Origin of the sequence: Nocardia acididurans, from assembly GCF_016741815.1 — a bacterium.
In the GTDB taxonomy this organism is placed as follows: Bacteria; Actinomycetota; Actinomycetes; order Mycobacteriales; family Mycobacteriaceae; genus Nocardia; species Nocardia acididurans.
The window spans coordinates 458,127-568,954 of sequence record NZ_JAERRJ010000004.1 but is presented as its reverse complement, the minus strand read 5'-3'; the positions used below and the strand labels follow the sequence as shown (position 1 = coordinate 568,954).

88 protein-coding genes, 1 tRNA gene and 1 pseudogene (1 of these 90 only partly in view) are annotated in these 110,828 nt (G+C 68.8%); 56 read left to right on the top strand and 34 right to left on the bottom strand.

Translation table 11 applies throughout. From position 1 onward, the window contains the following. The 3 genes and pseudogenes from JK358_RS13225 to JK358_RS13215 all read left to right on the top strand — a co-directional run. Window positions 1–355: pseudogene (locus JK358_RS13225) on the top strand (cytochrome ubiquinol oxidase subunit I); the annotation flags it as partial. Between the two features lie 325 nt (window positions 356–680). Further along, window positions 681–14,333: a non-ribosomal peptide synthetase gene (locus tag JK358_RS13220; RefSeq protein ID WP_201947231.1), complete on the top strand. Its 13,653-nt coding sequence runs from the start codon at window positions 681–683 to the stop codon at window positions 14,331–14,333. Between the two features lie 22 nt (window positions 14,334–14,355). After that, entirely contained in the window at window positions 14,356–16,824 is a 2,469-nt protein-coding gene (locus JK358_RS13215) for an excinuclease ABC subunit UvrA (RefSeq protein WP_201947229.1), read from the top strand. A gap of 13 nt (window positions 16,825–16,837) precedes the next feature. Here JK358_RS13215 and JK358_RS13210 read toward each other — a convergent pair whose 3' ends face one another. Then, entirely contained in the window at window positions 16,838–19,105 is a 2,268-nt protein-coding gene (locus JK358_RS13210; protein WP_201947227.1) for a M20/M25/M40 family metallo-hydrolase, read from the bottom strand. A 171-nt stretch (window positions 19,106–19,276) separates the two neighbouring features. Here JK358_RS13210 and JK358_RS13205 point away from each other — a divergent pair, with 171 nt between their 5' ends. Then, a complete protein-coding gene (locus tag JK358_RS13205; RefSeq protein ID WP_201947225.1) occupies window positions 19,277–20,104 on the top strand; it encodes an SAM-dependent methyltransferase in 828 nt (275 codons plus the stop codon). A 4-nt stretch (window positions 20,105–20,108) separates the two neighbouring features. Here JK358_RS13205 and JK358_RS13200 read toward each other — a convergent pair whose 3' ends face one another. After that, window positions 20,109–21,131, bottom strand: coding sequence for an LLM class flavin-dependent oxidoreductase (locus tag JK358_RS13200; RefSeq protein WP_201947337.1), 1,023 nt, complete (start codon window positions 21,129–21,131; stop codon window positions 20,109–20,111). Window positions 21,132–21,200: 69 nt separating this feature from the next. On the opposite strand from JK358_RS13200, the gene JK358_RS13195 reads away from it, so the two are divergent. Continuing rightward, entirely contained in the window at window positions 21,201–21,698 is a 498-nt protein-coding gene (locus JK358_RS13195) for an SRPBCC family protein (RefSeq protein ID WP_201947223.1), read from the top strand. After that, window positions 21,698–22,270 (top strand): TetR/AcrR family transcriptional regulator, encoded by a 573-nt coding sequence (locus tag JK358_RS13190; protein WP_232851179.1) that lies wholly within the window; start codon window positions 21,698–21,700, stop codon window positions 22,268–22,270. The genes JK358_RS13195 and JK358_RS13190 overlap by 1 nt, the downstream gene beginning before the upstream one ends. On the opposite strand, the gene JK358_RS13185 is transcribed toward JK358_RS13190, so the two are convergent. Next, window positions 22,258–23,499, bottom strand: a complete 1,242-nt coding sequence (locus JK358_RS13185) for a cytochrome P450 (RefSeq protein ID WP_201947221.1) — start codon at window positions 23,497–23,499, stop codon at window positions 22,258–22,260. The genes JK358_RS13190 and JK358_RS13185 overlap by 13 nt on opposite strands. 249 nt (window positions 23,500–23,748) lie before the next feature. Here JK358_RS13185 and JK358_RS13180 point away from each other — a divergent pair, with 249 nt between their 5' ends. Further along, window positions 23,749–24,306, top strand: a complete 558-nt coding sequence (locus JK358_RS13180) for a TetR/AcrR family transcriptional regulator (RefSeq protein WP_201947219.1) — start codon at window positions 23,749–23,751, stop codon at window positions 24,304–24,306. A gap of 13 nt (window positions 24,307–24,319) precedes the next feature. Here JK358_RS13180 and JK358_RS13175 read toward each other — a convergent pair whose 3' ends face one another. From JK358_RS13175 to JK358_RS13165, 3 genes are all read right to left on the bottom strand, one after another. Continuing rightward, the gene (locus JK358_RS13175; RefSeq protein WP_232851178.1) at window positions 24,320–24,703 is read right to left on the bottom strand and encodes a nuclear transport factor 2 family protein; all 384 of its coding nucleotides are present in this window, start codon (window positions 24,701–24,703) and stop codon (window positions 24,320–24,322) included. Window positions 24,704–24,774: 71 nt separating this feature from the next. Continuing rightward, a complete protein-coding gene (locus JK358_RS13170) occupies window positions 24,775–25,683 on the bottom strand; it encodes a LysR family transcriptional regulator (RefSeq protein WP_201947216.1) in 909 nt (302 codons plus the stop codon). After that, the gene (locus JK358_RS13165) at window positions 25,680–25,823 is read right to left on the bottom strand and encodes a hypothetical protein (protein WP_201947214.1); all 144 of its coding nucleotides are present in this window, start codon (window positions 25,821–25,823) and stop codon (window positions 25,680–25,682) included. Before JK358_RS13165 ends, JK358_RS13170 begins: the two co-directional genes overlap by 4 nt. Before the next feature lie 281 nt (window positions 25,824–26,104). Here JK358_RS13165 and JK358_RS13160 point away from each other — a divergent pair, with 281 nt between their 5' ends. After that, window positions 26,105–27,157, top strand: coding sequence for an ATP-grasp domain-containing protein (locus tag JK358_RS13160; RefSeq protein WP_201947211.1), 1,053 nt, complete (start codon window positions 26,105–26,107; stop codon window positions 27,155–27,157). Between the two features lie 50 nt (window positions 27,158–27,207). On the opposite strand, the gene JK358_RS39985 is transcribed toward JK358_RS13160, so the two are convergent. Next, window positions 27,208–30,096, bottom strand: coding sequence for an ATP-binding protein (locus JK358_RS39985; RefSeq protein ID WP_201947209.1), 2,889 nt, complete (start codon window positions 30,094–30,096; stop codon window positions 27,208–27,210). Between the two features lie 184 nt (window positions 30,097–30,280). Here JK358_RS39985 and JK358_RS13150 point away from each other — a divergent pair, with 184 nt between their 5' ends. Beyond that, a complete protein-coding gene (locus JK358_RS13150) occupies window positions 30,281–30,637 on the top strand; it encodes a VOC family protein (RefSeq protein ID WP_201947208.1) in 357 nt (118 codons plus the stop codon). Between the two features lie 44 nt (window positions 30,638–30,681). Continuing rightward, a complete protein-coding gene (locus JK358_RS13145; RefSeq protein ID WP_201947205.1) occupies window positions 30,682–31,131 on the top strand; it encodes an iron chaperone in 450 nt (149 codons plus the stop codon). A gap of 56 nt (window positions 31,132–31,187) precedes the next feature. On the opposite strand, the gene JK358_RS13140 is transcribed toward JK358_RS13145, so the two are convergent. Beyond that, complete coding sequence (locus JK358_RS13140; protein WP_201947334.1) at window positions 31,188–32,546, bottom strand: MFS transporter; 1,359 nt, start codon at window positions 32,544–32,546, stop codon at window positions 31,188–31,190. Window positions 32,547–32,621: 75 nt separating this feature from the next. Further along, window positions 32,622–34,826: an acyl-CoA dehydrogenase family protein gene (locus JK358_RS13135; protein ID WP_232851177.1), complete on the bottom strand. Its 2,205-nt coding sequence runs from the start codon at window positions 34,824–34,826 to the stop codon at window positions 32,622–32,624. Window positions 34,827–35,120: 294 nt separating this feature from the next. On the opposite strand from JK358_RS13135, the gene JK358_RS13130 reads away from it, so the two are divergent. The 3 genes from JK358_RS13130 (at window position 35,121) to JK358_RS13120 (ending at window position 38,366) form a co-directional block, all read left to right on the top strand. Further along, entirely contained in the window at window positions 35,121–36,365 is a 1,245-nt protein-coding gene (locus tag JK358_RS13130) for a lipase family protein (protein ID WP_201947202.1), read from the top strand. An 851-nt stretch (window positions 36,366–37,216) separates the two neighbouring features. Further along, window positions 37,217–38,164 (top strand): helix-turn-helix domain-containing protein, encoded by a 948-nt coding sequence (locus tag JK358_RS13125; RefSeq protein ID WP_372440661.1) that lies wholly within the window; start codon window positions 37,217–37,219, stop codon window positions 38,162–38,164. Further along, the gene (locus JK358_RS13120) at window positions 38,154–38,366 is read left to right on the top strand and encodes a DUF397 domain-containing protein (RefSeq protein WP_201947200.1); all 213 of its coding nucleotides are present in this window, start codon (window positions 38,154–38,156) and stop codon (window positions 38,364–38,366) included. Before JK358_RS13125 ends, JK358_RS13120 begins: the two co-directional genes overlap by 11 nt. Before the next feature lie 5 nt (window positions 38,367–38,371). Here the strand turns inward: JK358_RS13120 and JK358_RS13115 are convergent, their stop codons facing one another. From JK358_RS13115 to JK358_RS13105, 4 genes are all read right to left on the bottom strand, one after another. Then, window positions 38,372–38,824: a hypothetical protein gene (locus JK358_RS13115; RefSeq protein WP_201947198.1), complete on the bottom strand. Its 453-nt coding sequence runs from the start codon at window positions 38,822–38,824 to the stop codon at window positions 38,372–38,374. A gap of 198 nt (window positions 38,825–39,022) precedes the next feature. Next, on the bottom strand, window positions 39,023–39,973 hold the full coding sequence (locus JK358_RS13110) for a LysR family transcriptional regulator (RefSeq protein WP_201947195.1): 951 nt from the start codon (window positions 39,971–39,973) through the stop codon (window positions 39,023–39,025). Window positions 39,974–40,079: 106 nt separating this feature from the next. Then, on the bottom strand, window positions 40,080–40,403 hold the full coding sequence (locus JK358_RS39195) for a hypothetical protein (RefSeq protein ID WP_232851175.1): 324 nt from the start codon (window positions 40,401–40,403) through the stop codon (window positions 40,080–40,082). A 33-nt stretch (window positions 40,404–40,436) separates the two neighbouring features. Beyond that, window positions 40,437–41,564 (bottom strand): glycoside hydrolase family 5 protein, encoded by a 1,128-nt coding sequence (locus JK358_RS13105; RefSeq protein ID WP_232851174.1) that lies wholly within the window; start codon window positions 41,562–41,564, stop codon window positions 40,437–40,439. Window positions 41,565–41,822: 258 nt separating this feature from the next. On the opposite strand from JK358_RS13105, the gene JK358_RS13100 reads away from it, so the two are divergent. The 6 genes from JK358_RS13100 to JK358_RS13075 all read left to right on the top strand — a co-directional run bounded on the left by JK358_RS13100 (window position 41,823) and on the right by JK358_RS13075 (window position 47,934). Continuing rightward, window positions 41,823–42,536 (top strand): hypothetical protein, encoded by a 714-nt coding sequence (locus tag JK358_RS13100; RefSeq protein ID WP_201947193.1) that lies wholly within the window; start codon window positions 41,823–41,825, stop codon window positions 42,534–42,536. An 86-nt stretch (window positions 42,537–42,622) separates the two neighbouring features. Beyond that, on the top strand, window positions 42,623–43,636 hold the full coding sequence (locus tag JK358_RS13095) for an alpha/beta hydrolase (RefSeq protein ID WP_307817493.1): 1,014 nt from the start codon (window positions 42,623–42,625) through the stop codon (window positions 43,634–43,636). A gap of 47 nt (window positions 43,637–43,683) precedes the next feature. After that, a complete protein-coding gene (locus JK358_RS13090) occupies window positions 43,684–45,249 on the top strand; it encodes an endoglycoceramidase I (protein WP_232851173.1) in 1,566 nt (521 codons plus the stop codon). A gap of 201 nt (window positions 45,250–45,450) precedes the next feature. Then, complete coding sequence (locus JK358_RS13085) at window positions 45,451–46,065, top strand: hypothetical protein (protein ID WP_201947190.1); 615 nt, start codon at window positions 45,451–45,453, stop codon at window positions 46,063–46,065. Between the two features lie 646 nt (window positions 46,066–46,711). Next, a complete protein-coding gene (locus JK358_RS13080) occupies window positions 46,712–47,014 on the top strand; it encodes a transposase (protein WP_201947187.1) in 303 nt (100 codons plus the stop codon). Window positions 47,015–47,022: 8 nt separating this feature from the next. Next, entirely contained in the window at window positions 47,023–47,934 is a 912-nt protein-coding gene (locus JK358_RS13075; RefSeq protein WP_232851172.1) for a tyrosine-protein phosphatase, read from the top strand. 29 nt (window positions 47,935–47,963) lie between these two features. Here JK358_RS13075 and JK358_RS13070 read toward each other — a convergent pair whose 3' ends face one another. Further along, complete coding sequence (locus JK358_RS13070) at window positions 47,964–48,500, bottom strand: YdcF family protein (protein ID WP_201947185.1); 537 nt, start codon at window positions 48,498–48,500, stop codon at window positions 47,964–47,966. A gap of 505 nt (window positions 48,501–49,005) precedes the next feature. Next, window positions 49,006–49,188, bottom strand: a complete 183-nt coding sequence (locus tag JK358_RS13065; protein ID WP_201947182.1) for a hypothetical protein — start codon at window positions 49,186–49,188, stop codon at window positions 49,006–49,008. Between the two features lie 480 nt (window positions 49,189–49,668). On the opposite strand from JK358_RS13065, the gene JK358_RS13060 reads away from it, so the two are divergent. Beyond that, window positions 49,669–49,986: a Rossmann-fold NAD(P)-binding domain-containing protein gene (locus JK358_RS13060; RefSeq protein ID WP_201947179.1), complete on the top strand. Its 318-nt coding sequence runs from the start codon at window positions 49,669–49,671 to the stop codon at window positions 49,984–49,986. A gap of 38 nt (window positions 49,987–50,024) precedes the next feature. Here the strand turns inward: JK358_RS13060 and JK358_RS13055 are convergent. The 3 genes from JK358_RS13055 to JK358_RS13045 form a co-directional block, all read right to left on the bottom strand. Continuing rightward, window positions 50,025–50,097 (bottom strand) — tRNA-Arg (locus JK358_RS13055). 90 nt (window positions 50,098–50,187) lie between these two features. Then, window positions 50,188–51,027, bottom strand: coding sequence for an SAM-dependent methyltransferase (locus tag JK358_RS13050; RefSeq protein ID WP_201947177.1), 840 nt, complete (start codon window positions 51,025–51,027; stop codon window positions 50,188–50,190). 60 nt (window positions 51,028–51,087) lie between these two features. Further along, window positions 51,088–52,566, bottom strand: a complete 1,479-nt coding sequence (locus tag JK358_RS13045) for a flavin-containing monooxygenase (RefSeq protein WP_201947175.1) — start codon at window positions 52,564–52,566, stop codon at window positions 51,088–51,090. Window positions 52,567–53,101: 535 nt separating this feature from the next. On the opposite strand from JK358_RS13045, the gene JK358_RS13040 reads away from it, so the two are divergent. Beyond that, the gene (locus JK358_RS13040) at window positions 53,102–54,739 is read left to right on the top strand and encodes a long-chain fatty acid--CoA ligase (RefSeq protein WP_201947174.1); all 1,638 of its coding nucleotides are present in this window, start codon (window positions 53,102–53,104) and stop codon (window positions 54,737–54,739) included. A 182-nt stretch (window positions 54,740–54,921) separates the two neighbouring features. Continuing rightward, window positions 54,922–56,541 (top strand): acyl-CoA synthetase, encoded by a 1,620-nt coding sequence (locus JK358_RS13035; RefSeq protein WP_201947172.1) that lies wholly within the window; start codon window positions 54,922–54,924, stop codon window positions 56,539–56,541. A gap of 43 nt (window positions 56,542–56,584) precedes the next feature. Here JK358_RS13035 and JK358_RS13030 read toward each other — a convergent pair whose 3' ends face one another. Further along, window positions 56,585–57,910: a PucR family transcriptional regulator gene (locus JK358_RS13030; RefSeq protein ID WP_201947169.1), complete on the bottom strand. Its 1,326-nt coding sequence runs from the start codon at window positions 57,908–57,910 to the stop codon at window positions 56,585–56,587. A gap of 242 nt (window positions 57,911–58,152) precedes the next feature. On the opposite strand from JK358_RS13030, the gene JK358_RS13025 reads away from it, so the two are divergent. The 7 genes from JK358_RS13025 (at window position 58,153) to JK358_RS12995 (ending at window position 65,030) form a co-directional block, all read left to right on the top strand. After that, window positions 58,153–58,911 carry an ABC transporter ATP-binding protein gene (locus JK358_RS13025; RefSeq protein ID WP_201947167.1) on the top strand — a complete coding sequence of 253 codons (759 nt, stop codon included), beginning with the start codon at window positions 58,153–58,155 and terminating at the stop codon, window positions 58,909–58,911. Beyond that, entirely contained in the window at window positions 58,908–59,630 is a 723-nt protein-coding gene (locus JK358_RS13020) for an ABC transporter ATP-binding protein (RefSeq protein ID WP_201947165.1), read from the top strand. The genes JK358_RS13025 and JK358_RS13020 overlap by 4 nt, the downstream gene beginning before the upstream one ends. 1 nt (window position 59,631) lies before the next feature. Beyond that, the gene (locus tag JK358_RS13015; RefSeq protein WP_201947163.1) at window positions 59,632–60,513 is read left to right on the top strand and encodes a branched-chain amino acid ABC transporter permease; all 882 of its coding nucleotides are present in this window, start codon (window positions 59,632–59,634) and stop codon (window positions 60,511–60,513) included. Further along, a complete protein-coding gene (locus tag JK358_RS13010) occupies window positions 60,510–61,490 on the top strand; it encodes a branched-chain amino acid ABC transporter permease (RefSeq protein WP_201947161.1) in 981 nt (326 codons plus the stop codon). Before JK358_RS13015 ends, JK358_RS13010 begins: the two co-directional genes overlap by 4 nt. Beyond that, complete coding sequence (locus tag JK358_RS13005) at window positions 61,480–62,730, top strand: ABC transporter substrate-binding protein (RefSeq protein WP_201947159.1); 1,251 nt, start codon at window positions 61,480–61,482, stop codon at window positions 62,728–62,730. Before JK358_RS13010 ends, JK358_RS13005 begins: the two co-directional genes overlap by 11 nt. 83 nt (window positions 62,731–62,813) lie before the next feature. Next, the gene (locus JK358_RS13000; protein WP_201947157.1) at window positions 62,814–63,578 is read left to right on the top strand and encodes a DUF8020 domain-containing protein; all 765 of its coding nucleotides are present in this window, start codon (window positions 62,814–62,816) and stop codon (window positions 63,576–63,578) included. Between the two features lie 249 nt (window positions 63,579–63,827). Next, a complete protein-coding gene (locus JK358_RS12995) occupies window positions 63,828–65,030 on the top strand; it encodes an HtaA domain-containing protein (RefSeq protein ID WP_232851171.1) in 1,203 nt (400 codons plus the stop codon). On the opposite strand, the gene JK358_RS12990 is transcribed toward JK358_RS12995, so the two are convergent. From JK358_RS12990 to JK358_RS12975, 4 genes are all read right to left on the bottom strand, one after another. Continuing rightward, window positions 65,031–65,453, bottom strand: coding sequence for an EF-hand domain-containing protein (locus tag JK358_RS12990; RefSeq protein WP_201947154.1), 423 nt, complete (start codon window positions 65,451–65,453; stop codon window positions 65,031–65,033). An 85-nt stretch (window positions 65,454–65,538) separates the two neighbouring features. Continuing rightward, window positions 65,539–67,242, bottom strand: a complete 1,704-nt coding sequence (locus tag JK358_RS12985) for a metallophosphoesterase (protein ID WP_201947152.1) — start codon at window positions 67,240–67,242, stop codon at window positions 65,539–65,541. A gap of 191 nt (window positions 67,243–67,433) precedes the next feature. After that, the gene (locus JK358_RS12980; protein WP_201947150.1) at window positions 67,434–67,826 is read right to left on the bottom strand and encodes an SCO5389 family protein; all 393 of its coding nucleotides are present in this window, start codon (window positions 67,824–67,826) and stop codon (window positions 67,434–67,436) included. A gap of 58 nt (window positions 67,827–67,884) precedes the next feature. Further along, window positions 67,885–68,928: a nitronate monooxygenase gene (locus tag JK358_RS12975; protein WP_201947147.1), complete on the bottom strand. Its 1,044-nt coding sequence runs from the start codon at window positions 68,926–68,928 to the stop codon at window positions 67,885–67,887. A 208-nt stretch (window positions 68,929–69,136) separates the two neighbouring features. Here JK358_RS12975 and JK358_RS12970 point away from each other — a divergent pair, with 208 nt between their 5' ends. From JK358_RS12970 to JK358_RS12945, 6 genes are all read left to right on the top strand, one after another. Next, window positions 69,137–69,985 carry a M23 family metallopeptidase gene (locus tag JK358_RS12970; protein WP_201947144.1) on the top strand — a complete coding sequence of 283 codons (849 nt, stop codon included), beginning with the start codon at window positions 69,137–69,139 and terminating at the stop codon, window positions 69,983–69,985. A gap of 59 nt (window positions 69,986–70,044) precedes the next feature. Further along, on the top strand, window positions 70,045–71,025 hold the full coding sequence (locus JK358_RS12965) for a helix-turn-helix transcriptional regulator (protein WP_201947142.1): 981 nt from the start codon (window positions 70,045–70,047) through the stop codon (window positions 71,023–71,025). A gap of 235 nt (window positions 71,026–71,260) precedes the next feature. Further along, window positions 71,261–73,645, top strand: a complete 2,385-nt coding sequence (locus tag JK358_RS12960) for a condensation domain-containing protein (RefSeq protein ID WP_201947141.1) — start codon at window positions 71,261–71,263, stop codon at window positions 73,643–73,645. A gap of 162 nt (window positions 73,646–73,807) precedes the next feature. Continuing rightward, entirely contained in the window at window positions 73,808–82,924 is a 9,117-nt protein-coding gene (locus tag JK358_RS12955) for an amino acid adenylation domain-containing protein (RefSeq protein ID WP_201947140.1), read from the top strand. Between the two features lie 187 nt (window positions 82,925–83,111). Next, the gene (locus JK358_RS12950) at window positions 83,112–84,134 is read left to right on the top strand and encodes an alpha/beta hydrolase (RefSeq protein ID WP_201947323.1); all 1,023 of its coding nucleotides are present in this window, start codon (window positions 83,112–83,114) and stop codon (window positions 84,132–84,134) included. A 124-nt stretch (window positions 84,135–84,258) separates the two neighbouring features. Next, on the top strand, window positions 84,259–85,506 hold the full coding sequence (locus tag JK358_RS12945; protein ID WP_307817490.1) for an Nramp family divalent metal transporter: 1,248 nt from the start codon (window positions 84,259–84,261) through the stop codon (window positions 85,504–85,506). Between the two features lie 87 nt (window positions 85,507–85,593). Here the strand turns inward: JK358_RS12945 and JK358_RS12940 are convergent, their stop codons facing one another. After that, window positions 85,594–86,388 carry an enoyl-CoA hydratase gene (locus tag JK358_RS12940; RefSeq protein ID WP_201947139.1) on the bottom strand — a complete coding sequence of 265 codons (795 nt, stop codon included), beginning with the start codon at window positions 86,386–86,388 and terminating at the stop codon, window positions 85,594–85,596. Window positions 86,389–86,513: 125 nt separating this feature from the next. On the opposite strand from JK358_RS12940, the gene JK358_RS12935 reads away from it, so the two are divergent. Further along, entirely contained in the window at window positions 86,514–87,767 is a 1,254-nt protein-coding gene (locus JK358_RS12935) for a TetR/AcrR family transcriptional regulator (protein WP_201947138.1), read from the top strand. A gap of 78 nt (window positions 87,768–87,845) precedes the next feature. Here JK358_RS12935 and JK358_RS12930 read toward each other — a convergent pair whose 3' ends face one another. Further along, entirely contained in the window at window positions 87,846–89,270 is a 1,425-nt protein-coding gene (locus JK358_RS12930) for an aldehyde dehydrogenase family protein (protein ID WP_307817489.1), read from the bottom strand. 384 nt (window positions 89,271–89,654) lie between these two features. Here JK358_RS12930 and JK358_RS12925 point away from each other — a divergent pair, with 384 nt between their 5' ends. The 4 genes from JK358_RS12925 to JK358_RS12910 all read left to right on the top strand — a co-directional run bounded on the left by JK358_RS12925 (window position 89,655) and on the right by JK358_RS12910 (window position 93,532). Beyond that, window positions 89,655–90,662, top strand: coding sequence for an ATP-binding cassette domain-containing protein (locus tag JK358_RS12925; RefSeq protein ID WP_201947133.1), 1,008 nt, complete (start codon window positions 89,655–89,657; stop codon window positions 90,660–90,662). A gap of 73 nt (window positions 90,663–90,735) precedes the next feature. Further along, window positions 90,736–91,551 (top strand): ABC transporter permease, encoded by an 816-nt coding sequence (locus JK358_RS12920; RefSeq protein WP_201947131.1) that lies wholly within the window; start codon window positions 90,736–90,738, stop codon window positions 91,549–91,551. Further along, a complete protein-coding gene (locus tag JK358_RS12915) occupies window positions 91,548–92,423 on the top strand; it encodes an ABC transporter permease (protein ID WP_201947129.1) in 876 nt (291 codons plus the stop codon). Before JK358_RS12920 ends, JK358_RS12915 begins: the two co-directional genes overlap by 4 nt. 80 nt (window positions 92,424–92,503) lie before the next feature. Continuing rightward, entirely contained in the window at window positions 92,504–93,532 is a 1,029-nt protein-coding gene (locus JK358_RS12910; RefSeq protein ID WP_201947127.1) for an SDR family oxidoreductase, read from the top strand. Window positions 93,533–93,567: 35 nt separating this feature from the next. On the opposite strand, the gene JK358_RS12905 is transcribed toward JK358_RS12910, so the two are convergent. Next, a complete protein-coding gene (locus tag JK358_RS12905) occupies window positions 93,568–94,794 on the bottom strand; it encodes a lycopene cyclase family protein (protein ID WP_201947126.1) in 1,227 nt (408 codons plus the stop codon). Between the two features lie 129 nt (window positions 94,795–94,923). Then, entirely contained in the window at window positions 94,924–95,400 is a 477-nt protein-coding gene (locus JK358_RS12900; protein ID WP_201947123.1) for a hotdog fold domain-containing protein, read from the bottom strand. Between JK358_RS12900 and JK358_RS12895 the strand changes: the two genes are divergently transcribed. After that, window positions 95,399–95,923 (top strand): hypothetical protein, encoded by a 525-nt coding sequence (locus JK358_RS12895; RefSeq protein WP_201947121.1) that lies wholly within the window; start codon window positions 95,399–95,401, stop codon window positions 95,921–95,923. The two genes, JK358_RS12900 and JK358_RS12895, sit on opposite strands and share 2 nt — an antisense overlap. 73 nt (window positions 95,924–95,996) lie before the next feature. Here the strand turns inward: JK358_RS12895 and JK358_RS12890 are convergent, their stop codons facing one another. From JK358_RS12890 to JK358_RS12880, 3 genes are read right to left on the bottom strand one after another with little or no spacing between them, the layout of a single operon-like run. Then, window positions 95,997–96,305, bottom strand: a complete 309-nt coding sequence (locus JK358_RS12890) for a type II toxin-antitoxin system PemK/MazF family toxin (RefSeq protein ID WP_201947119.1) — start codon at window positions 96,303–96,305, stop codon at window positions 95,997–95,999. Beyond that, complete coding sequence (locus tag JK358_RS12885; protein WP_201947116.1) at window positions 96,302–96,514, bottom strand: hypothetical protein; 213 nt, start codon at window positions 96,512–96,514, stop codon at window positions 96,302–96,304. The genes JK358_RS12890 and JK358_RS12885 overlap by 4 nt, the downstream gene beginning before the upstream one ends. Window positions 96,515–96,565: 51 nt before the next feature. Next, on the bottom strand, window positions 96,566–97,576 hold the full coding sequence (locus tag JK358_RS12880) for a hypothetical protein (protein WP_201947115.1): 1,011 nt from the start codon (window positions 97,574–97,576) through the stop codon (window positions 96,566–96,568). Window positions 97,577–98,160: 584 nt separating this feature from the next. Between JK358_RS12880 and rpsJ the strand changes: the two genes are divergently transcribed. The 12 genes from rpsJ to JK358_RS12820 all read left to right on the top strand — a co-directional run bounded on the left by rpsJ (window position 98,161) and on the right by JK358_RS12820 (window position 104,225). Continuing rightward, window positions 98,161–98,466, top strand: a complete 306-nt coding sequence (gene rpsJ / locus JK358_RS12875) for a 30S ribosomal protein S10 (protein ID WP_003938093.1) — start codon at window positions 98,161–98,163, stop codon at window positions 98,464–98,466. A 14-nt stretch (window positions 98,467–98,480) separates the two neighbouring features. Then, on the top strand, window positions 98,481–99,146 hold the full coding sequence (gene rplC / locus JK358_RS12870; RefSeq protein WP_201947112.1) for a 50S ribosomal protein L3: 666 nt from the start codon (window positions 98,481–98,483) through the stop codon (window positions 99,144–99,146). Further along, window positions 99,143–99,823, top strand: a complete 681-nt coding sequence (gene rplD, locus JK358_RS12865; protein WP_201947109.1) for a 50S ribosomal protein L4 — start codon at window positions 99,143–99,145, stop codon at window positions 99,821–99,823. Before rplC ends, rplD begins: the two co-directional genes overlap by 4 nt. Beyond that, window positions 99,820–100,125 (top strand): 50S ribosomal protein L23, encoded by a 306-nt coding sequence (gene rplW / locus JK358_RS12860; RefSeq protein WP_033091018.1) that lies wholly within the window; start codon window positions 99,820–99,822, stop codon window positions 100,123–100,125. Before rplD ends, rplW begins: the two co-directional genes overlap by 4 nt. A 33-nt stretch (window positions 100,126–100,158) precedes the next feature. After that, window positions 100,159–100,989, top strand: coding sequence for a 50S ribosomal protein L2 (rplB, locus tag JK358_RS12855; RefSeq protein ID WP_181582970.1), 831 nt, complete (start codon window positions 100,159–100,161; stop codon window positions 100,987–100,989). A 14-nt stretch (window positions 100,990–101,003) separates the two neighbouring features. Next, window positions 101,004–101,285: a 30S ribosomal protein S19 gene (gene rpsS, locus JK358_RS12850; RefSeq protein ID WP_029923610.1), complete on the top strand. Its 282-nt coding sequence runs from the start codon at window positions 101,004–101,006 to the stop codon at window positions 101,283–101,285. Continuing rightward, window positions 101,282–101,677 (top strand): 50S ribosomal protein L22, encoded by a 396-nt coding sequence (gene rplV / locus JK358_RS12845; RefSeq protein ID WP_201947107.1) that lies wholly within the window; start codon window positions 101,282–101,284, stop codon window positions 101,675–101,677. The genes rpsS and rplV overlap by 4 nt, the downstream gene beginning before the upstream one ends. Beyond that, window positions 101,678–102,484 carry a 30S ribosomal protein S3 gene (gene rpsC / locus JK358_RS12840; RefSeq protein ID WP_033091021.1) on the top strand — a complete coding sequence of 269 codons (807 nt, stop codon included), beginning with the start codon at window positions 101,678–101,680 and terminating at the stop codon, window positions 102,482–102,484. Between the two features lie 3 nt (window positions 102,485–102,487). Further along, window positions 102,488–102,904, top strand: a complete 417-nt coding sequence (gene rplP, locus JK358_RS12835; protein ID WP_040804212.1) for a 50S ribosomal protein L16 — start codon at window positions 102,488–102,490, stop codon at window positions 102,902–102,904. Beyond that, window positions 102,904–103,143, top strand: a complete 240-nt coding sequence (gene rpmC, locus JK358_RS12830) for a 50S ribosomal protein L29 (RefSeq protein WP_201947105.1) — start codon at window positions 102,904–102,906, stop codon at window positions 103,141–103,143. Before rplP ends, rpmC begins: the two co-directional genes overlap by 1 nt. Continuing rightward, window positions 103,140–103,436: a 30S ribosomal protein S17 gene (gene rpsQ, locus JK358_RS12825; protein ID WP_201947102.1), complete on the top strand. Its 297-nt coding sequence runs from the start codon at window positions 103,140–103,142 to the stop codon at window positions 103,434–103,436. Before rpmC ends, rpsQ begins: the two co-directional genes overlap by 4 nt. 210 nt (window positions 103,437–103,646) lie before the next feature. Further along, window positions 103,647–104,225 (top strand): hypothetical protein, encoded by a 579-nt coding sequence (locus JK358_RS12820; protein WP_307817488.1) that lies wholly within the window; start codon window positions 103,647–103,649, stop codon window positions 104,223–104,225. A 32-nt stretch (window positions 104,226–104,257) separates the two neighbouring features. On the opposite strand, the gene JK358_RS12815 is transcribed toward JK358_RS12820, so the two are convergent. After that, window positions 104,258–104,680, bottom strand: coding sequence for a pyridoxamine 5'-phosphate oxidase family protein (locus JK358_RS12815; protein ID WP_201947100.1), 423 nt, complete (start codon window positions 104,678–104,680; stop codon window positions 104,258–104,260). 46 nt (window positions 104,681–104,726) lie between these two features. Then, the gene (locus JK358_RS12810; RefSeq protein ID WP_201947098.1) at window positions 104,727–105,401 is read right to left on the bottom strand and encodes a TetR/AcrR family transcriptional regulator; all 675 of its coding nucleotides are present in this window, start codon (window positions 105,399–105,401) and stop codon (window positions 104,727–104,729) included. A gap of 149 nt (window positions 105,402–105,550) precedes the next feature. On the opposite strand from JK358_RS12810, the gene JK358_RS12805 reads away from it, so the two are divergent. Further along, window positions 105,551–107,620: a CocE/NonD family hydrolase gene (locus JK358_RS12805; RefSeq protein ID WP_201947095.1), complete on the top strand. Its 2,070-nt coding sequence runs from the start codon at window positions 105,551–105,553 to the stop codon at window positions 107,618–107,620. A 153-nt stretch (window positions 107,621–107,773) separates the two neighbouring features. Here JK358_RS12805 and JK358_RS12800 read toward each other — a convergent pair whose 3' ends face one another. Next, window positions 107,774–108,235 carry a MarR family winged helix-turn-helix transcriptional regulator gene (locus JK358_RS12800; protein ID WP_201947094.1) on the bottom strand — a complete coding sequence of 154 codons (462 nt, stop codon included), beginning with the start codon at window positions 108,233–108,235 and terminating at the stop codon, window positions 107,774–107,776. A 170-nt stretch (window positions 108,236–108,405) separates the two neighbouring features. On the opposite strand from JK358_RS12800, the gene JK358_RS12795 reads away from it, so the two are divergent. After that, window positions 108,406–109,599, top strand: a complete 1,194-nt coding sequence (locus JK358_RS12795) for an MFS transporter (RefSeq protein WP_201947093.1) — start codon at window positions 108,406–108,408, stop codon at window positions 109,597–109,599. 97 nt (window positions 109,600–109,696) lie between these two features. Here JK358_RS12795 and JK358_RS12790 read toward each other — a convergent pair whose 3' ends face one another. Further along, window positions 109,697–110,110 (bottom strand): DUF5997 family protein, encoded by a 414-nt coding sequence (locus JK358_RS12790; protein WP_201947092.1) that lies wholly within the window; start codon window positions 110,108–110,110, stop codon window positions 109,697–109,699. An 80-nt stretch (window positions 110,111–110,190) separates the two neighbouring features. On the opposite strand from JK358_RS12790, the gene JK358_RS12785 reads away from it, so the two are divergent. Next, a protein-coding gene (locus JK358_RS12785; RefSeq protein ID WP_201947091.1) for a LysR family transcriptional regulator crosses the window boundary here: on the top strand, window positions 110,191–110,828 show its 5' portion. The gene runs 310 nt beyond the window's last position; the window shows 638 of its 948 coding nt (coding positions 1–638); its start codon is at window positions 110,191–110,193; its stop codon lies beyond the right edge, outside the window.

The following is a 110,828-nucleotide window of genomic DNA, read 5'->3' as shown; positions in this document are numbered from 1 at the left end:
CTACGCCGACTACCTGCCGATGGACGGCTTCACCGCGCTCAACACGATCTCCACCATCGGCGCCTTCATCCTCGGCGCGTCGATGCTCCCGTTCGTGTGGAACGTCTTCAAGTCCTACCGCTACGGCGAGGTCGTCACCGTGGACGACCCGTGGGGCTACGGCAACTCGCTGGAGTGGGCGACCTCCTGCCCGCCGCCGCGGCACAACTTCTACGAGCTGCCGCGCATTCGCTCGGAGCGTCCCGCGTTCGAGCTGCACTACCCGCACATGGTCGACCGCATGCGCGCCGAGGCCCATGTCGGGTGGGGCTCCAAGTCGCACGATGTCGCGGAGCACGCCGAAGCCAAGAGCTGATCTCCGGCAGCGATACCAGCCACGCGGCGGCCGTCATCCGACGGCCGCCGCAGCTGTCTTCGGAGCTGCCGATTCGAATCAAGTACTGAGACAGGCTAATCGGTTCGGTCGTCTGATCATTCGTCCATCTGCGGCACGAGCGGAATGGTGGCAAGTTTCCAGCTACTTGTGGGGTACTGTCCGCCTGACGGGGTATCGGACCGCGCTGTGGCGGAGTCCGATTGCGCCCCGGCGCATTCCATGACTCTCGCCTCCGGGAGGGACAGTGCTCGCCGATTCTCCGGATGTTTGCGACGCCGTACCGTTCGAATTGTCCCGCGCCCAAATGGAATTGTGGCTCGCCGACGAATTCGGGACGCACGACGGCTCCGCGCTTCGTGCCCGCGCGCTGCCCGGGCAGGCGCACTATCTGCAGCTGCACGGTGAACTCGACGCCGAACTCTTCGATGCGGCGAGCCATCGCGCGTTCGAGGAGTTCGGCGTCGGGCGGCTGCGGATCGGCGTCGCGGACGGGCGGCCCTACCAGTGGATGGCCGCCGACATCGGCGGCGGACTGGAACGCGTCGACTTCGGCGACCGGCCGGATCCGCTGGGCGCCGCCCTCGAATGGATGGACCGGCGGCACCGGCTGCCCATCGACCTGATCGACGCGCCCCTGTGGGCGGCCGCACTGCTGCGGGTCGGACCGCGCCACCACATCTGGTACGCGCAGATGCATCACGTCGCCATCGACGGTTACGGCGGGCTGAGCCTGATCGTGCGCATCGGCCAGTGGTACGAGGCCCTGCTCGCGGGCGGCGAACCGGCCCCCTACAGCGGATTGTCCCCGGCCGAGATCCAGGCCGCCGACGCGGAATACCGCGCCTCGGGCCGCTTCGAGGCCGACCGCGACTACTGGCGCGAACGCTTCGCCGACTGGACCGCGCCCGTCCCCGCGGCCGCCGCGCCGCGCTATCACCGCCGCAGCGGCGCGCTCCCGCCCGCCATCCGCGCGGCGGGCACGCTGAGCCCCGAGAACTGGGACCGCCTGGAGGATCTGGCCGCCGCCTGTGTCGTCAGTCCGGCCCAGCTGCTGGTGGCCGCCATCGGCGCGTTCCAGGCGGGCATGTCCGGCAATGCCGACCCCATGGTCCTGCTGGCCACCTCCGCGCGAACCACGGCCGCGCTCAAGCGGTCCGGCGGCATGCTCGCCAATGTGCTGCCGCTGCGCCTGCGCTGCGCCGGGGCCACCACGGTGCGTGAGCTGGTCGAGGCGGCGGCCCGGGAAACCACCGGCGGCCTGCGCCACCAGCGCTACCGCTGCGAGGACATCCGCCGCTCCCTGGGCGTGGCGCCCGACCAGGTGCTCGGCCCCAGCGTGAACCTCATGTTCTTCGACCGCACCAGCCGCTTCGGTGCGGCCGTCGGCGAATACTGCATCCTGTCTTCGGGTTCCGTCGCCGACCTGCACTTCAACCTCTACCGCGCGGGGGCCGAGGCGGGCCTGTCGGTCGATCTGCTCGCCAACCCGGACCGCTACGGCCGCCAGGCGCTGGACGTGCACCTGCACCGCTTTCTGATGTTCCTGGAGAACTTCATCGCCGCCGCACCGGATGAGCCCGTTGCCCGCGTCGCCCTGCTGTCCGACGCCGAGCTGCGTCGAATCGCGCACGCGCCCAGCGTGACCGAGGCGGCGCGCACATCGCCGGGACTCGCCACGTCGCCGGAACTCTCGGGGGCGGAGCCCGTCCTGCTGCCGGATCTGCTGGCAGCGGCGGTGGCCCGGAACGAATCCGCGCCGGCGGTGATATGCGGTGAAAACTCGCTCAGCTACCGCGAACTCGACGAACTCTCGAATCGACTGGCCCGCAGCCTGTGTCAGCGTGGCCTCGGACCCGGTGACGTCATCGCGGTCGCGGCCCGCCGCTCGGTCGAATGGGTGATCGCCTTCTGGGCCATCGCGAAAACGGGTGCGGCCTACCTGCCCATCGACCCGGACCACCCCGCCGACCGGATCGCGGCCATCCTGCGGGAGTCCGGCGCACGCGCCGGAATCGACCTGACCCCAACGGAATTGCCCGACTTCACCGCCGGCGGGCCGGGTTGGCTCGTACTGGAGTACCCGGCCGGAACGCGCTGCGGGAGCACCGGAAGCGGCAGCGACCCGACCGCCTCGGCCGGGCGGGATCCGGCCTCGGTCTGGCTGCGCGGCATGGGCGCGGCGCTGACCGACGCCGACCGCATGCGCCCGCTGCGGCTCGAGCATCCGGCCTACGTCATCTACACCTCCGGCTCGACCGGCATGCCCAAGGGCGTCGTCGTGACACACGGCGGTCTCGCCGAGGTTGTTGCCGCACAATCGGAATGGATGCGGGTCGACTCCGATTCGCGAGTGCTGTGCATGGCCGCCACCACCTTCGACGCCTCGATCTGGGAACTGACCCTGGCCGCCGGCGGCGGTGCGGCGCTGGTGGTTTCGGCCGGTGACGCCTACGCGGGTCCGCTGCTCGCGGATCTGATCCGGCGCAAGCGGGTGACCCACGCCTTCATCACCCCCGCGGCTCTGGCCGGCACCGATCCGGCCGGGCTCACCCGGCTGCGCTACCTGGCCACGGGCGGTGAGGCATGTCCGCAGTCGGTGGTGTCCGCGTGGGCGCCGGGCCGCACGCTGGTGAACGTGTACGGGCCCACCGAGGCGACCATTGTCACGAATATCGGCCCGCTCGTGGCGGATCGGCCGGTCTTCCTCGGCGCATCGCTGCCGGGCGTCCGCTGCCACGTGCTCGACGCATGGCTGCGGCCGGTGCCCGCCGGTGTGGTCGGCGAGCTGTACCTGGCAGGTCCCGGATTGGCGCGCGGATATCTGGGCCGCCCGGGAACGACCGCCGCCCGATTCGTCGCGGATCCCTTCGCGCCGGGCGAAAGGCTGTATCGGACCGGCGATCTCGTGGTCCGTGACGGTGACGGCGAGCTGGAGTTCCGGGGCCGCACCGACTTCCAGGTCAAGGTGCGCGGCCTGCGCATCGAACTGGGCGAGATCGAAGCCGTGCTGGCCGGATATCCCGGCGTCGCACAGGCCGTCGTGGTGGTGCACGGTGCGCAGGACGCGCCCCGCATCGTCGCCTACGCGGTGCCCGCACCGGGCGCGCTGCTGGCCGCCTGTGAGCTGGAAAGCACTGCGGCACAGCATCTGCCGAGCTACATGGTGCCCACCGTGATCCTGCTGGATCGGCTGCCGCTGACCGGCAACGGCAAGGTGGACCGGGCGGCGCTGCCCGCGCCCGCCGCCGTCGTCGTGGCCTACCGCGCCCCGATCACCGCGGTGGAGAAGGTGGTCGCCGCGGCCTTCGCGCAGGTGGTCTGTGGCGTCGGCGGCACCCGCCGGATCGGGCTGGACGACGACTTCTTCGCCCTGGGCGGAGATTCGCTCACGGCCGCGCTGGTGGTGGCGCGGGTCGCCGCCGAAGCCGGTGTCGAGGTCGGCGTTCGCGACCTGTTCGAAGCGAGCACCGTTGCGGCGCTGGCGAATCGGGTCACCTCGAGGAACCGCTCCGCCGACCGCACCCGGCTCACGCGGCGGCCGCGCCCGGAGGTGATTCCGGTGTCCGGGGCACAGCAGCGACTGTGGCTGCTCAATCGCATCGATCCGGAGTCCGCGGCCTACAACATGCTGCTCGCGCTGCGGCTCACGGGCACGGTAAGGGTCGAGGCGCTCACCGCGGCGCTGCGCGATGTGGTGGAGCGGCACGAGGCGCTGCGCACCTCGTTCGTGGAGTCGGACGGCCTGGTGTGCCAGCGCTTCTGCGCCGCCGACACGGTGGTGGGGGCGCTGGTTCCGGAGCCGGTGCAGGCCGACAAGGTGCACAGCGTGCTCGGCGAATTCGGCGCTGTCGGCTTCGATCTGACCGCCGCGCCACCGATCCGGGTGCGCCTGCTCGCCGTGCCCGGTGACGACCGCGCACCGGATCACCATGTGCTGGCCGTCCTCGTGCACCACGTGATCGCGGACGGTTTCTCGCTGGGTCCGTTCGCCCGCGATCTGGCCGTCGCCTACGAGGCGCGGGTGCGAGGCGGTGCGCCGGGCTGGCTGCCGCTGCCGGTGCAGTACGCGGATTACGCACTGTGGCAACGGGATATGCTCGGTTCGGAATCGGATCCGGACTCGGTGCTCTCCCGTCAGCTCGCCTACTGGAGCGATCTGCTGGCCGGACTACCCGCCGAATCCGGGCTGCCGCCGCATCGCCCCCGCACGACGGCGGGATCCCGGCGCGCGGCGGAGGTGCGCACCGAGATCCCCGCCGATATCGCGCGCCGGATCCACGAACTGGCGCGCAGGCAGGGCGCGACGCCGTTCATGGTGCTGCACGCCGCGCTGTCGGTGCTGCTGGCGGCGGTGTCGGGCGGCGGCGATATCGCCGTGGGCACGCCCGTCGCCGGGCGCGGTGCGGCCGTGCTGGACGACCTGATCGGCATGTTCGTCAATACCCTGGTGCTGCGGGTGCGGGTGGATCCGGCCGAGCCGTTCACGAATCTGCTTGCCCGCGTGCGGGATACCGATCTCGGCGCATTCGCCACCGAGGTGCCGTTCGAGCGGGTCGTCGAAGCGCTGGACCCGCCGCGCTCGCGCACCCGCAACCCGCTGTTCCAGGTGATGCTGTCGTATCGCACCCCCGGCCGCACCGAGTTCGAGCTGGCCGGACTGCGCGTCGAACCCCTCGAAATCCCTTCGCCGCTGGCCAAATTCGATCTGGAGTTCACGCTGGCCGAAGGCGCGTCCGGACTTGCGCTGGCGCTGCGCTACGCCACCGACCTGTTCGACCGCGACGGCATGGAGGTGCTCGCGGGCAGGCTGTGCCGGGTCCTGGACCGGATCAGCCGCGACCCGGGCCTGCCGGTCGGCGACATCGACCTGCTCACCGGGGCGGAACGCGACCGGGTGCTGCGCCGGTGGAACGACACCAGCGAAGCCGTCCCGCTCACCCTGCCGCAACTGCTGACCCGCGCGGCGGCCTATGCGCCCGAGGCCGAGGCCGTCGTCTGCGGCGAAGCCACCCTCACCTACCGGGAACTGGGTGACCGCTCCCATCGCCTGGCTCGCACGCTCATCGAATCCGGTGTGGGACCGGAGGATGTGGTCGCCGTGGCGCTGCCGAGGTCCCTGGAGTGGGTGGTGGCCGTCTGCGCCGTCGCCCACTCCGGCGCGGCCTTCCTGCCGGTGGACCCCTCCGCGCCCACCGAGCGGGTGTCCCGCATGCTCGCCGATTCCGCTGCCGCCGTGGGTATCACGAGCGAGGAGTGGCGCTCGGAACTTCCCGCCCTGGTCACCGGCCGCTGGCTGGTGGTGGACCCGGCCGAATTGGCCGGTCCGGCCGCGCCGCCGGTCACCGACGCCGACCGCGTGCGCCCGCTGCGCCTGCACAATCCGGCCTACGTCATGTACACCTCCGGGTCGACCGGAACCCCCAAGGGCGTCGCCGTTTCACACGGCGGACTCGCGAATGTCGTTGTCACCCAGGCACAGCGCTGTGACAGCGATCCGGGCACCCGGGTGCTCGCGGTCGCCGCGCCCGGGTTCGACGCGTCGGTGTGGGAACTGCTCCAGGCCCTCGCCACCGGCGCGACCCTGGTGGTCGCCCCGGCCTGGGCCTACGCGGGTGAGGACCTGCTCGACCTGATGGTGTTCGAGCGCATCACCCACGCCATGCTCACCCCGCGCGTCCTGGCCACCCTCCCGGACCCGGAACGAGTCCCGCAGCTGCGCATGCTCGCCACCGCGGGCGAAACGTGCCCGCCCGAACTCGCCGCCACCTGGTCGGCGGGCCGCTGCCTGGTGAACGCCTACGGCCCCACCGAGGCCACCATCTGGTCGACGGTCAGCTGCCCCCTGCAGCTGCCCGACCCCGTGACCCCGGTTCCGATCGGCACACCCGTGGTCGGCGCCCGCTGCTACGTGCTCGACGACCGCCTGCGCCCGGTCCCACCCGGCATGATGGGCGAAATCTACGTGGCCGGACCGGGTCTGGCCCGCGGCTACCACCATCGCCCCGGCCTCACCGGCGCGGCCTTCGTAGCGGACCCGTACGGCCCGCCCGGCGACCGCATGTACCGCACCGGCGACCGCGGCTCCTGGACCACGGCCGGTGATCTGGAATTCCACGGCCGCACCGACTTCCAGGTGAAGATCCGCGGCGTCCGCATAGAACTCGCCGAAATCGAAGCAGCCCTCACCGCCCTCCCCGGCGTCGCGGACGCAGCCGCGCTCCTGCGCCGCGCCAGCTCGACGTCGATCGTCGGCGGAACGGCTGGCGGCACAGCGGCGGGAACGGCCGAAACCAACGGCGGCACAGCGGCGGGTACGGCTCAAACAACAGGCAGCCCTGAGATATTCGCGTATGTCGTAGCCGCACCCGGCGCGACGCTGGAGCAATCGGAGCTGCGTGCGGCGGTGGCGCGCTGTCTGCCCGATCAGTATGTGCCGGCCGTGGTGACGGTGCTGGATCGACTGCCGCTCACTCTCACCGGCAAGGTGGATCGTGCGGCGCTGCCGGTGCCGGTCCGCCCCCGAGCCGAGTTCCGTTCCCCCGGAACCACTTCGGAACAGGCGGTGGCGCGAGTGTTCGGCCAGGTGCTCGGCGTCGACGAGGTCGGCGGGCTGGACGACTTCTTCGCGCTGGGCGGACATTCGCTCACCGCCACCCGCGTCATCGCCCTGCTGCGCGCGGAAACCGGCGTGACCCTGCCGCTGCGCGACCTGTTCGAGCATCCGACCGTATCGGCGTTGGCGACCCGGCTCGACGCCGCGGCGCGGGCCGGGGGCGTGGATGTCGTCGTGCGGGCCGCCGCGGCGGATCCCGCAGCCGGAGAGGATGTGTCGTTCCGGGAAGCGCCGTCGCCGGAGACTGGCGCCGCAGTGCGGGCGCATGGCACCGTTGCCGATCTGGTGCCGCGGGGGCGGCCCGAACGGGTGCCGTTGTCGTTCGCGCAGCAGGGGATCTGGCTGCTGGATCGGATGGGGGCGCGGTCGGCGTATCACATTCTGCTGGCGTTGCGGTTGACCGGGGATCTGGATGTCGCCGCGCTGGCGGCGGCGGTCGCGGATGTGGTGGCGCGGCACGAAGCCCTGCGGACCTACTTTCCGGAGGTCGACGGGGTGCCGTATCAGGTTGTGGCGCAGGCGGATATCGGGGCGCTGGAGATACGCCGCGTGCCTGCGGATGGATTGGAGCGGGCGCTCGACGAGTTCGAATGCGAGCCTTTCGATCTGGCGGCCGCACCGCCGCTGCGGGCGCGGTTGTACGCGGTGGAGGGGCGGCAGTGGGTGCTGGCCATGGTTGTGCACCATGTGAATGCGGACGGAGTGTCGCTGGCTCCGCTGGCGCGGGATCTGTCGGTGGCGTACACGGCCAGGTCGGCGGGGTCGGAGCCGGAGTGGCCGGTGCTGCCCCTGCAGTATGCCGACTACTCGGTGTGGCAGCACACCGTACTCGGGGCAGCCGAGGATCCGGCGTCGGAGCTGAATCGGCTACTGGCGTACTGGGTTCGGACCATGGCGGGGGCGCCGCTGGAGATGTCGGTGCGTTCGGATCGTCCGCGCCCGGAGATCGCCCGGCATGCGGGTTCGAGTGTGGAATGGGCGGTGCCGCAGGAGATCTCCGAGCGCACCCGGCAGCTGGCTCGCGCCCGGCACGCTTCGCTGTTCATGGTTGCGCATGCGGCGCTGGCGATTCTGGTGTCGAAGCTGTCCGGCAGCGGCGATGTGGTCATCGGCGCGCCGACCGCCGGTCGGGAGGCGGCCGGTCTCGATGATCTGGTGGGCATGTTCGTGAACTCGGTTCCGCTGCGTGTCCCGGTGGATCCGGATGAGCCGTTCACTCTGCTGCTGGACCGGGTGCGCGATATCGATGTCGATGCCTTCGCGCATGCGCGCGCCCCGTTCGAGCGGATTGTCGAGGCGCTCGACCCGCCCCGGGCGGGTGGCCGGCATCCCATCTTCCAGATCGCGCTGGCGGTGAACAATTTCGATCAGCCGGAGGTGCGGCTGCCGGGCGTGCGCGTGGAGCCGGTGCGGCGCACTGCCGCCACCGTGCGATTCGATCTCGAGTTCGACCTCACCGAGACGGACGCGGGTACAACGGTGACACTGCGGTACGACACCGCGCTGTTCGACGCGGAGTCGGCGCGAACGCTGCTGGGGCGCTTCGAACGTGTGCTCGCCCAGGTGGTGTCCGATCCGGACCTCGCCGTGCGAGCGGTCGATATCGTGGATCCTGCGGAAAAGGCTCGGCTGCTGCGGGAGTGGAACAGTGCCGGTGCGGCCGATCCGATCACGCTGCCCGAGTTGCTGTCTCGTGCTGTGGCTCTCGCGCCGGACGCCTCCGCCGTGGTTTTCGGCGATTCGGCTCTCACCTACCGTGAGCTGGATGAGCGCTCGAATCGACTGGCCGGCAGTCTGATTAGGCGTGACGCGGGACCCGAACGGGTGGTGGCCGTGGCGCTGCGGCGATCCCTCGACTGGATTGTCGCCCTGTGGGCCGTGGCCAAGACCGGTGCCGCCTATCTGCCGGTGGACCCGGGTCTTCCCGAACAGCGCATCCGGCGAATACTCGCGGATTCCGGTGCGGTACTGGGTATCACGTCGGAGTCGCTGCGCTCCGCACTGCCGGAGTTCCCGGAGCCGGTTCGGCCGTGGCTGGTGCTGGACGCCGCCGATACCCAGGAGGAGTTGACGCGCGCCGACGCCGCGCCGATCACCAACCGTGTGCGCCCGCGCCTGCTCGACAGCGCCTACATCATCTACACGTCGGGTTCGACCGGCGAACCCAAGGGCGTGACGGTAACCCACGCCGGTCTCGCCGATATCCTCCGCGCCCAGGCGGAACACTGTGCTCCACACGCTGATTCGCGAGTGCTCCAGCTGTCCGCACCGAGTTTCGACGCCTCGGTCTGGGAACTGCTGCTCGCCGTGGGCGCGGCCGCGACCCTCGTCATCGCCGATCCGGATGTCTACGGCGGCCCCGAGCTGACGGAACTCCTTCGCCGCGAACGGATTACGCACGCCTTCATCACCCCCGCCGTACTGGCGGGCCTGGATCCGGCCGCGCTGTCCGCGCCGAATTCGCCCGCGGCCCTGCCTGTGCTGGTGACCGGTGGCGAGGCGGTGCCCGCGACGGTCGCGGCCCAGTGGTCATCGGGCCGCAGCCTGCTCATCGCCTACGGACCCACCGAAACCACCATCATCTCCCACCTGAGCGCGCCGTACACCGGCGGAGCGGTGACCATCGGCCGACCCGGTTCGGGTGTCCGCTGCTACGTTCTCGACGATCGCCTGGCCCTGGTGCCGCCCGGTGTCACCGGCGAGCTCTACACGGCGGGTGCGGGTGTGGCCCGCGGCTATCACCGTCGCCCCGGCCCGACCGCGGCCCGCTTCGTCGCCGACCCCTTCACCGGCGGCCGCATGTACCGCACCGGCGATCTGGTCCGCCACCGTCCGGACGGCGAGCTGGAGTTCGTGGGACGCAATGATTCCCAGGTGAAGGTGCGCGGCCTGCGCATCGAACTCGGCGAGATCGAAGCCGCCGCGCGCAACGTGCCGGGTGTGGCCCAGGCGGTGGCCGCCGTGTCCGCGGATCACGCCGGGGAGCCACGCCTCCTCGTGCAGGCGGTGGCCGACCCGCACTGTGCGAGCGGACCGTGCACCGAGGCGCAACTGCGCGAAGCGCTGGCGCGAACCCTGCCCGCCTACATGGTTCCCGCGTCGATCGTGGTCCGCGACCGCCTGCCGCTGACGGTGAACGGCAAGGTCGACCGCAGGGTGCTCGCCGAAGGTCCGGCGACCTGCTCCGTGCCCCGCGACACCCCCGCTCCCGCGCTGCCGGACGTGCCCGTCGACCCGCCGCGTACATCGGCGGAACAGGTGGTCGCGCAGGTGTTCGCCGAGGTCCTGGGTCTCCCGCAGGTCGGCGCCGACGCCGACTTCTTCCGCCTCGGCGGCAATTCCCTGAGCGCGACCCGGGTGGCGTCCAGGCTGGGCGCGGCCCTGCACATCCAGCTCCCCGTCCGCGAGGTCTTCGATGCGCCGACGGTCGCCGGACTCGCGGAGCGGCTCCGCGGCCACGAGGGCGCTCCGGAGACCGCCGCCCGTCCGGCGCTGGTCGCCACGCCACGCCCGGAACCCCTCCCGCTGTCCCCGGCTCAGCAGCGCCTGTGGCTGCTCCACCAGCTCGACCCCGACTCCGCCGCCTACAACATTCCGCTCGTGCTGCGCCTGCGCGGCCGGTTGGCGGTCGACGCCCTGGCGTCGGCCGTGCGGTATGTCCTGGACCGGCACGAGAGTCTGCGCACCTACTACCCGGAGGTCGACGGCGTCGTCTGCCAGCGGATAGTTCCCGTCGCGGAGTCGTCGACCGGACTCGAGGTGTTCGAGGCGGATTTCTCGGCCGACCTGTCCACCGCGGTGCACGAATTCTGCACCGCGCCGTTCGATCCGACGTCCTGCGTGCCGGTACGGGCGGCGCTGTTCACCGTGAACGCGGGTGAGTGGCTGCTGGCTTTCGTGATTCATCACGCCAACGCCGATGGGTTCTCGCTCGGCCCGCTGGCCAGGGATCTGGCCGAGGGCTACGCGGCGGCCCTGGCGGGCACCGCGCCGGATCGGCCCGCGTTGCCGGTGCAGTACGCCGACTACACCCTGTGGCAGCGGCGCACGCTGGGTTCGACGGCACAGGAGGATTCCGAGGCGAGCCGCCAAATCGGCTACTGGGTCACCGCTCTCGCGGGCCTGCCCGCCGATACCGGTCTGCCGCTGGATCATCCGAGGCCGGTCCGGTCGTCCCAGCGCGGCGCGACGGTGTCGGTCGAGCTCCCCGAATCCACCGCCGAACGCCTGCGGGCGGTGGCCCGCGCGCAGGACGGCACGCTGTTCATGACCCTGCACGCGGGGTTGGCGGTGCTGCTGTCGGCCTGGTCGGGCACCTCCGACATAGCGATCGGCACCCCGGTGGCCGGTCGCGGCGAGGCCGCACTGGACGACCAGGTCGGCATGTTCGTCAACACCCTGGTGCTGCGCACGGAGGTCGCTGCCGCCGAGCCGTTCTCGGAGTTCCTGCGGCGCGTCCGCGAGATCGATCTGGAAGCCTTCGCGCACGCGGACATCCCGTTCGAGCAGGTGGTGGAGGTCCTCGATCCACCGCGCTCGCAGGCCCGGCATCCGCTGTTCCAGGTGCTGCTGGCGGTGCAGAACCTGGATCCGGTGCGCCTGGACCTGGCCGGGCTGGAGGTCGAGCCGGTCGCCACACCTGCCACGACCTCGCGCTTCGACCTGGAATTCATTGTCACGCAGCATGATGCGGGTCTGGCCGTGGCCGTCCACTACGCGACGGACCTGTTCGACCGGTCCACGGTCGAAGCGCTGGCCGAGCGGTATCTCCTGCTCCTGGAACAGGTCTCGGCGGACCCGCGGGTGCGGACCGCGCGAATCGGAACACTCACGTCGCGCGAGTACGAGCGGACGGTGCGGGAGTGGAACAGCACCGAGACGGCGGACAAGGAGATCCAGCTGGCGGATCTGCTGGCCACCGCCGCCCGCCGCGCACCGAGCGCCGAAGCCGTCCGCTGCGGCGACGTCGCCCTGTCCTACATCGAATTGCGCGGCCGGGCAGCGGATCTGGCGCGCTGTCTGGCCGGGCTGGACATCGGCTCGGAAGACGTGGTGGCCCTGGGCATGTCGCGGTCACTGCCGTGGGTGGTGGCCTTCTGGGGCGTCGCGCGATCGGGTGCGGCGTTCATGCCGGTCGACCCCGGATTCCCGGAACTGCGCCGGGCCGCCATGCTCCGGGACGCGGCGGTCCGGATCGTGATCACCACCGAGGAGCACGCCGCCGCCTTCATCGGCGCGCCGCAGTCCTGTGTGATCGTGCTCGGCACGGAAGGCCAGGTGATCCGCACCTTCTCCGCGACCACCCTGCACGCCCGCGCCGATGCCCTGCCGCCCATCGTGCCGGTGCGGGCGGGCAACGCCGCCTACGTGATTCACACCTCGGGTTCGACGGGTGCGCCCAAGGGCGTGGTCGTCACCCACGCCGGTCTCGCGAATCTGGCCGCGGCCCAGGCCCGGTGCCTCGGCGCGGATGAGAAGGCGCGCGTACTGTGCGTGGCCTCACCGACTTTCGACGTCTCCGTCTGGGAGCTGATGCTCGCGGTGGGCGCGGCCGCGACGCTGGTGGTCGCGCCGCCGGACGTCTATGCCGGCGAGCCGCTGACCCGCCTGATGCGGGAGGAGCGCATCACCCACGCCTTCGTCACCCCCGCCGTGCTGGCCTGCACCGAACCGAAGGGGCTGCGGTCACTGGCCGCGGTGGTCACCGGCGGTGAGGCGTGCCCGCAGACGGTGGTGGACGCGTGGGGCGGCAAACGCCGGATCGTGAACGCCTACGGCCCGACCGAGACCACCGTCATCTGCACGCTGAGCGGGGCGCTGGCGGCCGATCAGCCCGTCACCATCGGCCGCCCTGTCGCCGGAGTGCGCTGCTACGTCCTGGATGCCTGCCTGCGGCCCATGCCGGTCGGTGCGACCGGGGAGCTGTACCTCGGCGGCCCGGGACTGGCACGCGGCTACCTCGGCCATCCGGAGGTCACCGCCGGTCGGTTCGTCGCGGACCCGTTCGGCAGCGGTGAAAGGCTGTACCGCACGGGCGATCTCGTCAGCTGGACCAGCGAGGGTGAGCTGAATTATCAGGGCCGCACCGATTTCCAGGTGAAGATCCGCGGCATCCGGGTCGAGCTGGGCGAAGTCGAGGCGGCCGTGGCCGCGGCCCCCCATGTCGCCAACGCGGTCGCGGTGCACACGGACGGTCCGGCGGGCGGCTCGCTGGTCGCCTACGTGGTCGCCGAGCCCGGCCGCAAACTCAACCTCGCCAAGGTCACCGCCGCTGCGGCGCAACGACTCCCGGACTATCTGGTGCCCGCGATCGTGCCGCTGGAGCAGTTGCCGATGCTGGTGAACGGCAAGGTCGACCGCTCCGCCCTGCCGCCCGCGCCGGTGGCGCAACCGCAGTACCGGCGTCCGGCGACCGCCGCCGAACGTACGGTGGCGGCGGCCGTCACCGACATCCTCGAACTGGATCGCGCCGGTCGCGACGACGACTTCTTCGCGCTCGGCGGCAATTCGCTGAGCGCGGCCCGGCTCGTGTCCCGTTTGGACGGCAGGATCGCCCTGCGCGACGTCTTCGAGGCCCCGACCGTGACCGCGCTGGCGCAGCGGCTGCGCGATCGGCCGGTCGCGGACGACGTGTTCGACATCGTGCTCCCGCTGCGCGGGGGCGACGGCGAAACCCTGTTCTGCGTCCACCCCGGCGGCGGATTGGCCTGGCCGTACGCGGGCCTGCTGCCGCATCTGGGAGAAGCGGTGTCGCTGTACGGCATCCAGGATCCGTGGGTGCTGCACGGTGAAGCGCCCATGGCCACCATCCGCGACTACGCCGAGCGCTACGTCCGGGAGATCCGGCGCATCCAGCCGTGCGGCCCGTACCGGCTGCTGGGCTGGTCGCTCGGCGGCCGGATCGCGCACGAGACGGCCCTGCTGCTGCAGGCCCAGGGTGAGCGGATCAGCATGCTGGCCCTCATGGATTCGGCCGCGGCGGACGGAACTGCCTCTCCCGCACCGTCTTCCGAGGACATCGCCGCCGCCTGGCGAGAGCTCACCGGCACCGAGTCCATCGCCCAGGTGGCCGCCGCGCTCCCGCCCGCCCTGATCGAGCGGGCCACGGCCGCACTCACCCGGCAGGTCCCGGGCCTCCCGGGCGGCGTATTCGACGGCGACATCCTGCATTTCACCGCCACCCGGGAAACCGATCGCACCCGTGATCCGGCGCGCAGCTGGGCCGCGCACGTCACCGGGCGGGTGACGGACATCGCCGTCGACGCCACCCATATCGGCATGGCACAGCCGATCCCGCTGGCCCGCATCGGCGCGACGCTGGCCGGACACTGGAGCGGGGAGTGACACCGGCGCAAGGGAATCCGGCGTGACCGCCCACCTCCCGGAGGCCATCCGGGTGGTCGGCGCGCGGGTCCACAATCTGCGGGATATCGATGTCGACGTCCCGCTGTGGTCCTGGGTAGCCATTACCGGCCTGTCCGGTTCCGGGAAGTCCTCACTGGCCATGAACGTGCTGTACGCGGAGGGCTATCAGCGTTTCCTGGACGGCCTGTCCACCTACACGCGCCGCCGCATCAGCCAGGCCGAGCGGCCGGATGTGGACCGCGTCGACTACCTGCCCGCCACCCTGGCGTTGCGGCAGCGTCCGCCGATTCCGGGCCGTCGCAGCACGGTCGGCACCATGACCGAGGTGTACAACGTGCTGCGGCTCATGTACTCCCGCCTCGGTTCACATCTGTGCCCCAACGGTTTCCGGCTGCCACCGGCCCTGGATGCCGCCATGCGCGGCTACACCGAGACGCCCGAATGCGGCGGCCGGTTCGAACTGCCTGGCGCGGAATCCTTCGCCTTCGACAGCTTCGGCGCGTGCCCGCGCTGCGGCGGTCTCGGCACGATCGAGGAGATCGACGACGACGCCCTGATCCCCAACCCGCAGCTCAGCATCGCCGAGGGCGCGGTGGCCCCGTGGAAGCTGCCGCTGCGGGACTTCCAACCGCAGATCGCCGCCCAGCTCGGCGTGCGCATCGACGTGCCGTATCGCGAATTGACCAGCCAGGAGCGCGATATCGTGCTGGACGGGCCGGCGGTGAAGCGGCACGTGGTCGTGACCACCAAGTCCGGTCGCGCCGCCGAACTCAACGGCACCTACGAGAATGCCCGTGCGGCGGTGCGGCATTCCCTCGAGAACGCCTCCAGTGAGACGACCAGGGAGCGGCTGAGCAAGTTCTTCACCCTGCACACCTGCCCGGTCTGCCACGGCACCCGGTTACGGCCCGAGGCTTTGGGCACACTGCTCGACGGCCGCGACATCGCCGCCGTCAGCGCGCTCACCCTGACCGAATTGCGTTCGTGGGCACCGGGATTGCCGGGCTCCCTTCCGCCGGAGATGTTCGCGCTGGCGGACCGGCTCACCGGTGAATTCGTCCGGGCCGTGGAACCGCTGCTCACCCTCGGCCTCGGCTATCTCACCCTGGATCGCGCCGGGGAGTCGCTGTCCACGGGGGAGCGGCAGCGCATCCAGCTCACCGCGACCCTGCAGGCCCGTTCCACCGGCATGCTGTACGTGCTGGACGAGCCGTCCATCGGCCTGCATCCCGCCAATGTCGAGGGCCTGCGCGAGGTCATCCGCGCTCTCGTCGACAACGGGAATTCGGTGGTCATGGTCGATCACGACGTGGAACTGCTGCGCTGCGCCGACCAGCTCATCGAGATGGGGCCGGGCGCGGGCCGCGCGGGCGGCACCATCGTCGCCCAGGGCACTGTGGAAGCCGTTGCCGCCGACCACAATTCGATCACCGCGCCGTACCTGTCCGGCCGGGCCGATCCCCGGGTGCGCGAGCAGCGCCCGGTGCGCGCGGACGATCCACACCTCGAGATCACCGTCGGCGACTTCTACACCCTGCACGGGGTGACGGCCCGGATCCCGGTGGAGCGCCTGACCCTCGTTACCGGCGTATCCGGTTCCGGGAAAACGAGTCTCGTGCTCGACAGCCTGGTGCCCGCGCTCACCCGGCAACTCGCCGGACAGCGGTTGCCCGGACATGTCACGCAGGTGGTGACGGGCGGCATCCGGCGCGTGGTGTCGGTCGATTCCACCCCGATCGGCAACAACAGCCGCTCCACCCCGGCCACCTACTCCGGCGCTTTCGACGGTCTGCGCGCCCTGTTCGCCGCCACTCCGCTCGCCCGCGAACGCCGTTGGGGCGCAGGACGTTTCTCCTACAACGTGAAGGGCGGGCAGTGCCCGACCTGCGCGGGCCTCGGCGAAGTCTCCCTGGATGTGCAGTACCTGCCGGATATGACGCTGACCTGCCCGGCCTGTCACGGCGCGCGCTACAACCCGGAAACCCTCGAGGTGACGGTGGACGGGCTCACCATCGCCGATGTCCTGGCCCTCACCGTGGCCGACGCCGCCGACCGCTACGCCGCGACACCGCGTATCGGCCAGCCGCTCCAGGCCCTGCGCGAGGTCGGCCTCGGCTACCTCGGCCTCGGCGAACCCACCCCCTACCTGTCCGGCGGGGAAGCGCAGCGCATGCGGCTGGCGAGTGGCCTGCGGTCGAGCCAGCAGCACATGCTCTACGTCTTCGACGAACCCACCACCGGGCTGCACCCCCGCGATGTGGCCACCCTGCTCGGCGTCTTCGACCGCCTGCTGCGTGCGGGCGCGACCATCATCGCCATCGACCACGACCTCGACATGATCGCCAATGCCGACCACGTCATCGATATGGGACCCGGCGGCGGCCCGGAGGGCGGGCGCGTCGTCGCCACCGGCACGCCCGGTGAGATCGCGGGGTCACCGGACAGCCTCACCGGCCGCTACCTGCGCTGAGCCCGGTTCGCGATCACAGCCCCGGCACGGCGGCGAAGACCACGCACGCGCTGTCCTGCCGCAGGTAGGTGTCCTCGGGGGTGGACGGATACGCCTCGACACCCGAATCGGGCAGCCAGGTGTAGTCGACCAGTTGCAGCGGCAGCGGTCCCGCCGCCGCCACGAGTTCCACATCCACGCCCTCGGCGGGAGGCGCGAAGAAGCGGAACCCCCGGGTCTCGTCGAGGGTTATCTCGCGCCCGGCCACTCGCAGCGACGAGATCGGGGCGTCCCCCCAGCGGAGGTCGATCCTGGTCGCGCCGCGCTGCGACCGGATCCGTAGTTTCACCGTGCGCTGCCCGCCGTCGGTCGTATCGGCGAAGATCTCCGCGACGGGCGGTGAGATCGCCTGCACCGGTGCGGCTTCACTGGACACCGCCTTCGGCCACAGCGCGGCGAACGCCCCGGCCGGGTCCTCCGGGCTCACGAAGTTCCGGGTCCACTCGTCCGGTTCCAGGGTCGAAATCCACTGGGCTTCCCGCCGATCCGCGTCGAGCGCGTACATCAGCTGGGACAGCCGCGGATGCGTGTCGTCGATCCGGTCGACCGCCAGCCCGGCCGCCGTGAGCGCGACGGTGAGCAGGAGCCCGAGCGCCGGAATCACCCAGCCGCGCCGCTGCGGCCAGGAGTGCACCAGGGTGAGCGTGAGCAGCCCGCCCAGCAGCATCAGCAGCGGAGCCGTCAGGAACGGTGCGCCGAGCAGCCCGGCCTGTACGCCGGACCACACGATGCCGCCCAGCAGCAAGGCCGCGGGCAGCAGGAAGACGGTCAGGACCGGGAGCCGGAACGACTCGGGCACCAGGAAGGTGGCCGCCACGCCCGCGGCGGCCGCGAACGCCGGTATCACCACCAGCACCGCGGCGGCGGGCAGCAGGGCGGCGGCCAGGGCTCCCACCACGGTCACACAGGTCAGCAGCCCGACCCCGGCCGCGGTCGGACCGAAGACGCGGCGCGCGAACGCCCACCAGAAGCCGAGCACGGCGACCGCCAGCACGATGACCGCGACCTGGTAGAGCTCCGGGCGATACGGGTCGATCCCGCCGGCCGTCGTCGCCCGGTAGTCGGGTCGGACGGCCTGCAGCAGCCACCACCAGCCGTAGACCGCCGCCATCGCCAGCGGCACCGCCGCCAATGCCGTTGCCGCCGCGAGCAGTACGCGGCGAATGCTGGTCTCGCCATTGCGGCGGACCTGCCATATCACCCACGCCACCAGGGCCAGCGCCAGCACGGCGAGGGCGATCATCACCCACACCGGCAGCACCACCAGTGTCCCGAACGGCAGGCCGAAATACGCTCGGTCGGCCGGATCGTCCAGCGCGCCCAGATCCTGTTGCCCGAATTCCCGGGCCTGCGCCAGCGCATTGTCGCCCATCTGCTGCAGGGTCGGCAGACTCACGTGCGCCGGATCATCCAGCCGATTGTGGTAGTAGGCGCTCTTGCCGGCGAAAGCCCAGTCCAGTACCCGCAATCCGGCGGTTTCGAAGGCGGCGAAGTCGGTATTGCTCGAGGTCTGGCCCTCGGCCAGCGCGGTGGTGAAGGAATCGGTGTTCGGGTGCGGAATCGCCTGTGCGACAGCGCGGACCAGGTCGCCGTCGGGCCGGGTGAGCCGCCACAGCAGCACCGGGCCGCCCGCGCCGCGGGCTTCGAGATTCACGACCACACCCTGCTTGTCGTAATCTCCCGCCGCCACAAAGGCTTCCGCGCCGATCAGGCCCTGTTCCTCGGCATCGGTGATCAGGACGACCAGGTTGTTGCGCAGCCCGGTCTCGCTCGCCCGCAGCGCGCGGGCCGCTTCCACCACGGTCGCCACCCCGGCGCCGTCGTCGTTCGCGCCGGGCGCGGAGGCCACCGAATCGTAGTGGGCGACAAGGTAAACCGTGCCCGTGGGAGCGCTGCCGGGAATCCGGCCGATGATATTGTCCGCCCGGCCGATGCCGATCTCGTCGGGCCGGAAGCTCCCGGGCCAGCGGCCGATTCCGCTGCGAATCTCGGTCTCCAGACCGATTTTTCGCAACTCGCTCACCAAATGGTCACGCACCCGGTCGTGTTCGGGCGTGCCCACCGGATGCGGCCGCTGTGCGATCTCGTCGATGGTGCGGAATGCCCGTGCGGCACTGAACACCTCACCCGGCGCGTCGGCCGGCCGGAATCCGTGTGGTTGTTGCTCCCATGCCGTGGCCACCACCACGGCGAGCAGTACAGCGAACGCCAGCAAACCCGAAAGCCCTCGTCCCACCCGCATACTCCGATACTAGGCAAACAGGCGCGCGGCCCGCTCGGGGATGTCGCGGTGGCCCGATTCTGGAGGTTAGCTGGCCGCGTTCAGCACCCTGATCCGCGAATCGCCCAACGCGGACAGCAAACAGGAGGAGACTCGTCTCCGACGATGTCGGACCGACGCAGGGGAGTCACGATGTCCAAATCCTCCGCCTACCCGAGTGCGGCGCCGGTCGGAGTGGACAGCACGCGCCCGAGCATCGCGCGTGTCTACGATGCCGCGCTCAACGGCAAGGACAATTTCGAGATCGACCGCGAGGTGCTGGCGCAGATGCGCACGGTGGCCCCCGGCGTGGCCGAAATCGCCTGGGCCAACCGGGATTACCTCATCCGCACCTGCCGCTTCCTGGCACGCGAGGCGGGTATCGACCAGTATCTGGACCTGGGATCCGGACTGCCGACCGCCGAGAACACCCACCAGGTGGTGCAGCGCATCGCCCCCGAGGCCCGCGTCGTCTACGTCGACAACGATCCGATGGTGCTGGCGCACGCCCGCGCCCTGCTCGCCGATCGCGACCGCACCGCCATCGTCGACGCCGACATCTTCCGGCCGTTCGAGGTGCTCCGACATCCGGACATCCGGGCCAGATTGGACTTCACCCGTCCCATCGCCCTCCTGCAGAACGGCACCCTGCACCACTATCTAGGTGACGACGCCGCCCTGATCATGCGCACCTACATCGACGCGCTGCCCTCGGGGTCCTACGTCTCCATCGCCCACCTGTACAACCCGGAAACCCCGGAACACGGTGAACTGGCCCGCAATCTGGAGGAGAAGCTGTGCGGCTCCCTGGGCAGCGGCCGATTCCGCACCCGCGCCGAGATCGAGGCCATGTTCGACAGCCTCACCATGATCGATCCCGGCCTGGTGCTGTGCGACGACTGGTGGCCCGACGGCCCCCGGCTGGCCCACCGCTCGGCTGTCCGGCACTGCGTGGTCGGCGGCGTCGGGCGCAAACCCTGATCGCTCAGCGCGCGGCCGCCAGCAGGGCCGACACGGTGGCGAGCTGGGTGGTGAAATCGCCGTCGAGTTTGGCCAGCATGGTCGAGATGCCCACCTTGCGGTAGCTGTCCAGGCGGGCCGCGATGTCGTCCGGCGTGCCGAGCAGATTGGTGAGCGAACCGAGCTCGATCGGGACGGCGGCGCGGGCCTCGTCGCGGCGACCGGCCTGCCACAGCTGCGCCACCCGGGCGATCTCCGCCGCGAAGCCGAGCCGGCCGAAAGCCTGGTTGTAGAAGTTGTCGTCGGCCGCCGCGCCCATCGCGCCGATGGTGAAGGCGTAGCCGTCGGCGTGGCGGCGCTGAGCCGCGGCGGTCTGCGCGGCATCGGCGGTGATCTCGACCGCGACCGGGGCCACCAGATCGAGATCGGACAGGCTGCGCCCGGCGGATTCCGCGCCCTCGCGCAGCGGCCCGAGGAACACCTCCGCGCTCTCCGGAACGAAGGCGTTGGCCAGCCAGCCGTCCGCCTGCGCACCGGTGAGCCGCAGGTTGGCCGGGCCCATGGCGGCCACGTAGATCGGCACGTGCGCGGGCATGACCAGCGGCGTCAGCGCGCGGCCACGGCTGTCGGGCAACGGGAGCCGATAGACCTGGCCGTCGTGCTCGAGCCGTTCGCCGCGGCTCACCGTCCGCACGATCTCGATGGTCTCCCTGGTCATCTGCACCGGACGGTGGAAGCGCACCCCGTGCCAGCCCTCCATCACCCGCGGCCCGGAGACGCCGATGCCGAGCGCGAAGCGGTTGCCCGACAGCGCCTGCAGGCTCAGCGCCGAGGTGGCCAGCAGGGCGGGGCTGCGGGAACCCAGCTGCACCACGAAGGTGCCCAGCCCGATCCGTTCCGTGCGGGCGGCGACATAGGCCAGACCGGTGAGCGCGTCGTACCCCCACACCTCGGGTACCCACACCGAGGCGACGCCGAGTCGCTCCAGCTCCTGGACGAATTCCACGGCTCCGGGCAGCCGGGGCTCGATCACCACACCGATCTTCATACGCATCCTCAATTCCGCGGTGACAGTGATTATGCACTCTGCCATAGAACTTAGTGTTAGTCTCCCGGCATGCGTTATCGAGACTGTCCGACCGTCGAAGCCGCCGTGAAGATCCACGCCGACGCCGAGGCCGCCTGGGCGCTGCTCACCGATATCGAACTCCCGGCCCGGTTCTCTCCGGAGCTACAGCGCGTCGAATGGGTGGGCGACGCGCGAAAGGTGGCCGTGGGCAGCCGGTTTCGTGGAGTAAACCGCAATCAGCACCTCGGTGAATGGGAAACCGACTGTGTCGTAGCCGAAGTCGAAGACGGCCGGCGCTGGACCTGGAATGTGGTCAATGGCGCGGAGGTCAGCTCCACCTGGGGTTTCGAGGTGGAACCCGCGAGTGACGGGGTGCTCGTGCGCCAGTGGGCGCGGATGGGCCCCGGCCCGTCCGGCCTGTCCCTGGCCATCGCCGCCATGCCCGACAAGGAAGGCCGCATCGTCGCGCGTCGCCTGGCGGAGTTCGAGGCCGCCATGGCCGCCAATCTCGACGGCATCCGGCAACTGCTGGAGGCGCAGAGCTGATGGCGCGCACCGGAACCCGCGACAAGATGCTCTACAGCGCGGTGGAACTGCTGCGCGAACGCGGCGCGGCGGGCGTGACCGTCGACGCCGTCCTGGCCCGCAGCAAGTCCCCGCGCGGCTCTGTCTACCACCACTTTCCGGGCGGGCGCGCCCAGCTCATGAGCGAATCCCTCACCCTCGCGGGCGAAGCCATCGGGGCCATCATCGAACACGGCAGCGCGGCGGGCTCGCTGGCCGCCCTGGACCGCTTCGGCGCGTTCTGGACCACCATCCTGCTCGAATCCGACTATGCCGCAGGCTGTCCCGTGGTCTCGGTGGCGGTCGGCGGATCACCCGACGACGGCCATCTGCAGCCCGCCGTCGCCGAGATCTTCCAGCGCTGGCACGATGCCCTGGTGGAATCCTTCCGCTCCGACGGCGTGGAACCCGAACGCGCGCAACGACTCGCGACCACCGCCGTCGCCGCCGTCGAGGGCGCGGTCATCCTGTGCCGGGTGCGCCGCTCCACCGTCCCACTCGACGAGGTCATCGCCGAGCTCGCCGACTTCTTCCGGACGGTTCAGCGGATCTGAAGCGGCAGCGACAGCTGCCGCCGCACCATGATGCTGGGCACCCAGCGCGGTGACCCCGCGAGCGTGAACTCGGTACTGCGATCCAGGAGCGCGGTGACGGCCGCGACCGCCTCCATTTTCGCCAGTGCCGAACCCACGCAGAAGTGCAGGCCCCTGCCGAACGCGCTGTGCGAGCGGGCATTCGGGCGATGCGGATCGAAGACGTCGGGATCGGCGAAGACCGCCGGATCCCGGTTGGCGGCCCCCCACATCAGTAGCAGGTGACTGCCCGCCGGGAGGTCCACCCCGCCCAGCGTGGTGTCGGCGGTGACATGCCGATGATGGCCGCGAAACGGGGATTCGAACCGCAGCGTCTCCTCCAGGAAGGCGGGGACGAGATGCGGTTGCTCGCGCAGCAGGGTCTGCAGATCGGGGCGGGTGGCCAGGATCCGGGCGGCATTCGCGATCAGCCCCGCCGTGGATTCGCCTCCGGCGCCGACCAATTGGACCAGCACGAGGACGGCGACCGCATCGCTGATCACCCCGGCGTCCCGGGCGCGTGCCAGCACCCGAAGCAGATCGGGGGTGCCCGCATCACTGAGATCCGCTGCTGTGGAACCGGTTTCGTCCGCCGCGAAGCGCTCGGCCAGATAGGCGGTCAGTTCGGCGGCAGCCGTCACCAGGACCGGCAGCCGATCGGGCGTCATGACGCCGCCCAGCATCTCGGTGCTGTCATAGGCCCAGCGCAGCAGACGCGGCACATCGGCCGCGGGCAGGCCGATGACCTCGGCGACCAGCGCCAGCGGCAGCCGGTCGGCCATGCCGGTCGCCCAGTCCATCCGGCCGTCGCGCAGCTGCTCGGCCCACAGCTGGTCGACCAGGGCGGACACGGTCGGCCCCAGCTCCCGAATTCGCTTGGCCAGCACCGTCGACACGAGTTTGCGCTGCGCGGAATGGCCGGGCGCGTCGGCGGTGGCCAGCACGTGCAGTGCCTGACCGCCGCCGTCCATGTCGAAGATCGCGGGCGGACCCTCGGGCTGCTGGATCAGCACCGCGGTCAGGTTGGAGGAGAAGTCGGTGGTCCGGCCCGCCGCCTCGGCCACCAGCTCCCACGAGGTGACCAGGTGGAAGTTCGTCCCCGGCACCCGGTACACCGGTGCCTGCTCGCGCAGCGTGCGGTAGAGCGGGTACGGGTCGTCGAGATGGACCGGATCGAAGATGTCGATCGCGTCCAGCGGCGGCGCTGCCATGAAAGCTCCATTTCTAGAACAGGTCTCGGGAGCGCCCACGGTTCTCGGCGGTGACAGCGGAGTCAAGCACTGTCTCGGGGTGAGACGGCGGAGGCGGCCGGATCGCCGCCGAGCAGTGGGATCTTCTGCGGCTGAGGCTCGAAACACCAGGTAGAGGGTGATTCGAACGATATCCGAGGGTGGACGAATCGGCTTCTTTGTCTCATCCTGAGACGGATCCGATGCTCGACCTCCGAGGAGTGTGCGCACATGCCCGACCAGCGCGTCGATTGGCTGGCAGGCGGTGACCGTCGTGCCCTGGCCGTCACCCGCATCGAATCCGCCGCCACCGCACTGTTCCTCGAACACGGCATCGACCGCGTCAGCGTCGACGATGTCGCCGCCCGCGCCGGCTGCTCCCGCGCCACCCTCTATCGGCACGTGGGCGGCAAACCCGAGCTGATCCGCCTGGTCATGACCCGCGCCGCCGCCACCGTCGCCGACCGGGTGGCCGCCACCGTCGCCCCGCTCGAAGGCTCCCGCCGCGGCGTCGAGGCCATCCTCGCCACCCTCACCGCCATCCGCTCCGACCCCACGCTGTCCCAGTGGCTCGGCAGCGCCCGCGCCCGCACCACCGGCGAATACCTCGCCACCGCCCCCGAATTGCGGGGGATCGCAACCACTCTCACCGGAATCGCCCCTGATGACGAAGCCGCGCAATGGATCATGCGCACGGTGCTGTCCCTGCTCATCTGGCCGCTCCCGGACGCCGCCGCCGAACGTCATCTGGTGGAGCGCTTCACCGCGTCCGTCTTCGTCAGGGGCTGAACCGTTTTCGCGGCTATCCGGTGGCCAGCGGCACTTCGCCCGCAGTCTTGCTGTAGCCGAGAGCCTCCACGATCAGGCCCGCACGCACGCGCATGAGGTTCACGCCCTCCACCCAGTCGGCGGCGCCGGTGCCGTAGCGGTAGTGCCAGCGGATGGTCGCCCGGTCACCCGCCACGATCACCTCCTGCGGCATGAACTGGGTGCCGCGGTCCTCGACCAGGGTCCGCCAGAAGGCCAGGCAGGCCGCGCGGCCGGTGACGCGCTCACCTGTCGGCGCGGGCTGCACCGACTCCATGACGCACCCCTCGTCGACGAGATCGGCGAGCAGTTCGGGGGCGCGCTCGGTGAAGGCGCGGTTGAACAGGTCCATGACCTCGGTGGTGCTGCGGATCGGCAAGACTTCCTCCAAAGTGAACGACAGGTGCCCTGAGATTCTGCGGGGGCTGGAAAGCTCTGGGAAACAAGCGTTTACGGTGGCGGTACAAACAGATTTTGTGGCCGCTCGACGGCCGCGCGCACGGCGTCGATCAGTGTGCGGATCGGCGCGCCCGGAGCCCGGGTGGTCCAGACCACGGCGGCGTCGATCGACGGCGCGTCCGACACCGGGATCAGGACCAGGCCGTCGATGGTGTACCGGCGGGCCAGCGACCGGGGCGCCAGCCACACGCCCTGCCGGCGGGCCGCGAGTATCGGGCCGTCCTCGGTATCGCGGACGGCCGGATCGAATGCGGCGCCGTCGGCTCGGAGCGCGGCCAGCCAATGCTGTTCCGCCGCTTCGGAAACGAAGATCGCGGGCAGGGCGACGGGTTCGGCCCCCAGTTCCGCCAGCGTCACCGAGGTCCGCGCGGCGAGCCGATGCCCCGGGTCCAGTGCCGCCACCCACGGCTCGGATCCGATGACGCTGTGGTGCAGGCCGATATCGATCACCGGAGCCCACAGCAGGCCGGCATCGGCGCGGCCCGAATCCAGAATTCGCAGGCCCTCCGGAATCGTGCGCACACTGGTCAGCTCGATCCGCACGTCCGGATTCGCCGCCTCCACCGCATCGGCCACCCGGATCATGAACGGCGCCGTCGCGCGCGGGCAGCACACCACCCGCAGTGTGTGGACCGCCGCGGCGTCGACCGCGCGCACCTGCCCCACCAGCACGTTCAGCTCGTTCACCACCCGTTCCGCGCCCGCCGCGAAGGCCTGCCCGGCGGGCGTGAGCCGCACCCCGCGCGAATCCCGCACCAGCAGTTCGGCGCCCAGCTCCCGCTCCAGATGCCGGACCTGAGCCGACAGGGTCTGCTGGGTGAGATGCAGCTGCGCCGCCGCCCGCGTGATGTTCAGCTCCGAGGCCACCACCAGGAACGACTCCAGCAGCCGCGTATTCACGACGCGCCCTGCGGATTCCGGGTGCCCCACACCGGCACGCCGCCCAGGGTGCCGAGCGCCGCGCCGGGCCACAGCACAGCCCGCACGGCCGGATTGCCGGAGAGGGCGCTGCCGAACAGCGCCCCCGGAACGATTGCCACAGTGAACACGGACGGGTGCAACGCCGTCGCGCGCCGTAGATTCCGCCGCGGCGCCTACCGGCGGGAGTTCCGCGCCATTACGCAGGGTGAATAGCGGTGGGCCAGAGGGAAACCGGGGGTCCTTCTCGCCGAAATGTGCCCGTCACCGAATCGGGCTGATATCCGCGCACCACCAGATCGCGCCCAGGTTTTCACCGCTCGGCCGCAGGGAATACGAGAGGAGCGTCGCCATCGCGCTTCGAATTTGGCTGAGCAGCGCAGGAGCGGCAACCGCGCAGGTCATGCGGTTGCTCCGGGAGAATCCGGACGGCATCGACGTCACGATCTACGCGAGCAATGTGGATCCGGGCGCGACCGCGCTGTCGGTGTGTGACGTGGCGGCCGTGGAACCGCGCCACGTCGGCAACGAGGAGTACGCCCGCTTCGCGCTCGACTTCTGCCGTACCCACCACATCGACGTCCTGATTCCGCCCCGCCGGCTCGAAGCGCTCGCCGGGCGGGCGGCGGAGTTCGCGGCCGTCGGCACCAGCCTCATGTGCTCGCCGCTGTCCGCCGTGCAAACCCTGACCAGCAAGGCCCGCACCTACGAAGCCGCTTCCGCCGCAGGCATTCCGGTGCCGCCCTGGCGGGTGGCCACCGACGCGGCGAGCTTCCGCAGCGCCGTCGCCGAGCTCTCGCGCACCGACGACAGCCTGTGCGTCAAACCCTGTGGCGAGTTCTCCGCCTTCGGATTCCGCGTCCTCGACGACCGCCCGCTCAGCCTGGCCAGCCTGCTCGGGCCACCCCGGCCGGTGGCGTCGGTCGAGGCGGTGGCCGGGGCGCTGGAGCGCGCCGCCGACCAGGGCGACCGCATTCCCGAACTGCTCGTCATGCCCTATCTCGAGGCGCCCGAGATCAGCGTCGACTGCCTGTCCGCCCCCGGAGGCGAACTGCTGGTGGGCATTCCGCGTTCCAAGAGCGGCCGCTTCCGCAACCTCCTCGACGACCCCGTCGCCGTCGCCATCGCCCGGCAGGTGGTCGGCCGCTTCGGCCTCGCCTACCTCACCAATGTCCAACTCCGCCATCGCAAGGGCCATCCCGTCCTGCTGGAGGCCAACCCCCGCCCCGCCGCCGGTCTCTTCCAAACCGCCTTCGCCGGAGTCAATCTCCCCTGGGCAGCCGTTCGCCTCCTCCTGCAGGGAGATTCGGGCCTCGACCACCCGCCCCGACTCAACGTCCGCCTCGCCGTGGCCGAAGCCGTGATGGAGGTGGCCCCGCGTCCCACCATCCCCAGCCTCCTCCCGGCCGCCTCGGTTTCCGCTGGGCCGGAACTGGTTTCGGGTCCGGCCCTGTAACGGACGAGGGCCGATGCGCGGGTATCACAGGGTTCCGGGTGGCCGGGGAACTACTTCGGGTCGGCGGCCCCGGCGGTGAGGCCCAGGCCGGTGAGAGCAGCCCGGCCCGCGGTGGCCGTGCTGTCGCTGCCCAGGCTCAGGGTTCGCGCCTGCTGGTAGGGGGATCGGGCCGATTCGAAGGCGGCGGCGATCGTGGGCAGCCGGGCGGGGTCGTTATCCAGGAGGGCCTGCGCGCGGTCGACGATCGCGGAGGCGATCGGATTGCCCGCCACCGTGATTCGGGCCGCGGCGAGGTAGTCGCGGGCTTCGGGATGCGCGGCGAGCGCCGCCGCTTCGGCGCGCAGCGCCACATACCAGTGCCGCCAGATCCAGATGACCCGGTCGTCCAGCCGGTCCGGGTCGGTGGCCAGCGCGGCCAGCGCTCGTTGCGGTTCACCCTGGTGCAGCAGCACGACGGCGTCGAAGACGGCGTTGTAGGCGGGGCGTTGTTCGGCGGCGCCGAGTTCGTCCACGATGCTCAGCCATTCGGCACGGGCCGAGGGGTTTCCGCGCAACCCGTGCACCAGGGCCACCGCGGCGGCGGCCGCGCCGAGGGCCGGCGCGTGCTGCCGACCGGATATCTCCCAGGCGTCGAGGAAGCGCCTGCTCGCGGTCAGCACGTCGGTGGCGTTGCCCGCCAACGCATCCGCGACCAGCAGGCGGGAGGTGGCGAAGTCGCCGCGTTCGGCCAGCAGGGGCAGGTCGCGCAGCTGCTCACCCCAGCGGCGCGCGCCGGTCAGATCCCCGACGCCGATGGAGGTGTCCGCCGCCTCGGCGAGCGCGCTGACCAGCTCGAGTGCGCTGCCGGGCGTAACCGGCACCGCCGCAAGCAGTTCCACTCGTCGCCGGGTGGTCTGCGCGGTGGCGAAAGCGTCGCCGCCCCACCACTGCGCCGCGGCCAGCGCATCCAGGGCGGCGCTCTCCGCAAGCGGTTCCCCGGTTTTGCGGGCCAGCTCCACCGCCCGCTCGGCCAGCGAGATCGCCCGGGAGGCTGCGGAATTCGCTGCGCTCGAGCCGGACGCTGCTGTGTCGCCGGAGGTTTCGCCAGGGTCCGGGGCGGTGGTGTCGGAGAGCACGCCGCACTCCGCCAGGGCGATCGCGGCCTGGGCGGCGAGATCCTCTCCGGCCAGCGTGCGGGCTTCGGCGAGCAGTTCCGCACCCGTGCCCGGGGCGGGGGGTTCGGCGAAGGCGTCGGACATGCGGTAGACGGTGATGGCGGCCGTGGCCAGGTCGCGGGCCGCGGCGGTGTCGTCGCCCGCGGTGCGGGCGGTGTCGGCGGCGGCGCGGTACAGGCGGTACATGTCTTCACCGCGCATGCGGCAGCCCGCCGCCTCGGCGGCGCGGCGCAGGGCGGTGGCCGCTGCGGCCGGGTCGTCGGCCAGCGCTGCGGCCTGCTCGTAGCGGCGCTGGGATTCACCGATCAGATTGCGGGTGAAGCTGAGCTGCGCCAGGGCGAGAGCCAGGTGGTGGGCGGCGGACCGGTGGTCGGATTGATCTCCGGCCCAGGCCAGCGCGGCGCGCATATCGTCGACCGCGGCGTCGAACTCGGATCGCCAGGCGGCCGCCGCGGAGCGGGCGGCGGCCGACGGTGTGGCGGATGACCGGCGGACCAGTGCGGCGGCGGTGGTCGCGCACCAATCCAGGTGGCGCGCACAGACTTCGGTGAGATCGCCGGACTCGGTCAGCTGTTCGGTCTGATACTGGCGGATCGCCTGCAGCGCCCGATAGCGCAGGCCGCCTGCGGCGGGGACCGTGGTCAGCAGGCTCTGCTCGGCGAGCCGGGAGAGTCCGTCCGCCACCGCCATCGGCTCCAGAGGCGGATACCCCGCGACGGCCACGGCTTCGGCGAAGGTGAACGGCGCGACGAAGGTCGAAATACGTTGCAGCAGTAGCTGATCCTCGCTGGTCAGCAGCGCCTGACTCCAGTCGAGCATGGCGCGCACCGACTGGTGCCGCTCATCGGCGCGCCGCCCGCCCACCAGCAGTCGCAGCGGATCGGCCAGGCTCGCGGTGAGCCCGTCCAGCCCGAGGGTGGGCAGCCGGGCCGCGGCCAATTCGATGGCCAGCGCCAAACCGTCCAGCCGCACACAGATTTCGGCGACCTGGTCCAGCTGTCCCGGATCCACCGGCCACCCGAGCGCGCCGGCCCGATCCAGGAACAGCGTGATGGCATCGGCCGCCTCCGCGTCGTCGTCGCGCAGCGACAGCGGCGGCACCGTGTACACCTGCTCGAACGGCACCATGAGCCGCGCCCGGCTGGTGGCCAGCACGGTCACCCGCCGGCAGTGCGCGAGCAGCCGTTCCAGGAACGGCGCCACGCCGTCGCGCAGATGCTCGCAGTTGTCGAGCACGAGCAGCGTGTGCCGGTCGGCCAGGGCGGTCAGCACCGAGTCGTCGAGGCTGCGGCCGGGTTGCTCGCCGAGCCCGAGCGACCGCGCCACCGCCGAACCGATCATGGCCGGATCGGTGACCGGCACCAGATCCACGAACCATGCGCCATCGGCGAATTCGCTCGCGAGATCCGCCGCGACGGCCAGCGCCAGCCGGGTCTTGCCCACGCCGCCCGGTCCGAGCGCGGTCACCTGCCGCTGTTCCGCGACCGCCGTGCGCAGCGCCTCGCGCTCCCGCTCCCGGCCGATGAAGGAGGTCAGTGGCGACGGCAGTTCGGTGACCGGCTCGTTCGGTTCCTCGGTCCGGGTCAGTTCGGCCGCGCGATCGGCCAGCCCCCGCCGATCCGGTACGCCCACCTTCCGCAGCAGTGAGGACACATGGGTTTCCACGGTGCGCACGGAAATGTAGAGCTGCGCCGCGATTTCGGCATTGCTGCGATGTTGCCCGACCAGGGCCAGCACCTCGGCCTCCCGGTCCGAGATTCCGGCGGAGACCTTTTGCTTCGACACATTTCACATCTTCGCGTACCGAACGGTGCTCCCGCACCCGGACGGCTCCGTGGTTTTTCCGTGGACCGTTCCGTGGTGAGCACGGATGGCGCGGCCGCGCGCCGACCCTACTGTTGGTATCACGGCAGCGGAAACCCGCTCCACCAGCAGAAACACCGATCATCCAGCACCCCGGGAGCCCTTCATGACCGCGTCTTCGACCAAGGGAATCAAGACCGTCCTGCACCCCGTCTCCGATCTCGCGCAGGCCCGGCAGGTCTACGCGGCACTGCTCGGAACCGAGCCGCAGATCGAGGGCACCTACTACATCGGCTTCGACGTCGAGGGCCAGCACATCGGCCTCGTCCCCGGCGGCGGCCCCCAGGGCATGACCGCCCCCGTCGTCTACTGGCACGTCGACGATATCGAGGCCAAGCTCGCCGAGGTCACCGCCGCCGGCGCCGTCATCTCCGAGCCGGTCCGCAATGTCGGCGAAGGCCGCCTGGTCGCCACCATCACCGACCCCGACGGCAACGTCCTCGGCCTGCTCCAGGACCGCTAGCCCCCAAACCCTTTCACCCTTTTCACCCATTGGAGGAACCCGAAATGACCACCACCGCAACCACCAAGACCACCGTCGGCTTCTCCGCCGAGGAGCGCGCCGCCATGAAGGCCCACGCCCAGGAACTGAAGGTCGCCGCCCGCCGCGGCAAGGCCACCAAAGCCGACGGCGAAGCCGACATCCTCGCGAAAATCGCCGAAATGTCCCCCTCCGACGCGGCCATGGCCGAACGCATCCACGCCATCGTCAAAGCCAACGCCCCCGAACTCACCCCCAAGCTCTGGTACGGCATGCCCTCCTACGCCAAGAACGGCAAGGTCGTCTGCTTCTTCCAGTCCGCCGAAAAGTTCAAGGCCCGCTACGCCACCCTCGGCTTCAACGACTCCGCCACCCTCGACGACGGCCCCATCTGGCCCACCGCCTTCGCTCTCACCACCCTCACCCCCGCCGCCGAATCCCACCTCGGCGACCTCATCCGCCGCGCCGCCGCCTGACCCCACCACCCGCAGCCGCCCCGGAATCCCCGCACGACAGGGGATCCGGGGCGGCTCTAGGCGTACCGGCCGCGTTTCGGGTCAGGGTTCCCGGGCAGGAGGACGGCGGTGAGCAGGCCCGCGATTCCGGCTGCGGCGAGGACGAGCAGGGCGAGGAGGTAGGCGCGGGTGGGGGTGGCGAGGGCGGTGACGAGGATGGTGCCGGCGATGCTGGTGCCCAGGGCGGAGCCGAGATTGGAGATGCAGCGGGACAGGCCGGAGATCTCGCCCTGTTCGGTTTCGGGGAAGGCGGACTGGACGACGTTCACCGAGGGGGTGAGCATGGCTCCCGAACCGAGGCCGATGAGGAGCAGGCCGGGGGTGAAAGCCCAGGGGGACGGCCAGATTCGGACCAGGGCGAGCAGGACGGCGATGCCTGTCACGGCTACGGCGAAGCCGGAGATGATCAAGGTGCGCTGGGGGTGGTTGCGGGCGGCGCGGGAGGCGAACAAAGAGCTGCACAGGATTCCGGCTGTCGCGGCCGTCGAGATCACGCCGGTTTCGACGGCGTTGTAGCCGCGTACGACCTGGAGGTAGGTGGCGACGACGAAGGAGACGCCCAGGAGCAGCATCCATTGGATGGCCTGGGTGACCAATGCCAGATTCGACGTGCGGTTGCCGAACAGGCTGAGCGACAACAGGACCGGTTTGCCGAGGCGTTCGCGGGCGCGCAGGTGCAGGGCGCAGGCCGCGAGCAGGGCGACACCGATCCCCACCTGGATCAGCATGACGGCGAAACCGCTGTCCGCCTGCATGATTCCCAGCACCACGCAGGCCAGGCCGCTCGCCGACAGGACCGTGCCCACCAGATCCAGTGGCCGGTCAGGGTCGGCGGGGAGTGGGTCAGCGAGCCTGCGGCCGGTCGCCACGATGAACACGATCACCAGTGCCTGGAAGAGGAAGACGGCTCGCCACGAGAGGGCCGTCGAGATCGCGCCGCCGATCAGCGGCCCGGTCGCCGCGCCGACCCCGCCCATCCCGGTGATGATCCCGAAGGCTCCCGCCCGCGCCGCGGTATCGGTGAACAGCAGTGTGGCCAGCACGTATACGGGTGGAATCAGCAGTGCCGTCCCCACGCCCTCCAGGATCGAGTTCCCGATGATCAGCACACCCAGCCCCGGCGCGGCGGCGCTCACCAGCGCGCCCGCCGCGTAGACGAGCAGCCCCAGCTGGAAGCACCGCTTGCGTCCCCACCGTTCGGTCAGCACGCCGCCGGGGATCATGAGCGCGGCCATCACCAGCAGGAACACGGCGATCGCGACCTGCACGCCCTGCACGCTGGTGTCCAGGTCCGCGCCGATATCGGTGATCATCACATTCATGCTCGTGCCGGCGAAACTGCAGATGAACTGTGCCAGCGCGAGCGGTATCAGCATCTTTCGCACCGGGCGAGTAAACGCGCCGCCCGCGCCGGGCACGTCATCCGTCGCGGATGAGGTCGACGCGCCCCGCTAGCCGATGAGCGGGTCGCGGGGGAGCCCGAGTATGCGCTCGCCGATCTGATTGCGTTTGATCTCGGAGGTGCCGCCCGCGATGGACATGCCGCGATGCATGAGCACGAGCGTATTGCTCAGGGCCGCGGCGCCATCCACGAAGAAGGTGTCGTCGCCCATCAATTCGGCGAGCTGCGCGGCGGATTCGTGGCCGAGCTCGGAGGCCACCAATTTGGTGATCGCGCCCTCGGGGCCGGGCCCGCCGCCGGAGACCGCGCGACTGGCCGACCGCAGATTCAGCAGGGCCATGGCCTGCTGCTCGGCCAGATACCGGCCGACCCGCGCCGCGCCGCCGGTGAGCCGTTCGGAATGCGTGTCGTAGAGCGCGACCAGGGCCGGGCCGGGGATCGAGAACCGGGAGCCGGTATTGCCGATACTGACGCTCTCATTGCCGAGGGTGGCGCGGGCGACCGTCCACCCGCCGTCGACCGGCCCGACCACATCGGCGTCGGGTACGAACACCTCATCGAGGAAGACCTCGTTGAACTCCGACTGCCCCGACGGCATCCGCAACGGCCGCACCCGCACACCCGGCGCGTGCATATCGATGGCCATCATGGTGATGCCCTGATGCTTGGGCACCTCGGGATCGGTTCGCACGGTGGCGAATCCGCGGCCCGCGAGATGCGCGCCGGAGGTCCACACCTTCTGCCCGGTGACCCGCCAGCCGCCGTCGACCCGCACGCCCCTGGTCGTGATGCCCGCGGCATCCGAACCCGCGCCGGGTTCACTGAACAGCTGGCACCACACCACCTCTCCGGCGAGCGCGGGCCCGACCCAGCGGTCGCGCTGATCCTGATCGCCGTGCTGGATGATGGTCAGAATGTTCCAGGCGGTGATGCCGAGGTCGAGCTTCTCGATTCCGGCGGCGGCGAACTCCTGCTCGATGATGATCTGCTCGAGCGCATCGGCATTGCGGCCGTAGGGTTGCGGCCAGTGCGGCATTCCGTAGCCGGTGGCGATCAACCGGGCGCGGCGTTCGGCGGCGGGCAGCGCGGCCAGCTGCGCGGCCTCGGCGCGCACGGCGGCGCGGACGGTTTCCGCCTCCGGCGGCAGTTCGATCGCCCGCTCCCGGGTGACCCCGGCCCGGGTGTGCCCGACCAGGTCGACCGCCGCCCGGCCGGGCTCCAGCAGCGCCGACAGCACGGCCGCGCGGCGCACGAACAGATGCGCGTCGTGTTCCCATGTCATGGCGATCCCGCCGTGCACCTGGGTCATGTGATTGGCGCAGAAGTCGACCGCGTACGCCGCTTCGACGGCCGCACATGCTGCGGCGCACGCCAATTGCGTGCCGCCGGTGCGCGCCGCCCGCGCCGCGTCCCACACCGCGGAGGTGGCCAGCTCGGTTGCCACCGCCATATTCGCGCAATGATGTTTGACCGCTTGATAAGTGCCGATGAGACGCCCGAATTGCCTTCGCACACCGGCGTATTCGGCGGCCATGCGGGTGGCCTCGGCGGCCACCCCCACCGCCTCGGCGGACAGGATCACCCGCTCCAGATCGCGCAGCATGCCCGCCGATTCCGGGACGATCGTCGCCGCGACCGCGTCCAGCGTGACCCGGGCGGTGCGCCGGGTGGGATCCAGATTCGGCGGCGTCCGCACCGAAACACCCGGTCCCACTTCGAGTATCGCGACATCGTTCCCGACGGCCAGCACCAGCGTCTGCGCGGTACCGCCGCCGAGCACCGCCACCTGCCCCGACACCGCCGCCCCCGCACGGGTCAGCCCCTGCCGGGTGCACACCGCCGCCGTCACCGACCCGTCGGCCAATCCGGGTAGCAGCTTCGCCCGCACGACCTCATCGCCCGCCGCCACCAGGAACGCACTCGCGAGCACGGTCGGCACGAACGGTCCCGGAGCGACCGCCCGCCCGAGGCCCTCCACGATCACCGCCAGCTCTTCCAGCCCGTATCCCGCCCCGCCGTACTCCTCGGGCACATGCACACCGGGCCAGCCCAGCGCTCGCAATTCCGGCCACCACGGCGGCAGCGTCTCCTCGTCCGTCTCCAGCAGGGCTCGGGCGGTGGCCCGCGCGCCCTTCCGGTCCAGGAATCCGGCGACGGTGTCCGCCAGTGCCCGATGTTCCGCGCCGATCGCGATACCGCCGACCATCTGCGCCCGATCTCGCATCCGGTCCGGCTGTGCTGCTTGGTCTTCCATCAATCCGATGCTCCTCCGGCCGCTGGACGGAGTCGAGGGTCCGGACGGCAAAAGTCTGTCGTACGACAGCAAGTCCGGTTACTTGCCGGTAGGGATACTCGTCTCGGGGGATCGGAGAGTGTGCGGATGCCATTCACCTCGAGTTCGCGAAAGCAGTTGAGATCCATGAAGATATTTCGGTACCGCGTCGCGCTCGCTCTCTCGAGTGCGCTTTTGCTGTCCGGATTCAGCGCGGTGAATGTTCTCGCCCAGGCAGACCCCAGCGCGGAGCACAGTGCAGTACAGGATGATTCGGTGAATACATCTGGCGACGCATTCTACGATCCGCCCGCCGGATACGAATCCGCCACACCGGGCGCAATTCTGGGCAGCAGGCAGGTGCGCGTCTCCGCGTTCTCAGCGGTATCGATGAATGTGCAAGCGTGGCAACTGCTCTACCGCACCACCGATTCCGACGGCAATCCGCACGCCGCCGTCACCACCGTGATGATTCCGCAGGGTCCGGCGCAGCCCCGGCCGCTGCTGTCGATCCAGGCGGCCTACGACGCCATGGTGCGCTCGTGCATGCCCTCCTACACCTTGACCGCCGACGACCCGGCCGCACCGCCGCCCAGTGAAGCGCTGCTGGCCGTGTCGGCACTGGAACGCGGCTGGGCGGTGGCCATCCCGGACCCAGGCGGGATCGACAATCGATTCCTCACCCCGCGACTCATGGGATACACGGTGCTGGACGGGATTCGGGCCGCACAGCAGTTCGCTCCGCTCGGCCTGCCGGGCGCGGCCACCCGCATCGCGCTGACCGGCTACTCCGGCGGCGGCATCGGCAGCGCCTGGGCCGCCGAACTGCATCCGACCTACGCGCCCGAACTGAATATCGCGGGCGCGGCCATCGGCGCACCCGTGGCCGACCTCGGCGCGGCCCTGCACTCGGCCAGCGGTCGCGCCGCGGGCGGACTCATCGCCATGGGCGTGGCCGCGGTCATGAACGATTCCCCGGAATTCAGCGCCGCGCTGGACCGCTACGTAACTCCCCGGGGACGTTCGGTATTGCGGGCGGCCCTGGTCGACTGCGCCAACACCACGGTGTCGAAGAACTTGTTCCTCAATGCCTCCGACCTGCTCACGGTGCCGCTGGACGTGGTGCTGGCCGACCCCGTGATCGCCGCCGCCATCACCGAACGCAATCGCGGCAGCGCCGTCCCGACGACACCGCTGTATCTCTTCAATGCCGTCAACGACGAGATCAGCCCGATCGGACCGGTCGACGATCTGGTCGAGAAGTACTGTGCCGCAGGCGCTTCGGTCACCTACGTGCGCGACGCCATGCCCGATCTGGTGAGCAATCACGCGATCGTAGGCCTCACCAGCGTGGGCGGCACCTTCGCCTGGCTCGACCGGGTGCTGGCGGGAGAACGCCCCGAACCCGGCTGCCGCACAACCACACTCGCCTCCTCCCTCGACGACGGTGCCTGGGCGGCCGAGCTTCCGGACGTCGCCCAGGGCCTGGCCCGCACCCTGCTCGGGCAGGCACTCGGCTGAGGCAGGCGGTCAGCGGCCCATGACACCGCGGCTCGGCACCACCGACGGCCCCGCCGCGCCCGAGACCTCATACCGGGCACGCTAACCCCGCGACCGCCCCAACTCACCGGCACATCCGGATACATAGTTGACCTTCGCGGCCTCGTACTCCACCCGAGCCCGGATCGCGGCGACCGAATAGCGGTCACGACGATGCCGAGCTGTGTCCACCGGCCGGTTCCGGCGCGGCCGCGTCGCGAGCATGACGCACCCCGCGAAAAGAACAGTGGTCAAACAGAATTCGAGAAACATGACCGACCTTCCGTCGAGATTCGAACAGTTACCCGCCGCGCTGTGATCGCCCTCGCGCATCGAGATATTCACGGGCGGTGCGAACCCGCGGGCAGGGCGGTTCACAGCCCGCGTGCAGCAGCAGAATCCCCGCAGCCCGCTCACCCGTGATCGGCACGATCCGCCCGTCCTCGCAGTGATCGGCGATCCACCGGCAACGCGCGGGCGTGCTCATCGCGGCCGCCCCGTACGGTGGGCGGCCCACCCGGCAAACCCCTCCAGTACTTCGCGCGCCCGCCGCCGCACCCGGCATCCGTCCCTGTCGCAATACCGATGCACCCGCCATGCCAGCAACGCATGTTCCCGAGCCAACGGCCCGGGATCTGTCTCGCAGTCAAGCAGATTCATCTCGATCTCCTCGGTGCGTGTGAATCGGGTGCGCCCGGCGAGGGAGCCGGAGTGGGTGCCCCCTCACCGGGCGCACCAATAGGAAATCTCCGGAAGCGCCACCGTGTCAGGTCTTTTCGGATGATCCGAAGAGGAAATTCTGAAAGCCCAGCACGCCCTCTCACCTGGCTGTCATGCTTGATCCGAAGCGGAAGACAACAGCCATCCGAATCGGAAGGACCGTTATGCCGCACGCCGGTTTGACTCTGCCGCTCCGCCAACTCGGTCGCCACCTTCGGGATTGGCGGATGCGAAGCTCGCTCAGCCTCGAAGAAGCCGCCAGGCGGTTGGAGGTGGGAGCGACCACTCTGCAACGTGCGGAGAAGGGCGGAAACAGCCGTATCAAGACCTATTTCGTCGAGAAAGCCTGTGAGCTCTACGGAGTGCCTGTCGAAACTAAAGACGGAATGGTCGGTCTCGCAAAGCAAGCCGCCACGGGAACCAACTGGTGGCACAGCTACGGCGACGTGATCCCCAAAGACTTCGATGTGTACGTGAGCCTGGAAGCCTTCGCGCGGACTGTGACTTCATTTCAGCCTCAGCTGATTCCGGGCTTGCTGCAAACCACGGACTACGATCGCGCACTCGTAGAACAGATCTGGCCAGACGGCCCCCGCGAGGAGTGGGATCGGCGCGTCCAGATCAAAGCTCATCGCCAGAATGTCATTCTGCGCAAGCTCGATCCGGCGACGTTGAACGTCGTGATCGGCGAAGCGGCCCTGCGTCACATGGTCGGCGGCCCGGCGACGATGGCAAAGCAGCTGCGCCGCCTGATCGAATTGCCAGCGCTGCACACGAACATCCGCCTGCGGGTGCTGCCGTTCTCGGCCGGTTTCCCAGGGGGCAGCTCCATGCCGGCGTTCGTGGTCCTGCACTTCGATGAGGATGCCGCAGGCGAGCCGATCGAGCCGCCGGTCACCTACCTCGAGTTCGCGGTGGGCGGCATGTACCTCGAGAAAGAGGACGACGTCGGCTTCTACACTCGCAAGTACCGGCTTCTCGAACAGTCCAGCCTGTCCGAAGCCGACACCGTCAGCCTGCTCATGCGGGCAGCGAAGGAGTACGAGCACCGTGAAAGATGAACTCGCCGAATCGAACTGGTTCACGAGCAGCTACAGCCAGGGCGGCCAGGAATGCGTCGAGGTCGCGTTCCTCGGCGGGGGGATGGTCGGGGTGCGCGATTCCAAGGATGCCGGTGGCCCGGCGCTCGTTTTCACGCCGGACCAGTGGGATGCCTTCGCGAGCCGGGCGGGGTCCGGCGAGTTCGATCCGCCGCCCGCCTGACCGTCCTACCTGGATCCGCTGCTAGATCCGCCCGTGAGCTTGCAGACCACCGCGGCGGCCGAGCCCGACAGCACGGCCGACTCCGAACAGACGCTGAAAGTCGTTGTGCGACTGGAGGCGCCCTGATTCACGACGATCGTGTAGGTACCGGCCTTGCTCGGCACCCACCAGAACCGCGCCTGATACTGGGCTCCATCCCATCCGGCGGTGTAGGGCGTCCGCTCGCCGAAAGGCACGCCGTTCAAGGTCATCGTGACCGGGTTGGCCTTGTCGGCCCCCGAGGTGAGCGCGATGACCTCGCACGCCGCACCCACGAGGCCGCAATTCTCCCAATCAACAGTCTTTTTCACCTCGACGCTGTCGATTTGCGCGTTCGCGGTGGGAGCCAACGCGATCGGAAGGCCGCAGGCTGCGAGGACGAGGAGACTGTTGCGCCAGGTCCGGCTGGTAGTGATCATGCGCCGGATCGTATGTGAAACATTTGCATTTCATCATGGATCGAATGCCCCCGAAACCAGGGGAGTGCAGCTGATTTCCCTGCCATTCGGGGAACAGGGCTGACCGGCATCTTCTTGAGGGCAAGCTGGTGTTCGAAGCCGATTTCACCCTCAGCGGAGCGACGCGAGGGAAATGACCGCTCATGGCGCTGCCACCGATCATAGGTGCGGGGGAACCGTGCAGTCGGCGAAATCGGGGTCCTGGAGTAGGGCGATCAGCTCCGGATGGGCGTCGCGGACGGCGCGGGCCACCTCGACGAAGGAACGGACCGGGGGCGATTCGTGCGCGCTGCGCCAGCCGACGGCGACCTCGTTGGGCTCGGCGTCCACGATGGGCAGTAGGCGGACGCCGGGGAACGGAATCCAGCGGGCGCATGCCACGGTGACCACGACACCGACCCCGGTGGCCACCTTGTGCAATTCTTCGAGCAGCGAGTTCGACCGGGACACCACCGATGCCTGGCAGCCGCCGCGGTGTGCATCCAACTCCCAGAACGCATTCCATACCGGGTCGGTGGTGGCTGCTCCGAGAATCGGCTCCTCCAGCAGTTCGTGGGCGAAGACCTCCGTTCGATCGGCGAGCCGGTGACCGCTCGGCAACATGATCATCAACGGTTCGGTGAACAAGGCCTCGAACTGCACTCCGTCATCGATGAACGGACGGCGTGCGAAGGCTACGTCCACTGATCCGCTCGCCAGGCCAGCGGACGGGTCCTCGTAGGTGAACTGCCGCAACTCGACGGTAATCCCCGGAAAGCGTTCACGGAATGCCGACAGGATCGGTTCGGTGAGGGTCAGTGCGGCGCCCTCCAGAGCACCGAGTACGAGGTGGTCCTGCTGGCCTCGGTGCACCGAGCGAGCACGCTCGACCGCCGCGTCGAGGCTGGTCAATGTGCTTCGCACATCCTGGAGGAATACCGATCCCGCGGCCGTGAGCTCGACATTCCGGGTAGTTCGTGAGAACAGCACCACATCCATCGCGTGTTCCAGTTGCTTGATCTGCGTGCTCAAGCCCTGCTGGGAGACGTGCAATCGCTGTGCCGCCCGCGTGAAGCTCAACTCCTCGGCTACCGCGATGAAGTACTGCAGTTGACGGGTGTGAACTTCCATGGCGCGCAGTCTAGGCCGGGACAACGTCTGAAAAGGCTCTTTTCAACAAGGCTGCTGTGGACGATTGGCAAATAACCAGCTCACCTCGGCGGGTGTGGTTGCCGAATCATCGCGACTGCTCGACCGAATAGGCGCCGGCGGCGTCACCGGTCAGCCGCCAGCCACCCGCCACCTGCGTGAGCGCGAGCCCGGAAACATTGCGGGACACTATATTCGGTCGCTGAACCCCCGGGTACCAGGCCTCGATCCGTCCGGTGCCGACGCCGGTGAAACCCTTCGCGCCGACCTCGGTGAGAGCGCCCGGTACGGCGCGGGGATAGGCGCGGGCGAGCGGCCGGGCGAATCCGGCGGCCTGGCCGAGCGAGACGCCCGAGGGGCAATCGATCCGGTTGAGATTGCCCTGCGGCTTGCCGGTATTGCCGTCGCGCACGGTGTGCGGATCACCGCAGGCCTGTTTCCACGACTACCAGGCGCCGCCCACGCGATGGGCATCGAGTTGATCGACGAACCGATCCACCTTGGCCGCATCGGAACTCGGGTCGCCGAACCAACCCCACTCACCGGTCCACAGCGGCGCCCGGTACTTGGCGGCGGCGTCCAGGGCGAGCTGGAAGCCCAGTTCGATGGACGGGAAGGAATTCACGACATTGATGGACTCGCTGTACAGATGCGGAGCGAACACGGCCAGCGGATCGTTGATGTACTTCGCCGGCGGCGTGGCATCGATGCCGAAGGCCGACCAGATCGCGCTGGGCTCGAAGATCATCAGATGCGGCAGGCTGCCGCTCTCCGCCCGCCGGATGGCCGCGATGACCCGCTGGTAGAACCTGCCGAGCTGGTCCGCCGCCGAAAACGGGTCGCGCAGACCAGGATTGGGCTCATTGAGCAGGTCGTATCCGGCAATCGCGGGCTCGTCCTTGAACTCCGCCGCCAGCTTGGCCCAGGTATCCACCAGATGACCCTGAATGCCGTCGGTGTCGTCGTAGAAGTGCTGGAACGACCGCGCAACGGCCGGTGCGGTTTCGCGGACGCCGCCGAAATTGCAGGTCGTCCAGCCGTCGGTGCGCGTCGCCCAGGCCGGGGCGCCGTCCCATCCGACACCGGGCTTCATCAGGACCGGACACCCCTGTCCGGCGGGCGTGCCCACCGCCTTGCCCCAGGCATCCTGATGCATGTCCAGGACGGTGTAGATGCCGTTGGCCGCGGCGTCGTCGACGGCGGTGTGAATGCGGGCCAGATAATCCCGGTCGAAAGCCCCGGGCGTGGGCTCGAGCGCGGACCAGGCCAAGTTCAGCCGCACCACATTCACCCCGAGTGCGGCCATCTGCTCGAAGTCGGTGCGATCCAGCGGTGCGACGGTCGGCAGCGGCTGATCGTTCTGGGCATAGTCGTTGAGCTGGTTGACGTTCATGCCGCGCAACAGCACGGTGCGGCCGGTGACGTCCGAGATGACACCGTTGGACACGGTGAGCTGCGGCAGGGTCCAGCCGCTCGATTCCGCGTCGGCCGGTGCGGCCGCATAGGCCGTGAGGCCCGTGAACAGCAGCGCCGCCGCAGCGACGGGGGCCAGGAATCGGCCTCTGGAGAACATGTCCTACCTCTTCGTGGATCGGGCGCGCGAGCATTCGGTCGGGAGGCCCGGCGCACGAAAAATATAGCGGCCCAACGGTTCCGGGTGGAAACAGCAGTTTCCGGCGCATTGACAACAGCGTGTTGTCAATCTGCCGGAAATTGGGATTTAAGTTCTCCTCGATTCTGTCTTAACGTTTCCGGCGTGAGCGAAGGCCCGAATTCCACACGGGCTCACGAGAATCCAGTTCCGCGTTCTCCGGAACTGTTGGAAGGAATCATGCGTCATACGAGGAAATTGGTTGCCGAGATTTCGGCGGCGGCCTTGGTGATTTCGGGCGCCGGCATCGCACTCGGCGCGGCGACCGCCGGTGCGGATCCACTGTCCCCGAACTGTGTGCAAACGCAGCACATCGATTACAACCCGGGAATCAGCAGCTTCTGGATCACCCACACCTACGACAAATCGGTAGAGGCCACCACCGCCGCACCCGGCACGCTGGTCACCTACAAGGTCGTGGTCGGAACCACCAGCATCGGAAACCCCTACGTCAACTCGATCACCGACTACCCGCCGCCCGGATTCGGCAAGCCGGTCAAGACGAAGGTCACCGCGTATCACTTCGCCCAGGGCCAGCAGTCGGAGGATGTGACGCCGGAACCGAACAATGGCGGGTGGAGCGTCAACAGCACCGGATGGTTCGTCAATTCCGGCAACCCGGTCACCGCCGAATTCACCTACCGGGTGCCCGATTCGATCCGGGACGGGCAGCAGGTGCTCAGCGGCGGTATCAGCGTCGGCGGCACCGTCGGCGTCGGCTCCGGACAGCCGAACATGGGTGTGTGCTTCACCGGCCGCGGCGCGAATCCCGGCGAGGCGCTGCTGGGCAGCCTCGATGACGGCGGGCTCGGCTCCTCGCAGAACCAGCTCAGCTCGACCGGTTCGGTGACCGACATCATCACCGATGTCATCAAGCGCCTCATGGGCAGCTGAGACACGGTCCCATACTCCTGGGTCGTGGCGTCTGCGCGGCCGCCACGGCCCAGGACCCTTCCACCATCGCTCGGAGGAGTTCCGTCGTGCCACCCAGATCCGCGATCACCTCGCTCGTCGTGTCGTGCACAGTCGCTGCCGCCCTGTTCTATGTCGCGCCGGGCGTGCTGCAGGTCTCGCAGGCCGAACCTGTTGCGGCACATCTGGATCGCGTCGAACGGTCCGGTCAGCGGCAGCAGGTGCTCCATGTGTACTCGGCCGCGATGGAACGCACGATCCCGGTGCAGGTGCTCACCGCGGCCGATCCCGGGCAGCCGGCCCCGACCCTGTACCTGCTCAACGGTGCGAGCGGCGGCACCGACATCACCAACTGGTACAGCCAGACCGATGTGGTCGCCTTCTTCTGGAACCAGAACGTGAATGTGGTGACCCCGGTCGACGGAGCGTTCTCCTATTACACCGATTGGCAGCGCGACGATCCGGCACTCGGCCGCAACCGCTGGGAGACCTTCCTGACTCGGGAGCTGCCGCCGATCATCGACACCACCTTGCGCACGTCGGGCGTCAATGCCATTGCGGGCGTATCGATGTCGGCGACCTCCGCGCTGAATCTCGTCATCGCCGCGCCGCACCTCTACGCCGGGGTCGCCGCGTACAGCGGCTGCGCCTCAACCTCGGACTCCGCCGGGCGCGCCTACGTCCGCCTGGTGCTGGAGCGCGGTGACGCCGACCCGCGCAATATGTGGGGCCCCGACGATGACCCGGCCTGGTACGACCATGATGTCGTCCGCAATGCGGAGGGGTTGCGCGGCAAGGCCATCTACCTTTCCAGCGGCACCGGCCTGCCCGGCAGTGCCGAAGCGGTCACCGGGGCGGTCACGGCGGACAAGCTCGTCACCAAGGTGGATCAGATCGTGCTCGGCGGCATGATCGAGGCCGCCACCAACGCGTGCACGCACCAGCTGGCCGATCGCCTGACCCAGCTGGACATTCCCGCCGAGGTCGACTTCCGCCCCACCGGAGTCCACACCTGGGCTTACTGGCAGGAGGACCTGCACAAGTCCTGGCCCCTCCTGGCTACCGCACTCGGCGTGCGGTGACGATCGGGACGCCGGCGGCGCCGGCGTCAATTCCCTAGCAGGAGAGCATGAATACGACAGTTTTCGACAAGTCCCGTCGAATCGGGCGGATGGCCCGATCGGTGGTCGCGCTGGCAGCCGCGGTCGGATGTGTGCTCACCGCCCCGGCGGCGCCCGCCGTGGCGGAACCGGGCGCTCTTTCGCCGCTCCACGTGGCGGGTTCCCGATTCGTCGACGAGTACGGGCGAATCGTGTTGTTGCACGGCGTCAACAGCGTCGGCAAGGAGCCGCCCTATTTCGCGCCCGGGACCACCCTGACCGAGCGGGACGCCGAACTGCTGTCGCGGCACGGCTTCAATACCGTCCGGCTCGGCGTCAGTTTCGATGGGCTGATGCCGACCAGGGGCGTGGTGGACACCGCCTACCTGGACCGGGTGGCCGGAGTCGTGGATATCTTGGCGCAGTACGGGATTCACACGGTGCTCGACAATCATCAGGACGGCTTGTCGAGCATATGGGGAGGCGGCGGCAACGGTTTCCCCGAGTGGGCGATCCACGCACGGCCCGCAGCGGGCGAACCCAACCCGGGCTTCCCGCTGTTCTATCTGATGCCCAGCATGAACGCGGGCTGGGACGAGGTGTGGGACAACACCTATGGCGTCCTCGATTACCTCGGGCAGGCGCTCGGCGCACTCGCCGGCAGAATGTCCGGGCACCCGGGGGCGCTCGGCATAGAACTGCTCAACGAGCCATGGCCCGGGTCCGCGTTCCTGTCCTGTTTCCCCAACGGTTGTGCCGGGTTCGATGCGAAATACCAAGCCGCCATGCAGAAGCTGACCGACGCGATCCGCGCGCGGAACGACGATCTCGCGGTGCTGTGGGAGCCCAATGTCACCTGGAACGAGACCATGCCCAGCAATCTGGGGCAGAACCCGCCCATCACCGCGCCGGGCATCGTCTTCGCGCCGCACGACTACTGCATTCCGAGCCAGATGTCGATCTACAACGGACTGCCCTCCTTCCTGCGCGGCCTGTGCCCGCTACAGCAGGGGAAGACCTGGGGGAATATCGACGCGTTCGAGAATCGCACCGGAATCCCCACGCTGGTCACGGAATTCGGGGACGGCGATGCGAGTGTGCTGAGCAATACGCTCATCAATGCCGACGATCGCTTCATCGGCTGGCACTACTGGCAGTACAGCGCGGGCCGCGGAACGGATCCGTTCACCGGCACGACCGGAAGCCAATTGGTGCGCACATATCCGCGGGCCACGGCGGGCGAGCCCGGGCGGATGCGCTTCGATGCCGACACCGGTGACTTCGCCTACCGGTTCACCCCGCACGCCTCCGCCGCGCCGACCGAAATCTACGTCTCGGATCTGCACTATCCCGGCGGCTACCAGGTGCGAGTCGACGGCGGCAGGGTGACCTCGCCCGCGGATGCGCGAGTGGTGACCGTGGAGGCGACCGGCTCGGGCACAGTGACGGTGTACATCAACCGGCCCGGATCGAAGGGGGCCACCGTGCCCGACGGTCCGGTCGGGACCGGCTCGGCGTCCGGCTCGGCCTCTGGTTCGGCGTCCGGCTCGGGTTCGGGTTCGGCGTCCGGATCGGATTCCGGTTCCGGTTCCTGATGAACAGAATATGAAATGGCCTGGAACCCAATGGTTCCGGGCCATTTCCATTCATTTCCAGGGAAATGCGGCAACAAGTCGTGATTGTCAATTCGACAATAATGATGATTTCTCTTGTCCCGCAAGCGGATCTAGCATTTTCGGAGTGAGAGCCGACCTCTCACAATCGAGCGTAATTCGAAATGAGACAAGGAAATTCGCATGATACGACGCGCACTGGGTCACGCCGCCGCCGCGATCGGCGTCGGAGCGCTGGCCGTCCTGGCCGCCGCGCCCGCCGGGGCCGCGCCCGAAACGATCACCTGGAACAACAACACCTCGCAATACACGCGGACGATCAGCAACGCGACCCCCGCCGTCGGCGATACCATCACTGTCACAACGACTTTCAACCGCCTCCAGGCCGGGGATGAGACCATCCACTGGCTCAAGGACTGGCACCCGGCCTGCCTTACCTATGTCACCGATTCGGCCAAGCTGACCGATGCCGCCGGTGACCACGCCGTCGAGCCCTACCTCGAAATCGGTTCCGATTTCATCGCGGGAGACTTCACCGCCACCAGCTATCGGATGGTCATGAAGCACGGCGGGCCGGCCTCCACCTTCAGCGCCCGGTACACGGTGGGGTCCTGCGCCACCGGCACCGCGCTGCAGACCGGGATGGAATACCTGTCGAACCTCGGCCACGTCGACTTCGCCGCCAAGGGCCCCGCGATCACCGTCGGCGGAACCCCCGGCCCCGGCGGCGGCACCGGCAGCAGCTCCGGCAGCGGCATTCTCGACTCCCTCCTGAACGGCGCCGGCTCGGGCAGCTGAGGCCGGCGGAACGTCCGCGACCATCCACCGAACAGGGTGCCCGCCGCCGGCGAGCACCCCGTTCGATCATTCGACAGCTGCCTCGAACGGCAGGCAGATCGGATCGCCGGGAACGGCGCTGCCGGTCTCCGCGCCGAGGCCGAAGGTCGGGCAGTAGGCGTGGAACGACACCCCGGCCTGCGCCGGCAGTTGTGTGTCGACGTCGCCGAACCCGCGGGTCGTAGGGTGGGTTGACGTCGATCAGATTCATCCCGTGCGGGATCAGCACCCGCCCGGATTCATCGGTGAGCCAGCGGCCCGCATGCCCGACCGCGCCGGGCAGACCCGGCACATCGGCCGTGACATCGGCATGCCCGCTCGTCACCGACGCGGTCAGCGCGATGGCGAGCGCGGCAACCGCCGCAAGAGATTTCGAACGCACGGAATGTTCCTCCCGGATGTACTGGGGTGGTAGCGAATTCGGGCTCACACCAGTCACGGGAACGTTAGGGCAAGGCGGGGGAGACCTTAAGTCAAGATTCGGAGGCCATTGACAAGCCGTCGTTGTCAATGATCTGAAAATTTAGATTTCAGTTCCTATTCGGAGTGCCCTACGTTCGAATGGCGCGATTCGTCCCCCTCTCCGATGCCTCTGGAGGAACCGCCCATGGCAGCGCCGAAGAAGTACTCCGACGACCTACGGGCACAAGCGGTTCAGCTGTACCAGAAGTCGGATCCCAAGCCTACGATGCGGCATCTCGCCGAACAGCTGGGCGTGCACCACGAGGCATTGCGCCAATGGGTTCGCCGAGCCGAAAACAATATGAGCACACTGAACGACCCCACGCGCAAGTTGGCGGCCGAGAACCGAAGGCTCCGTAGGCGAGTGGAGTACCTGGAGCAATTGGTCGACGTACTGCGCTCCGCACGGGGGCGCAGCCCCCACACTTTCGGAAAGACATGGAGTTGATTTCACACATGGCAGGAATCAGACGCCCTCGAGTCGGCGCCACCGCTCTGGCGCTCGCCGGAATGGTCATGCTCGGTGCGGCGCCGGCCTGGGCGGACTCGTCCGGCAGTTCCTCGGGCGCCGGCTCGGGCTCGGGCGCTTTCGGATCCTCCGGTTCCGCGGGGACCTCCGGTCCGGAGCTCACCCCGCCGACGCCCGCGATCGAATTGGAGGGCGCGCGAAACTTCCGCGATATCGGGGGCTACCGCACAGCGGACGGCCGCACGGTCCGCACGGGAATTGTGTTCAGATCCAACCGGATCGACGCCCTCACCGACCTCGACCTGGCGAAGCTCACCGCGGCCGGAATCACGCTGGATGTCGACCTGCGTGCAGTCTGGGAACGCGACAAGGCGCACGACCGGGTTCCCGCGGGCGCGCGCTACCTGGTTGCCGATGTCTTCAGCATGGACGGTCTGTCGTTCCACGAATTCCCGGCGATCACGCTGGGGCGGGTGCTCATCGAGGGCCTGATCACCGGCTCCTCCGATAGCGGTTCCGCCGGCGTCGTCCAGACGATCAACTATCCGTTCCTGGTGAATTCCCGCGGAGCGGATCTCGCCTTCCGCACGCTGCTCACCTCGATCGCCGGAAACACCGGCGGCGCAACGCTTTACCACTGCACCGACGGGAAGGGCCGAACCGGCTGGGCCACCGCTGTCCTGCTCACGCTGCTCGGGGTGCCCCGGGAAACCGTGAATGCCGACTTCCTCGCCAGCAATGATCGGCTCGGTAACCCGAACGCGGTCCAATTGACCTGGCTGGAAGACGCTTTCGCCGAAGCCGATCGGCTCTACGGCAGCTTCGACGGTTATGTTCGCGAGGGCCTGCGTCTGGATCAGGCAACCATCGACGCCCTCCGCGCGCGGCTGCTGATGTGAACGGTCGCCCCGCGTCGCGGAGCTCGAAGTCATTCGCCCCTGCTGGAGAATGACTCGGCCGACAGCGGGGCCTCCTCCGGTGTCAGGGTCGCCACCACCGGAATTCCGGCCGCCTGGAAATCCCACGTCGCACGCGCGATATGGTCGGCCGAGGTGACGAGGATGACCGACCGCGCATTGATGTCCTGCATGACCTCGGCGGAGTAGAGCGCGTTCTGCACCGTCGAGTTCGCCTGTGTCTCAGCGTGAATGCGGGATCTGTCGATGCCGTGCGCAATCAACCACTCCGCCATGGCGGTAGCCTCGGGCACGCCCGCCTGCGGATTGCCACCGGTGACGATCATGGGTGCGTCCGGGGAGAGCAGCGCCGACACATAGCCGGCCCGGAGCCGGTCGATGAGTTCCGGCCGCATGGTGCCGTCCGCCCAGAGCCCGTACCCGAGCACCACGATGGCGGTGCTCGGGCCGAACAATGCGGGGAGCCGCGGGCCATTCATGTCGCCGTATGCGGGCGTCGCGGTGACGGTGACAGCGGTGGCAGCCGCACCGGAGAGAATGAGCCTCATCAGCGCGCGCGACGCGCGCCGTGTGGCAGAAATCGGATTATCGCGCACAGCGGCCGGCCCCTTGAAAGCGAGAAGGGCAGGCCGGGCGGGACGGCCTGCCCTCGGTCACTGAGTTACTTGCCCGCAGAGCCCGTGAAGAGCTTGTGCACCAGAGCGACGACGGCGGCTTCGAGGGTGGTGGCCAGGGATCCCATTTTTCTCCTTGTATTTCCAGTTTCTTGCATGAGCGCATCTGCTCACGGCATGAAATGCTAGGAGGTGGTGGACAATATTAGAAATCAAACTTTGCGATTGATTGACAATGGGTGATGGTAGGTTGGTGTACAAATTTGCGAGGATGAATTGTCGATTATCGAAAGTCAACTGCGTGGAGATGTATTGACAAGGCTGACTTGTGAATCAACTAGTATTCTCTGTTTAAATTCCATTCTCGTTGGTCATATCATTTTCGGGTTGACACCGCCGACGAGCGGACTGAGCCCCCACTTCCTCGGCGGTGTCGACATCACGGGTGGTTGTCGGGCGGTTCGCTCGAGGTGGTGAGGGCTTCGGCTGCTGTGCGGAGGAAGCGGCCGAGGTAGTCGAGATGTGGTGCAAGGCTGGCGGCGGGTAGTTCGCGTGCGGGAGCGCGGTGGCCGGTGGGGGTGGGGTCGGCGCGCGGGCCAGGGTTCCAGGGCAGTGGTCCCATGGGAACGGTCGCGGTGCCGAGCGCCTTCCTCGTCGTCGAGCAGCAGTGGTGGCATGTCGGTGCCGGAGGTGAGCCGGTAGCCGCCGGCGTCGCTGACCGCGGCGGTAACCCCCGACATCGACGCCGTCATCAATCTGGCCACGCCGAGTGGCGATGTGGCCGTCGACGCCGCCGCGGTTGCGGCGCTTACGGATCCGCTGCGCGGCACGGGCAAGTCGTTTGTCTACACCAGTGGGTCTGGGTGCTCGGTGCGACCGACGGCGCCGACGAAACCACGCCCACCAATCCGATCCCCATCGCCGGGTACCGTCCGGCCATCGAACGCCAAGTCCTCGAGCTGGCCGACACGGGTATCCGAACGGCCGTCATCCGCCCCGACATCGTCCACGTGCGGGCGGCGGAATCCCCGCTCTGCTGGTCGATCTGGCACGAAAGAACGAGGCTCCCGTGCTCGTCGCTGACTCCTCGACAGTGTGGCCAATGGTCCATATCGACGACCTCGCAGACCTTTTCGCCAAGGTTGTCGAGGCGGCCCCGGCACGTTCGGTCTGGCATGGGATCAGTGAACCCGCCGTCTCGGTCGCCGACCTGGCCACGGCTGCGGCCCAGGCGGCCGGCGTCTCCGGTGAAACCGAGGTCTGGCCCCTGGACCGGGCCCGAGTCGAACTGGGCGAGCTCTTCGCCGACGCCTTGGCACTCAGCCAGAACGTCACCGGTCAGGCCGGAATCGACCAGCTGAACTGGGAACCCAAGGGCCCCGACGTCATATCGGACCTGACCGCCGTTTCCTACCGCTGATCAGCTCGACGAGGGAGCGCAATGAGGCTCCCCAGCTGTGCCCTCGGCAGGATTCGAACCTGCGACACCCGCTTTAGGAGAGCGGTGCTCTATCCCCTGAGCTACGAGGGCTGAACTGTGGGGGCGGGGTCCGCGACCCACCGGGACGACGGGGAGTCTACCTGGTTGGTGGGTCGGGGGTCGCATGCATATCGGGGTGGGTTACTTCTTGGTGGCTGTGGCGATGATGTAGTCGGCCCAGGGGCCCCACAGGAGGAGGGCGGGGCGGGAGAAAGTGGCACGGAGGAGGGGGTTTACGCGGCGCATGTCGGGGGCGCGCAGGCGCTTGCCCAGGTGGCGGGCCAGGGGGAGGTAGACGTCGCGGCGGATGGAATAGATGTTGATGTTGGTGAAACCGGCTGCTTCCAAGGCTTTTCGGTAGCGGGGGATGTCGAGGGGGGTGCGGGGGACTATGTCGGCGGTGACGAGTTTGCCGCCGGGGAGGAGGATGCGGTGGGCTTCGGCGAAGAACTCGGGGTAGGAGGGGAAGTGGAAGGCTGATTCCAATGCGGTTACCTTGGTGCAGGATTCGGAATCGCGGGGCAGGGCCACGGCGGAGCCGTAGGTGAAGTGGACGCGGTCGGACAGGCCCAGGTCGGCGGCTCGGCGGTTGGCTATCTCGATTTGTTCGTGGGCGATGTTCATGCCGGTGATTTCGAGGGGGGAGAACTCTTCGGCCCAGAGGAAGTCCTGGTCGCCGTAGCCGCAGCCGACGTCGACCTGGATGTCGTCGGGGCCGAGTTCGGCTTCGCGGGCCACCAGGCGGGCCAGGTCGCGGCTGGCTTCGTCGAGGGTGGCGGGGCGGTCGTGCCAGTAGCCGAGGTTGATGAAGAGGGAGTCCTCGCCGAAGAGGTTCTGGGGGCCGACTATGTCGTAGATGCGGCCTGCTCGTTTGCCGGGTGGGAGCAGGGGGACCTTGGCCCATTCGTAGCATTCCCGGGCCCAGCGGCGGGAGCGCTCGGGCAGGGTTTCGACGGGGATGTCAGCGGTGGTCAGCGTCATTGGGACCCTCCGATCGGTGCGGAACCTGGCCCCAACGCTACGCCAACTGTCTGAGACAATCTAGTGGGTGCTGACCTCGTCGTAGTCGGACGGGTCGAATTGCCTTGTCTTCCATCGGAACAGGGCCGTCATGCCGGGCCAGTTGTTGGTGATGCGGCCGGAGGCATTGCGGTACCAGCTCGAGCAGAAATTCCATGGGGTGTCCTGGAGGCGGCGCTGCAGCCAGTCGTCCCACGCCTGCTCCACCGCCGGCCGCGCCGAGACGAATCGGCCCGGTTGCCCGGCCAGGTACTCGGCCGCCTGCCGGATGTAGCGGGCCTGCGACTCCAGCATGTAGATGATCGACCCCGAGCCGACATTGGTATTCGGGCCGTACATCATGAACAGATTCGGGAAGTCCGGCACCGCCATGCCGAGGTACGCGCGAGCGCCCCGCGGCGACCACTGATCCTCCAGTTTGCGGCCGCCCAGGCCGAAAATTCGCATGGGAGCGAGGAATTCGGTGCCCTTGAAGCCGGTGCCGTAGATGATCACATCCACCTCGTGCTCGACCCCGTCGGCGGTGCGGATGCCGGTCGGCGTGACGGCCTCGATGGCGGTGGTCTCCACCCGGACGTGCTCGCGGCCGAGCGCGGGGAAGTACTCGTTGGAGAACAGGCCGCGCTTACAGCCCGCCGCGTAATCGGGAGTCAGCTTGGCGCGCAACGCCTCATCCGGCACCTGCCTGTCGCGATGCCGGTCCGCGAGGGCGATCACCGGCGTCTTGATCGCGGGAATGTCGGTGAGCGCCAACGCCAGTACCTCGAAGAAGCCCCAGATGGCGAAGCGTTCCGCCAGCCGCGTCACCGGCACATGCTTGAACAGCGCGTGATGCAGGGCGCTGTACTCGGTGTCGAATTTGGGCAGCACCCATGCCGCCGACCGCTGGAACAGCGTCAGCTGTGCGACCCGCGGGACGATCGCCGGAATGTATTGGATGGCACTGGCTCCCGTGCCGATGCACGCCACCCGCTTGCCGGTGAGATCCACCGAATGATCCCACTGCGCCGAATGGAACGCCGCGCCCGTGAAGCTGTCGATGCCGGGCAGGTTCGGCAGAGCAGGCCGGGACAACTGCCCCACCGCGGGCACGAGAATGTCTGCGGTGCGGGTGTTTCCGTCCGCGGTGCGCACCCGCCACACTCCGGCCTGCTCGTCGAATTCGGCCTCGGTGACCTCCACGCCGAACTCGATCTTCGCGGGCAGGTCGTACTTCTCGGCGACTCCGCGCATGTACTCGTGGATGTCACGCTGCTCCGAGAACCGGCGCGGCCAATCGGATTTCGGCTCGAACGACCACGAGTACAGCGGCGACGGCACATCGCAGGCAGCCCCCGGGTAGGTGTTCTCCCGCCACACGCCGCCCAGGTCCGCGGCCTTCTCCAGGATGTGGAAGTTGTCGTGCCCATGACGTTTCAACTCCAGCGCCATACCGAGCCCGGCAAACCCCGCGCCGATGATGAGGATGGACGGCTCCCGCGTGCCTGCATGATCCCGCATGACTCGACAGTAGGGCCGTCGTCGCAGGTTACGAAGACATCCCCGGTCAGTGAATCGGTATTTTCGGCCATGCGCTGAGCTGGATATTCCCCGGGGATGATCAACACTGCATGAAAGACACCTCACAGTTCACTCAGTGGGACGGTGAGTGGCGTCTGACCTGCGACGTAGTCCTCGACTGGACAGCCCTGTACCCGACTCCCTATATTCACGGAAGACATTGCTCCAATTTGCTTGTCCTGGTTAGTGATTGGCTATTCTGCGGCGCCGCAGGGGGTGTCGTTGCATGCCTACGACTACCAGGACCTCGGAGCCGGCAGGTTGCCGCATACGCGGTGGCAGGTCGGCCATAGGCCGCGGGTGGCGGGGGTGGGGTCCGCCACCCGCGGTCTTTCAAATCAGGGGATCATCCCAGTTCAACGGGTTTCCGCCCCGGTCGCACCGGCACCCGGACCGCCCTGTCCGATTTCGGCTATCCTGCCCGGAAGTGACTTGGTTCACTCTCCAGTAGGTAGATGCAAGGAGCGGTTGGGACATGTTCAGCACCATGCAGGACGAGCAGCTGTCATTGGCGACGCTGCTGAAGTACGCCTCGACATTCCAGGGCGACAGCACCGTGTCCACCTGGACCGGGGAGGGGCTGCGCACGCAAACCTTCCGGGAGATCGGCGCGGACGCGGCACGCCTGGCGAATGCGCTGCGCGGGCTCGGCATCGGGGAGGGTGACCGGGTCGGCACGTTCATGTGGAACAACAACGAGCACATGGTGGCGTATGTGGCCGTGCCCGCGATGGGTGCGGTGCTGCACGCGTTGAACATTCGCCTGTTCCCCGAGCAGCTGGTGTATGTGGCCAATCATGCCGAGGATCAAGTGGTGATCGTGGACGGCACGTTGTTGCCGATGTTCGCGCAGTACCTGCCGAATCTGAAGACGGTGCGCCATGTGATCGTGGCGAACGGGGATGCCGCCGCGTTGTCCGCGCCCGAGGGCGTCACCGTGCACTCCTACGCCGAACTGCTTGCCGCGCAGCCCGATGCGTTCGATTTCCCGGTGATCGACGAGCGGTCGGCGGCGGGTATGTGCTACACCTCCGGCACCACCGGCGACCCCAAGGGCGTCGTCTACTCGCATCGCTCCAACTGGCTGCACGCCTCGCAGGTGATCTCGCCCAGCGGTATGGGCTTCACCTCCGACGACACCGTGCTGGCCATCGTGCCGCTGTTCCACGCCAATGCGTGGGGTATTCCGTACGCCGCGCTCATGTCCGGCACCAACCTGCTCATGCCCGACCGCTTCCTGCAGCCCGCGCCGCTGCTGGAGATGATGGCCGCGGTGCAGCCGACTTTCGCCGCCGCCGTGCCCACCATCTGGGGTGGCGTGCTGGCCCAGCTGTCCGCCGCGCCGCAGGACATTTCGCATCTGCGCACCTGCGTGGTGGGCGGCGCGGCCGTGCCGCCGTCGATGATGCACGCGTTCGAGGAGAAGTTCGGCGTCAAGCTGCTGCACGCGTGGGGCATGACCGAGACCTCCCCGCTGGGCTCGGTGGCGCACCCGCCGACCGGCGTCGAGGGTGACGAGCGCTGGGCCTACCGCTACACCCAGGGCCGCTTCCCGGCCGGTGTGCAGGCGCGGCTGGTGGCCGACGACGGGAGCGTGGTGCCCAATGACGGGGAGTCGCTGGGCGAACTGGAGGTCAAGGGCCCGTGGATCACCGGCTCCTACTACTCGCCGTCGGGCGCGCAGGTGGATCCGGACAAGTTCCACGACGGCTGGCTGCGCACGGGCGATGTCGGCAAGATCAGCCCGAACGGCTATCTGACCCTGGTGGATCGCTCCAAGGACGTCATCAAGTCCGGCGGTGAGTGGATCTCCTCGGTGGATCTGGAGAACGCGGTCGTCGGTCATCCGGCCGTCGCCGAGGCCGCCGTCATCGGTATCCCGGACGAGAAGTGGGACGAGCGCCCGCTGGTCGCGGTGGTGCTGGCCGAGGGTGCGAAGGCCGAATTCGAGGAGTTGCGCGACTTCCTGGCGGGCAAGTTCGCCAAGTGGCAGCTGCCCGAGTACTGGACCGTCATCGACGAGGTGCCCAAGACCTCGGTCGGCAAGTACGACAAGAAGCGCCTGCGCGGCCAGTACGCCGACGGCGCGCTGACCGTCACCAAACTCGGTTGAGCGAAGGCCGCTCCCCGGCGAGCCGTGCCGGGCCGCCGCCCGCGAGAGGTTCCGCTCGCGCGCGGCGGCCCGTACCGTTGGTGTGAGGTCGGTTGCCCGCACAAGGGTGGGGCGGACGAGGAGGTCCGGGTGAGAGTGGCACGCACGCAGGCTGTTTCGGTCGTCGACGAGGGGATTCGGGCATGACCATCGGACTCATCCGGACGGCCGGGACGCGGCTGTGGCACGAGGCGGAATCGGCGCGGCTGGTATTGCGCAGCGGCGTGGTCGGGATCGAATCACCGCAGACCGTGGTGGCCGCCGCGACATCCATGTTGCGGTACGGGACCATCGCGGCGGGGCTCACCCTGGCGGCGGCGCGGTACCCGGAACGGACCGCGCTGATCGACGAACTCGGATCCCTCACCTTCGCGGAACTGGAGGAGCGGTCGAATCGGCTCGCCAACGCCTGGCGGGCGCGCGGACTGCACGGGGGTGAAGGCGTCGCGATTCTGGCGCGCAATCACCGGGGTCTGCTGGACGCCGTGTTCGCGGCCGCCAAGTGCGGGGCGCGAATCATCCTGCTGAACACCGATTTCGCAGGACCGCAGATCCGGGACGTGGCCACCCGGGAGGGCACCGACCTGCTCGTCTACGACGACGAGTACGCGGACATGCTCGAGGGAGTGAACCCGCGGCGCGGCAGCTACCGGGCCTGGACCGACGAGCCACGGCCGGACAGCCTGGAAAGCCTTATCGCGGAAGGAGATCCGGGCTCGCCGCCGGCGCCGGGTGCGGTGCCCAAACTGATCCTGCTCACCAGCGGCACCACCGGAACGCCCAAGGGCGCACCCCGCGCGGAACCGAAATCCCTGCTGGCACTGGGCGCGCTGCTGTCCAAGGTGCCGTTCCGGGCGGGTGAGGTCACCGAATGCTGTGCGCCCATCTTCCATACGCTCGGCTTCGCCATGTCCATGCTGAGCATCGGCTTCGGCTCCACCCTGGTGATCCGCCGCCGCTTCGACCCGCAGACCGCCATCGACTCCGCCGCCGAACACAAGGCCACCACCATGATCGTGGTGCCGGTCATGTTGCAGCGCATGGTCGATCTGGGACCGCGATCCATGACCGCACACGATCTGAGCGCGCTGCGCATCATCTTCGTCGCCGGATCCCAGCTGGGCGCGCAGCTGTGCCGGGATGTGATGGGCACCTTCGGGCCGGTCGTCTACAACCTGTACGGGTCCACCGAAGTCGCCTACGCCACCGTCGCGACCCCGGAAGACCTTGTGGTGGAACCGGGTTGCGTCGGCAAGCCGGTGCTGGGCGCGCGGGTGGAGATCGTCGACGAGCAGGGTCGCCGGGTGCCGACTGGCACCACCGGGCGGATTTTCGTCGGCAACGGCGTGCAGTTCGAGGGGTACACCGGCGGTGGTGACAAGGAGCGGCTGCGCGGGCTGATGTCCTCCGGTGATGTCGGGCACTTCGATTCGGAGGGCAGGCTTTTCATCGACGGGCGCGATGACGACATGATCGTTTCCGGCGGGGAGAACGTGTTCCCCGGCGAGGTCGAGGAACTGCTGCACACGCACCCCGCGGTCATGGAGGCGGCCGTAATCGGTGTGGTGGACGAGAAATTCGGTGCGCGACTCAGGGCGTTCGTGGTGATCCACCCCGGTCAGGAATTGACCGAGGATGACGCCAAGACGTTCGTGAAGTCGAATCTGGCCCGCTACAAGGTTCCTCGTGAGGTCGTGTTCATCGAAGAGCTGCCGCGCAATCCCACGGGCAAGGTGCTCAAGAAGAAGCTGCGCGAGTTCTGACGTCGGCCAGGTCGCTCACGGGCGGGTTCGGCTGACGTCCGGGTCAGCCCGCTCGGCGTGAGGCTTCGGGCGGGATGCTGTTCGGGGCCTGTGCGGGCTCCTGGAGGTCGATCGCGACCAGGAGATCGACGAGATCTTTGACCCGCCTGGGGTTTCGGCCGGTGAGCTCCTGGATGCGGCCGAGACGATACTTGGCGGTGTTGTGGTGGACGCACAGCGCGTCGGCCGCCTCGCGGAGGTTGAGGTCGGCGTCGGCGAAGGCGCGGATGGTCTCGGCCAGCGCGCCGCCGCGCGCGCGGTCCTCGGCGAGCAGGGCTTCGATGCGGGGGTCCACCAGGTGGCGCGCGGTCTCGTCGGCGCGCAGCAGGAGATAGCGGAACGGGGTGAGCTCGGGCAGGGCGAGCACGCCGCCGCCGGTGGGGAGCAGCTCCAGGGCGGTGCGCGATTCCTGGTAGGCGCGCGGCAGATCCGCGATGCGGGTGACCACCGGGCTGACGCCGATGGCGAGCGGAATTCCGGTGGCCCGCAACTTCTCCTGGGCCCGGCGCAGGCGGTCGAACAGGGTGGCGGTGTCGCCGGAGCGGCTCAGGGCCACGATCGCGACCACCTCGGAGCGACGGGCGGCGGCCAGGGTGCGCAGGCCGTTCACGCCCACGCGGGCCAGCGCGGCGGAGGCGAAATGCCGTGCGTCCGTATCGGATCCGGAGCGTGCGCCCGAACTGCTGTCCAGCACAACAGCTGTCACGGCCACCATGGGCGTGGCCGGGTCCGCGCCCAGGCCGTACGAGTGCGCCAGCGACAGCTGCGGCCCGCGTTCGGGCAGCGCGCCGTCGAGCAGGCTGTCCAGCAGCGCCCGGCTCTCGTCGGTCTCGGCCGACAGATATTGCTGGAACTCCAGATACGCGTTTGCTGCCTGAGTGCTGGCCAGATCGCAGAACCGGGTGAGCGGGACGACCAGCGACAGCGCCGCCTCCCGCCCGGTCTCGGAATCGGCGGCCGCGGTGATCAGCAGCTTCCACAGCGCCTGCTGCCCGAGCCGGAAGGCGCTGATGTAGTCGACCAGGGTGAGCCCGGCCCGTGCCCGGCGCGCGGCGGCGCGGCGGGCGTAGGCGATGTCCTCCGCGGTCACCTTGCGATGCTCCAGCATGGCGCTGAGCCCGGTGCGGCAGAGCTGGGCCAGCTGGTCGCGGACGTCGGCGAGGAAGTCCTCGTCACGGTCGGCGTAGGCGGGGATCTGGGTGACGATGGCCGCGACGCCGGAGTCCGCCATATCGGGTACACGGTCGATGAGCCGGTGCACGATGCGGAAGCGCTCGGCCACCACCTCGTCCGGATGTGCGACGTCGGACGGATGTGATCGAGCTGACATAGCCCGGATTAATCCATGAGTTGCTGGACGTGTCAACGCGAGCTCGTCCGCCACGCACTGTTCGCGGCGGACAAACGCACTGTCCACGGAGGACAAACCTGCGCCACCAAGTTGGTCCTCCACACCCAATGTGCGCCTCGACCTGCCCTTTTACTGTTGGCGAGCACTGATTCACCGGCAGGGGCGACTGTGACGCCCCGCACGGAAACTCAGCCCGCCGATCGACGCGGGCCGGAGGACACATGCTCGAAATCTCCCAACTCACCGTCCGCTTCGGCGGGATCACCGCATTACAGGAGGTCGGCTTCGAAGTCGCAGCAGGCGAGATGGTCGGGCTCATCGGGCCCAACGGGGCGGGAAAGACGACGCTGTTCAACTGCATGACCAGGCGATACACCCCCACCACCGGCACCATTCGCTACGACGGCCGCGATCTGCTCGCACAACCGCCGCACGCGCTGGCCGGGCTCGGCATCGCGCGCACCTTCCAGAATCTCGGATTGTTCCCGCGCCTCTCGGTGCGCGACAACGTGCTGGTCGGCGCGCATCACCGGGCCCGCGCCGGATTCACCGGCGCGGCGCTGCGACTGCCGAGGGTGCGGCGTGAGGAAGCCCGGCTGCGCGCCGAGGTTGACGAGGTGCTGGAGCGACTCGACCTGATCGACGTCGCCGACCACCCCGCCGCCGGACTGCCCTTCGGCACCCTCAAACGCATCGAGCTGGCGCGGGCACTGGCCGTGCAGCCGAAGATCCTGCTGCTCGACGAACCCGTCAACGGCCTCAGCCACGGCGAGGTGGACGAATTCGCGCAGCGGCTGACCGGGCTGCGCGACGAACTCGGCCTCACGGTCGTCGTGGTCGAACACCACATGGGGTTCGTCATGGGGACCTGTCAGCGCGTGGTCTGCCTGGAATTCGGCGTGGTCATCGCCGAAGGCAGACCCGAAGAGGTGCAACAGAATCCGGCGGTCATCGCCGCGTATCTGGGAAGTGCGGCATGAGTGAACCATTTCTGAGCGTGGAGGACCTGCACGCGGGCTACGGCGGCGCGAAAGTACTTCACGGCGTGAGCTTTTCGGTGGCGCGCGGGGAAGTCTGCGCGCTGCTCGGGCCGAACGGCGCGGGCAAGACGACCCTGCTGCGCGCGCTGTGCGGCATGGTCCGCCCGCACGGCACGGTGCGGCTGGACGGCGAGGACATCGCCGGGCGCGCACCCGAGGCGGTCGCGCGGCGCGGGGTCGCGCATGTTCCGGAGGGGCGCGGCACCTTCGGAGCGCTGACCGTGGGGGAGAACCTCCGGCTGGGCGCGTACACCCGACGGGACCGGGCGGGAGTCGAGGCCGATCTGGCGCGGGTCTTCGACTTCTTCCCGATCTTGAAGGAGAAGGTGCGCGAACCCGCCGGCGGGCTGTCCGGTGGCCAGCAGCAGATGCTGGCCATCGGACGGGCCCTCATGCTGCGCCCCCGCCTGCTGCTGCTCGACGAACCCTCGCTCGGGCTGTCCCCACTGATCACGCAGGAACTCTTCGGGATCGTGCACACCATCAACAGACAGGAGCGCACCACCGTGCTGGTGGTCGAACAGAACGCGCATCTGGCGCTGGGCGTCGCCCATCAGGCGCACGTGCTCGAGACCGGGCGAATCGTCCTGTCCGGCAGCGCGGAACAGATCCGCGACGACGAACAGGTCGCGCGGTCCTACCTGGGATACCGGGTGTGACATGACCGGATTCCTGCAGCAGCTCATCGAAGGGCTCAGCGCCGGTGCGATCTACGCCGGACTGGCGCTGGCCCTGGTGCTCATCTACCGCTTCACCGGCATCGTCAACTTCGCCCAGGGCGAGCTGGCCATGTTCTCGGCGTTTCTGGCCTGGCAGTTCGTGGAAGGCGGCACGCCGTTCTGGCTGGCGCTGATCGCCGCCCTCGCAATCTCTTTCGCGGGCGGCATGCTCATCGAACGGGTGGTGATCCGGCCGGTCGAAGGAGCGCCCGAACTCACGCTGGTGATCGTCACCGTCGGCCTGTACTTCTTCACCAATGCCGCGGCCGGGTGGATCTGGTCGTATCAGGTGAAGGCATTCCCGAATCCCTTCCCGGACGGGGCATTACGTGCCGGTGGCGTCACCACCGACTATCGCAGCCTGGGCGTGATCGCCGTGGTCGCACTGGTCATGGGGCTCATCTACGTCATGTTCCGGTACACCGGAATCGGTTTGGCCATGCGGGCCGTGGCGAGCAATCCGGTGTCGGCGCGGCTCACGGGTATTCGCGTCGGCGCGGTGCTGGCCCTCGGCTGGGGTTTGTCGGCCCTGGTCGGCGCGGTCTCCGGAGTCCTTTCCGCCCCGGTGCTTTTCCTCGAACCCAACATGATGGGCGGGGTCCTCATCTACGCCTTCGCGGCGGCGACCCTCGGCGGCTTCGACAGCCCCGGCGGCGCGGTCGTCGGCGGACTCATCGTCGGTGTGGCCGAAACGCTCACCGGCGCGTATGTCGACGTCATCGGCACCGAGCTGAAAATCGGTGTGCCGCTGGCGATCATCCTCGGCGTGCTGCTGGTGCGGCCGCAGGGACTCTTCGGAACGGCGGCGGTGGAACGCGTATGAGCAAAGTCCTGCACTACCGTTCGGGTTTGATCGTCGCCGTCCTGCTGGTGGCGGCCTGTGCGCTGCCGTTCCAGCTCGCGCCCTTCCACACCTTTCAGCTGTCCATGGCCATGGTGTACGCGGTCGCGCTGGTGGGATTGAACCTGCTGGTCGGGCAGACCGGGCAGATCTCGCTCGGGCACGGGGCCTTCCTGGCCATCGGCGCGTACACGACGGCGCTGCTCATCGACCGGTGGGACGCACCGTATCTCGCGGCGCTGCCCGTCGCGGCGGCGCTGACCTTCGTCCTCGGGTTCGCACTCGGCATTCCGGCGCTGCGCTTGAAGGGGCTCTACCTGGCGCTGGTCACCCTCGCCATCGCCATCTTCCTGGTGCCGCTGCTCAAGCGGTTCGAATCCCTCACCGGCGGATCCATGGGCCTGACTGTGGACAAGATCGTGCCGCCGGAATGGAGCGGGCTGGCCGAGGATCAGTGGCTGTACTTCCTGGCACTCGGCGTCGCGGTACTGAGCTTCCTGATCATCGCCGGGGTGAAGCGGTCGCGAGTCGGCCGGGCGCTCAACGCCATTCGCGACAACGAGGTCGCCGCCGAGATCATGGGCGTGCGGCCCGCGCACTACAAGACCCTCGCCTTCGCCTGGAGCGCCATGCTCGCCGGAATGGCCGGGTGCGTCTACACCTGGGTCATCGCCTACGTCTCACCGGATTCCTTCGCCACCGGCCTGTCCATCACGCTGCTCGCCGGACTGGTGGTCGGCGGACTGGGCTCCCTGTGGGGCCCGCTGCTGGGCGGATTCTTCGTCATGTACGTCCCCAGCCTCTCCCAGGACGTCAACCAGGCCGCGCCCGGAGTCGTCTTCGGCCTCGTGATCATCGCGGTCATGTACCTCGCGCCCACCGGATTGGCCGGACTCTCCGGCCGGGTGGCGCACTGGATCGAACAGTTCGCTCGGAAAGGGAAAACCAATGCGCACTAGGGCTTTTCGCGCCATCGGAGTCGCGGCCGCCGTACTGCTGACGCTCACCGCCTGCGGCGGCCGCGGCGACAGCGGCGGATCCGCCGCCCAGGGCGACTGCAAGGGACAGCAGACCGTCGGCATCACCGACACCGGCATCAAGCTCGGCGGCGTCTACCCGCTGTCCGGACCCGCCTCCGCCTACGGCGAGATCCCCAAGGGCGTCCGCGCCTACTTCGACTACGTCAACGCCGAGAAGGGCGGCATCGGCGGCCGCCAGGTCGACTACCAGGTGCGCGACGACGGCTACCAGCCCGCCAAGACCGTCGAGGAGGTGCGCCGCCTGGTCGAACAGGATCAGGTGTACGCCGTCTTCCAAACCCTGGGCACACCAACGTCTTCCGCAGTATGGGACTACCTCAACGACCGCGAGGTGCCGCAGATCTTCGTCGCGGGCGGAGCCACCAAATGGGGTTCGGACACCGAGCACGAGTGGACCATCGGCTGGCAGCCCAGCTACCTCGCCGAAGGAAAAGCCTTCGCGCAGTACGTGAAAGAGCAGAAGCCGAATGCCACCGTGGCCGTGCTGTTCCAGAATGACGACTTCGGCAAGGACCTGCGCGACGCCTTCGCCGCCGGTATCGCCGGCAGCGGCGTCCGCATTGTCGCCGAACAGAGCTACGAGGTCACCGATCCCACCGTCGAAGCCCAGGTGCGCAACCTGTCGGAGACGAAACCCGATGTGCTGCTGAACTTCTCCACCTCCAAGTTCGCCGCGCAGGCGCTCTCGGCCGATGTCCGCAACCCGGACTGGAATCCGCTGCACATGCTGTCCATGGTCGCCAACTCGGTCTCGGTGCTGAAACCGGTCGGCTTCCCGAACGTGCAGGGCGTGGTGTCCGGCGCGTTCACCAAGGACCCCTCCGACCCGCAGTGGACCGATGACGAGGCCATGCGGCTCTTCCGCGCCAAACTCGCCAAGTACGCACCCGGCGCGGATCCGACCAACACCTACACCCTCGTCGGCTGGGCCGCCGCCGAAAGCTTCCACAAGACCTTCGAATCGGCGAAATGCGCTACCCGCGAAGGGCTTCGGGATGCCGCCCGGAACATCTCCGGCATCACCGTGGACACCCTGATCCCCGGCATCACCCTGAAAACCGGTCCGGGCGATGCCTTCCCGATGGAGGCCATCCAGATCCAGCGTTTCGAAGGCGATCACTGGGTCCGCGTCGGAAACGTCATCGACACCGGCAAGTAGACCCCGCTCGATCCCCACAGCCCAAGTCCGGCAACCCAACCCATCCAGTTCGACCCCTACCCATCTGTTCAGCGAGGAACCCGATGAAGCTCCGCAATTCCCTTGTCACCGCCACCCTGGCCACCATCGCCGTCGGCATCACCTCCGGCAGCGCCTGGGCGGCACCGGCAGCCGAGATCCCGGTGCAGCAGGAAGTGCACTACGAAGTCAGCCGACAGGGGGATTCGGCCGTCCTCACCACCAGTGACGGAAAGCTACAGGCGGTCGGTGAGCAACTGGTGCTCACCGACCGGGCCGGGACGCCGGTGGCCTCCGTGCCGCTCACCTACCGCATGAACAACGCGTCCTATCCGATCGCCGCCGAGATCAACGGTGGCACAGCGGTTCTCACGCCCTCGCGGGAGCACGGCACACCGGTGGCCGATATCGCGGCGAGTGAGATCGTCTCCACCGACGCGGCGCTGCGCGATGTCGCCGAATCCTTCACTCCCCGTGACCAATCCGCCCTCGGCGTACTCGCGCAGCGACTGACCATCGGCAGCGCGGTGGCGGCCATCGTCGGCGCGGTGCTGGGCGGCGGCGTGGGCTGCCTGGTCGGCGGCGCCGCCGGCGCGGCCATCTCCAGCCCGGTGATCGCGCTGCTGCTGCCGTTCGTCGGCGCGACCATCGCGGGCTGCGTGCTCGGCGCGGCCACCCTCGGCGCGGTCGGCACCGTGGTCGGCCTGATCACCGTCGGCGGTCCGCTGGCGCTGTTCTCGGCCTACCAGTACTTCAGCACCATCCTGACGCCCTGCCCGGCCGAACTGGCCTACTGCAAGGACCCGTCCGTGCCCGCGCCCGCGAAATAGCGCCGAGCGTGCGGTCGACGGGCCGCGACCGCCGCACCGTGCCCGGACCGATCAGGTCCGGGCACGCTGTGCTGCCGGGCGCCGGCGCAGCGCTCCCGGCACGGCGAGGGCTCCGGCGGATGTGATTCCGTCAGGGTGACGGCTCCGGCGGATGTGATTCCGTCCGGGCGACGGCTCCGGCGGTGGTGGATTCCGGCCATAAAAACCCCAGGCGGAGTGGGGAATATCGCCCTTCGATACGGTGCCGCCATGAGTACCGCGTCGCCGCGCCCTGTCCGCAATCGAGTGCTCGCGGGCGTGCTCGCCCCTCTCGCCGCCGTATTCGCGCACGCCGCGCACGCCGCGGCTGAGCCCGCCGCGCCCGCCGCGCCCGCGTCGCCCGCCGCGCCCGCGTCGCCCGCCACGCCCGCCGCGCCCGCCGCGCCCGCCGCGCCCGCCGCGCCCGCCACGCCCGCGTCGCCCGCCACGCCCGCTGAGCCCGCGATCGCGCTCTACGCCGCGGACGGCGTGACCCCGCTCGGCACGACCGTCCTGCACCCTGGTGACCGCATCGTGGTGCAGGGCACCGGCTTCGACCCCGCTGCCAATACCGACGGCCTCCCGGTCCCCGTGCCGCCGGGAGTTCCGCACGGCACCTTCGTCACCTTCGGCGCGTTCGCGCCGGACTGGCGTCCCTCCGGGGGCGCACCCGGCGCCGCCCGCGCTGCCGCCCGCTCCGAAGTGCAGTGGATCCTCAGCGAGTCCGCGCTGAACCAGGTGCCGCGGTTCCCCTTCGACCTGCAGCGCACCATCCGCAAGCAGTGGGTGCCGCTCGCCGCCGACGGCAGCTTCACCGCCGTCCTCGACGTCGCAGAGCCCGCCAAGATCCCCGCCGACGCGGTCTACGGCGTCTACACCTACGCCGCGGCCGAATCCGTGAACCCGAGCCAGGAGCTCGCCGCGCCGGTGCGTTTCGACCCCGCGCCCGGCCCGAACACCGCCGTGGCCCCCGCCGCGGATCTGACCTGGTCCGTGGCCCCGGGATTCGCCGATACCGTCACCGGCACCCTGCAGGGCTCGGTCTCCGGAGCCGACGGCGCGGCCGTCCGCGACAAGGCCCTCACCTTCGCACTCGACGACGCCGACATCGATCCGGCGACCGGACTCGGCACCGTCCGCTACCGCGGCGTCGTCACCGCCTCCACCCGCTTCCACCTCGGTGAGATCGCGCTGGCCGACCCGTGGATCGAATTCACCTCCGCGGGAACGTGGCTCACGGCGCTGACCTCCACGTCGGACACCATCGGCTCGGATTCCATGCGGCGCATCCGGGTAGCCCGCCTCGACACCCCGGCCACCCCCGGCCGCACCGAATGGTCCCAGGTGTCAGCCACTTTCGAGCCCACCCTTACCCCGCTGTCGCTCCAGGCGTACGCGGGACGGGCGGCGGCCCCGATCAGCTTCCGCTACTGATCAGCCCGCCAGCCGCGACAGCAGGGCGGCGAACTCCGCGCGGCTGAGGTAGCCGTCACCGTCGGCATCCGCCGCGGCCAGCAGGGTTTCGGCGGACTCGTGCGTGAGACCCGGGCAGGTGCGCAGCAGGGATTCGAGTTCGTCGAGTTCGATGAGCTCGTTGCGGTTGGTGTCGAAGGTGTCGAAAGCGGCGTCGGCGTCGGTGATCTCGAGATCGCGGCCCAGGCGGGCGGCATCGAATTCGGCGCGCGAGATGAGGAAGTCGCCGTCGGTGTCGGCGGCGGCCACCAGGCGGCCCACCGCCTTCTCGTCGATCTCCAGGCCCAGCGCGGTGATGCCCGCCAGAATATCGTCGGCGGAGATCTGGCCGTCGCCGTCACGGTCCCAGAGGTCGAAGGTGTCGGCTGGGTGATCGGCGGTCATGGCGGGCCCCTCGGTCGTGGAATGCGGTGGTGCAGGCTGAATTCGACCGCACCACCGCGTGCTGGTCAAGGGCCGGTGGGAATGGTCACGCGCGGACCCGGCGGCGATAGGTGAGTTTGTCGAACTCGTTGCCGTACTCGTCCACCGCCACCACATCCATCTCGCTGGCGAAGAAGCCGGGCCGGACATCCACCCGGATGAACGAGTAGTTGCGGAAGCGGACCCGCGACCACGGGGCGGCCTCGGGCTGCTTGCCGCCGTCGGAGGTCCAGACATAGCTGTTGGGGACGGTGGTGTCGGCGACCTCGTGGCCCCGATAGGTTTCCGGAGAACCCGGCTGGAAACCGTAGCGGGGACGGCCGCCACCGCCGACCGTGTAGTAGACGGTGCCGTCGGTTTCCGGGTAGACGATCGAATTGTCCAGGGCCGCACGGGTCGCGGTGCGGGCGCGGATCGGGTCGGTGCGTTCGAAGATGTGATTGTGGCCCTGCAGCACCAGATCCACCTGGTAGCGGTCGAACAACTCGCACCAGGCGTCCCGGACGCCGCCGTCACTGGCGTGCGAATCGGTGGTGGAGTACGCGCAGTGGTGGAAGAAGCACACGATGAAATCGATATTCGGATCGGCGCGCTGGGCCGCCAGCGTGCGCTCCACCCAACTCGACTGCCCGCCACCGGAATAGCCGGTGTTCACGCGGATCTCGTAGGAGATGTCGTTGGCGTCCAGCGACAGGACCGCCACATTGCCGTAGGTGAAGGAGTAGGCCGACGGGCAACCGGCGGGGCCGTTCGACGGCAGGTCCAGGCGGGCCAGATGACCGCCGTAGCCGTGCGTGTCGTAGGCCGCCTCCATATCGTGATTGCCGGTGGCGAACATCCACGGGGTCGTCGAGGCGCTGGCCTCGATCGCGCCGAAATAGGCGTCCCACACATAGGGATTGAACTTGTCGAAGCCGTTCGCCGGCGTGCCGCCGGACGGCACGAACTGGGGTTGCTTGCCCGCGCCCGAGGGGTCCGCGTAGGCGATGTCACCGGCCAGGACATGAAAGTCGGGGCGGGACTCGGTGATTCGGCGCAGCACATTGCCCGCGTGCGGGGCGGTGGGGTCGTTGTCCGGCTTGTAGTAGCGATCGTCGTAGTCGCCCGGAGCCAATCCGGCGGGCTGCGTGGGTGTTTCGTCGGTGCCCTGATCGCCCATCATGGTGAACCGGAAGGGCAGCACCGCGTTTCGTGCGGTGGGCATGGCGGTGGCGGCGGCCCGGATATCGCCGGTGAACCCGTCGGAGGTGCGCCAGCGGTAGAAGTGCGGCATCCGTCCGGCCAGGCCGTCCACCGGAGCGTGCACATAGAACTGCTCGGCGGCAAGCACCCCGCCGTCACTGGACGGGATCTGCGTCACCAGATTCCGCACCTCGGCCTCGAGGGTGCCGCCCAGCGCGGGCGTCGGCCCATGATCCAGGAAAACCTTGGTGGCGCCAGGATTGCGGGACAACTGTCCCGCGAACCGCAACTGGCTCGCGGCGTCCGGGCCGAAGCCCACATGACGCCCGCCCACCGCCACCTGCGTCCCGTCCGCGTACGCGCGGGCGCCGAACGGCGACCCGCCGACGGCGGCCAGTGCGGCGGCCACCGCCGATCCGCGCAGGAAGTTGCGGCGTGACACCGAATGGCGGCGCAGGTGCGCGCGATGCCATTCGTACTGTTCGGCCATGGTCAGCTGGGCAGCGATCGGCGCCGGAATCCCGGTATCGGGGATATCGCCGGCGGAGTTCAGGTGAAGCGACGGCATGCGCTCGGATGCTCGTCGCTTCAGGTGTCGAACACAATCCGACACAGCGCCGTATCGGCAAATGTTTGGTTAACTCTGTCCGGTGCCGGGTTCATCTGGCCGGTTGTTCGTGAGGTCAGGTGGTTCCGGCGCCGCCGGTGACGCGCCGCGACCCCGGACCGGTGGGCCGGGGTCGCGGAATCTGTTGGGGCTCAGCAGTTGCGGAGCTCGGGGCTCTGGTTCAAGAGCTGGGCTCGGGTGGAGATGAAGGTGCTGTAGGTTTCGCCGCCTACCGAGGACAGCGGGAAGGCCGCTACCCGATGGCAGTTCTGGAAGGCGAGTTTGATGCCGAAGTGGCGTTCCAGGCCGCCGCGGATGGCGTCGGAGGCCATCGCGCGCAGGAGTTGACCGCGGGCGGTCTCGTCCGGCGGGGGAATCACGTTGTCGGCGAATTCCGCGGTGCCGGAATGCAGATCGGCTGCCACCCGGCTGACCACCTCATAGGCGTAGGGCAGCGAGTTACGGACACATTCGACGAATTCGGCGTCGTTGACTTCACCGCGTTCGGCACGTTCGAGCAGTGCGGTGGGTACGTCGAGTGACATGGCGCTCTCCTCAGTGGGTGGTGGGAGGGTGTTGGCCAAGTCTAAACGACAAAGGTTGTCAATAACCCTGGATTCGCGTCGAAAGTGCCCGTTGCACTGCGGCTTTGGCTTCCGCTGAAAGTTTGGCTACCAGTTCCGCGGCCGGCAGCTCCGGTGCGAGCGTATGTGCCTGGCCCGCCCAGAGATTCACTGCGTCCGCATTTCCCTCCGCCCGCGCGGCCGCCCGCAAAGGCCCGGTGGCGTAATGGATCTCGGGGTACGCGGCCGGAGCGTCGGTGTGCTCCAGCAGGAATCGATTCCGGATCCCACGGGCCCGCCGCCCGGTGAAAGCCCGGGTCAGCACGGTCGGCGTATCGATGACCACGGCATCGCGCAGCAGCGCCGGCGTACCCGCCTCCGGGCAGCGCAGGAACGCCGTACCCACCTGTGCCGCCGCCGCACCCGCCACCAGCGCCGCGGCCACCGCCGCACCCGTGGCGATCCCGCCCGCCGCCACCACCGGCAACGCCACCGCGGCGGTCAGCAATTGCAACAGGGTGAGCAAGCCGGGCGGATCGGTGAGGTCGTCCTCGGGCCGGTCGGTGAAACCGCCCCGGTGCCCGCCCGCCTCCGCGCCCTGTGCCACGAGCACATCGGCCCCGGCCTCCGCGGCCACCCGCGCCTCCGCCACCGACGTCACCGTCACCCACACCTCGGATCCGGCCGCGTGCAGCCGCTCGATCTCCGCGGGCGACGGGCAGCCGAACGTGCACGACACCACCGGCACCGGATCGCCGGCCAGCAGATCCAGCTTGGCCGCCCAGTCGTCGGCGTCGAATCGCGGCTCTCCGACCGGGAATTCCCGCGCGAGCGCTTCCACGTAGCCGCGGTAGGCGTCCTCGGGCGTCGGCGCGGACGGCACGAACAGGTTCACGCCGAACGGCGCGGAAGTCAGCGCCCGGGTGGCCTTGATCCGCTCGCCCAGATCATTCGCGCCGAGATAGCCCGCGGCTATGAAACCCAGCCCGCCGGAATTCGACACCGCCGCCGCGAGTTCGGGTGTGGACGGCCCGCCCGCCATGGGGGCCAAAACGATCGGGGTACCCAGCTCATCCAGAAGCACGCCTTCCAGTGTGCCCCTTCATAACACCGATGAAGATTTCGTGATCAGCTGTTCACGTCGGCTACCTGGGCTTTTCCCCAAGAAGGTTGCGGAATGGTCACAGGCGAGTACAGTTTCCGTCACAGCGATGCCGAATCGTTACCGGCCCCACCGAACGCTAGGACGAGCTTTGCCGCACCACCGAGAGACTGCGAACTCTGTTTCCGTAATGGATTTGCTGGGTGATTGTGGCGCGGGCCGTGCGGGCACCGCGACTCGAAGCACCCGGCACCGAGCCGACTCCACCACCACCGACCGCGTGAAGGTCGCCGCCGGAGCCGCCGTCGCCGCGGGCGCCCTCATCGGCACCGTGACCCAGCTGGTCCCCGCGATCGCCAACGCCTCGCCGCTGTCGCCGCACCAGGACCAGACCGTCACCGACGAGCCGGTCCTGCTCAAGAACGCCGCACACTCCTTCAAAGGCGCGGGCGAACTGACCACCGAGGCCGCCGCGCCCGTCGAAGCCGCCCCGGTCGCCGAGGCCGCGCCCGTCGCCGACGTCGCCGCCCCCGCCCCCTTCGGTCTCACCAACCTGCCGCCGGAGATCTCCGCGCCGCTGACCCAGGCCGAAACCGCGCTCAAGCAGTTCCAACAGCAGTTCGCCCCGCAGCAGGCCGTGCGGCCCGTCGCCGGCGTCATCAGCTCCACCTACGGAGCCCGCTGGGGCGCAATGCATTACGGCATCGACTTCGCCGACACCCTCGGCGCGCCCATCCACTCCGTCATGAGCGGCACCGTCATCGAAGCCGGTCCGGCTTCCGGTTTCGGCCTGTGGGTGCGAGTACAGCACGACGACGGCACCATCGGCGTGTACGGCCATGTGAACGACATGCTCGTACAGGCCGGACAGCGCGTGAACGCCGGTGACGTCATCGCAACAGTTGGAAATCGCGGCAACTCCACAGGTCCCCACCTGCACCTGGAGATCTGGGATGCCGCCGGAGGGAAGATGGATCCGCTGCCATGGCTGGCCAGCAAGGGCGTAATCATGCAGCAGCAGTGGGGCCCGGCCCAGTAGACCGGTCACCGGCACCCGCGCCGGGGAGATTCCCGGACCGGCGCGTACCAGTGGGTGCGGTGACCAGTCTCGACGACCTGTTCGACCCCGCATCGCTGCACGGCCGCGCATACGCGGTACTCGTACAACATCCCCGGTCGACCGCGTTCGAAGTCGCGGAACGACTCGGCACCCCGCCACGCGTGGCCGAAGCCGCGCTCGAAGCGCTCTGCCACCTCGACGCCGCCGTCCGGCTCGCCGAACCCAACGGCACCGTGCGCTGGGACGCCCACGCGCCGGAAGCCCTGTCCGAAGCCGAAACCCGCCGCCGCAACCGCGACATGCTGCGCATGCAATCCGCCGCGGCCCGCCTCGGCGAGACCTTCCGCTCGGTACGCCGCACCACCGACGCCGACGGCGCCGTGGTCGCGGTCTACGAAAGACGCCAGCTGCTGGCCGATTTCGAAGATCTGCAGCACACCGCGCACGCCAATGTGAAAGTGGTGGAACGCGGTCCGTTCCTGTCCGACGTGGACACCGAGGAGCGACTGTTCGAACTGAAGTCGGCGCGCATCCAGGCCGGCATCGACTACCGCACCCTCTACCAGGAGACCATCTACCAGGATCCGGAACGACTGCGGCACGTGCTCGCCACCAATGCCGTAGGCGCACAGGCCCGTACGCTGCCGGACCCGCCCATGAAGCTCATCCTCGCCGACGACCGCCGCGCGGTCCTGGTGCTGCACACCGACGAACGCCGCGGCGATCCCATGGGCGTGCGCGTGGGTCCCTCACCCACCCTCGACCTGCTGGTCAAAACCTTCGACGCGCTGTGGTCCATGGCCACACCGATTTCGGTGAACCCCGCCGAAGCCCTCGACGAACGCGACCGCGCCATCCTCACCCTCATGAGCATGGGCGCCACCGACGACACCATCGCGCGGCGACTCGGCCTGTCCCGGCGAACCGTGGTGCGCCGCACCGCGAGTCTGCTGGAACGCCTCGGCGCCAGCACGAGATTCCAAGCGGGAGTGCAGGCTACGCGCCGCGGCTGGCTGTGAACACGGGCGCACACCCTATCGGTGATAGCCGCCACTGATCGATTGTGGCGCAGTTCACGCCACGGCGCCGACGGCGGCCGGTAGCCGAAAGTCCCTGCATTCGAGCAGTCCGCGGGACTTGGCGGCACCGATATGATGGCCCCGTCCGCAGGCCGGGAAGACATCGGTCGAAGTTCGGTCGGCCGAAGGCATTCGGCGAGCGGACCAGCTAGACCCGAGAGGTGAATGCACTCGAATGGAAACAGCGCGCGATACCGACCTGCGCCGTTCCGGCAGCCCGCTGTCCGGGCAGCCGCTCACCGCCACAGTCGAATTCGCCGCCGAATCCACCGCCGCCCGGCTCGCACCGACGGAGGAGCGGCCACCGCTGTCGCCGGCCCAGCAACGCCTGTGGGCGCAGAACCGGCTCGATCCGAAATCCGCGGCCCGCAACATACCCATGGCCGTACGGCTCACCGGGCGGCTCGACCTGCCCGCACTGCGCCGGGCCGCCGAGGACGTGCTGCAGCGGCACGAAGTGCTGCGCACCCGATACCCGGAATCCGAGCCCGGCGTGCCGTACCAGGAGATCCTGTCCGTCGACGAGGTCCTGCCCGACGGGCTCGTGGTGGAGCGATCCGCCGATATCGGCGGCCGCGTCGCCGAACTCATCTCCACCGGATTCGACGTCACCACACAGGTTCCCGTGCGCGTCCGGCTGCTCACCGGCGACGACCGCAACGACTATCTGCTCATCGTGGTCGCCCACCACATCTGCGCCGACCGGGCCGCCATGAACCCGCTGGCCCGCGACCTCATGACCGCCTACCGGGCCCGCCTCGCGGGAGACGCGCCGGATTGGGCCCCGCTGGCCACGCAATACGCCGACTTCGCGAAGCGGCAGCGGGCCATCCTCGGCTCCGACGAGGACGAGAACTCGCTCGCCGCACGGCAATCCGCGTACTGGCGGGAACGACTCGCCGGACTGCCGGAAACCCCGGTCCTGCCGCTGACCCGGCCCCGACCGGCCATCGCCTCACAGCGGTGCGCCGTCGTCGACTTCCTGCTGCCCGCCGCAGTGCACGCGGGCCTGGACACGGCGGCGCGACAGCAGGATTCATCACTGTTCACGGTGGTGCACGCCGCGCTCGCCGTACTGCTCGCACGCATCTCCGGCAGCTCCGACGTGGTCATCGGCATGCCCACCACCGGCCGCACCGAACCGGGGCTGGAGGATTTGGTCGGACTGTTCGCCAACACCCTGATCCTGCGCACCGCCGTCGATCCCGCCGCATCCTTCGCCGATCTGATCCGCCAGGCCGGGGCGACCCGGCTCGCCGCCTGCGCGAACGCCGACATTCCCTTCGAACGGGTGGTGGAAACCGCCGCGCCCGGACGAACGCCCGCGAATCCACTACCGCAGGTGGTGCTTTCCGCGCACGACAGCACGGCCCCGGCCCTCGAACTACCCGGGCTCACCGTGGCGGCGCTCGACGTCGACCTCGCCGCGGCGACCTTCGACCTGCAGATCGGCATCGAACCCGGACCCGCCACCGGCGACGCGGTGGGCGAACTGGGCATCGTGTTCTCCTACGCGACAGATATTTTCGACGACGACACCATCGACTGCCTGGGCGACGACCTGGGCCGCATCCTCACCGCGGTCGCCGCGGACCCGGATATTCCGGTGCGCGCCCTCGGAATCGACGATGCCTCCCCCGAACTCGACACCCCGGCACAGGCCACCGTCGGCGAATCCGCCGTGGTGGCAGTCGAACCCACGCCGGTGACCCTCACGCTCTCCGCCGCACGCGGGACCGCCCTCACCCGGACCCTGACCACCGTGGTCGACGATGATCCGGATGGTCCGGCCCTGGCCCGAGGCGAAGACGTCCTCACCTATCGGGAACTCGACGCCCGATCCTCGCGACTCGCGCGGGTGCTCATCGGGCGGGGGAGCGGGCCCGGCACCGGAGTCGCCCTACGGCTGGCGCGCGGCGTCGACGCAGCGGTCGCCACCTGGGCGGTACTCAAGGCCGGGGCCGCCCTGGTGCCCGTCGCCACGGCGGTGCACGGAATCGAGGCCATCCACGGTGGCGCAGCGGGATTCGATGTCAAGGTCGGCGTCACGCTCGGCGCTGTCCCCGCCGACGGCATCGACTGGCTGGCCCTCGACGATCCGGCCGTCGCCGACGAGATCGCCGCCGCCTCCGCCCGCCCGGTCACCTACGCCGACCGCGTACGCGCCCTGCGCGGCGACGATCCGGCCTACATCCACGGCGCCGCGACCCTCGGCTACGACCAGCTCGCCGCGATAGCCGACGGAGTGCTGACCGCGGCCGAACTGACCTACGAATCCCGGACCTACACCCTGGCCGGCCCCGAATCCGCTCTCGCACTGATCGAATCGGTGACCGTCGGCCTGGCCGGAGCCACGGTCACCCTGCCCGCCGGCGCCGCGGACGACCTCACCGGCGCGCTGGCCGACGAATGGGTCACCCACCTGTTCGCCGACCACACCCGCCTCGCCGAGATCGACCCGGCCGCCCTCGCCGACCTCCGCGGCGTCATCACCGACGCCGCACCCGGCACCGCGCGATGGGCGACGCCCACCCCGGTCGTCGTCCTGCCGGAACGGTGATCGGCAACCTGATGAACACAGTCGGCACGAAGTAACACAGCCTGCGCACACCCGATGGTTTCCGGTATGCGCGGCGGGCACGAGCAACAACGGACAGGATGAGGACAGCTTCATGATTCGGGTGGTCGGGAACCGGCACAACGAGTTCCGGGTGGTTGGCGCATGACTCGCCCGGCCCGCGTACGACCCACCCGAACCAGGCGACCCCGCATCCCCACCCTGCCGCAGCTGCTGAGCACCGCCGTCGAAGCCGACCCCGCCGGAATCGCGATCGTCCTCGCCGACGCCACCGGAACCACCGCCACCCTCGGCTACGCCGAACTCGACATGCGATCCACCCGGCTCGCCCGATTGCTGATCGATCGCGGAGTCGGACCGGAAGACCTTGTCGCCGTCGGGATCCGGCGATCGGCCGAATCCGTGATCGCCGTATGGGCGGTCGCGAAGTCCGGCGCCGGATTCGTACCCGTCGACCCCGATCAGCCGGGCGACCGCAGCACACACCGGATCGCCGGAACCGTCCTGGGGCTGACAGTCGGCGACACCCTCGCGGACCTGCCCACCGCGATCGAATGGCTGGCCATCGACAGCGCCGACACCCTCGAACGCGCCGCCGGATACCCCGCCGACACCATCACCAACGACGAACGCGTGCGGCCACTGCGCGCCGAACACCCGGCCTACGCCATCCCCACCTCCGGGACCACCGGAGAACCCAAGAGCGTTCTCGTCACCCACGCCGGACTCGCCGCCTGCTGCGAGGCACAGCGGGGGCGCTACCGCGTCACCACCGAGTCCCGCACCATGCACTTCGCGACACCGTCCTTCGACGCGTCGATCCTCGAACTGCTGCTGGCCATCGGCGGCGCGGCCACCATGGTCGTGGTGTCGCCCGACGTCTCCGGCGGAGCCGAACTCACCGCCCTGCTGAAACGCGAACGGGTGACCCACGCCTTCCTCACCCCCGCCGTCCTCGCCGGACTCGACCCCGCCGAACTCGACACGCTGCGGGTCGTGATCACCGGCGGCGAAGCCTGCCCACCCGACCTCGTCCAGCGCTGGGCCGCCGACGGGCGCGCCTTCTGGAATGCCTACGGGCCCACCGAAGCCACGGTCATGACGAATATGACCGAACTGCTGCCGGATCGGCCGGTCACCATCGGCGCACCCATTCCGGGCGTCACCGCCTACGTGCTCGACGACGAGCTCGCACGGGCACCACTGGGCGTGACGGGCGAACTGTACGTGGGCGGACCGGATCTGGCGCGCGGCTACCACGGACAGGCCGGACTCACCGCCCAGCGATTCGTGGCCAACCCCTTCGACAGCAACGGCTCCCGGCTCTACCGCACCGGCGACCTGGTGCACTGGACCGTCGACGGCGAACTGGAATACCTGGGACGCAACGACTTCCGGGTCGAGATCGACGGAACACCCGTCGACCTCGGCCGGATCGATGCCGTGCTCACCGAACACCCCCCGGTGGATCTGGCCGTCACGGTCGGCCGGGAAGTGGACGGCGAAACCACGCTGATCGCGTACGTGTATGCGGCCGAGCATGATTCGATCGACCTCGCCGAGCTCACCGCGCACGCCCGGAACCGTCTGCCCGCACACCTGGTGCCCGCCTCGATCATGACGCTCGATCGGATCCCGCTGACAACCGCCGGAAAGCTGGATCGCGCGGCACTGCCGGAATCCGTCCGCCCGGCTGTGGACGACTCGCAGGATGTGCCGGAAGCCCTGGAGAACAGCCATATCGAGTACTGGTGCGACGAATTATCCGGGGTATCAGCGTGGTTGGATCTACCCGTCGATCGCCCGCGCCCAGCGGCCGGGTCCAGCCGGGGCGCGACCTATGACTTCGATGTCGATCCGCATGTGCAGGCGGCGCTGAATCGGCTTGCGCAGCGTAATGATTCGACGCTGTTCATGGTGGTGCACGCGGCCTTCGCGGTGCTGCTCGCCCGACTGTCGGGCACCCGGGACATCGTCATCGGTACGCCGGTCGGCGAATCCGTCGACACGCTCGTGCTGCGCGCCGAGGTGGATCCGGGCGAAACCTTCACCGAGCTGCTGGCACGGGTTCGGCGGACCGACATCGCCGCGTTCGAGCACGCCGACCTGCCCCTTGCGCGACTGGCGGACATTCTCGAACCGGCACGGACCGGTAGCGGACATCCGCTGGTCCAGGTCGTACTGGCCTTCCGGAAGCCGGGACTGCCCCGACCGGCGGTGGACTCGGAGCGGCCTCTCGCGTTCGAATTGCGGCTCGACCTCACCGAACAGACCGAGGACGACGGGACGCCGCGGGGGGTGGCCGCACTGTTCACCTATGCCGCAGACCTTTTCGACGAGAACACCGTGCACGGGTTCGCCGAACGGTTCCGGCGCATCCTGGTCGCCATCGCGGCGCACGCGGACGAACCCGTCGGAAATTACGACGTGCTCGCGGCCGACGAACACGAACGCATGTCGTTCGACTGGAACGCCACCGCGGTGGACGCGGGTGCCGACGGGGCGGAAGACGCTGCCGCCGACCTGATCGCGCTGTTCGAGGCGCAGGCCGAACGCACGCCGTACGCCACCGCCCTGGTGTACGAGGACGCGCCCGGACGCGTCGAACTGTCCTACTCGGAGTTCGCGGCGCGCGTGCATCGGCTGGCGCGACGGCTCGTCATCGCCGGGGTGCGCCCGGAATCGACAGTTGCGCTGGGGATTCGGCGCAGCGCCGACCTGGTGACCGCCGTGTACGCGGTACTGGCGGCAGGTGGTGCGTACGTGCCGCTCGACCTGGACGGGCCTGCCGGGCAAATCGCCCACGCGCTCGGGACGGCCGAGCCGGTGTGCATCCTCACCACCTCTCGGGACGGCTTCGACGAACCCGGGCAGACCATGCTCGTCATCGACGAGCTGGAACTCTCCGGATTCGATCCGTCGCCGCTCACCGATGGGGAACGCCGTGCACCCCTGCGGGATTCGCACACCGCCTACATCGTATTCGGCGGCGAGGGCGATGAGAACGCGGTGCCGCACAGCGCGGTCGTGCACCGGATCCGCCGGATGGCAACGGAATACGGCCTCAACCAGCAGGACGTCGTGCTGTTCGCGACAGCCGCGACCGACGACATCTCGACGTGGGAACTGTTCGGGCCCTTGACCGTCGGCGGCCGCATGGTCGTCGTCGCGGACGGGCATGATCCGCGCTACCTCGAGACCGTCATCGCCACCGAACGGGTCGGTCTCGCCTCGTTCACGCCGACCGCGCTCGGCGCCTTCGCCGCGAGCGCCGACCCGGCCGCCCTCACCTCGCTGCGCGCCCTGCTCGTGGCGGATTCCGCCCTCGACGCCGACACGATCACCGCCGCCCGCCGCCTGGGCGACATCGACCTGCACTACCTCCACGGACCCACCGGGAACACCACAGGCGATACCGCTCGGGAGACGACCGAGGCCAACGAGAATCCCCTGACCGCAGACGAATTCGCGGCTGGAGCGGACCTCGATGTCGAGCCCCTCGCCCCGATCGGCGCGATAGCGTCGGACGAGCACGTGGCGCTGGTCGATCCGGTTGAGCCCGCCGCGCCGGTTGAGCCCGCCGCGTCGTTCGAGGCGGAGGCGCTCGACGATGTCGAACCGGAACGGGTGCGGCTGAGCTGGAACGAGACTCGGCATCCGGTCGAGGGCGGTGCCACGCTGGCGAGCCTGCTGAACCGGACCGTCGCCGCGTCGCCGTACACCCTCGCGCTGGTCGCGGACGAAGCGCGGGGGCGGCTCGAACTCAGTTACTCCGAACTGGCCGAACAGGTGAATCCGCTGGCGCGGCACCTGATTTCGCTGGGGGTCGGGCCGGAATCCCGCGTGGTGCTGGCGCTGCGGCGGTCGGCGGACCTCGTCATCGCCATGTACGCGGTGACCGTGGCGGGCGGGGCCTGGGTGCCGGTCGACCCGGATCAGCCGGGGGATCGCACCGCCCGCATGGTGGCCACCGTGGCCCCGGTGTGCGTGCTGACCAACGGGGACACCGGCTTCGTCACCGATGTCGCACCGGTGATTCGGATGGATCGGCTGGCGCTGGGAACCCTGGCCGCGCAACAGATCACCGACGCCGAACGGCTCGCGCCGCTGCACGCCGGCAACACCGCCTACGTGACCTGCACCGCCGAGATGGACGGCGTGGCCGTGCCGCACTCCGCCATCGTCAATCAGATGCTCTGGAAGACAGCGGAATTCGGTCTCGGCAGTGATGACGCCGTGCTGTTGCAGACCGCGGCCACCGTCGATCTGTCGGTGTGGGAGTTCTGGTCGGCGGCCGTATCCGGCGGGTGCCTCATCGTCGCCGCACCGGATGGACACGAGGATCCGGCGTACCTGAACGCGGTCATGGACCGCGAACAGGTCACCACGCTGCACACGGAACCCGCCACACTCGCGGCGCTCCTGACCGAATCCGATGGGGCGCTGCCTGATTCGCTGCGACGCGTGCTCACCCACGGTGCGGCACCGACCGGCGCGATGATGCAGCGGTTCCGGACCGCCAACCCCGGCGTCGCGCTGTACACCCTCTACGGACCCGGCGAAGCGGCAGTGTCCGTCACCAGCCACGCCGTCGGCGATGCCGATCAGGACGCGCTCCCGCTCGGCGCGCCCGCGTGGAACTGCCGGGTCTACGTACTGGATTCGCGACTGCGGCAGGTGCCCGCCGGAGAGCCGGGCGAGCTGTACCTCGCCGGTGCGCAACTGGCACGCGGATACCTCGGGCGGCCCGGCCGCACCGCCGATCGATTCGTGGCCAACCCCTTCGACACGGGGGAGCGCATGTACCGCACCGGCGACCTGGCCGCCTGGACCGCCGACGGCGAACTGGAGCATCGCGGCCGCATCGAAAGACCGACGTCGGAGGAATCCGTGCTACCCACCCCGCGAACCGAACCCACCGCGGACAGCGCGGACGCCCCGCCCGCGGCGGCCCCGTCCACGGAAAGTGAACCGAAGTCCGCGCCAGCGGTTACGGTTGCCCCCGTGACGGAGTTCGCGTCCACCGCAAGAGAACCACGACCCACCCGTGCGGACTCGGTACCCGCAGTACCGAGATTCGCTCCCACCAGCGGCGATTCACTGCGCGCCGCACCGGATCCCGCGTATGCGCCGGAACCGGCCGCGCCGCAGTTGGCGTCCGCGCTGTCGGAGCTCGCCTCCGGCACAGCGGATCCGACAGCCGTCGTCAGCAGGCTGGCCGCCGCCGTGCCGGAAGCACCGGCGGGCGAACCGGGCTCGACCCTGCCCGAGCTCATGGCCGCCACCGTGGCCGCCGACCCGCAGGCCCCGGCCATGGTCTTCCGCGGCCGCACCTTCACCTACGGGCAGCTCGACGCCGAATCCTCGCGACTGGCCCGGGTTCTCATCGACCGCGGCGCGGGGCCGCGCGTCCGGGTGGCGGTGGCGCTGCCGCGCTCGGTGGCGTCGGTGCTCGCCGTATGGGCCGTCGCCAAGACCGGCGCGGCGCTCGTGCCGGTGAACTCCGCGCATCACACCGCGCGCATCGAACGCGCCCTCGCCGAAGCCAAGGCCACCATCGGTCTCACCGTCACCGCCGAAACCCCGGCGCTGCCTCGCTTCGCCAGCGGCGCCGACTGGCTCACCCTCGACGATCCGGTCTTCGGGGCCGACGTCGAATCCCGGCCGCCCACACCGATTTCGGACGACGAGCGCGCCACCCGCATCCGGCCCGCCAATATCGCCTACCTGCACGAGGACGTCACCGCCACCCAGGCCGACCTGACCGATCTCGCCACCAACTACCCCGACGTCCAGCTGCGCGTCGACAAATCCACCCACGAAATCCTGCGCGCCCTGGCCACCGCCACCCCGGTCGACCTCAACCAGCCCGCCCCCGCCGTGGCCCCGCCCCCGGTCGAATCCTTCACCGAGGACGACGCCTGGGCCACCACCGCCGTCCTCCCGATGATCACCATCGACCGCGCCGCCCCCAGCGTGAAACTCCGCGCCCCCGAACCCGAATTCGATTCGCACCCTGAAGAAGTCGAGGAACCGGCACACTTCGAACACCCGGCCCCGGACCCGGCGCCGTTCGGCGATCCGGTGGGTGGATCGGACCCGGTCGGCGATCCAGTGGGCGGATCGGATCCGTTGGGCGATCCGGTGGGTGGATCGGACCCGGTCGGCGATCCAGTGGGCGGATCGGATCCGTTGGGCGATCCGGTGGGTGGATCGGATCCCTTCGGTAACCCGGTGGGCGGATCGGATCCCTTCGGTAACCCGGTGGGTGGATCGGATCCCTTGGGCAACCCGCTGGGTGGATCGGACCCGTTCGGCAATCCACATGCGGAACGGGCCACCTTCGGTGATCGCGGCACGCCACCCGCCACTGTCGACGACCCCGCCGCGCGGCCATCTGCCGACGGTTCCGCCGCCGAACCCGAGTCGGCCGGAACTCCGGCCACCGCAGGGTCTCCCTTCGGAGATCTCGCCGCGGACCCGGCATCCGGACCGAACCCGGTTGTGCGACAGGGTGACTTCGGCCGTGCGACGGCGTTCGGCGCATCGGCCGCAGAGCCCGTGGCCGCCGGGAATCCAGCTGACGTGCTCCAGGAACCGGCCGCACCCCCGGCCGCCGCCCTCGGCACCGCTGCTTCGCAGGTCACCGACCGGCCCGCCCGGAACAAGGTCTCGATCCCCTACGAGGATCTGGCCCCGACGCAGTACCTCCCGCGCATCGAGCTGACCGGGCTCGTACCCGAGATCTCCACCCCCGCCCCCGTCGTCCCCAAGGTGGACGTCCCAGCGGAACCGGCTGTCGCCGCCACCGATCGCGGCCTCGAATCCGCCGCAGCGGCACCGGCTTCGAACGCATGGGAAACCGCCGCCGACCCCCACGCTCGCCGCGCCGAGCGGACGCCCGAGCCTGCCACCGCCGAACCGGACCTCGCGACCCCGTCGGAGCCGGTACCGGCTCGCGCGGCTCATGAGGAGCCACAGCCGATTTCGCCTCACGCGCCCATTGCCGGCACGGAGCCGGTTTCAGCCCGCGCTCCCTTTGCCGGGCAAGAGCCGGTGCCGTCGCGCGGGGGTTTCGCCGGGCAAGAGCCGGTGCCGTCGCGCGGGGGCTTCGCCGGGCAAGAGCCGGTGCCGTCGCGCGGGGGCTTCGCCGGGCAAGAATCGGTCCTGTCACGTGGGACCTTCGCCGGGCAAGAATCGGTGCCGACACGTGGGGGCTTCGCCGGGCAAGAATCGGTCCTGTCACGTGGGACCTTCGCCGGACAGGAGGCAGGCGCAGCTCGCGAGGCTTCCGCCGAGCCACAGCCGATGCCGGTTCGGGATGCTTCTCCGCAGCCGCAGCCGCAGCCGCAGCCGCAGCCGCAGCCGCAGCCGCAGCCGCAGCCGCAGCCGCAGCCGCAGCGTGAGGCTTTCGCGGAATCGCAGCCCGGGGCCGCCCGGGAAGCTGTCGTTGAGCCGCAGCCCATGCCGGTTCGCCAGGCTGCGGCACAGTCACAGCCGGTTCCGGAGGTATTCGGGGAGACCCAGTCGGACTCGGCCCGTACGGTTTCTACCGAGCCGGAATCATTGCCCACGCGTGCGGCGGTTGCGGAGCCGGAGCCTGCGGCTGCCGCAGTGTCCGGTGTCGAGGAATCCTCGGATGCGGTTGCCGCGGAAGCGGAGTCGGGCTCTGTTGTTCCCGGCGCGGACGCGCGGGGCGAGACGGTTGCCGCGGAGGCGCAGTGGGGCTCTGCTGTCCCAGGCGCGGAGACGCGGCGCGAGACGGTTGCCGAGGCGGAGTCGGGCTCTGCTGTTCCCGGAGCGGAGACGCGGGGCGGGACGCCAGCCGAGGACGCTGCGGACGAGGGGGCGGCGGTTTCCGCGCCCGCGCCTGTGAGCGAGGGTGTGCGGGTGCCCGCGGGGTTGGGGGCGGCGTTGGCCGCTGCCGCGCCGCGGCTCACTGCGGTGGGGCAGGTTTCGCCGTTGCCCGCGGGGGCGGTGGGGGTGCTCGAGGTGGATTCCTCCGGGATCTGGGAGCGGGCCATCACGCTCGATATCGGGGCTGATCTGTCCGGGAGCCGGGTGCGGCGGGCCGTGGCCGCGCTGCTGGATCGGCATCCGGCGCTGTGGGCCCGGCTGCGGTGGGACGAGGACAGTGCGGTGCTGGATATTCCGGCGCGACCGGACCGGGGGGCCGCCGTGGTGTGGCAGCTCGATCCGGGGGTGCAGGCTGTCGGGGATCCGATCCAGGCCGTCATCAATGCCGCCGCGGTGGAATTGGATCCGGAGAACGGGCGCAACATCCGGTTCGTGCTCGTGGAGAACGCGGCCGAGTCCGGGGGCGATCCCGCCGATCGGGCCGCCGCCACCCTCGTGGTGGTGGCCAACGGGCTGGTGGTCGACGACACCTCGTGGCGGACGATCATCGAGGATCTGACCGCCTTCTGGTCCGGCGGGCACGCGACGCCGCCCAGTGCGGACGCGCACCCCAGCGGTATCGCCCGTGCCCTCGCCGCCCGCTCCGGCGACGCCGACACGGTCGCCGAATTGGCTTGGTGGCGCGACACTCTGGCCGGCGCTTCGGCGGGAACCGCACCGGAGGCCCTGCTCGGCGATCCGGAACTCGCCGGACGCGGGCGCGTCTCGGTCTCCATCACCGGTGAGGGCGCGGCCGCCGTCGACACCGTCGCCCGCCACTACGACGCCACCATCGACGACGTCCTGCTGGCCGCGCTCGCCGTCACCCTGCTCGACGAGAGCGGTGAATCCGCCCGCCCCACCACCGGATCCGTGGTCCGGCTGGTCGCCGACGGCCGCGACGGCGACCCCGCCGGATCCCGCACGGTCGGCGCGTTCAGCACCACCTACCCGTTGCCGCTGCGCCTCGACGGCGTCGACTTCGACGACGTCCGCCAGGGCGGAGCCTGCGCCGGAGCAGTTCTGGAGCAAATCCGGGACGCGCGCCGGCGGGTGCCGTCCAACGGCGTCGGCTTCGGGTTGCTGCAGCATCTGAACCCGGCCACCGTCCCCGACATCGCCGGACTCCCGGTCGGCCGCATCGGCTTCCGCTACCGCGATCTGCGGCCCGCCCGTGTCTACCCGGAACCCGTCGCCGACGACCTCTACCTGGATGTCACCGTCGACACGACACAGGACGGCCTGCTCGCCCGCTTCGATTTCGCGGGCGTGGCCCTCGACCTCGAACAGGTCAAGAAGCTGGTCGAAGGGTGGGTTCAGGCCCTGGGCGGCCTGGCCGAGCACGGACGTGCGATCAATCCGTAATAATGTCCGCTGTCAAAGCATTGAGCTTGGCCGTATGGTCTGACGGGTCGGCAACTGCGCGGAGAACCCGGCAGCGGGGAACGCCGATCATCACAAACCAACCGAAGTGAAGGTGTGAACATTGATTCATCGACATGACCGGAACGGGGTTGCGAGCCGTCGGCGCCGAGTACGTGCCGCTGCCTTCATCGCCGCCACGGCCGTGCTCACCGGGCTGGTCTCCGGAGTCGGCGCCACCACCGCCGCCGCCGACCCGATCATCGACAACAAGAAACTGCTGGCCGATCCCGTCGCCCCGGACGGTTCCAAGATCACCAAGGCCGAGATGAAGGACAACCGCAGCATCCGGTTGTACGTCTACTCGGCCGCCATGGACGCCACCTACCCGGTCGATGTGCAGCGCCCCGCCGACGCCAGCGAACCGCGCCCCACCCTGTACCTGCTCAACGGTGCGGGCGGCGGCCAGGACGACGCCTCCTGGCAGAAGAAGACCGACATCGTGAAGGGCTTCCTCGGCGACAAGAACGTCAACGTGGTGCAGCCCATCGGCGGCAAGTGGAGCTACTACACCGACTGGCAGAACGACGACCCGGTCCTGGGCCGCAACAAGTGGCAGACCTTCTTCACCCAGGAACTGCCGCCGCTGATCGACGCCGCCCTCGGCACCAACGGCATCAACGCCGTCGCCGGCATCTCCACCTCCGGCACCACCGTGCTCGCCCTGCCCGAGGCCGCGCCCGGCCTGTACCGGGCCGCCGCCGCCTACTCCGGCTGCGCCCAGTTCGCCGACCCGGTCGGCCGCGAGTTCATGCGCCTCACCGTCGAAACCTGGGGCGGCGGCAAGCTGGAGAACATGTACGGCCCCGCGGATTCCCCGGCCTGGGCCGCCAACGACCCGGTCATCAATGCCGAGAAGCTGCGCGGCGTGGACCTCTACATCTCCACCGGCAACGGCCTGCCCGGCCAGTTCGACACCCTCAACGGCGAGTACGCGCTGCCCGGCTCCTACGGCCTGGCCAACCAGCTGATCATCGGCGGTGTCATCGAGGCCGGCACCAACTACTGCACGGCGAATCTGAAGAACAAGCTGGATTCGCTGGGCATCCCGGCCACCTACAACTTCCGCAACAGCGGCACCCACTCGTGGGGCTACTGGAACGAGGAGTTCATCAACTCCTGGCCGGTCCTGGCCCGCGGGCTCGGCCTGTAGCGGTCACCGATCCGCCGAACGGCCCGACCACACCCGGTGTGGTCGGGCCGCCTTGTTTGTACCTCCGGTCTGGTTAGTGGGGGTCATGCTGAACAAAAAGTTCGGTTGCCCTTAAACTGCGGAAGTGAGCACCACCCTGGCCGAACCGCGCAAGGGCATCGGGCGAGCGAGATCGGCCCTGGTCCTGCTCGGCCCGGCCTTCGTCGCCGCCATCGCCTACGTCGACCCCGGCAATGTCGCGTCCAATATCAGCGCGGGCGCCGAATTCGGCTACCTGCTCGTCTGGGTCATCGTCATGGCCAATGTGATGGCCGGGCTGGTGCAGTTCCTCTCCGCCAAACTCGGACTCGTGACCGGCATGTCACTGCCCGAGGCCGTGCGCGAGAAGTCGAGCAGGCGGGTCCGGCTGGCCTACTGGGGCCAGGCCGAAACCGTCGCCATGGCAACCGATCTCGCCGAGGTCGTAGGCGGGGCCATCGCGCTGAACCTGCTGTTCGGCCTGCCGCTGCTGTTCGGCGGTGTCATCACCGGCGTCGTCTCGCTGTTCCTGCTCATGATCCAGAACCGGCGCGGGCAGCAGCCGTTCGAGCGCGTGATCATCGGACTGCTCGCGATCATCGCCATCGGATTCCTCGCCTCGGTGTTCATCTCACCGCCGTCCGCGTCGGAGACCCTCGGCGGTCTGGTGCCGCGCTTCGACGGCGCGGAGAGCGTGCTGCTGGCCGCCGCCATGATCGGCGCGACCGTCATGCCGCACGCGGTGTACCTGCATTCGGGGCTCGCCCGGGACCGGCACGGTCAGCCGGAAGCCGGGGCACAGCGGGCGCGGCTGCTGCGCATCACGAAATTCGATGTGGGACTTGCCATGCTGCTGGCCGGCACCGTGAACCTGGCCATGCTGCTCATGGCCGCCAGTACCCTGCGCGGCCGCGACGACGTGGACTCCATCGAGACCGCGCACGCCGCCGTCAACGAGGTGCTCGGCCCGGCGGCCGGACTACTGCTCGCCATCGGGCTGCTGGCCTCGGGCCTGGCCTCCACCTCGGTGGGCGCGTACGCGGGCGCGATGATCATGCAGGGGCTGCTGAATCGGACGATCCCGCTGCTGGTGCGCCGGATCGTCACACTCATCCCCGCGCTCGCGGTGCTGGCGCTCGGCGTCGATCCCACTCGCGCCCTGATCATCTCGCAGGTGGTGCTGTCCTTCGGCATCCCGTTCGCGCTGATACCGCTGGTGCGCTTCACCAGCGACCGGAACCTCATGGGCGCGGACGTCAACCATCGCGTGACGACCGGGCTGGCGTGGCTGGTGGCGGCGATCATCTCGGCGCTCAATGTGGCGCTGATCTATCTGACCGTCACCGGTAGCTAGAAGACCGCCAACGGCTTTCGCGGCATCGCAGGCGTACGGCGCAGGGGGCCGTACCGGCGACGACGCGAAAGCCGTTGGCGGGGGTGATCACTCGGCGAAGACCGGCTTGCGCTTCTGCAGCATGGCACCCGCGCCCTCGGCGAAATCGGCAGACTGCAGCAGTTCCACCTGACCGGACTTCTCGGTTTCCAGGGCCTGATCCAGGGCGGTCAGGGTGGCGGCGTTCAGGGCGCGCTTGGTGAGTTCCAAAGCCCTGCGGGGGCCGTTGGCGATCTTGGCGGCGGCGGCCTCGACCTTGGCGTCGAGCTCGGCCTCGGCGAGAACGCCGGTGACGAGGCCGTACTTCTTCGCCTCGGTCACCGGCAGCCGATCGCCCAGCAGCGCCATCTCCGCGGCCAGCGCACGCCCGGCCGACGCCGCGACCATGGCCGCCGCGCCGCCATCGGGCATCAGGCCGATATTGATGAACGCCAGCAGCAGATAGGCCTCCTCGGAGGCGTAGGTCAGATCCGCGGCCAGTGCGAAGGCCACGCCCACCCCGGCCGTCGCACCCCGCACCCGGGCGATGACCGGAACCGGCGCGTCCACGATCGCCTTGATCATCCGGTTGGCGGCGATCATGGTCATCTCGGAGGTGATGCCGCGCGCGGCCTCACCCGGGGCGGCCGCGAGGTCGGCTCCGGTGCAGAAGTCGCCGCCCTCCCCGGTCAGAACGATCACCCGGACGGCCTTGTTCTCGTACGCTCCGAGAACCGTGTCGGCGAGCCCGACCATGGTGTCGTAGTCGATGGCGTTCTTGCGTTTGGGGTTCGTGATGGTGATCCGCAGAATCCGGCCGTCCTGGATGGCGGTGAAGCCCGGGGTGGTCGCGATATTCGTCATGTGCTCGCTCCTGCTGGATCTACTGCCGACACCGGTGCTGCCTGTTCGCGTTGCGAATTGTGGTTAACTTAGGTTGACTTGTTCGGCACTGTCAACCGTCGGTGCCACGGAGAAGGAGAATGTGCATGGTCGCCGAAAGCAGCGAGGCGGGCCTCGCTTCCGCGCGACCGGACAGCAAGCCCGCCCGCACTGCCGCCGAGCCGGGACCACGCCGCAGGCCCAAGAATCGTAAGGCCCAAATCGTGCGCGTAGCGGCGCGAGCCTTCGCCGACCGTGGATACCACCCGGTCGGCGTCGACGAGATCGCCGCCGAGGTCGGAATCTCCGGACCCGCGCTGTACCGGCACTTCACCAACAAGTACGCACTCCTGGTCGCCGCCGCCGAAATGGGCGCACAGCAACTCCTCGACGCCGCCAAGGCCGCCGACGATCCGACACTGGAACCGGAACCGCGACTCACCGGGCTGATCCGCGGCATCACCGAGCACACCATCGAATTCCGCCGCGAGGGCGGACTGTACCGCTGGGAACGCCGGTACCTGGAGAAGGACGACCGAGCCCGCATCCGCGTCGTATACGAGGACCTGCACGCCACCTTCGAAGCGGCGGTCGTCGAACTCCACCCGGACGCCGACCCCGCCGACGTGAAACTGCGCGCCGCGGCGACATTGAGCGCCATCGGCAGCATCACCGGGCATCGCACCGCACTGTCCAACGCCCGGCTCGTGAGTCTCATGAACGAGATCTGCTGGGACATCCTGCGCGCCGAACTGCCGCCCGCACCGCCCCCGGCCACCGGCGAACCACTCGTGCGCGGGCTGCCCGTCATCTCCAAGCGCGAACAGCTGCTCACCGAGGCCATCCGGATCTTCGGACGGCAGGGCTACCACGAGGCCGGCATCGAGGAGATCGGCGCGGCCGCGGGCATCAACGCCTCCAGCGTGTACCGGTACTTCAGCAGCAAATCCGATCTGCTGGCCGCGGCCTTCCACCGCACCGGCGAACGCGTCGCCATCGCCAACGCCGAAGCGCTGTCGGAGGCCACCAGCCGCGCCGACGCGGCCGTGCGCATAGCCGACCGGTTCGCGCGGATGACCTTCGCCATGCCGGAGATCCTGCCCGTCTACTTCGCGGAATTCTCGAATCTGCCCGCCTCCGAACAACATCGGCTGCGCACCATCCAGCGGCAGAACGTGCTGGAGTGGGCCAACCTGCTCGACGGCGATCAGGTCGAGGCGCGGTTCCGCGTGCACGCCGCCATCAGCCAGGTCATCGATGTGGGTCGCCGCCTGCGCTTCGACGCCCGCCCGGAGAACATGGCCCGCGTGCGCGCGCTCATGAGCGCGGTACTGCTCGGGGCCGAGCCGAAGGCCGAGTAGGGCGGCATACACCGGAACAACGCGCGGTCGCTGTGTCGATCCCAGCCACGAGCACGCCGGGATGACAGGGCGGGGCGGCTACACGCGGTGGCGCAGCCGGAAAAGCGCCCGTGCCATCCGTAGTCGCTGCGGGTGATGGTCGAAGGTGCCGGAACCGGTCGGGGTGCGGCCGTGCTTCTCGGAAATCGTGAGGGCGCGGGAGAATTCGCGCAGGGTCTGCGGGTCGCGGACCCGGCCGGGGCCGTTGACGCCGTAGACCGGGACCGCGTTCACCGTCACCAGGCCGGTGTGCAGGCGGTCCGCGAAATCGGCGACACTGCGCACATCGCGGGTGAAAACCGCTACGGGGCGCGGCTTTTCCGAGGCGTTGACCCGTTCCACGGCCTCGTCCATGGAGGCCACGCGATTGACGATCAGCACCGGGCCCGCGGCATCACCGGTGAGGGCGGTGCTCACCTCCGGCACCTCGGTGAGCACGATCGGCTCGATATAGGGCTCCCGGATGGACTCCAGACTGCCCACCACGGCCCGCCCGCCCCGGGTCAGCGCGTCACGCACCTGACGGCGGACGATATCGATCTGCGAATCCCAGGTCATCGGACCGTAGGAGGCCCGGCGGTCCGCGCCCGGACGTAGTCGGCGGGCGTGATCGGCGGCCAGCTCCAGGAACGGTTCATACACCGAATCCGCGACATAGACGCACTGCACCCCGCACGGATGCTGTCCGGCATGCGACATGGCACCGAAAACCGCTGCGGCGGCGGCATGTTCGAGCCGTGCGTCCACCTGCACCACCATCGCGCCGCGCCCGCCCGGTTCCACGATCAACGGCGTGGACGTCTGTGCGCACAGCGCGGTGACCTCACGCGCGCCCGCCGGGGAGCCGACGTAGGAGATCTTGTCCAGCCGGGCCCGGCACAGTGCGGCCGCGGTCGAGCCGTCGCCGGTGACCACCTGCAGGACAGGCTGATTCGGCACCAGCCTGCTCCACGAGTCGGCCAGCCACGCGCCGACGCCGGGGGTGAGCTCGCTCGGTTTGAACACCACCGCGTTCCCGGCGGCCATCGCCGCCGCGATCGAATTCATCGGCGCGAGAACAGGATTGTGCCAGGGGCCGAGGACGCCGATCACGCCCAGCGGCCGGTAGCCCACCGAGCCCTGCTGATTGCGGGCGAACCAGCCGCCCGGCACGGACCGGCTCAGCGTGCTCTCCGCATGGCGCGCAACCCAATCCAGGTGCTCGACCGCCAGCGTCACCTCCAGTGCGGCGTCCAGGCGCGGCTTGCCGGTCTCACTGCTGACCAGCTCCACCAGTTCCCGGGTGCCGCGTGCGACGACCCGCTTCCAATCCAGCAGCCAGCGTTTACGCGCACTGAAATCGATTGCCGCCCACCATTGTTCGGCGGCGCGCGCGGTGCGTACGGCGCGGGTCAGTTCACCCGCGCCCATGACGGCGTAATCGCCCGCGACCTCCCCGGTTCGTGGGTCGTAGGACGTCAGCACCTTCGGCCGTCCCGCTCCGGTGCGCCCTTTCGCTTGCTGCGCAGGCTCAGTCGCCCGCGGCTGCGCAGACTCGGCCATGGTCACCCTCTCGCGGCCAAAAAATCGTCTCCCCGCACCGCCAGACTATGGTTCGCCCCGTAGCCTCGACAAGGTAGCGAAATTCCGGCATACCGGCCGGTCCGTGCCCGGATCTGCGGCTATGCAAAGACCCGGAAGTTTGTGACCAAGGACACATCTCACTCTCCGCTGCTTAACCGAAGCAACGACCGGGAATTCTTTGCGCCGGTAACATCACGCCCGGCGGAGTGGATCATCCCGGAAGGGATGTGGGGACCTGCCGAACGGGGCCTATAAATTGCCTGCCCAGCCGATAGTGGAGAGTTGATGCCGAGCTTGGACAAACCGGAATCGCACGCAGCGGAGTCATACAGCGATCCGGCGGTGTATGTCGAAGACGTCCGCAAATCGTTCGGCGACGTACACGCCCTGAACGGAGTCAGCTTCACCGCCTCGCGCGGCCAGGTGCTCGGCATCCTCGGCCCCAACGGCGCGGGCAAGACCACCACCGTGAAGATTCTGTCCACCCTGCTGCGACCCGACAGCGGCGTCGCCCGCGTCGCCGGCCACGACGTCCGCAAGGACCCGGCCGCGGTACGCCGCTCCATCATGATGACCGGCCAGTACGCCGCCCTCGACGAAAACCTCTCCGGCCGGGAGAACCTCGAACTCTTCGGCCGCCTCATGGGCCTGCCGCGCAAAGCCGCACGCAAACGCGCCGACACCCTGCTCGAGGAATTCGACCTCACCGCCGCCGGCCGCCGCGCCGTCGCCCACTACTCCGGCGGTATGCGCCGCCGCGTCGACATCGCCTGCGGCCTCGTCGTCCGCCCCGAGGTGGTGTTCCTCGACGAACCCACCACCGGCCTCGACCCGCGCAGCCGCCAGGGCGTGTGGGATCTGGTCAACGCGCTCAAGCGCCAGGACATCACCGTCCTGCTGACCACCCAGTACCTCGAAGAGGCCGACGTCCTCAGCGACAACATCATCGTCATCGACAAGGGCACCGTCATCGCCGAGGGCACCGCCGACGCGCTCAAGGAGAAGACCGGCGGCAGCTTCTGCGAGATCGTGCCGCTGGATCCCGCCCAGGTGCACCGCGTCGCCGACGCCCTCGGCGACCTCGTCCCGCCCGCCGTGCGCGCCGAACTCGCCGGAGACCGCGTCTCCATCCCGGCCCCCGAGGGCGCGGCCACCCTGTCCGAGGCGCTGCGCCGACTCGACGTCGCCGGCGTCCAGCTCGCCGACATCGGACTGCGCCGGCCCTCCCTCGACGACGTATTCCTCTCGCTCACCGGACACGGCAGCAAGCACGAACCGGGGAACGCCGCATGAGCGAGCGCAGCGAGCGAATCGATCACACAGCGCGCCGCGCGCATGCCGGAGCCGAGCGCAGCGAGGTTCTGGCATGAGCGCTCCGGCGACCACCGATACCAGCGCGCAACTGTTCGCCGGCCTGCCGGACGCGAAGCCGTCGAGCCTCGCGCAGTGGTGGGCTCTCACCGGCCGCATCGTCTGGGTGATGGCCACCAAGGGCGAACTCATCATCGCCGTCATCACGCCGCTGGTCTTCACCCTCGGCTTCTACCTGCCGCTCAAATACGTCATGCAGTTCAAGGGCATCGACTACGCGCAGTTCGTCATGCCCATCATCGTGCTGCAGACCATGTCCTTCACCATGATGTCCAACGCCCAGCGGGCCGCCTTCGAAGCGCTCACCGGGCTCAACACGCGCATGCAGACCATGCCCATCGGCATCATGGTGCCGCTGCTGGCACGGCAGAGCGCGGGCATGGTGCGGTCGATCGTCGCGCTCGCCGGAGCCATCGGCTGGGGGCACATGATCGGCTTCCGGTTCGTGGGCGGCATGGGGCAGGCGGTGCTGTTCTGCGTGTTCTCCCTCGCCGTCGGCACGGTGCTGGCCATCGGCGCGGACGGACTCGGGTCGCTCACCAAGAGCCCCGAACAACTCAGTCAGGCGCTGACCCTGCCGACCCTCATCTTCGGCATGCTGTCCTGCGGCTTCGTGCCGGAATCCGGCTTCCCGGAATGGATTCGGCCGTTCGTCCGCAATCAGCCCATCTCGCAGCTGTCCTTCGCACTGCGTGACATGGCGGCGGGCGTCATCACCTGGGAAGTGCTGTGGGTGCCGTTGGTGTGGTTGATCGGCATGGCGGTGGCGTTCCTGCCGCTGGCGGTCTGGGCGAGCGTGAGGCGATCATGAGTGCGGTAATCGAGAGTCCGGCCGTCGGCGCCCCCGCGACCGGCGACGAATGGGCGGGCCACCAGCCGCTGCCCGTGGTGGCGCCGCGCTCCGAGCGCGCGCTGTCGGTGTGGGCGCAGCAGAGCCTCATCCAGACCAAACGACTGCTCATCGGCTGGATGCGCGACCCCTCCACCACCATCCAGACACTGATCTTCCCCGCGGCCACCCTGCTCATGTTCCGCGTGGTGCTGGGCGATTCGATCACCCAGGCCACCGGTGAACCCAGCATCTACGGCACCGTGCCGATGGTGATGCTGGTGGCCGCCATGTCCGGGTCGGTGGTGAGCGCGCTCGGGTTCAAGACCGAGAAGCGCACGGGTCTGCTCGGGCGGTTCCACACCATGCCGGTGCACCGGGCCGCCGGGCTCACCGGCAGGCTGCTCGCCGAAGCGATCCGGGTGCTCATCACCTCGCTGTTCGTGCTGGCCGTCGGCGTCTTCCTGGGCTTCCGATTCTGGTACGGCCCAGCCGCTTCCATCGCCATGGTGTGCATACCGATCCTGTTCGGCATCGGATTCGCGCTGCTGGTGACCACCCTGGCCACCATCACCGAGGGCGTCATGCTGATGAACGTCATCGGCATCATCAATACGCTGCTGATGTTCTTCAACACCGGATTCGTGCCGGTGTTCGCCTACCCCGCGTGGTTGCAGGGCACCGTCGAGAACCAGCCCATGAGTACGGCGATCGACGCCATGCGCGGGCTGTCCTATGACGGGCCGATCGTGGAGCCGCTGCTGAAGACCGTCGCCTGGACGGTCGGGCTGATCGTGGTCTTCGCGTACCCGGCCATCCGCGGCTACCGCCGGGCGGCCGAGACCGGAGCCTGAATCCCGGTCTGCGCCGCGAGGTTTGCGCGGTTTGCCGAGCCCCGGTCCAGGTGTGTCACGCGTCACGTTAAGGTGGCCACATGGCATACCTGGTTACCGGGGCAACTGGGTTCATCGGTCGATTTCTGATTCCCGAACTGCTCGAACACGATCACGACATCCACGTACTCGTACGCCCCGGCGAAGATTCGGTGCTGCGATACAACCGGTGCGTCCGCGCCTGGAACGCCGGCGACCGGATCCGGCCCGTGCGCGGCGACCTCGCCGCACCCGGACTCGGCGTCGACGCCGGCTGGATCGCCGCGCACCGCGGCTCCATCGACCACGTCTTCCACCTCGCCGCCGGGTACGACTCCGGCGAACCCGGTGACGGCACCCGCCGCGTCACCGACCTCGCCGCCGGTCTCGAAGCCGGACTGCTGCACCATGTTTCGAGCGTCCAGGTGGCCGGAGCCTGGAACGGGCTCTACACCGAGAACATGGTCGACGTCGGACAGGTGCTGACCACGCCCTACCAGCGGTCCCTGCTCGCCGCCGAACAGGCCGTCCGGGAACAGGCCAAGGTGCCGTGGCGGATCTACCGGCCCTCCATCGTCATCGGCGATTCCCGCACCGGCGAGATCGACCGGATCGACGGGCCCTACTACTTCTTCCGGCTGCTGCGCATGGCGGCGCAACTGCCGCGCATCCTGCCGATCGTCGCGCCCAAACTCGGCGAAACCAATATGGTGCCGGTCGATTTCGTGGCGCGGGCGCTCGCCCACATCGCGCATCAGCCCGGCGCGGACGCCACCACCTATCACCTGGTCGACCCGCGCAGGCAGAGCGTCGCCGACGTGTTCAACCTCTTCGCCGACGAGGCCGGGGCGCCGCACCTGGTCGAACTCATGCCCAAGCAGGCCCTCGACGTCTCGCTGCGGGTACCCGGCATGGGGTGGGCGCTGCGCCAGGTCGGACTGCCCATGGACGTGGTCGAGCACACCGAACTCTCCTGCCACTTCGACAGCCGCCACACCGCCGCCGCACTGGCGGGCACCGACATCAAGGTGCCGCCGCTGGCCGGCTACGCCTCGGTGATCTGGAAGTACTGGATCGAGAACTGGGTGTAGCCCACTCCCGGGGCCCTCCGGGGGCTCCGGCGGGTTCAGGCGTGGTCCGGAAGCTCCGAACTCGGCGTCTCGAGCAGGTGGCTCAGGTCCTGCGGGGGGCCGAAATCCCAGCCGACCCAACGGTTCCGGTTGGTCCAGCCGACCAGGTCGTAGCGCCAGCGGAAGGGCCAGGTGGTGGCGACCGTCATGAACAGGGACGCGCCCAGTGCGGTGTAGTCGTCGTGCGCGGAGAGCAGGGCGCGCTGCTGGCGGGGCGGGCGGGTGAAGAACGCGTCGAACATGGCCTTGGCCTGATCGGTGGTCAGCCGGCCCAGGCCGTAGACGCCGCGCATGCGCATCCAGTAGACCAGGCGCGCCTCCCGCGACCACATGGCCTCGATGGGGTCGGCGCCCTGGCGGATGGCCTCGATCGCGGTGTCCACCAGCGAAAGTGAATCCGCCACACAGTATCCCGTGATCGGATGCATCATCCCGCCGCGCGATCCGAACGGAATCACCTGGCCGCGACCGGCTTTCGGCGGCTGATCGTCCAGCGGATAGTGCGCGGCCTCGCTCGGCTCGTCACCGCGTAGTCGAATGCCGTGTGCGGCGAGCCGATTCAGCGTGCGGCGGCGCAGTTCGTGCTGCGGCATACCGCCGCGCAGGCCGAGGCTGGTCTCCTCGAAGATCACCGTCCCGTCCCCGAGCGGCACCGCGTACAGGAACGACGGCGGCTCGCCCGGCCCGGCTCCGTTCTCCGGCCGCCAGTCCAGCATCAGTCCTTCACCGGGGCGCACCATCGGCGCGGCGACGTCCTCGTCCACGAAGATCCCGTGCGCGCTGGCCGTCCGGCGCTTCCCCGGCGCGGCTTGGCCCCGGGTGTCGAACACCGTCGCGGCCCGCACCTCGGTCCCGTCGGCCAGCTCCACGCGATGCGGCTCCACCACCCGCGCCCGGCCCGCGATCACCGTGGCGTCATCCAGCGGCAGTGCGTCCCACAGCCCCCGCTTGGACAGCACACAGTAGGCCCGATCGATCCGATGCTCACTCTTCGCCCACACCGCGGGCCGCTCGATCAAACTCCCGATGGCGCTGTGCGGCAACCACTCCGGCAGTTCGTCCACCCAGCACGAGAACGTCGGCACCCACAGCCGCTCCGGCCGCGGGTCCACCGCGACCACCCGCATCCCGGCCGCCATCGCCCGATGCGCCAATGCCCGCCCCGTGGGCCCCAGCCCCACCACGCACACGTCGGCCGCGCCGCCGACCGTCAGGCCACTCATACCCGCATCAAACCAGCCCGGCCCCGCGCCCCGCCAGCCTCCCGGGCGGGTTCGCGGGGTCTGCTTCGTCACTCGGCGGAGCCGAGCGGGCAACTCCGTTGCCCCGCAACAGACTTGCCCGGCATTCGGCTACTTCGGGGTAATCCAGGTGGTGATGTCGGCGTGTACGACCTCGAGGCCGGACTTGTCGTAGATGGAGACCGGCACGATCAGGTCCTGTCCCTCGGTGATCGCGTCGAAGTCGGGGACCTCGGGCAGCTTCGCGACGGCGCGCAGCCCGGAGTTGGCCTTGGCCAGATACTGCACGTTCATGGCCTTGGGAATCCAGCGGTGCGTGCCCGGCACGGTGGCCTCGCTCAGCATGCCCATGGCGACCTCGGCCAGATTGCAAGCGGCGATGGCGTGGAAGGTGCTCAGGTGATTGTGAATCCCGAACCACTTGGGCGCGGTCACCTCGCACAGCCCCGGTTCCAGGCGGACGACGGTCGGCAGCACAGTGCCGAAGTACGGCACCCGCGCGACCATGCCCAGGGAGAACAGGGTGTGGCCCAACCGGTTGTCGGGCAGCTTCTTCCAGCCGCGGTAGGTGGCGGTCTCTTTCGTCATGACCCGTATCTTACTCAGAAGTAAGTTCGAGGGAAGCACGCCGCTGGCATACTGGCCCGCCATGTGGGGGATCATCACCGATTGGATGGCCGGCGGGGCGCGCCGGCGACGTGCGATTCTGATTCTGGCCATCATCGGCTGCGTGGTGGGCGGACTGACCGCGGTGTTCGGGTTCTCGCCGACCAAGCTCTACTTCACCGGCGAACAGGTGAACGCCCAGGTCACCGACTGTCGCTACGTGAACCCGCGCCGCAAACCCTCGTACTACGCGTGCAACGGAATGTGGACCCTGAAGAACGGTGCGAAGGGGTCGGGCGAGCTGATCGGCATGCGGGCCAAGCACGAACCGAACAAAGGCACCCTCGTCGCGGTCCTCGCCACCGAGAAGAAAGCCCACGCCAACCTCTCGGCCGCCGTCCCGACGCTCTTCGTGGGCGGCATCCTGGTCTTCATCGCATCGACGTCGTTCCTGGTGCAGTACTACCGGCACCGCCGTCCGGCATCGGACAGTTCGGCGCGCTGATCAAACAACCGCTGGTGGACGCCCGGCGCAGGTCGCCCTCACCGCCGCCGGGCGGAAGCGCGCTCCTGAAGTGCTACTGCAGATTCAGAAGGCGCCGTAGGGCTCGGTCGATGCTGTCCAGTACTTCCTGATCGACTGTGAAAAGCAGTTCGCGCAGATTGCCGGGGTTGACTCGGGAAATGTTCAAACACTTCGCGTACAAACCGTTTCCGAGGGCAACGCTGAGTGAGAGCGCGATGTTCTCGCTGATCGGCATCACATCGGTGACATCGATGCATACGCAGGCGCCTTCGGCGTTCGCGGAATCGGCGCTGATGATCAGAACATTCCGGATGCGCCCGAGTGCCTGATATGCGCGGACCTCGCCGCGAGCGTGACTCAAGGCCGGAATTCCTCCATCTCCGCGTCGCGGTCCTCATGGGAAACGAACGCACCGGGCATCTTCCGCTCGGCTGCCAACTCCATTCGGACGGCCGCGCGAATGAGCGCCTCTTCGCACACCTTCGCCACCCACGCCGACACATTGCCGTCCGCCTCGGCTTTGATTGCTTCGGTTAGGTCGTCCGGCAGGCGGACCGTCAGCTTCGCCATACTCACGAGCCTACTCCGTGTCGGACACTCGTTCCTGGGGTTCGGTGGAACTCACTTGCCCCAGGTGATTTCGGGGAGCGCAAGGTTTACCGTCGATCGCAGGTGACGCAATGAGGGCACTCGTATGCGCAATCCGGGGATCTCGATGGTGATATGGGAGTCAGGATGCGGAGCCGGAGCAGGATCGACTCGCACCGGAAGGGCCAGGGGCGGTACGGGTTCCGGCTCCGGGGCCGGGGGAGCGGCGGGGGTGCGCGACGCGCCCGGGATGAGTTTCGCTACCATTCGCCCAGGGGCGGTGAGAACGCCCACCGCCTGGTTCGCCGTCTCGGTGATGAGACCCCGTGCCTGATCGGCGGTTTCGGTGATCAGATCGCGCGCCTGGTCTGCGGTCCCGGCGATCACGCCCAGCGCTTGGCCAGCGGTGCCGGTGATCAGATCGCGCGCCTGGCCGACCACAGCGGTGAGGGCGGTGATCGGGTCGGCGGCCGGGGCGGTCGCCTCCGGTACCGGGAGGGCGAGTCGCTGTTCGGGGCCGGTCAGGGCGATGTAATTGGTTGTGGCGGTGGGGTATTGGTAGTAGCCGGGGTCGCCGAGGCGGCGGTTGACGGTGGCGCGTTCGGCGATGCTGCCGGGGATGCGGGTGATGTCGGAGGCGGCGGCGCTGACCGCGCCCGCGATGCGGACGGCGTCGCTGAGCGGGCTGGCGGCGTAAGCGTCCTGGGCGTTCTCGGCGGCTTTGCGGGCCGAATGTGCCCAGTGCACCATTTCGGCGAGCAGCATCTCGACGTGGCCGAGCACGGCGACCGCGCGCAAGGTGACCTCGACGGGAAGTAGTACCGCGCCCGCGAGCACCTCGCCGGGCAGTGGGGCGGGCGTTTGCCCGTTGAGCATGGGCCCGGCCGCGCCCTGCCAGCCCGCGCGGTAGCCGGGTCCGATGGGTATGGGCCGTTGGACCTGCACGGGCGCGCGCACGACGGTGACGCCCTGCGGGAGTCGGCGGTCGGTGGCGCCCAGTCCGGGTAGCTGCGGAAGTACGTTGAAAACGGACAGAATCGACATGCCAAACCCCTCCTGCTCGTGCGCTTCCCCGGTCCCGAATGGTCGGAACCCCGCGCACAACGGCATTATGGGGACCCTAACCCGGTCCCGGGTGGCCCGTCGCGGCGAAGCGGGGGCTCCGGCGCAAATCGGCCAGCCGGATGCCACATGCCGGACCCGATGTGACCTGGGTTATCGGTGACGAAGGTAATCCAGGGGGCGATTTGAACTGGCCCCCGGCTGTGGGGCATACTGTTCGGGTTGCCCGCACCAGGTTGTGTGTATTCCGGTGGAATCGCGCAGGTGGCGGGTTGAGTTAGACCCAATTTTGCACCCGCCCGATCGAGGCGCGGGTGCGTCCGGGACACTGTTTCGAGGCCCAGATGGATTCTGTCCAGGGCTGCGGAATGAGCAATAGGGCGACACGCCCGACCGCGTGGACCGGATGAACCATGACAGATGAACAGCGGTGACGGATCGGGCGAGGCCCGGTCGTAGTGATTGGCTGATGCGTCTTCGTGTGTTCGGGCTGTGCAAATGAGGGTGGTTCGAGAGGACGGAAGTCCTTTTGGCCCACAACGTAAGCGGAGAAAAGGACACTCAGCGTGGCGGGACAGAAGATCCGCATCAGGCTCAAGGCCTACGACCATGAGGCGATCGACGCGTCTGCGCGCAAGATCGTCGAGACGGTGACCCGCACCGGTGCCCGTGTCGTCGGGCCCGTGCCGTTGCCGACCGAAAAGAACGTGTACTGCGTCATCCGTTCGCCGCACAAGTACAAGGACTCGCGCGAGCACTTCGAGATGCGTACGCACAAGCGGCTGATCGACATCCTCGACCCGACGCCGAAGACCGTTGACGCTCTCATGCGCATCGATCTGCCGGCCAGCGTCGACGTCAACATTCAGTGACGGGGTATTCGACTATGACTGACAACAAGAGCCGTCCGGCCGCGGGCATCCTGGGCACCAAGCTCGGCATGACCCAGGTCTTCGACGAGAAGAACCGCGTCGTTCCCGTGACCGTCGTCAAGGCAGGTCCGAACGTCGTCACCCAGATCCGCACCGTGGAGCGCGACGGCTACTCGGCCGTTCAGGTCGCTTTCGGCGCCATCGACCCGCGCAAGGTGAACAAGCCGGTCTCCGGTCAGTTCGCCAAGGCCGGTGTCACCCCGCGCCGCCACATCGCGGAATTCCGTCTCGCTGATGTCGCCTCGTTCGAGGTCGGCCAGGAGATCAACGCCGACGCCTTCGCAGAGGGCAGCTACGTCGACGTCACCGGCACCTCCAAGGGCAAGGGCTTCGCGGGCACCATGAAGCGTCACGGTTTCCGTGGCCAGGGTGCTTCGCACGGTGCGCAGGCCGTGCACCGTCGTCCGGGTTCCATCGGCGGTTGCTCCACCCCGGGTCGCGTGTTCAAGGGCATGCGCATGTCCGGCCGGATGGGTAACGACCGCGTCACCACGCAGAACCTCTCGGTCCACAAGGTGGATGCCGAGAACGGCCTGCTGCTGATCAAGGGCGCGATCCCGGGCCGCACCGGCGGCATCGTGATCGTCAAGAGTGCAGTGAAGGGTGGTGCCCGGGCGTGAGCGCTGTGAGCACTGAGAAGAAGACCAACCTGACGCTGCCGGTCAAGGTTGCCGGTGGCAAGACCGATGGCACCGTCGAACTCCCCGCGGAGATCTTCGACGTGACCGCCAACATCGCGCTGATGCACCAGGTCGTCGTGGCCCAGCAGGCCGCGGCTCGCCAGGGCACGCACGCCACCAAGACCCGCGGTGAAGTCCGCGGTGGTGGCAAGAAGCCGTACCGCCAGAAGGGCACCGGCCGCGCCCGCCAGGGTTCGACCCGTGCGCCGCAGTTCGCCGGTGGTGGCACCGTGCACGGCCCGCAGCCGCGCGACTACACCCAGCGTCTGCCCAAGAAGATGAAGGTCGCCGCGCTGCGTGGCGCTCTGTCGGACCGGGCTCGCAACGAGCGCATCCACGTGATCACGGAACTGGTCGCGGGTCAGACCCCGTCGACCAAGACCGCCAAGTCGTTCCTCGCCGAGCTGTCGACCCGGAAGAACATCCTGGTCGTCGTCGGCCGCGAGGATCTCACCGCGTGGAAGAGCGTGGCGAACCTGCAGGGCGTGCACCCGATCGCCCCCGACCAGCTGAACACCTACGACGTCCTGAAGTCGGACGAGGTCGTGTTCTCGGTCGAGGCGCTCAACGCCTTCGTGCACGGCCCGGCCGAAGCTGCACAGGAGGAGAGCAAGTGACCACCATCGCCGACCCCCGCGACATTCTGCTCGCGCCGGTGATCTCCGAGAAGTCCTACGGGCTGATCGAAGACGGCACCTACACCTTCCTGGTGCACCCGGACTCGAACAAGACGCAGATCAAGATCGCCGTCGAGAAGGTTTTCGGCGTGAAGGTGACCAGCGTCAACACCGCCAACCGTCAGGGCAAGCGCAAGCGGACCCGCTTCGGTTACGGCAAGCGCAAGGACACCAAGCGCGCGCTCGTGACCATCTCGGCCGACAGCAAGCCCATCGAGATCTTCGGAGGCCCGGTCGCGTAAGCGGCTGGAGCTCCAGAAAGTAGAGAAGAACTCATGGCAATCCGTAAGTACAAGCCGACGACCCCGGGTCGCCGCGGTGCTTCGGTCTCGGACTTCGCCGAGATCACCCGCTCGACCCCCGAGAAGTCGCTGCTGCGTCCGCTCACCAAGACCGGTGGCCGTAACTCGCAGGGCCGCATCACCACCCGGCACAAGGGTGGCGGCCACAAGCGCGCCTACCGTCTGATCGACTTCCGTCGACTGGACAAGGACGGCATCCCGGCCAAGGTCGCGCACATCGAGTACGACCCGAACCGCACCGCCAACATCGCGCTGCTGCACTACGCCGACGGCGAGAAGCGCTACATCATCGCGCCCAAGGGCATCGCCCAGGGCACGAAGATCGAGTCCGGCACCGGCGCCGACATCAAGCCCGGCAACAACCTGCCGCTGCGCTCGATCCCGACCGGTACCACCATCCACGCCGTGGAGCTCCGCCCGGGCGGCGGTGCCAAGCTGGCCCGCTCGGCCGGCATGAGCATCCAGCTGCTGGGTAAGGAAGGCCAGTACGCCGTGCTGCGTATGCCTTCCGGTGAAATCCGTCGCGTCGACGTGCGCTGCCGCGCCACCGTCGGCGAGGTCGGCAACGCCGAGCAGTCGAACATCAACTGGGGCAAGGCCGGCCGTATGCGGTGGAAGGGCGTTCGCCCGACCGTCCGTGGTGTGGTCATGAACCCGGTCGACCACCCGCACGGTGGTGGTGAGGGTAAGACCTCCGGTGGTCGCCACCCGGTCTCCCCGTGGGGCAAGCCCGAGGGCCGCACCCGTAAGCCCAACCGTCCGAGCGACAAGCTCATCGTCCGCCGCCGCGGCAAGAAGCGTTAAGGAGGAGGTTAGACATGCCACGCAGCCTGAAGAAGGGCCCGTTCGTCGACGAACACCTCCTCAAGAAGGTGGACGTCCAGAACGAGAAGGGCTCGAAGCAGGTCATCAAGACCTGGTCGCGTCGTTCCACCATCATCCCCGATTTCATCGGCCACACGTTCTCGGTCCACGACGGCCGCAAGCACGTGCCGGTGTTCGTGTCGGAGAACATGGTCGGACACAAGCTCGGTGAATTCGCGCCGACTCGTACGTTCAAGAGCCACGTCAAGGAAGATCGGAAGAGCAAGCGGCGATGAGCACTGAAACTCAGAACCCGACCGCGCGCGCGACCGCGAAGCACGTTCGCGTGACCCCGATGAAGGCTCGCCGTGTCGTGGACCTGGTCCGCGGCAAGCGGGTCGAGGACGCGCTGAACATCCTGCGGTTCGCCCCGCAGGCCGCCAGCGAGCCGGTCGCCAAGGTCGTGGCCTCGGCCGCCGCCAACGCGGAGAACAACCTCGGCCTGAACCCGGCCACGCTGGTCATCTCGACCGCGTACGTCGACGAGGGCGCGACCATGAAGCGTTTCCAGCCGCGTGCCCAGGGCCGCGCGTTCCGGATCCGCAAGCGCACCAGCCACATCACCATCGAGGTCGAGAGCGTGCCCACTGCCGGTGCCACTCGTAACCGGAAGGGAGGGGCAAAGTAAATGGGACAGAAGATCAATCCCCATGGCTTCCGCCTCGGCATCACCACCGACTGGAAGTCGCGTTGGTACGCGGACAAGCAGTACGCGGACTACGTGAAGGAAGACGTCGCGATCCGCAAGCTCCTTGCCACGGGCATGGAGCGGGCCGGCATCTCGAAGGTCGAGATCGAGCGCACCCGTGACCGCGTGCGGGTGGACATCCACACCGCGCGTCCGGGCATCGTGATCGGCCGTCGTGGCGCCGAAGCCGACCGCATTCGCGCCGAGCTGGAGAAGCTCACCAAGAAGCAGGTTCAGCTGAACATCCTCGAGGTCAAGAACCCCGAGTCGGATGCGCAGCTGGTTGCCCAGGGTGTGGCCGAGCAGCTGTCGAACCGTGTGGCGTTCCGTCGCGCGATGCGCAAGGCCATCCAGTCGGCCATGCGTTCGCCGAACGTCAAGGGCATCCGTGTGCAGTGCTCCGGCCGTCTCGGCGGCGCGGAAATGTCGCGCTCGGAGTTCTACCGTGAGGGTCGGGTGCCGCTGCACACGCTGCGCGCCGACATCGACTACGGCCTGTACGAGGCGAAGACCACCTTCGGCCGCATCGGCGTGAAGGTCTGGATCTACAAGGGCGACATCGTCGGCGGCAAGCGCGAGGTCACCGCTGTGGCCCCGTCCGGCCGCGACCGTGACGACCGCCCGCGTCGCGAGCGTCCGAGCCGTCCGCGTCGCAGCGGTGCCCAGGGCACCACCGCGACCAGCACTGAGGCCGGCCGCGCCGCCACCGCTGTGGCGGAGGCACCGGCAGAGAATCAGGAGGGCTGACACATGTTGATGCCCCGCAAGGTCAAGCACCGCAAGCAGCATCACCCCAAGCGCTCTGGCATGGCCAAGGGCGGCACCGCGGTTTCGTTCGGTGAGTTCGGCATCCAGGCGCTGGAGCCGGCCTACGTGACGAACCGGCAGATCGAGTCGGCGCGTATCGCGATGACCCGCCACATCAAGCGTGGCGGCAAGGTCTGGATCAACATCTACCCGGACCGTCCGCTCACCAAGAAGCCGGCCGAAACCCGCATGGGTTCCGGTAAGGGTTCGCCGGAGTGGTGGATCGCGAACGTGAAGCCCGGCCGGGTCATGTTCGAGCTGTCCTACCCGAACGAGGAGACCGCTCGTGAGGCCCTGCGCCGCGCGATGCACAAGCTCCCCATGAAGTGCCGGATCGTGACGCGAGAGGAGCAGTTCTGATGGCTACCGGAACTCCGGCCGCAGATCTGCGCGAGCTCAACGAGGACGAGCTCGTCGCCAAGCTGCGCGAATCCAAGGAAGAGCTGTTCAACCTGCGCTTCCAGATGGCGACCGGTCAGTTGCAGAACAACCGTCGCCTGCGTGTGGTCCGTCATGAGATCGCCCGCATCTACACGGTCATGCGTGAGCGTGAGCTCGGCCTGGCCTCCGGTCCTGAAGGCAAGGGAGACGCCGCATGAGCGACGTAAAGGGCCCGGCCAAGACGCCGGCCAAGCAGGAGGATCGTGGTCAGCGCAAGGTGCGCATCGGCTACGTCGTCTCCGACAAGATGAACAAGACCATCGTGGTCGAGCTGGAGGATCGCGTGAAGCACTCGCTTTACGGCAAGATCATCCGCACCACCTCGAAGGTGAAGGCCCACGACGAGAACGAGATCGCCGGTGTCGGCGACCGCGTGCAGCTGATGGAGACCCGTCCGCTGTCCGCCACCAAGCGGTGGCGTCTGGTCGAGGTGCTGGAGAAGGCCAAGTAGGCTTCTCCGCGACTGACTGGTCGTAGATCGAAGGCCCGCTTCCCGTTTCGGGGGAAGCGGGCCTTCGTGCATTCCGGGGTTACCGGTAGGTAATGCGAGAGTTGTTCTCTCACATGTGAAGTCGTGTCGCGTAAGTCTCTCCGGACACGCTTCTGGTATTGGCGTTCACCCGGGTAGAAGCGCTATCTTTTTCGTGCTATGAGGGATGCTGTGACAACGACACCGGGTGCTTGGCGATCGAGTGACAACGAGGCGGTGTCCTTCCGTGACGCCGCCGTGGCCTGGGCCCTGGCCGCCCACGAGGCGCTGGCCGAAACCGCAAGCGGCTACGGCCATTTCGTAACCATCAATGAACTCGCCGACCGCGTCCAGGAGATGTCCGGCATCCGCACCGCCGCTCCCACCCGCACCTGGATGGACGCCATCCTGCGCAAGGTGGCCCGCCGCTGCCACAATGCCGGCGAACCGCCCCTGACGGCCCTGTGCGTCAAGCAGAACCACAAGGTGAGCGACAGCTACAAGTACGTCCTCGAACTCGCCCACCTCCCCATCCCCGCGGACATGGAAGTCCACGCTGCCTACGCCCGCTGGCAGTGCTACGCCGCCTACGGCGCAGACATCCCCGCCGACGGCGGAGTCCCGCCCCTCATCCCCAAATCCGGTGCACCCCTCAGCGTCACCCCCACCCGCATCGCCCCCGCCCCCAAGCCCGACCCCGAACCCCGCGCCGCGGTCTGCTCCTCCTGCTTCACCCAACTCCCCGCCAACGGCGTCTGCTACTACTGCTGACTCGGTCGCCGCGCACGGGGGCGTTCGGGATTTCAGAGGCTGCCGAGGTCGGCGGAGAGCCAGTATTGCGGGCGCATGCGGATGGTGACCATGTCGCCGTAGTCGGCGGAGGCTTTCAGGTAGGCCTCGGCCTTGTCGTCGGGGAGGTAGCGGGTGGCCATTTCGCGGTTCTCGGCGTCGGTCATGGGGGTGGTGGCGGTGATGGGGCCTTCGGCGGTGACGTAGCGGATGGTGGGTTCGAGGACCTGGGCCATGAGGCTGAAGCGGCCTGCGGACTGCAGGGCCAGGTTCTTCTTGGAGTCGGTGCCGGTGATGATCCAGAGGTCGCCGCCGGGGGCGTACTGGTACCAGATGGGGACGTTGAGGGGTGCCCGATTCGGGGTGGTTGCCACCGATAGCGCCCCGATGAGGGGCTGGGCGAGGAACTCCATGCGTTCTTGCGGTGTGAGTGCCATGTGATCCACGGTACGGCCTTCCCGGTGAATCGCAGGTCGGCGTGGGTCAGTGGACTCCGGGCGTCGCCCATTCCGGGATTCCGAAGAGCGCCACGCTGATCTGATACAGCTGTGGTGCGAGTTTCGGCAGTGCCTGGGGACCGGAGGTCTGCATGCAGTCTCGGATGCGGTCGTCGATGGCCCCGATGAGCGCTTCGAAGATCTCGGCGGGGATGTCGGCGGGGACTTCCCCGGTGCCGCGTCCGATCCGGAACGCGCCCTGCATGCGTTGTGCCAGCAGGGTTTTCATGCGTCTGCGTTGTTCGGCGACCACCGGACCGGCGGCGAGAGCTTCGATGTGCAGGGCGTGGGCGCATTCGGCGTTGTCCGCGAGCCGATTCAGGTACTCGGTCAGTGTGGTCCGGAGGAGTGCGCGCCAATCATCCTGTGGCACATCGCGAATGCTGGCGTCGAGGTAGCCGATGATCATGTCTACGGCGGCTTCGAACGCGCCGGTGAAGCATTCGTCGCGATCCTTGAACATCTGGTAGAAGGTGCGCCGCGAGACATTGGCACGGGCCACGATATCGGCGACGGTGGTGGCGGTGTAGCCGCGTTCGGCGACGGCCTCGAGGACGCCGAAGTACATGCGCATGCGCTGGGAGTGCAGGACCTCGGCCGGATCGATGCCGTGCGTCCCGCGCGGAAGTCGGCCACGGTCGATGCCGGTCTCCAGTCCCATCCCCCGAGCATAGAGAATCCGGCTCGTTGTGATTCCCGGCACTTTGCCCAACGAATGTGACGTGATACCGTCTCGGACACAGTATAGGTACGCCAGTGTTTACAAGCCTGGTGCGGCTGGGCAGGCCCGCATCAGGGAGGGGTTGGACGATGAGGATAATCCGGCAGAGACGCCGAAAACTGCTACCCATCAGTGCGATCGCGGTATCCGCAGTGGTGCTGGGACTGCTCGTGGCCCCGGGCACGGCACCGGCCGAGACAGCTCCCGATGGAGGTGCGCTGGCGCACAGCTGGGTAGCCGCGCACGACGGCCCGGCGAAATATCCCGGCCGCTATCAGAACGAAGTGTTCATCGACTTCGACGTGCCGATCGTCATGAGTGACGGCACTGTGCTCAAGGCCAACATCTACCGTCCCGTCGACGCCAATGGCAATCCGGTGACCACGCCGCTGCCGACCATCGTCAACCTCACGCCGTACACGAAGTTCGCGTCCTGGCTGGCCGACGTCGCGCTGTCGGTGCCGGCGCTGTCGGACGCGCTGCTCGAACTGGTCAACCGGATCGACCTCACGGGTACTCCACTGGAGTCCATCACCGACCTCACCCGCGTGCTGAGTGGCGGCGCGGCAAGGACTTTCGGCGTCGACCGCAAGCTGATTCAGCAGGGCTACACCCAGGTCGTCGTCGACACCCGCGGCACCGGCTACTCGCAGGGCTCCTGGCAGTTCTTCCAGGATCGGGAGAACCTGGATACCGTCGAGGTGATCGACTGGGCCAGTCGTCAGCCCTGGAGCGACGGCAATATCGGCATGAACGGCATCTCATACTCGGGCATCAACCAGTACAACGTCGCCGCGCTGAATCCGCCCGCGCTCAAGGCCATCTTCCCGGTGGAGGGCAGCACCGACACCATCGACGACGTGGCCGCGCCCGGCGGCGGGCTCGGACTGTTCGCGCCCGTGTACATCCTCGGCGTGGACGCCCTGCAGTTCCTCGGCGATCCGGCCGCGATGCTGCTGGGGCACTTGGACTTCAAGTGGCTGCTGGACCGCGTCACCAGCCCGGTCGAATTCCTCGACTACATGCTCATGGCCCTGGTACCGGATATCAGCATGCTGCCGGAGCCGCTGCGCAAGGCCCTGGAACCGGGTAGTCAGCTGCGGGAGGCGTTCACCGACAGCCACCCGGAGAACATTCAGGTGCCGACCTTCGCCTATGGCGGCTGGCAGGACATCTTCACCTCGTCGAGCGCCATGACCTTCGACCGGATCCCGCTGCCCGCCACGCACAAGAAGCTGGTCATGGGCGACACCTATCACGCGAATCCCGGTTCCGGACTGGGTAATCCGGGTGCGCCGCCGCGCCTGGACGTGCTGCAGATGGCCTGGTTCGACAAGTGGCTCAAGGGCATCGACAACGGCATCGACGAATACGGGCCGGTGGTCATGAAGCAGCAGGGCGGCGGGTGGATCAGCACCGGGCTGTACCCGCGCACCCAGGACACCGAGTACCGGCGCATGTACCTGTCGCCGGTGCGCAGTGGCACCGCCAACAGCATCTACGACGGTTCGCTCACCGCTGACGTGCCGGAAGACACTGCGCAGCTGACGGTTTCACCGGCGACCGGTCTCACCTCGCTGTGCTCACGGGAGGCGGCGGTCGAATCCGCGGGGGCGATGTCGATCCTCCCGTTCTGCGCCAAGGATGACCGCATCCACGAGCTCGGCGGACTGACGTTCACGAGTGCGCCGGTCGTGGAGCCGACCACCATCTCCGGGCCGATCAACGTGCACCTCAACACGCTCTACGACACGACCGAGGGCTACTGGGCCGTCACGGTGAACGATGTTGCGCCGGACGGGTTCTCGACGATGATCGCCAGCGGGCAACTCACCGCTTCGCTGCGTGCCGTCGATGAGGAGAAGAGCAGCCGCGACGCCGACGGCGACCTCACCGAAACCGTCTACCAGCTGCTCCTCGACACCCGGCAGCCGCTGGTTCCCGGTGTCGCGACCGCGCTGGATGTCGGCGTGAATCCGACCGAGGCGGTGCTGAAGCCGGGCCACCGTGTGCGAATCAACGTGTACGCCAGCAACTTCCCGCGTGGCATGCTGCTGCCGCCGGTGCTGGTGGAAAGTCGTGTTGCCCCACAGCATCTGGTGCTGGACCCGAACGAGCCCAGCTTCGTCAACCTGCCGCTGAGCCGCGCGATCGGCTAGACCACCGGCGGCAGGGTGAACCTGGGGGAGAAAAGCGAGAGGCCCGCTTCCTGATCGGAGGAAGCGGGCCTCCCGTCGTTCCGGCGAATCCATGCCGTCGGCGGCGTGGATCCCGGCCGGGACATGCCGGGACGACGAGTGGGGTTCGGCCGGTTACGCGACGGGCACGTGCAGGGTTTCGACGACTCGCACCAGCGGGGTGAGCTCGGTGTCCTCGGCGGCCTCGTCGAGGGCTTCGCGCAGCGCGGAATCGTTTGTGGGGCGCGCCTTTTCGAGGAGCTCGTGGCCTTCCGGGGTGACCTTGGTGTAGATGCCGCGGCGATCGTGCGGGCACAGGTAGCGCTCGAGCAGTCCCCGGTCCTCGAGGCGGGTGACCAGGCGGGTGGTGGCGCTCTGGCTGAGCACGACGGCGTCGGCGACCTGTTTCATCTGCAGCATGCCGCCGGTGCCGTCGTGCTGGCGGCTGAGCACGTTGAGCAGGGAGTATTCGCGCACGCTGAGGCCGTGTCCGCTCTGCAGGGCGCGTTCGAGATGGGCTTCGATGCGGCCGTGCAGCAGTGAGAGCGCGCACCAGCCGTCGGCGAGTGCGGTCATCGCGGGGTCGGTGGCGGTCATGGGTGCCTCCTTGTCGGGCTGCCGTCGGTGGTGCGTACCGGCTCTCACCAGGATAGACCACGAACGAAATAGTCAGCGCTTGCAATTATCGCGCGTCTGCAACTATTGTGAGTGCACGTAACGAGCTCTTGCAACAGTCGCTCTCGTAGTCGTCAGAGAAGGGGAATCCCATGCCGCTCGCGCTGCTGGCCCTCGCCATCGGGGCCTTCGGAATCGGCACCACCGAATTCGTGATCATGGGCCTGCTCCCGCAGGTCGCCGACGGTTTCGGGGTGGATATCCCGACGGCGGGCTGGCTGGTCACCGGCTACGCGCTCGGTGTCGTGCTGGGTGCGCCGATCATGACCGTGCTCGGCACCCGCATCTCCCGCAAGCGCATGCTCATGCTGCTCATGGGCCTGTTCATCGCGGGCAACCTGCTCTCCGCGGTCGCACCGGTCTTCGGTGTCATGCTGCTGGGCCGCGTGGTCGCCTCACTCGCGCACGGCGCGTTCTTCGGCATCGGCTCGGTGGTCGCCGCCGATCTGGTGGCCCCCGACAAGAAGGCCGCCGCCATCGCCTACATGTTCACCGGTCTCACCATCGCGAACGTGGTCGGCGTACCGATGGGCACCTTCGTCGGCCAGGCCGTGGGCTGGCGGGTGACCTTCGCCATCGTGGCCGCACTGGGTGTGGCGGGACTGCTCGGCGTGGCCAAGCTGATCCCCGAGATGCCGAAGCAGCAGGGTGTGCGCCTGCGCCATGAAGTGGCCGCCTTCAAGAACATTCAGGTGCTGCTGGCGCTCGGCATGACGGTCCTCGGTTTCGGCGGCGTCTTCGCGGCCATCACCTACATCGCCCCCGAGATGACCGAGATCACCGGCTTCGCGGAGGGTTCGGTCACCTGGCTGCTGGTGCTGCTCGGCCTCGGCATGGTCGCCGGGAACCTGGTGGGCGGCAAATTCGCCGACCGCGCCCTGATGCCCATGCTCTACATCTCGCTGACCCTGCTGGCCGTCACCCTGGCCCTGTTCACCCTGACCGCCCATTCCAAAGTCCTTGCGGCCCTGACGATCTTCCTCATCGGCGCGTTCGGCTTCGCCTCGGTCCCGTCCCTGCAGAAGCGCGTGCTCGACCGGGCCGGCGCTGCCCCCACCATGGCCTCGGCCATGAATATCGGAGCCTTCAACCTCGGCAACGCCCTGGCGGCCTGGCTCGGCGGCCTGACCCTGTCGGCCGGCCTCGGCCTCACCGCCCCCAACTGGGTGGGCGTCGTCCTGGCCGTCTCGGCCCTGGGCTTGGCGATCACCTCGGCCGCCCTCGAGCGCCGCGAACGCAATGCGGCAATCGTCGACAGCCCGGCGCGGGAACTCGCCGCGGCCTGACCAGCGATGGATCCCGGCCACAAACACGCCGGGATGACAAATGCCCGCCTCCCCAAAGGGGAAGCGGGCCTTCGCTTGTCATCACCGCGGTCGGCGACTACACCCAGTTCTTGCGCGGGCGGTTGCTGGAGGCGCGGCGTTCGGCCTCCTTGGTCTTGACGCGGTCGGCTTCCTTGCGGACCTCGACGAGGTTCTCGCGTTCGCGGATCAGCCATTCCGGCGGGTCGGCGAGCAGGCCGTCGATTTCCTCGGCGGTGAGGGCGTCGTCGATGCCCGCGCGGACCAGGCCGGTGTTGGACACTCCGAGTTTGCGGGCCACCACGTCGCGCGGGAACGGCCCGGTGCGGCGCAGTTCGGTGAGCCATTCGGGCGGGTTGGTGCGCAGCTCGTCGAGCTGGGCGCGGGTGACGGGCGAGTTCCGGAACTCCTCGGGCGCGGCGGGCAGGTAGATGCCGAGCTTGTTGGCCGCGGTCAGCGGCTTCATGGTCTGGGGGTTCTTGTCCGGGCTCACCTGATCAGGGTATCGGGCGCGCCCGGTCCGGCCGACCGCGCGGTGCGGTAGGCGCGGCGCGGTGCAATAGCCTGGACCCCATGAGCCGGTTCGAATCGATAGAGGTGCAGCGGCTGCGATGGTTCGCCGGGGTTGCGGAGGAATTGCACTTCGCGCGGGCCGCCAAGGCGCTGGGTATCTCGCGGCAGCGGTTGAGCCGGACCGTCATCGAGCTGGAGCAGGAGCTCGGCGCGAAACTGTTCGTGCCGGGAGACGGCCCGACCGAGCTCACCGACGAGGGCCGGGAACTGCTCGAGGCCGCGCGCGAGATCATCGCCCGGACCCCCGAGCCGCGGCCTGCCGCCGAGTCCGCCGGGGCCGAGCGCCTGCGGGTCGGATTCGTGCCGGGTGTGACGGTCACCAAGTGGGAGCGCATCTGGGGTGAGCGTTTCGCCGATATCGGCCTCGACTTGATTCCGGTGCCCATGAAGGAGCAGGAGTCGGCGCTGCGCACGGGTGCGATCGACATGTGTTTCGTGCGCCTGCCCATCGATCGTGACGGGTTGAGCGCGATCCCGCTGTATCGCGAGGTGCCCGTCGTGGTGGTGCCGAAGGATCATCCCGTGGCGGCGTTCGACGCGGTGGCCACCGCGGATCTGGCCGACGAGCGCATGCAGGACGCCTCCGATCTGGACGACGCCGCCATGACCATGGAGTTGGTCGCGGCGGTCAGCGGCGC

What these genes read in the sequence shown, in the direction of transcription:
- JK358_RS12895 (WP_201947121.1), top strand. Translation starts at nt 95,399, where the DNA reads ATGACCCGTATCTTACTCAGAAGTAAGTTCGAGGGAAGCACGCCGCTG.
- JK358_RS12935 (WP_201947138.1), top strand. Translation starts at nt 86,514, where the DNA reads ATGGTCGCCGAAAGCAGCGAGGCGGGCCTCGCTTCCGCGCGACCGGAC.
- JK358_RS12920 (WP_201947131.1), top strand. Translation starts at nt 90,736, where the DNA reads ATGAGCGCTCCGGCGACCACCGATACCAGCGCGCAACTGTTCGCCGGC.
- JK358_RS13000 (WP_201947157.1), top strand. Translation starts at nt 62,814, where the DNA reads ATGAAGCTCCGCAATTCCCTTGTCACCGCCACCCTGGCCACCATCGCC.
- JK358_RS12940 (WP_201947139.1), bottom strand. Translation starts at nt 86,388, where the DNA reads ATGACGAATATCGCGACCACCCCGGGCTTCACCGCCATCCAGGACGGC.
- JK358_RS13140 (WP_201947334.1), bottom strand. Translation starts at nt 32,546, where the DNA reads ATGCTGATACCGCTCGCGCTGGCACAGTTCATCTGCAGTTTCGCCGGC.
- JK358_RS13050 (WP_201947177.1), bottom strand. Translation starts at nt 51,027, where the DNA reads ATGACGCTGACCACCGCTGACATCCCCGTCGAAACCCTGCCCGAGCGC.
- JK358_RS13025 (WP_201947167.1), top strand. Translation starts at nt 58,153, where the DNA reads ATGCTCGAAATCTCCCAACTCACCGTCCGCTTCGGCGGGATCACCGCA.
- JK358_RS12885 (WP_201947116.1), bottom strand. Translation starts at nt 96,514, where the DNA reads ATGGCGAAGCTGACGGTCCGCCTGCCGGACGACCTAACCGAAGCAATC.
- rplV (WP_201947107.1), top strand. Translation starts at nt 101,282, where the DNA reads ATGAGCACTGAAACTCAGAACCCGACCGCGCGCGCGACCGCGAAGCAC.
- JK358_RS12900 (WP_201947123.1), bottom strand. Translation starts at nt 95,400, where the DNA reads ATGACGAAAGAGACCGCCACCTACCGCGGCTGGAAGAAGCTGCCCGAC.
- JK358_RS13075 (WP_232851172.1), top strand. Translation starts at nt 47,023, where the DNA reads ATGGCAGGAATCAGACGCCCTCGAGTCGGCGCCACCGCTCTGGCGCTC.
- JK358_RS13200 (WP_201947337.1), bottom strand. Translation starts at nt 21,131, where the DNA reads ATGAAGATCGGTGTGGTGATCGAGCCCCGGCTGCCCGGAGCCGTGGAA.
- JK358_RS13125 (WP_372440661.1), top strand. Translation starts at nt 37,217, where the DNA reads ATGCTTGATCCGAAGCGGAAGACAACAGCCATCCGAATCGGAAGGACC.
- JK358_RS12810 (WP_201947098.1), bottom strand. Translation starts at nt 105,401, where the DNA reads ATGGGACTGGAGACCGGCATCGACCGTGGCCGACTTCCGCGCGGGACG.
- JK358_RS12815 (WP_201947100.1), bottom strand. Translation starts at nt 104,680, where the DNA reads ATGGCACTCACACCGCAAGAACGCATGGAGTTCCTCGCCCAGCCCCTC.
- JK358_RS13105 (WP_232851174.1), bottom strand. Translation starts at nt 41,564, where the DNA reads ATGTTCTCCAGAGGCCGATTCCTGGCCCCCGTCGCTGCGGCGGCGCTG.
- JK358_RS13110 (WP_201947195.1), bottom strand. Translation starts at nt 39,973, where the DNA reads ATGGAAGTTCACACCCGTCAACTGCAGTACTTCATCGCGGTAGCCGAG.
- JK358_RS12795 (WP_201947093.1), top strand. Translation starts at nt 108,406, where the DNA reads ATGCCGCTCGCGCTGCTGGCCCTCGCCATCGGGGCCTTCGGAATCGGC.
- rpsC (WP_033091021.1), top strand. Translation starts at nt 101,678, where the DNA reads ATGGGACAGAAGATCAATCCCCATGGCTTCCGCCTCGGCATCACCACC.
- JK358_RS13005 (WP_201947159.1), top strand. Translation starts at nt 61,480, where the DNA reads ATGCGCACTAGGGCTTTTCGCGCCATCGGAGTCGCGGCCGCCGTACTG.
- rpsQ (WP_201947102.1), top strand. Translation starts at nt 103,140, where the DNA reads ATGAGCGACGTAAAGGGCCCGGCCAAGACGCCGGCCAAGCAGGAGGAT.
- JK358_RS12960 (WP_201947141.1), top strand. Translation starts at nt 71,261, where the DNA reads ATGGAAACAGCGCGCGATACCGACCTGCGCCGTTCCGGCAGCCCGCTG.
- rplB (WP_181582970.1), top strand. Translation starts at nt 100,159, where the DNA reads ATGGCAATCCGTAAGTACAAGCCGACGACCCCGGGTCGCCGCGGTGCT.
- JK358_RS13015 (WP_201947163.1), top strand. Translation starts at nt 59,632, where the DNA reads ATGACCGGATTCCTGCAGCAGCTCATCGAAGGGCTCAGCGCCGGTGCG.
- JK358_RS13010 (WP_201947161.1), top strand. Translation starts at nt 60,510, where the DNA reads ATGAGCAAAGTCCTGCACTACCGTTCGGGTTTGATCGTCGCCGTCCTG.
- JK358_RS13145 (WP_201947205.1), top strand. Translation starts at nt 30,682, where the DNA reads ATGACCACCACCGCAACCACCAAGACCACCGTCGGCTTCTCCGCCGAG.
- JK358_RS13220 (WP_201947231.1), top strand. Translation starts at nt 681, where the DNA reads ATGGAATTGTGGCTCGCCGACGAATTCGGGACGCACGACGGCTCCGCG.
- JK358_RS12925 (WP_201947133.1), top strand. Translation starts at nt 89,655, where the DNA reads ATGCCGAGCTTGGACAAACCGGAATCGCACGCAGCGGAGTCATACAGC.
- JK358_RS12990 (WP_201947154.1), bottom strand. Translation starts at nt 65,453, where the DNA reads ATGACCGCCGATCACCCAGCCGACACCTTCGACCTCTGGGACCGTGAC.
- JK358_RS13160 (WP_201947211.1), top strand. Translation starts at nt 26,105, where the DNA reads ATGCGGTTGCTCCGGGAGAATCCGGACGGCATCGACGTCACGATCTAC.
- JK358_RS13040 (WP_201947174.1), top strand. Translation starts at nt 53,102, where the DNA reads ATGTTCAGCACCATGCAGGACGAGCAGCTGTCATTGGCGACGCTGCTG.
- JK358_RS13085 (WP_201947190.1), top strand. Translation starts at nt 45,451, where the DNA reads ATGATACGACGCGCACTGGGTCACGCCGCCGCCGCGATCGGCGTCGGA.
- rpmC (WP_201947105.1), top strand. Translation starts at nt 102,904, where the DNA reads ATGGCTACCGGAACTCCGGCCGCAGATCTGCGCGAGCTCAACGAGGAC.
- JK358_RS13115 (WP_201947198.1), bottom strand. Translation starts at nt 38,824, where the DNA reads ATGATCACTACCAGCCGGACCTGGCGCAACAGTCTCCTCGTCCTCGCA.
- JK358_RS13065 (WP_201947182.1), bottom strand. Translation starts at nt 49,188, where the DNA reads ATGGGACCACTGCCCTGGAACCCTGGCCCGCGCGCCGACCCCACCCCC.
- JK358_RS12985 (WP_201947152.1), bottom strand. Translation starts at nt 67,242, where the DNA reads ATGCCGTCGCTTCACCTGAACTCCGCCGGCGATATCCCCGATACCGGG.
- JK358_RS13035 (WP_201947172.1), top strand. Translation starts at nt 54,922, where the DNA reads ATGACCATCGGACTCATCCGGACGGCCGGGACGCGGCTGTGGCACGAG.
- JK358_RS13060 (WP_201947179.1), top strand. Translation starts at nt 49,669, where the DNA reads ATGGTCCATATCGACGACCTCGCAGACCTTTTCGCCAAGGTTGTCGAG.
- JK358_RS13080 (WP_201947187.1), top strand. Translation starts at nt 46,712, where the DNA reads ATGGCAGCGCCGAAGAAGTACTCCGACGACCTACGGGCACAAGCGGTT.
- JK358_RS13135 (WP_232851177.1), bottom strand. Translation starts at nt 34,826, where the DNA reads ATGGAAGACCAAGCAGCACAGCCGGACCGGATGCGAGATCGGGCGCAG.
- rplP (WP_040804212.1), top strand. Translation starts at nt 102,488, where the DNA reads ATGTTGATGCCCCGCAAGGTCAAGCACCGCAAGCAGCATCACCCCAAG.
- JK358_RS13185 (WP_201947221.1), bottom strand. Translation starts at nt 23,499, where the DNA reads ATGGCAGCGCCGCCGCTGGACGCGATCGACATCTTCGATCCGGTCCAT.
- JK358_RS13150 (WP_201947208.1), top strand. Translation starts at nt 30,281, where the DNA reads ATGACCGCGTCTTCGACCAAGGGAATCAAGACCGTCCTGCACCCCGTC.
- JK358_RS13070 (WP_201947185.1), bottom strand. Translation starts at nt 48,500, where the DNA reads ATGAGGCTCATTCTCTCCGGTGCGGCTGCCACCGCTGTCACCGTCACC.
- JK358_RS12955 (WP_201947140.1), top strand. Translation starts at nt 73,808, where the DNA reads ATGACTCGCCCGGCCCGCGTACGACCCACCCGAACCAGGCGACCCCGC.
- JK358_RS12905 (WP_201947126.1), bottom strand. Translation starts at nt 94,794, where the DNA reads ATGAGTGGCCTGACGGTCGGCGGCGCGGCCGACGTGTGCGTGGTGGGG.
- JK358_RS13195 (WP_201947223.1), top strand. Translation starts at nt 21,201, where the DNA reads ATGCGTTATCGAGACTGTCCGACCGTCGAAGCCGCCGTGAAGATCCAC.
- JK358_RS13205 (WP_201947225.1), top strand. Translation starts at nt 19,277, where the DNA reads ATGTCCAAATCCTCCGCCTACCCGAGTGCGGCGCCGGTCGGAGTGGAC.
- JK358_RS12880 (WP_201947115.1), bottom strand. Translation starts at nt 97,576, where the DNA reads ATGTCGATTCTGTCCGTTTTCAACGTACTTCCGCAGCTACCCGGACTG.
- JK358_RS13190 (WP_232851179.1), top strand. Translation starts at nt 21,698, where the DNA reads ATGGCGCGCACCGGAACCCGCGACAAGATGCTCTACAGCGCGGTGGAA.
- JK358_RS13030 (WP_201947169.1), bottom strand. Translation starts at nt 57,910, where the DNA reads ATGTCAGCTCGATCACATCCGTCCGACGTCGCACATCCGGACGAGGTG.
- rpsS (WP_029923610.1), top strand. Translation starts at nt 101,004, where the DNA reads ATGCCACGCAGCCTGAAGAAGGGCCCGTTCGTCGACGAACACCTCCTC.
- JK358_RS13090 (WP_232851173.1), top strand. Translation starts at nt 43,684, where the DNA reads ATGAATACGACAGTTTTCGACAAGTCCCGTCGAATCGGGCGGATGGCC.
- JK358_RS13020 (WP_201947165.1), top strand. Translation starts at nt 58,908, where the DNA reads ATGAGTGAACCATTTCTGAGCGTGGAGGACCTGCACGCGGGCTACGGC.
- JK358_RS12915 (WP_201947129.1), top strand. Translation starts at nt 91,548, where the DNA reads ATGAGTGCGGTAATCGAGAGTCCGGCCGTCGGCGCCCCCGCGACCGGC.
- JK358_RS13210 (WP_201947227.1), bottom strand. Translation starts at nt 19,105, where the DNA reads ATGCGGGTGGGACGAGGGCTTTCGGGTTTGCTGGCGTTCGCTGTACTG.
- JK358_RS13100 (WP_201947193.1), top strand. Translation starts at nt 41,823, where the DNA reads ATGCGTCATACGAGGAAATTGGTTGCCGAGATTTCGGCGGCGGCCTTG.
- JK358_RS12805 (WP_201947095.1), top strand. Translation starts at nt 105,551, where the DNA reads ATGAGGATAATCCGGCAGAGACGCCGAAAACTGCTACCCATCAGTGCG.
- JK358_RS12800 (WP_201947094.1), bottom strand. Translation starts at nt 108,235, where the DNA reads ATGACCGCCACCGACCCCGCGATGACCGCACTCGCCGACGGCTGGTGC.
- JK358_RS12995 (WP_232851171.1), top strand. Translation starts at nt 63,828, where the DNA reads ATGAGTACCGCGTCGCCGCGCCCTGTCCGCAATCGAGTGCTCGCGGGC.
- JK358_RS12910 (WP_201947127.1), top strand. Translation starts at nt 92,504, where the DNA reads ATGGCATACCTGGTTACCGGGGCAACTGGGTTCATCGGTCGATTTCTG.
- JK358_RS13180 (WP_201947219.1), top strand. Translation starts at nt 23,749, where the DNA reads ATGCCCGACCAGCGCGTCGATTGGCTGGCAGGCGGTGACCGTCGTGCC.
- rplC (WP_201947112.1), top strand. Translation starts at nt 98,481, where the DNA reads ATGACTGACAACAAGAGCCGTCCGGCCGCGGGCATCCTGGGCACCAAG.
- JK358_RS12980 (WP_201947150.1), bottom strand. Translation starts at nt 67,826, where the DNA reads ATGTCACTCGACGTACCCACCGCACTGCTCGAACGTGCCGAACGCGGT.
- JK358_RS12970 (WP_201947144.1), top strand. Translation starts at nt 69,137, where the DNA reads ATGGATTTGCTGGGTGATTGTGGCGCGGGCCGTGCGGGCACCGCGACT.
- JK358_RS13045 (WP_201947175.1), bottom strand. Translation starts at nt 52,566, where the DNA reads ATGCGGGATCATGCAGGCACGCGGGAGCCGTCCATCCTCATCATCGGC.